General features: G+C 37.3%; 101 protein-coding genes and 1 tRNA gene (1 of these 102 running past the window's edge). 40 read left to right on the top strand and 62 right to left on the bottom strand.

What is annotated here, in order from left to right:
• The 10 genes from AC06G9_RS00510 to AC06G9_RS00465 all read right to left on the bottom strand — a co-directional run.
• Positions 1-731: the start of a carboxypeptidase regulatory-like domain-containing protein gene (locus tag AC06G9_RS00510; RefSeq protein ID WP_480957328.1), read on the bottom strand. The gene continues 1,147 nt to the left of window position 1, outside the view; 731 of the gene's 1,878 nt are visible here — the first part of the coding sequence; the start codon lies at positions 729-731; the stop codon falls past the left edge of the window.
• Between the two features lie 143 nt (positions 732-874).
• Positions 875-1,324 carry an RrF2 family transcriptional regulator gene (locus tag AC06G9_RS00505; RefSeq protein ID WP_045754669.1) on the bottom strand — a complete coding sequence of 150 codons (450 nt, stop codon included), beginning with the start codon at positions 1,322-1,324 and terminating at the stop codon, positions 875-877.
• Between the two features lie 213 nt (positions 1,325-1,537).
• On the bottom strand, positions 1,538-3,157 hold the full coding sequence (gene pafA / locus AC06G9_RS00500) for an alkaline phosphatase PafA (RefSeq protein WP_293928788.1): 1,620 nt from the start codon (positions 3,155-3,157) through the stop codon (positions 1,538-1,540).
• A gap of 54 nt (positions 3,158-3,211) precedes the next feature.
• Positions 3,212-6,013: an excinuclease ABC subunit UvrA gene (gene uvrA / locus AC06G9_RS00495; protein ID WP_045754667.1), complete on the bottom strand. Its 2,802-nt coding sequence runs from the start codon at positions 6,011-6,013 to the stop codon at positions 3,212-3,214.
• Between the two features lie 127 nt (positions 6,014-6,140).
• Complete coding sequence (locus AC06G9_RS00490) at positions 6,141-7,838, bottom strand: GMC oxidoreductase (protein ID WP_480957327.1); 1,698 nt, start codon at positions 7,836-7,838, stop codon at positions 6,141-6,143.
• A 266-nt stretch (positions 7,839-8,104) separates the two neighbouring features.
• Positions 8,105-9,709, bottom strand: a complete 1,605-nt coding sequence (locus AC06G9_RS00485) for a M20/M25/M40 family metallo-hydrolase (RefSeq protein ID WP_480957326.1) — start codon at positions 9,707-9,709, stop codon at positions 8,105-8,107.
• Between the two features lie 367 nt (positions 9,710-10,076).
• On the bottom strand, positions 10,077-11,876 hold the full coding sequence (gene typA, locus AC06G9_RS00480; protein ID WP_045754744.1) for a translational GTPase TypA: 1,800 nt from the start codon (positions 11,874-11,876) through the stop codon (positions 10,077-10,079).
• Positions 11,877-11,954: 78 nt separating this feature from the next.
• Positions 11,955-13,145, bottom strand: coding sequence for a glycine C-acetyltransferase (kbl, locus tag AC06G9_RS00475; protein WP_480957325.1), 1,191 nt, complete (start codon positions 13,143-13,145; stop codon positions 11,955-11,957).
• A 116-nt stretch (positions 13,146-13,261) separates the two neighbouring features.
• Positions 13,262-14,509: an ABC transporter permease gene (locus AC06G9_RS00470; protein ID WP_045754746.1), complete on the bottom strand. Its 1,248-nt coding sequence runs from the start codon at positions 14,507-14,509 to the stop codon at positions 13,262-13,264.
• A 135-nt stretch (positions 14,510-14,644) separates the two neighbouring features.
• On the bottom strand, positions 14,645-15,073 hold the full coding sequence (locus tag AC06G9_RS00465; protein ID WP_045754747.1) for a DUF2147 domain-containing protein: 429 nt from the start codon (positions 15,071-15,073) through the stop codon (positions 14,645-14,647).
• 201 nt (positions 15,074-15,274) lie between these two features.
• Here AC06G9_RS00465 and AC06G9_RS00460 point away from each other — a divergent pair, with 201 nt between their 5' ends.
• Complete coding sequence (locus AC06G9_RS00460) at positions 15,275-15,622, top strand: phage holin family protein (RefSeq protein WP_480957324.1); 348 nt, start codon at positions 15,275-15,277, stop codon at positions 15,620-15,622.
• Between the two features lie 173 nt (positions 15,623-15,795).
• Here AC06G9_RS00460 and AC06G9_RS00455 read toward each other — a convergent pair whose 3' ends face one another.
• Both AC06G9_RS00455 and AC06G9_RS00450 read right to left on the bottom strand, forming a co-directional pair.
• The gene (locus AC06G9_RS00455; protein ID WP_480957323.1) at positions 15,796-17,277 is read right to left on the bottom strand and encodes a SusD/RagB family nutrient-binding outer membrane lipoprotein; all 1,482 of its coding nucleotides are present in this window, start codon (positions 17,275-17,277) and stop codon (positions 15,796-15,798) included.
• Positions 17,278-17,317: 40 nt separating this feature from the next.
• Positions 17,318-20,365 (bottom strand): SusC/RagA family TonB-linked outer membrane protein, encoded by a 3,048-nt coding sequence (locus tag AC06G9_RS00450; RefSeq protein WP_480957322.1) that lies wholly within the window; start codon positions 20,363-20,365, stop codon positions 17,318-17,320.
• A 218-nt stretch (positions 20,366-20,583) separates the two neighbouring features.
• Here AC06G9_RS00450 and AC06G9_RS00445 point away from each other — a divergent pair, with 218 nt between their 5' ends.
• A complete protein-coding gene (locus AC06G9_RS00445) occupies positions 20,584-21,429 on the top strand; it encodes a helix-turn-helix domain-containing protein (RefSeq protein WP_293928802.1) in 846 nt (281 codons plus the stop codon).
• Positions 21,430-21,551: 122 nt separating this feature from the next.
• On the opposite strand, the gene nagB is transcribed toward AC06G9_RS00445, so the two are convergent.
• Positions 21,552-23,471 (bottom strand): glucosamine-6-phosphate deaminase, encoded by a 1,920-nt coding sequence (nagB, locus tag AC06G9_RS00440; RefSeq protein WP_045754751.1) that lies wholly within the window; start codon positions 23,469-23,471, stop codon positions 21,552-21,554.
• Between the two features lie 141 nt (positions 23,472-23,612).
• The gene (locus AC06G9_RS00435; protein ID WP_480957321.1) at positions 23,613-24,761 is read right to left on the bottom strand and encodes a methionine aminotransferase; all 1,149 of its coding nucleotides are present in this window, start codon (positions 24,759-24,761) and stop codon (positions 23,613-23,615) included.
• A 138-nt stretch (positions 24,762-24,899) separates the two neighbouring features.
• Between AC06G9_RS00435 and AC06G9_RS00430 the strand changes: the two genes are divergently transcribed.
• On the top strand, positions 24,900-25,580 hold the full coding sequence (locus AC06G9_RS00430) for a peroxiredoxin family protein (RefSeq protein WP_094771854.1): 681 nt from the start codon (positions 24,900-24,902) through the stop codon (positions 25,578-25,580).
• A gap of 71 nt (positions 25,581-25,651) precedes the next feature.
• Here the strand turns inward: AC06G9_RS00430 and radA are convergent, their stop codons facing one another.
• Positions 25,652-27,037: a DNA repair protein RadA gene (radA, locus tag AC06G9_RS00425; protein ID WP_045754754.1), complete on the bottom strand. Its 1,386-nt coding sequence runs from the start codon at positions 27,035-27,037 to the stop codon at positions 25,652-25,654.
• A gap of 97 nt (positions 27,038-27,134) precedes the next feature.
• Here radA and AC06G9_RS00420 point away from each other — a divergent pair, with 97 nt between their 5' ends.
• The 3 genes from AC06G9_RS00420 to AC06G9_RS00410 are packed head-to-tail and all read left to right on the top strand — an operon-like array spanning position 27,135 to position 28,568.
• Complete coding sequence (locus AC06G9_RS00420; RefSeq protein ID WP_045754755.1) at positions 27,135-27,635, top strand: RNA polymerase sigma factor; 501 nt, start codon at positions 27,135-27,137, stop codon at positions 27,633-27,635.
• The gene (locus AC06G9_RS00415) at positions 27,635-28,249 is read left to right on the top strand and encodes a hypothetical protein (RefSeq protein WP_248755080.1); all 615 of its coding nucleotides are present in this window, start codon (positions 27,635-27,637) and stop codon (positions 28,247-28,249) included. The genes AC06G9_RS00420 and AC06G9_RS00415 overlap by 1 nt, the downstream gene beginning before the upstream one ends.
• 40 nt (positions 28,250-28,289) lie before the next feature.
• Positions 28,290-28,568, top strand: a complete 279-nt coding sequence (locus tag AC06G9_RS00410) for a DUF1294 domain-containing protein (protein ID WP_045754757.1) — start codon at positions 28,290-28,292, stop codon at positions 28,566-28,568.
• Here the strand turns inward: AC06G9_RS00410 and AC06G9_RS00405 are convergent.
• Positions 28,565-29,722: a dipeptidase gene (locus AC06G9_RS00405; RefSeq protein ID WP_480957320.1), complete on the bottom strand. Its 1,158-nt coding sequence runs from the start codon at positions 29,720-29,722 to the stop codon at positions 28,565-28,567. The genes AC06G9_RS00410 and AC06G9_RS00405 overlap by 4 nt on opposite strands.
• Before the next feature lie 5 nt (positions 29,723-29,727).
• A complete protein-coding gene (locus AC06G9_RS00400) occupies positions 29,728-31,497 on the bottom strand; it encodes a serine hydrolase domain-containing protein (protein WP_480957319.1) in 1,770 nt (589 codons plus the stop codon).
• A 245-nt stretch (positions 31,498-31,742) separates the two neighbouring features.
• Here AC06G9_RS00400 and xseA point away from each other — a divergent pair, with 245 nt between their 5' ends.
• The gene (xseA, locus tag AC06G9_RS00395; RefSeq protein WP_480957318.1) at positions 31,743-33,011 is read left to right on the top strand and encodes an exodeoxyribonuclease VII large subunit; all 1,269 of its coding nucleotides are present in this window, start codon (positions 31,743-31,745) and stop codon (positions 33,009-33,011) included.
• Complete coding sequence (gene xseB, locus AC06G9_RS00390) at positions 33,001-33,216, top strand: exodeoxyribonuclease VII small subunit (RefSeq protein ID WP_045754761.1); 216 nt, start codon at positions 33,001-33,003, stop codon at positions 33,214-33,216. Before xseA ends, xseB begins: the two co-directional genes overlap by 11 nt.
• On the opposite strand, the gene AC06G9_RS00385 is transcribed toward xseB, so the two are convergent.
• Positions 33,217-33,912 (bottom strand): FadR/GntR family transcriptional regulator, encoded by a 696-nt coding sequence (locus AC06G9_RS00385; RefSeq protein ID WP_094771848.1) that lies wholly within the window; start codon positions 33,910-33,912, stop codon positions 33,217-33,219.
• A 339-nt stretch (positions 33,913-34,251) separates the two neighbouring features.
• On the opposite strand from AC06G9_RS00385, the gene AC06G9_RS00380 reads away from it, so the two are divergent.
• Genes AC06G9_RS00380 through AC06G9_RS00350 form a run of 7 tightly spaced genes read left to right on the top strand, consistent with a single transcriptional unit; the run spans position 34,252 to position 43,920 of the window.
• Positions 34,252-35,175 (top strand): dihydrodipicolinate synthase family protein, encoded by a 924-nt coding sequence (locus tag AC06G9_RS00380; RefSeq protein WP_045754763.1) that lies wholly within the window; start codon positions 34,252-34,254, stop codon positions 35,173-35,175.
• A 1-nt stretch (position 35,176) separates the two neighbouring features.
• A complete protein-coding gene (locus AC06G9_RS00375) occupies positions 35,177-36,292 on the top strand; it encodes a hypothetical protein (protein ID WP_480957317.1) in 1,116 nt (371 codons plus the stop codon).
• A gap of 19 nt (positions 36,293-36,311) precedes the next feature.
• Positions 36,312-37,541 carry an MFS transporter gene (locus tag AC06G9_RS00370; protein ID WP_045754765.1) on the top strand — a complete coding sequence of 410 codons (1,230 nt, stop codon included), beginning with the start codon at positions 36,312-36,314 and terminating at the stop codon, positions 37,539-37,541.
• The gene (locus tag AC06G9_RS00365; protein ID WP_480957316.1) at positions 37,525-39,597 is read left to right on the top strand and encodes a GDSL-type esterase/lipase family protein; all 2,073 of its coding nucleotides are present in this window, start codon (positions 37,525-37,527) and stop codon (positions 39,595-39,597) included. The genes AC06G9_RS00370 and AC06G9_RS00365 overlap by 17 nt, the downstream gene beginning before the upstream one ends.
• A gap of 3 nt (positions 39,598-39,600) precedes the next feature.
• The gene (locus AC06G9_RS00360) at positions 39,601-40,794 is read left to right on the top strand and encodes an AGE family epimerase/isomerase (RefSeq protein WP_293928826.1); all 1,194 of its coding nucleotides are present in this window, start codon (positions 39,601-39,603) and stop codon (positions 40,792-40,794) included.
• Positions 40,784-42,742, top strand: coding sequence for a family 20 glycosylhydrolase (locus tag AC06G9_RS00355; RefSeq protein WP_480957315.1), 1,959 nt, complete (start codon positions 40,784-40,786; stop codon positions 42,740-42,742). Before AC06G9_RS00360 ends, AC06G9_RS00355 begins: the two co-directional genes overlap by 11 nt.
• A 20-nt stretch (positions 42,743-42,762) precedes the next feature.
• Entirely contained in the window at positions 42,763-43,920 is a 1,158-nt protein-coding gene (locus AC06G9_RS00350) for a sialidase family protein (RefSeq protein ID WP_480957314.1), read from the top strand.
• A gap of 76 nt (positions 43,921-43,996) precedes the next feature.
• Here AC06G9_RS00350 and AC06G9_RS00345 read toward each other — a convergent pair whose 3' ends face one another.
• The 12 genes from AC06G9_RS00345 to purD form a co-directional block, all read right to left on the bottom strand.
• On the bottom strand, positions 43,997-44,710 hold the full coding sequence (locus AC06G9_RS00345) for a pirin family protein (protein ID WP_480957313.1): 714 nt from the start codon (positions 44,708-44,710) through the stop codon (positions 43,997-43,999).
• Between the two features lie 199 nt (positions 44,711-44,909).
• A complete protein-coding gene (locus AC06G9_RS00340) occupies positions 44,910-45,650 on the bottom strand; it encodes an aspartate/glutamate racemase family protein (RefSeq protein ID WP_480957312.1) in 741 nt (246 codons plus the stop codon).
• A gap of 682 nt (positions 45,651-46,332) precedes the next feature.
• Positions 46,333-47,229 carry a S1 family peptidase gene (locus tag AC06G9_RS00335; RefSeq protein ID WP_480957311.1) on the bottom strand — a complete coding sequence of 299 codons (897 nt, stop codon included), beginning with the start codon at positions 47,227-47,229 and terminating at the stop codon, positions 46,333-46,335.
• Positions 47,230-47,276: 47 nt separating this feature from the next.
• Complete coding sequence (locus tag AC06G9_RS00330) at positions 47,277-48,368, bottom strand: thioredoxin family protein (protein WP_480957310.1); 1,092 nt, start codon at positions 48,366-48,368, stop codon at positions 47,277-47,279.
• A 21-nt stretch (positions 48,369-48,389) separates the two neighbouring features.
• Positions 48,390-49,733 (bottom strand): TlpA family protein disulfide reductase, encoded by a 1,344-nt coding sequence (locus AC06G9_RS00325; protein ID WP_480957309.1) that lies wholly within the window; start codon positions 49,731-49,733, stop codon positions 48,390-48,392.
• Between the two features lie 65 nt (positions 49,734-49,798).
• Positions 49,799-50,725, bottom strand: coding sequence for a hypothetical protein (locus AC06G9_RS00320; RefSeq protein WP_480957308.1), 927 nt, complete (start codon positions 50,723-50,725; stop codon positions 49,799-49,801).
• A 10-nt stretch (positions 50,726-50,735) separates the two neighbouring features.
• Positions 50,736-52,304, bottom strand: a complete 1,569-nt coding sequence (locus AC06G9_RS00315; RefSeq protein ID WP_480957307.1) for a RagB/SusD family nutrient uptake outer membrane protein — start codon at positions 52,302-52,304, stop codon at positions 50,736-50,738.
• A 27-nt stretch (positions 52,305-52,331) separates the two neighbouring features.
• Positions 52,332-55,880 carry a SusC/RagA family TonB-linked outer membrane protein gene (locus tag AC06G9_RS00310; protein ID WP_480957306.1) on the bottom strand — a complete coding sequence of 1,183 codons (3,549 nt, stop codon included), beginning with the start codon at positions 55,878-55,880 and terminating at the stop codon, positions 52,332-52,334.
• Positions 55,881-56,128: 248 nt separating this feature from the next.
• A complete protein-coding gene (locus AC06G9_RS00305) occupies positions 56,129-57,277 on the bottom strand; it encodes a FecR family protein (protein ID WP_480957305.1) in 1,149 nt (382 codons plus the stop codon).
• Between the two features lie 207 nt (positions 57,278-57,484).
• Positions 57,485-58,084 (bottom strand): RNA polymerase sigma factor, encoded by a 600-nt coding sequence (locus tag AC06G9_RS00300; protein ID WP_480957304.1) that lies wholly within the window; start codon positions 58,082-58,084, stop codon positions 57,485-57,487.
• A 565-nt stretch (positions 58,085-58,649) separates the two neighbouring features.
• Positions 58,650-58,724, bottom strand: a tRNA-Glu gene (locus AC06G9_RS00295).
• A gap of 89 nt (positions 58,725-58,813) precedes the next feature.
• Entirely contained in the window at positions 58,814-60,088 is a 1,275-nt protein-coding gene (purD, locus tag AC06G9_RS00290; protein WP_293928835.1) for a phosphoribosylamine--glycine ligase, read from the bottom strand.
• A 126-nt stretch (positions 60,089-60,214) separates the two neighbouring features.
• On the opposite strand from purD, the gene AC06G9_RS00285 reads away from it, so the two are divergent.
• The 6 genes from AC06G9_RS00285 to AC06G9_RS00260 all read left to right on the top strand — a co-directional run bounded on the left by AC06G9_RS00285 (position 60,215) and on the right by AC06G9_RS00260 (position 68,287).
• A complete protein-coding gene (locus AC06G9_RS00285; RefSeq protein ID WP_480957303.1) occupies positions 60,215-62,881 on the top strand; it encodes a carboxypeptidase-like regulatory domain-containing protein in 2,667 nt (888 codons plus the stop codon).
• A 22-nt stretch (positions 62,882-62,903) separates the two neighbouring features.
• On the top strand, positions 62,904-63,671 hold the full coding sequence (locus AC06G9_RS00280) for an enoyl-CoA hydratase/isomerase family protein (protein ID WP_480957302.1): 768 nt from the start codon (positions 62,904-62,906) through the stop codon (positions 63,669-63,671).
• A 108-nt stretch (positions 63,672-63,779) separates the two neighbouring features.
• Entirely contained in the window at positions 63,780-64,466 is a 687-nt protein-coding gene (locus AC06G9_RS00275; RefSeq protein ID WP_293928841.1) for a hypothetical protein, read from the top strand.
• Between the two features lie 78 nt (positions 64,467-64,544).
• Positions 64,545-66,278, top strand: coding sequence for a phospho-sugar mutase (locus AC06G9_RS00270; protein ID WP_480957301.1), 1,734 nt, complete (start codon positions 64,545-64,547; stop codon positions 66,276-66,278).
• A gap of 8 nt (positions 66,279-66,286) precedes the next feature.
• The gene (locus tag AC06G9_RS00265) at positions 66,287-66,829 is read left to right on the top strand and encodes an NUDIX hydrolase (protein ID WP_480957300.1); all 543 of its coding nucleotides are present in this window, start codon (positions 66,287-66,289) and stop codon (positions 66,827-66,829) included.
• Between the two features lie 144 nt (positions 66,830-66,973).
• Positions 66,974-68,287, top strand: a complete 1,314-nt coding sequence (locus tag AC06G9_RS00260; protein ID WP_045754233.1) for a hypothetical protein — start codon at positions 66,974-66,976, stop codon at positions 68,285-68,287.
• 49 nt (positions 68,288-68,336) lie between these two features.
• Here AC06G9_RS00260 and AC06G9_RS00255 read toward each other — a convergent pair whose 3' ends face one another.
• From AC06G9_RS00255 to rpmB, 9 genes are all read right to left on the bottom strand, one after another.
• A complete protein-coding gene (locus tag AC06G9_RS00255; RefSeq protein ID WP_045754232.1) occupies positions 68,337-69,167 on the bottom strand; it encodes an N-acetylmuramoyl-L-alanine amidase in 831 nt (276 codons plus the stop codon).
• 304 nt (positions 69,168-69,471) lie between these two features.
• Complete coding sequence (gene gcvP, locus AC06G9_RS00250; RefSeq protein ID WP_045754231.1) at positions 69,472-72,345, bottom strand: aminomethyl-transferring glycine dehydrogenase; 2,874 nt, start codon at positions 72,343-72,345, stop codon at positions 69,472-69,474.
• Positions 72,346-72,747: 402 nt separating this feature from the next.
• Positions 72,748-75,930, bottom strand: a complete 3,183-nt coding sequence (locus AC06G9_RS00245; RefSeq protein WP_293928845.1) for a TonB-dependent receptor — start codon at positions 75,928-75,930, stop codon at positions 72,748-72,750.
• 110 nt (positions 75,931-76,040) lie between these two features.
• Positions 76,041-77,630 (bottom strand): bacillithiol biosynthesis cysteine-adding enzyme BshC, encoded by a 1,590-nt coding sequence (gene bshC / locus AC06G9_RS00240; RefSeq protein WP_260947649.1) that lies wholly within the window; start codon positions 77,628-77,630, stop codon positions 76,041-76,043.
• A 121-nt stretch (positions 77,631-77,751) separates the two neighbouring features.
• Positions 77,752-79,086 carry a 30S ribosomal protein S12 methylthiotransferase RimO gene (rimO, locus tag AC06G9_RS00235; RefSeq protein WP_094771833.1) on the bottom strand — a complete coding sequence of 445 codons (1,335 nt, stop codon included), beginning with the start codon at positions 79,084-79,086 and terminating at the stop codon, positions 77,752-77,754.
• A gap of 14 nt (positions 79,087-79,100) precedes the next feature.
• Positions 79,101-80,063: a signal recognition particle-docking protein FtsY gene (ftsY, locus tag AC06G9_RS00230; protein WP_045754227.1), complete on the bottom strand. Its 963-nt coding sequence runs from the start codon at positions 80,061-80,063 to the stop codon at positions 79,101-79,103.
• A 167-nt stretch (positions 80,064-80,230) separates the two neighbouring features.
• On the bottom strand, positions 80,231-80,398 hold the full coding sequence (locus AC06G9_RS00225) for a DUF4295 domain-containing protein (protein ID WP_084405346.1): 168 nt from the start codon (positions 80,396-80,398) through the stop codon (positions 80,231-80,233).
• A 47-nt stretch (positions 80,399-80,445) separates the two neighbouring features.
• Positions 80,446-80,628 carry a 50S ribosomal protein L33 gene (gene rpmG / locus AC06G9_RS00220; protein ID WP_002998409.1) on the bottom strand — a complete coding sequence of 61 codons (183 nt, stop codon included), beginning with the start codon at positions 80,626-80,628 and terminating at the stop codon, positions 80,446-80,448.
• Positions 80,629-80,709: 81 nt separating this feature from the next.
• Positions 80,710-80,943, bottom strand: a complete 234-nt coding sequence (gene rpmB / locus AC06G9_RS00215) for a 50S ribosomal protein L28 (protein WP_045754226.1) — start codon at positions 80,941-80,943, stop codon at positions 80,710-80,712.
• A 216-nt stretch (positions 80,944-81,159) separates the two neighbouring features.
• Between rpmB and AC06G9_RS00210 the strand changes: the two genes are divergently transcribed.
• Both AC06G9_RS00210 and recO read left to right on the top strand, forming a co-directional pair.
• Complete coding sequence (locus tag AC06G9_RS00210) at positions 81,160-81,384, top strand: hypothetical protein (RefSeq protein ID WP_045754225.1); 225 nt, start codon at positions 81,160-81,162, stop codon at positions 81,382-81,384.
• A gap of 2 nt (positions 81,385-81,386) precedes the next feature.
• Entirely contained in the window at positions 81,387-82,109 is a 723-nt protein-coding gene (gene recO, locus AC06G9_RS00205; RefSeq protein WP_045754224.1) for a DNA repair protein RecO, read from the top strand.
• Between the two features lie 3 nt (positions 82,110-82,112).
• On the opposite strand, the gene AC06G9_RS00200 is transcribed toward recO, so the two are convergent.
• From AC06G9_RS00200 to AC06G9_RS00190, 3 genes are all read right to left on the bottom strand, one after another.
• The gene (locus AC06G9_RS00200; RefSeq protein WP_045754223.1) at positions 82,113-82,361 is read right to left on the bottom strand and encodes a hypothetical protein; all 249 of its coding nucleotides are present in this window, start codon (positions 82,359-82,361) and stop codon (positions 82,113-82,115) included.
• Positions 82,358-82,672, bottom strand: a complete 315-nt coding sequence (locus AC06G9_RS00195) for a DUF2752 domain-containing protein (RefSeq protein WP_094771832.1) — start codon at positions 82,670-82,672, stop codon at positions 82,358-82,360. Before AC06G9_RS00195 ends, AC06G9_RS00200 begins: the two co-directional genes overlap by 4 nt.
• An 82-nt stretch (positions 82,673-82,754) precedes the next feature.
• The gene (locus AC06G9_RS00190; protein WP_038695072.1) at positions 82,755-82,946 is read right to left on the bottom strand and encodes a cold-shock protein; all 192 of its coding nucleotides are present in this window, start codon (positions 82,944-82,946) and stop codon (positions 82,755-82,757) included.
• 160 nt (positions 82,947-83,106) lie between these two features.
• Between AC06G9_RS00190 and AC06G9_RS00185 the strand changes: the two genes are divergently transcribed.
• The 6 genes from AC06G9_RS00185 to gcvT all read left to right on the top strand — a co-directional run bounded on the left by AC06G9_RS00185 (position 83,107) and on the right by gcvT (position 87,421).
• Positions 83,107-83,814, top strand: coding sequence for an SIMPL domain-containing protein (locus tag AC06G9_RS00185; protein ID WP_248755101.1), 708 nt, complete (start codon positions 83,107-83,109; stop codon positions 83,812-83,814).
• Positions 83,814-84,299 carry a DUF4112 domain-containing protein gene (locus tag AC06G9_RS00180; RefSeq protein WP_094771830.1) on the top strand — a complete coding sequence of 162 codons (486 nt, stop codon included), beginning with the start codon at positions 83,814-83,816 and terminating at the stop codon, positions 84,297-84,299. Before AC06G9_RS00185 ends, AC06G9_RS00180 begins: the two co-directional genes overlap by 1 nt.
• A 78-nt stretch (positions 84,300-84,377) precedes the next feature.
• The gene (locus AC06G9_RS00175; protein ID WP_045754219.1) at positions 84,378-84,746 is read left to right on the top strand and encodes a DUF4359 domain-containing protein; all 369 of its coding nucleotides are present in this window, start codon (positions 84,378-84,380) and stop codon (positions 84,744-84,746) included.
• Positions 84,747-84,752: 6 nt separating this feature from the next.
• Positions 84,753-85,436 (top strand): pseudouridine synthase, encoded by a 684-nt coding sequence (locus tag AC06G9_RS00170; protein WP_094771828.1) that lies wholly within the window; start codon positions 84,753-84,755, stop codon positions 85,434-85,436.
• A 2-nt stretch (positions 85,437-85,438) separates the two neighbouring features.
• Complete coding sequence (locus AC06G9_RS00165; RefSeq protein ID WP_293928862.1) at positions 85,439-86,257, top strand: DUF6929 family protein; 819 nt, start codon at positions 85,439-85,441, stop codon at positions 86,255-86,257.
• A gap of 84 nt (positions 86,258-86,341) precedes the next feature.
• The gene (gene gcvT, locus AC06G9_RS00160; RefSeq protein WP_045755529.1) at positions 86,342-87,421 is read left to right on the top strand and encodes a glycine cleavage system aminomethyltransferase GcvT; all 1,080 of its coding nucleotides are present in this window, start codon (positions 86,342-86,344) and stop codon (positions 87,419-87,421) included.
• 44 nt (positions 87,422-87,465) lie between these two features.
• On the opposite strand, the gene AC06G9_RS00155 is transcribed toward gcvT, so the two are convergent.
• The 10 genes from AC06G9_RS00155 to surE form a co-directional block, all read right to left on the bottom strand.
• Complete coding sequence (locus AC06G9_RS00155) at positions 87,466-87,690, bottom strand: DUF6358 family protein (RefSeq protein WP_293928863.1); 225 nt, start codon at positions 87,688-87,690, stop codon at positions 87,466-87,468.
• Between the two features lie 372 nt (positions 87,691-88,062).
• Complete coding sequence (locus AC06G9_RS00150) at positions 88,063-88,377, bottom strand: rhodanese-like domain-containing protein (protein WP_045754215.1); 315 nt, start codon at positions 88,375-88,377, stop codon at positions 88,063-88,065.
• A gap of 170 nt (positions 88,378-88,547) precedes the next feature.
• Positions 88,548-89,045: a GNAT family N-acetyltransferase gene (locus tag AC06G9_RS00145; RefSeq protein ID WP_045754214.1), complete on the bottom strand. Its 498-nt coding sequence runs from the start codon at positions 89,043-89,045 to the stop codon at positions 88,548-88,550.
• Positions 89,042-89,611: a hypothetical protein gene (locus AC06G9_RS00140; protein ID WP_094771823.1), complete on the bottom strand. Its 570-nt coding sequence runs from the start codon at positions 89,609-89,611 to the stop codon at positions 89,042-89,044. Before AC06G9_RS00140 ends, AC06G9_RS00145 begins: the two co-directional genes overlap by 4 nt.
• A 5-nt stretch (positions 89,612-89,616) precedes the next feature.
• Positions 89,617-90,807 (bottom strand): M20 metallopeptidase family protein, encoded by a 1,191-nt coding sequence (locus AC06G9_RS00135; protein ID WP_293928867.1) that lies wholly within the window; start codon positions 90,805-90,807, stop codon positions 89,617-89,619.
• 10 nt (positions 90,808-90,817) lie between these two features.
• Positions 90,818-91,276, bottom strand: coding sequence for an SPOR domain-containing protein (locus tag AC06G9_RS00130; RefSeq protein WP_045754211.1), 459 nt, complete (start codon positions 91,274-91,276; stop codon positions 90,818-90,820).
• 23 nt (positions 91,277-91,299) lie between these two features.
• Entirely contained in the window at positions 91,300-94,596 is a 3,297-nt protein-coding gene (gene secA, locus AC06G9_RS00125) for a preprotein translocase subunit SecA (RefSeq protein ID WP_094771822.1), read from the bottom strand.
• 141 nt (positions 94,597-94,737) lie between these two features.
• Positions 94,738-95,610: a menaquinone biosynthesis family protein gene (locus tag AC06G9_RS00120; RefSeq protein ID WP_045754209.1), complete on the bottom strand. Its 873-nt coding sequence runs from the start codon at positions 95,608-95,610 to the stop codon at positions 94,738-94,740.
• Positions 95,607-95,867: a hypothetical protein gene (locus tag AC06G9_RS00115; protein ID WP_293928871.1), complete on the bottom strand. Its 261-nt coding sequence runs from the start codon at positions 95,865-95,867 to the stop codon at positions 95,607-95,609. Before AC06G9_RS00115 ends, AC06G9_RS00120 begins: the two co-directional genes overlap by 4 nt.
• Position 95,868: 1 nt before the next feature.
• Positions 95,869-96,639: a 5'/3'-nucleotidase SurE gene (gene surE, locus AC06G9_RS00110; RefSeq protein ID WP_045754207.1), complete on the bottom strand. Its 771-nt coding sequence runs from the start codon at positions 96,637-96,639 to the stop codon at positions 95,869-95,871.
• A gap of 399 nt (positions 96,640-97,038) precedes the next feature.
• On the opposite strand from surE, the gene AC06G9_RS00105 reads away from it, so the two are divergent.
• The 4 genes from AC06G9_RS00105 to AC06G9_RS00090 all read left to right on the top strand — a co-directional run bounded on the left by AC06G9_RS00105 (position 97,039) and on the right by AC06G9_RS00090 (position 100,785).
• Positions 97,039-97,950 (top strand): AEC family transporter, encoded by a 912-nt coding sequence (locus AC06G9_RS00105; protein ID WP_262917511.1) that lies wholly within the window; start codon positions 97,039-97,041, stop codon positions 97,948-97,950.
• An 88-nt stretch (positions 97,951-98,038) separates the two neighbouring features.
• Positions 98,039-98,884, top strand: coding sequence for a 5-dehydro-4-deoxy-D-glucuronate isomerase (gene kduI / locus AC06G9_RS00100; RefSeq protein WP_480957299.1), 846 nt, complete (start codon positions 98,039-98,041; stop codon positions 98,882-98,884).
• Positions 98,885-98,890: 6 nt separating this feature from the next.
• The gene (locus tag AC06G9_RS00095) at positions 98,891-100,015 is read left to right on the top strand and encodes a DUF4861 family protein (protein ID WP_480957298.1); all 1,125 of its coding nucleotides are present in this window, start codon (positions 98,891-98,893) and stop codon (positions 100,013-100,015) included.
• Positions 100,015-100,785, top strand: a complete 771-nt coding sequence (locus AC06G9_RS00090; RefSeq protein ID WP_045754203.1) for an SDR family NAD(P)-dependent oxidoreductase — start codon at positions 100,015-100,017, stop codon at positions 100,783-100,785. The genes AC06G9_RS00095 and AC06G9_RS00090 overlap by 1 nt, the downstream gene beginning before the upstream one ends.
• Positions 100,786-100,914: 129 nt before the next feature.
• On the opposite strand, the gene AC06G9_RS00085 is transcribed toward AC06G9_RS00090, so the two are convergent.
• Both AC06G9_RS00085 and AC06G9_RS00080 read right to left on the bottom strand, forming a co-directional pair.
• Positions 100,915-101,646 (bottom strand): SUMF1/EgtB/PvdO family nonheme iron enzyme, encoded by a 732-nt coding sequence (locus tag AC06G9_RS00085; RefSeq protein WP_480957297.1) that lies wholly within the window; start codon positions 101,644-101,646, stop codon positions 100,915-100,917.
• Complete coding sequence (locus AC06G9_RS00080) at positions 101,643-102,407, bottom strand: hypothetical protein (RefSeq protein ID WP_480957296.1); 765 nt, start codon at positions 102,405-102,407, stop codon at positions 101,643-101,645. The genes AC06G9_RS00085 and AC06G9_RS00080 overlap by 4 nt, the downstream gene beginning before the upstream one ends.
• Before the next feature lie 198 nt (positions 102,408-102,605).
• Between AC06G9_RS00080 and AC06G9_RS00075 the strand changes: the two genes are divergently transcribed.
• Positions 102,606-103,106 (top strand): DUF2314 domain-containing protein, encoded by a 501-nt coding sequence (locus tag AC06G9_RS00075; protein ID WP_248755113.1) that lies wholly within the window; start codon positions 102,606-102,608, stop codon positions 103,104-103,106.
• Positions 103,107-103,145: 39 nt separating this feature from the next.
• Here AC06G9_RS00075 and nadD read toward each other — a convergent pair whose 3' ends face one another.
• From nadD to dnaN, 7 genes are all read right to left on the bottom strand, one after another.
• The gene (nadD, locus tag AC06G9_RS00070) at positions 103,146-103,721 is read right to left on the bottom strand and encodes a nicotinate (nicotinamide) nucleotide adenylyltransferase (RefSeq protein ID WP_045754201.1); all 576 of its coding nucleotides are present in this window, start codon (positions 103,719-103,721) and stop codon (positions 103,146-103,148) included.
• Between the two features lie 2 nt (positions 103,722-103,723).
• The gene (gmk, locus tag AC06G9_RS00065; RefSeq protein WP_045754200.1) at positions 103,724-104,293 is read right to left on the bottom strand and encodes a guanylate kinase; all 570 of its coding nucleotides are present in this window, start codon (positions 104,291-104,293) and stop codon (positions 103,724-103,726) included.
• 2 nt (positions 104,294-104,295) lie between these two features.
• Positions 104,296-105,171 carry a YicC/YloC family endoribonuclease gene (locus AC06G9_RS00060; RefSeq protein ID WP_084405343.1) on the bottom strand — a complete coding sequence of 292 codons (876 nt, stop codon included), beginning with the start codon at positions 105,169-105,171 and terminating at the stop codon, positions 104,296-104,298.
• Between the two features lie 58 nt (positions 105,172-105,229).
• Positions 105,230-105,799 carry a CAP domain-containing protein gene (locus tag AC06G9_RS00055; protein WP_084405342.1) on the bottom strand — a complete coding sequence of 190 codons (570 nt, stop codon included), beginning with the start codon at positions 105,797-105,799 and terminating at the stop codon, positions 105,230-105,232.
• A 42-nt stretch (positions 105,800-105,841) separates the two neighbouring features.
• Positions 105,842-106,489 (bottom strand): DedA family protein, encoded by a 648-nt coding sequence (locus AC06G9_RS00050; protein WP_045754197.1) that lies wholly within the window; start codon positions 106,487-106,489, stop codon positions 105,842-105,844.
• Positions 106,490-106,600: 111 nt separating this feature from the next.
• Positions 106,601-107,260, bottom strand: a complete 660-nt coding sequence (locus AC06G9_RS00045; RefSeq protein WP_480957295.1) for a DedA family protein — start codon at positions 107,258-107,260, stop codon at positions 106,601-106,603.
• Positions 107,261-107,271: 11 nt separating this feature from the next.
• Positions 107,272-108,396 (bottom strand): DNA polymerase III subunit beta, encoded by a 1,125-nt coding sequence (gene dnaN / locus AC06G9_RS00040; protein ID WP_045754195.1) that lies wholly within the window; start codon positions 108,394-108,396, stop codon positions 107,272-107,274.
• Positions 108,397-108,620: 224 nt separating this feature from the next.
• Here dnaN and AC06G9_RS00035 point away from each other — a divergent pair, with 224 nt between their 5' ends.
• The 6 genes from AC06G9_RS00035 to AC06G9_RS00010 all read left to right on the top strand — a co-directional run bounded on the left by AC06G9_RS00035 (position 108,621) and on the right by AC06G9_RS00010 (position 113,825).
• Positions 108,621-109,763 (top strand): DNA polymerase III subunit, encoded by a 1,143-nt coding sequence (locus AC06G9_RS00035; protein WP_248755114.1) that lies wholly within the window; start codon positions 108,621-108,623, stop codon positions 109,761-109,763.
• Positions 109,764-109,769: 6 nt separating this feature from the next.
• Positions 109,770-111,155 (top strand): PSP1 domain-containing protein, encoded by a 1,386-nt coding sequence (locus AC06G9_RS00030; RefSeq protein WP_293928890.1) that lies wholly within the window; start codon positions 109,770-109,772, stop codon positions 111,153-111,155.
• A gap of 63 nt (positions 111,156-111,218) precedes the next feature.
• On the top strand, positions 111,219-111,683 hold the full coding sequence (locus AC06G9_RS00025; RefSeq protein WP_094771818.1) for a gliding motility lipoprotein GldH: 465 nt from the start codon (positions 111,219-111,221) through the stop codon (positions 111,681-111,683).
• 2 nt (positions 111,684-111,685) lie between these two features.
• Positions 111,686-112,741, top strand: a complete 1,056-nt coding sequence (gene lpxK, locus AC06G9_RS00020; protein ID WP_293928893.1) for a tetraacyldisaccharide 4'-kinase — start codon at positions 111,686-111,688, stop codon at positions 112,739-112,741.
• A gap of 93 nt (positions 112,742-112,834) precedes the next feature.
• On the top strand, positions 112,835-113,215 hold the full coding sequence (locus AC06G9_RS00015) for a hypothetical protein (protein ID WP_480957294.1): 381 nt from the start codon (positions 112,835-112,837) through the stop codon (positions 113,213-113,215).
• A gap of 196 nt (positions 113,216-113,411) precedes the next feature.
• The gene (locus AC06G9_RS00010) at positions 113,412-113,825 is read left to right on the top strand and encodes a hypothetical protein (RefSeq protein WP_248755118.1); all 414 of its coding nucleotides are present in this window, start codon (positions 113,412-113,414) and stop codon (positions 113,823-113,825) included.
• A 93-nt stretch (positions 113,826-113,918) separates the two neighbouring features.
• Here the strand turns inward: AC06G9_RS00010 and dnaA are convergent, their stop codons facing one another.
• Entirely contained in the window at positions 113,919-115,343 is a 1,425-nt protein-coding gene (gene dnaA, locus AC06G9_RS00005; RefSeq protein ID WP_038695013.1) for a chromosomal replication initiator protein DnaA, read from the bottom strand.

Raw genomic sequence — 115,343 nt, 5'->3', positions numbered from 1 at the left:
CCTGCGGTAGCCTGTCCAAACATTCCCTTTTTGCTATCAGCCTTTAGTTTGATATCAATAGTCTGTGTCCGTTCACCATCATCGACACCTGTACGGTCAGCTAAATCTGATTTCTTTTCGTATACCTGCACTTTACTGACCATATCCGACCGGATATTTTTGGTGATGAGTGTTGGATCATCACCAAAAAACTCTTCGCCATCCAATAAGACTTTTTTCACTTCTTTTCCATTGGCCGTGATTTTTCCATTTGCGTCAATGGTCATACCTGGCAGAACCTTTAAAAGATCTTCCACTTTTGCATCCTTCTCTACTTTGAAGCTACCGGCATCATATTCTACTGTATCTCCTTTAATAACAACAGGAATGCGACCAGTTACTTGTGCTTCTTCTAACAGTAAAGCTGCTTTTGACAATTTAATAGGTCCAAAATCAATAGTCTCTTGACCTACCTTAATGTCCTTTACAAAATCAACATATTGAGGAAAAGATACAATAAATCGATACGATCCAGTATCTATTTTTGGAAAGCTAAAATCTCCGTTTTCTTTTGTTCTCACAAACTTTACTAGTACAGAGTCCTTAGCATTTAATAACACAACAGCAGCTTTTCCGAGTTTTCCCCCATCCTTCGAATCAACAATCTCTCCCGATATTTTTGTTTGTGCTTGCGCTGAATTGGTCATCATAAATGAGCACAGCAGTACTATGCTCCAATAGAGTTTGGCCATTAGGTTTGGTTTATAATTATTAAAAACTAAAGATATAGTTTAAATACGATTTAATCGTATGATTTTTGTTAAATTTTCGTTAAAAATAAAAAAGGTCGAATTAGTTGACTAATTCGACCTTTTTTATCATATGTTTAATTTAACTAGCGCTCTTCTGTTATGTCCAAGTTTAATTGTTTTTCTTTATTAATTAAACTCGCAACACTCGTATCGTTTAGTATTTGTAGCATCGCATTACGGACTTCGACAAAAGTATCCCGTATACCACAAGCATGTTCTGTAGTACATTCATCACACGAACGGTAAAAATTAAGACTCACACAAGGTAATAAAGCAATAGGGCCATCAATCAACCGCATCACCTGTGATAGATAAACATCTTCAGGTGCTTTATTCAGACTGTATCCACCGCCTGCGCCTTTCTTGCTATATAAAATTCCTGCATTACGCATTTCTAACAATATCTGTTCTAAAAATTTCTTCGGAATATTTTCTTCCTCCGCAATTTTTACGATCTGCATCGGATCTTTTCCGTAGTTCCTACCTAAAACCATTAAGGCTTTAATTGCATATTTTGTCTTTTTAGAAAGCATACTCTTAAATCAAATTTATCTACAAACTTAGATAAATTTGTTCTATTTACAATTTTAATTGCATTGTATATAAAAACAAATTTATTCGTTTGAGTATTTTTTATCGGTGTCTGATGATTGTTTTTCAATTATCAGACAGGGTTTGTCTATTAATAAATATCGTGTAGCAGAACTTTAATAAATGCTATTTACCATATAGCACTAGAAGCAATACTACTGCCCTAGCACTTCTACAATAGGTGTACCAATACTACCATTAGGCTCCATGACATGCAATAATGCCGCGAGTGTAGGTGCAATATCAGTTACGTTAACTGCTTTATTAGACACCCCATGCTTGATACCCCATCCCATAAATACAAGTGGTATATGAGAATCAAAACTCGACCAAGTACCATGTGTTGTACCTGTAGAACGAGGTGTACCGTCATACCATTGCGGTTCTACCACAATCTGAATAACACCACTACGTTTTATATTGTATCCATTTATAGCTTTTTCACGAATAGCCATTGGCGCCTGCAACGCATCTCCTTTTGACATATCAAATACAAATGCAACACCATCTTGTTTTTTCAAATACTTGATGATATCCGTTTTGATCGCTTCTTCATCAAGTTTTAAAGTTTCAATTTTTTCATTGTCCAAATGAACTTGGTAATTCATTAAACTTTTAACCAATTTTTCTTGACCAAATTTAGCTTTCAGATTTTCATTCAATGCCGTAATAATCTGTCTGCTTGGGAAATATCCACCATTTCCCTTCATATCCATAAAATAACGCGAATTATAAGATGCAGCATGATCCGCCGTTAGAAAGAATGTATAATTGCCAGCACCCACTGTCTTATCCAAATAATTGAAAAGATCAGCCAACTCATGATCCAGTTTTAAATAAATATCCTCAATCTCGACAGAAGAAAGCGAATAGCGGTGTCCCACGTAATCAGTTGCAGATAAACTGACACACAGAAAATCTGTGTTCTTGGTAGGATTATTACCCAGTTTTTCATGTTCAATCGCTGCTTTGGCTAAATCTAAAGTCAATGTATTGCCCATAGGTGTCGTTTTGATCAATTCATAACCTTCAGTCTCCATCAACTTGGATGTCGCCCGTGGTAATGTTGGACTCGCTTCACCAGCAAATTTTCCTTCATAAATATTATCATCGGCAATACTTGACGTATAGGTTGATAACGGATAAGAAGGTTTCCAATCCTGTTTTAAATATTTTTCAGCCAATTTTTTCTTATTAAAATCTGCTACCCAATTTGGCAATTTGTCCATGTAAAAATTACTGGTAATCCAATTACCAGATTTGGACTCAAACCAATAAGCAGCGTCAGCAAAATGACCTGCGGGCAAGATACCTCCACGATCTTTGATCGCAATACCAATCACTTTAGATTGAAAATTGGTTGCTAATTTCAGTTGATCTGTGATGGTAGAAGCAAGAAGATTACGAGGCGATTGTTTTCCTTCGGATTCCGTAGTCCCAACACCGATGACATTGTCATCTTGCGTACAATACATTGGTTTGCCCGTCTGCTCCATAATCCAATCATTACCAGCAATACCGTGAATCGCGGGTACCGATCCCGTGTAGACCGAGCTATGCCCAATTGCGGTATAAGTAGGGATATAGTTAATCAATGTGTTCTCACAAGAAAATCCTTCATTCAACAGTCTTTTGAAACCACCTTCACCATAACGTTCAGCAAATCGGTACAAATAATCCCAACGCATTTGGTCAACCATAAGACCAACGACTAATTTTGGACGTTCTGGCGACTGTGCAAAGGTTGTCAAACTACTCAACCCTACGCACATCATTATTAACATTTTTTTAATCATGTCTTTTATTTTGTTTAGGCTATAAATGTAAAATTAATTCGTTAAATGCGTTTGCAAATATTGCCCTGTATAAGAATCTTTACATTTGACCAAGTCTTCTGGTAGTCCTGCAAAAACTAATTTTCCTCCTTTATCACCACCTTCTGGACCGATATCAATAACCCAATCTGCGGATTTAATCATATCCATATTATGTTCGATAACCAAAATACTATTCCCCAGATTAATCAATGCCTCAAACGATTTCAATAGTTTTTTGATATCATGAAAATGAAGACCTGTTGTCGGTTCATCAAATATGAAGAGTGTTTTCTTGCTGTTGTTTCCTTTAATCAAAAACGACGCTAATTTGATCCGCTGTGCCTCACCTCCAGATAACGTACTGGAAGATTGTCCCAATTTTACATAGCCAAGACCAACATCTTGTAGAGGTTGTAGTTTGGATAAGATCTTAGGTTGATCGGAGAAGAATACAATAGCCTCATCGACACTTAATGCTAAAATGTCCGAGACAGATTTACTTTTATATTGAACATCAAGCACATGCTGTTTAAAACGTTTTCCATCACAAGCCTCACATGGCAATACAATGTCTGCCATAAACTGCATCTCGATCTTCACCTCGCCTTCACCTTGACATACATCACAACGACCACCTTCTACGTTAAATGAAAATGCAGCAGGTTTCAGACCTTCAGCTTTCGCAGCTGGTAAATTTGAATATAAGGCTCTGACCTCATCCCATGCCTTCACGTACGTAACCGGGTTGGATCTAGAGGAACGACCGATCGGATTTTGATCGACCATTTCTATTTGTTCTACCTGCTCGATATCACCTTCAATACCGTCATAGACACCTGTTTGCTCACCAGAATAGTTTCCGATCGCTTTCTGTAAAGCCGGATATAAGATTCTTTTTACTAAAGATGTTTTTCCAGAACCTGAAACACCAGTAACAACAGTAAAATTGTTCAAAGGAAAAGTAACATCGATGCCTTGTAGATTATTTTCATGTGCACCTTTAACAGTAATGGAATTATTCCAAGACCGTCTTTTGGTAGGAATAGTGATGTTTTCCTGACCACTGAGATACTTTCCGGTTAAACTTCTTTTATCTTTAAGGATCTCATTATAGTGCCCCGCAAAAACCAATTCTCCACCATTCACTCCCGCTTCCGGACCGATATCAATCAAATAATCGGCTGCTTCCATCATTTCTTGCTCATGCTCCACTACAATAACGGTATTTCCAATATCACGTAGTGATTTCAATACCCCAATAAGCCTTTGTGTGTCGCGTGGATGTAAACCAATACTTGGCTCATCCAATACGTAGATCGAGCCGACTAATGAACTCCCTAATGAAGTGGCTAAGTTGATCCGTTGAGATTCACCTCCGGAAAGCGAATTAGAAAGACGGTTGAGCGTCAGATAACTTAAACCAACATCACATAAAAACTGCAACCTACTTTCAATTTCTGACAACAAGCGTTTCGCAATCAAAAGGTCATTTCCTTTAAGTTCTAATCTTTGAAAGAATTCCAAAGCTTTATCCAAAGGCATCAAAACGATATCCGTGATGGACTGATCGCCAACTTTAACATAAGTAGCATCATGACGGAGACGCGAACCATGGCACTCGGGACAGTCTGTTTTACCACGATACCGTGATAACATGACGCGATATTGAATCTTATAAGTCTGCTCTTCGAGTTCTTTGAAAAATTGATTTAAACCCGCAAAATATTTATTTCCTGTCCAAAGAATTTTCTTTTGTGCTGCTGTTAGATCGGAATAGGAACGATGTATCGGGAAGTCAAATTTTAAAGAAACTTTGATCAATGCTTGCAGCCATTCTCCCATCTTCTCACCTCTCCAAGGTGCGATTGCACCATCGTATACGGATCGGCTTTTATCAGGGATAACGAGATCTGGATCAATACCAATAACCTTACCGTAACCTTCACAACGACGACAGGCCCCATATGGGTTATTGAAACTAAAGAAATTGGCGGTTGGTTCTTCAAATAAAATACCATCCAATTCAAAGCGATCGGAGAAATGATGCAATTCACCTTCGACATCAATTGAACAATTTCCTTTTCCTTCAAATAAAGCCGTCTGAATGGAATCTGAAAGGCGGTTTAACGTATCATCATCCGATTCGATGCGAACACGGTCTGTAACAATCTCGATCTCTCCTTCTTTAATACTTTTATTTTCGACCTTCTTATTGTCGATAATACTCTCTATTTTCTGCAATTCACCTTGATACTTGATCCTCACAAAACCCTTTTGCAATAATAAAGAGAGCTCTTCTTTCAATTTCCGATCATTGGTCGGTATTAAAGGTGCATAAATCGTAATGGAAGTTCCTTCTTCTAAAGAAGTAGCAAAATCAACAATACTCGAAACCGTATCTTTTGTCACGAGTTGTCCGGATACGGGAGAATAGGTCTTCCCGATACGTGCATATAATAGTTTCAGATAATCGTAGATTTCTGTCGAGGTACCGACGGTAGAACGTGGATTGCTGGTAATCACCCGTTGTTCGATTGCAATCGCTGGAGCAATACCTTTGATGTAGTCTACTTCAGGTTTGTTCATCCTTCCCATAAACTGGCGGGCATAAGACGATAGACTCTCGACATAACGACGCTGTCCCTCTGCATACAAAGTATCAAAAGCTAAAGAAGATTTTCCCGAGCCTGACATACCTGTTATAACAACCAGCTTATTTTTGGGGATATCGACATCAATATTCTTTAAATTATTGACTTTTGCCCCTTTTATTTGAATATAATTTTTCGGACTATTATCCTGTGTCTTCGCCATTTATAAATTCCAATCTAATTTGTTTCAATCTGACATACAGATAAAAACAAAAATAAGGATTTAAAAATCCTTATTAATAATATGGACTAAGAAAAGCCCAATATTTTACAAATTCTTAATAAAAAAGTTATTTTATAATTCCTTTTTTCATTTGTTCAACCGCATAATTGACTGCTCTTGCAGTTAATGCCATGTAAGTCAATGATGGATTTTGGGTACCTGTCGACACCATAGAGGCTCCGTCGGTCACAAAAACATTAGGACATTGATGCATTTGGTTCCATTTATTTAAAATGGAGGTTTTAGGATTCAAACCCATCCTCGCTCCTCCCATTTCATGGATATCCAGCCCAGGGTTCTGGCCACTGTCATGAGTCAAGATATCTTTTGCTCCGCAAGCCTCTAACATTTCTGCTCCCTGTTGAAAGAAATCATCCCGGGATTTAAAATCATTTTCAGCATATGCTATTGCCGTAATAACCTGTGGGATGCCATATTTATCTGTTTTATCAAGACTTAATCGGATATGGTTTTTTTCTTGTGGAATAGTCTCGCCCTGCATCATCATACCAATTTTCCATCCTCCCAAAGTGCATAACTCATCTTTAAAAGCTCCTCCCACTTGATCTTCTAATTCAACGGCAGAGGATCGACCTCGATGCGCACCGAAAAATGAAGCATATCCTCGTAAAAAATCCATCTCCTGTCTTGCAACATTTCTAAAATTAGGTATGATCGGTTGTGTTGGTCTTCTTCCATAATAATAGCTGTCCTCAAAACCTTCAAAAGTAGCACTAAGTGATCCTAAATAGTTGTGGAAAGCAATATATTTACCCAAAATACCACTATCATTACCAATTCCCTGAGGAAATCTTTTCGAAGTAGAGTTCAACAAAATTTGGTTTGTTGCTATCGTAGAAGCATTTACAAAGATTACTTTAGCATAAAATTCTAGACTTTTATTGGTTTCGGAATCGATGACGCGAACTCCCACTGCTTTCCCTAACTGATCATCATAAATTACAGAATCAACAACAGAATGGGGTCTTAGCGTAAGATTACCTGTTTTCTGAGCCCAAGGTAAGGTTGATGCATTGGAACTAAAATATCCACCAAAAGGACAACCTCGCTGACAGAGATTTCGAGCTTGACATGATGTTCGACCTTGATCGATATGTATCTGTTTTGGTTTGGTGAGATGGGCACATCTTCCGGCAATGACGTAACGGTCAGAATATTTATTTTGGATGTTTCGCTGAATCTCTAATTCCACTTGATTCATCTCCCATGCTGCCAAAAAATCACCGTCTGGCATCGCATCAATTCCATCTAAATTACCTGAAATTCCGACAAATTTCTCCACATAACTATACCAAGGTGCTATATCGGCATAGCGAATAGGCCAATCGACAGCAAAACCATCCCTCGCTGGACCTTCAAAATCATATGCCGACCATCTTTGTGTTTGCTTGGCCCAAGTTAACGATTTACCACCTACTTGATAACCTCTTATCCAATCAAAAGGCTTCTCCTGAATGTAAGGTTGTTCATCATCAGAAGTGAAAAAATGCTTCGCATCTTCTTTGTAAGCATAACATTTTGACGCGATTGGATTTTTTTCTCTTTCTTTTAACGGCAATTGATTGGTATGCTCTAATTGCCAAGGATCCATATAAGCGGTAGGGTAATCTTTAATATGTTTGACGTCTCTCCCCCGTTCCAACACTAATGTTTTTAACCCTTTTTCACAGAATTCCTTTGCAGCCCATCCTCCAGAAATTCCAGAGCCAATTACAATAGCATCAAAATAATTATTTTTTTTCATTTATAAATTTAGGTTGTGGTTGATTTTAAAGGTATATAATCTCTACACTATATCCTAAACAAATCCAAATCTAATGAATAAATATAAATCTGTAAATCACTATAATCTATAAAAAATTCTGTCGCAGTAAAAACTTGTAAGTAATACGCCGTTTATATTTCAAGAGAAGATCGTATGATCATGCTCTGTAATGTAATATTATAAAAAATTTAAATCAGAGGTTTTAATTTTTTTTTATTTAATATGGTCCTAATATGTTGCATTACCTAATACCCAACTCCAGTTCTCCTTGGCTGCCTAATAGGCGGCCATACACCCGGTTTGCCGTCACGTCCTACAGGAAGCACACGTTGTTCACGATTGACCAATTGAGGCTCTTCTGAAGCTTTATAAGTCATCACAGCAGTCAGAATAACATTATACTTCAGATCATCAAATACTAATTTATCATAGGTATCCAAATTGGTATGCCAAGTATTACTGAAATAACCCCAAGATAAAGAGCTCAACATAAATGCAGGAACTCCTGCAGCGACAAATGAAGAGTGATCAGATCCGCCTCCGCCTGGAGATCCAGGAAATTCAGTTTTAATATCTTTGGTAACCGCGTTTGGTACAGCTGCCATCCAACGCGACATAAAGTCATAGGCGTGCACAAAACCAGAGCCGTTGATTCGCTCTACACGACCGGTACCATTATCCAGATTGAAAACTGCCTGCGTATTTTCTACGATTTCAGGATTGTCCAATACAAATGAACGAGAACCATTCAATCCTTGTTCTTCACTTCCCCATAAACCGATTAAAATAGTTCGCTTGGGATTAGGTAAGATTTTTTTTAAAATACGCGCCACTTCCATCATAGCAATAGTTCCAGTTCCATTATCTGTAGCACCAGAGCCACCCTCCCAAGAATCAAGATGCGCAGAAAGGATTACATATTCATTTGGAAACTCAGTTCCTTTAATTTCAGCAATGGTATTAAAGGAGGGCACATTTCCCAAATCTTTTGAAGCTGTTTCAACACTGATCTTGGGTTTAATTCCCTTTTCAGCAAGACGGTATAACATGCCATAATCTTCTAATGAGATATCCAAAGAAGGAACTTTATAGGATCTGGCACCAAATATTTTGTTAGCACCAAATTCTTTTGACCAATTGCTGGTCAGTATTCCTGCTGCCCCTGCCTCTTCTAATAGGGAAGGAATAGTATTAGCTGATACACCAGAAGCTTGAATACGATTATTCCACACTACAGTTAAAGAATCTCGAGATCTGTTCATCTTTTCAATAGATTCCTTTGTGCCAAACTCAGCCCAATTATGATCTGGACGACCAGTAGGTTGGGGCATTGAAATCATCACAAACTTTCCCTTAACAGCAGGCAACCAATTTCGAAATGATATAGAATCCTTGACATCTGGTATAGCAATTACTTCCCCTTGTACCGTTTTACCCTTTGTACTAGGGCTCCACGCTAACTGTGTCCCTGCTAGTGACTTCACTCTTGGAGTTACCATATCAATGTGCGAAATACCTCGTTCCCATCCCCTCCATTCTCCAAACTTTTGATTCTTAGCGGAGATACCCCAGCTTTCAAATTTTGCCAATGCCCATTCATTAGCACGGGTCATACCAGGTGTACCCACTAATCGCGGCCCCACCACATCCAACAGTTCAAAAGCAAGTGATTCTAATTGCGAATGATCATTGGCTTCGGTAACAATTTTTTGTACAATAGGCTCTAACACCTGCTTATCTTGTTGAAAACGGCCTTGGGAAAATCCATTTTCCACCAGTACAAAGCTTAAAACTAAGGCACAACCTAAGACTCTTTTTGATAAAATATATGTGAAATTACTTCTTTTCATAAAAATTTATTGTGTAGGTTTTATTTAATACGGTTTAATAAAAATCGAAATTTATATTGACAATAGCTAGTTTGCATTCATATTATTACAAAAGCATTAACCATACCCAATACATCAATTTTCCAAAATGTTGAAACAACGATGAAACGGATTTAGCATGATCTCCATATTTTATGGATAAAAAAAGATGATCATAAAAGATCATCTTTGCACTATAATTGGTGAAAATAGGCTAATTAATTTATTGCTAAAAAACTACCATTATACTTGCCCCCATCATGATAAATGCCTAAGCAGACTGAGGAATTACAAAAAAAAAGCCTCCGATAAATCGGAGGCTTCCTAATATTTAGATTCTAATATGTTATTAGAATTTTTTGTTCACTTTACGTTCACCTTCAGTTAAGTAAATCTTACGTAAACGGATAGATTGAGGAGTAACCTCGATATACTCGTCACCTTGGATATACTCCATTGATTCTTCTAAAGAGAATTTGATCGCTGGTGCAATACGAGTGTTATCATCTGTACCAGATGCACGCATGTTAGTCAATTGTTTCGCTTTAACGATATTGATTGTTAAATCGTTATCACGGATATGCTCTCCTAAGATTTGTCCTTCATAGATATCCACTCCTGGATCAACGAAGAATTTACCACGATCTTGCAATTTATCGATCGAGTAAGCTGTTGTAGTACCTTTATCTAAAGAGATCAATACACCATGTTGACGTCCAGGGATTGTACCTTTCCAAGGCTCGTAACCTTTCAAACGGTGCGCCATAACAGCTTCACCAGCAGTAGCAGTCAATACGTTGTTACGTAAACCGATGATACCACGAGAAGGGATCTCGAACTCTAAGTGTTGCATTTCACCTTTAGTCTCCATAATCAATAACTCACCTTTACGTTGTGTTACCAATTCAATTACTTTACCAGAAACTTCAGCAGGAACATCAACGACCAATACTTCAATTGGCTCACATTTCTTACCGTCAATTTCTTTCAAGATAACTTGTGGTTGACCTACTTGCAATTCATAACCTTCGCGACGCATTGTTTCGATCAATACAGATAAATGGAGAATACCACGTCCATATACTAACCAAGCATCAGGAGAATCAGTAGGAACTACGCGTAACGCTAAGTTTTTCTCTAATTCTTTTTGTAAACGATCATGGATGTGACGAGAAGTAACTAATTTACCTTCTTTACCAAAGAAAGGAGAGTTATTAATCGTGAACAACATGTTCATCGTAGGCTCATCGATATGAATAACCTCTAATTGCTCTGGGTTTTCAAAATCAGCAATTGTATCACCGATATCAAAACCTTCGATACCAACTACAGCACAGATATCACCACAAGCAACTTCAGTAACACGACGACGACCTAATCCTTCAAATGTATGTAACTCTTTCACACGAGATTTTACGATTTTACCATCGCGTTTCATCAGTGAAATAGGTTGATTTTCTTTGATTGTTCCACGTGCAACACGACCAATAGCAATACGACCTACGAAAGTAGAGTAATCTAACGATGTGATTTGCATTTGTAACGTTCCTTCATAAAAAGGAGATGGTGGGAAGTGAGAGATGATTGCATCTAATAATTCAGATACATCTTCTTTTGGCTCTTTCCAATCTGTTGACATCCAACCATTTTTAGAAGAACCGTATAATACTGGAAATGCCAATTGCTCTTCAGTAGCATCTAAGCTAAAGAATAAATCAAATACATTCTCATATACTTCTTCAGGACGACAGTTTTCTTTATCAACTTTATTGACAACAACTAAAGGCTTCAAACCCAATGCTAAAGCTTTTTGTGTAACGAAACGTGTTTGAGGCATAGGGCCTTCAAAAGCATCTACTAATAACACAACACCATCAGCCATTTTCAAGACACGCTCAACCTCACCACCGAAATCGGCGTGACCAGGAGTGTCAATAACGTTGATTTTTACACCTTTGTATTGAACAGAAACGTTTTTAGCAACGATTGTAATACCGCGTTCACGCTCTAGATCATTGTTATCTAGAATTAAATCACCTGTACCATCATTATCTCTAAAAAGATTTGTGAAGTGTAAGATTTTGTCTACCAACGTAGTTTTACCGTGATCGACGTGAGCGATAATCGCTATATTTCTAATATTTTGCATCCAGCAAGTAAATTTGTTTTAAATTCAGGGTGCAAAGATAAGTATTTTGCACCATAAATTCATATAACTATGTGTATTTTATTTGATTACACCTAAATCTTTTCCAACTTTCGTGAATGCAGCTATTGCTTTATCCAAATGACTAAGCTCATGACCTGCTGAAATTTGGACACGAATGCGCGCTTTTCCTTGTGGAACCACTGGGTAATAGAAACCAATTACATAAATTCCTTCAGCCAGCATTCTTGTTGCAAATTCTTGAGCCAATTTTGCATCATACAACATTACAGGGACAATAGGATGGAATCCAGGCTTAATATCAAAACCTGCTGCTGTCATTTTTTCACGGAAATATACCGTATTTGATTCTAATTTATCACGTAAGTCTGTCGTCTCGCTCAACATATCCAATACCGCTACAGAAGCTCCCGCGATCGCTGGTGCTAATGTATTAGAAAATAAATAGGGACGAGAACGCTGACGCAACATATCAATGATTTCTTTACGACCAGATGTAAAACCACCAGATGCTCCACCCAATGCTTTACCCAATGTTCCAGTAATGATATCAACGCGATCAATTACATGGTATAATTCATGAGTTCCACGGCCTGTTTTTCCAACAAAACCAGTACAATGTGATTCATCGATCATCACCAATGCTTCGTACTTATCTGCGAGATCACAGATGTGATCTAAGGGCGCTACTGATCCATCCATAGAAAAGGCACCATCAGTCACAATAATACGATGACGTGCTCCAGAAGCAGCTTGTAATTGCGCTTCCAAATCTGCCATATCTGCATTTTTATAACGGAAACGCTGTGCTTTACATAAACGAACACCATCAATGATTGAAGCATGATTCAATTCATCAGAAATAATCGCATCTTCAGCTCCAAATAATGGCTCAAAAACACCGCCATTAGCATCAAATGCCGCTGCATATAAAATGGTATCTTCTGTTCCTAAAAATTGAGAAATTTTTGCCTCCAACTCTTTGTGAATATCCTGTGTTCCACAAATGAAACGTACTGAAGACATACCATAGCCATGTGAATCAATTGCTCTTTTTGCAGCTTCTGTCACTTTGGGATGTGATGATAATCCTAAATAGTTATTTGCACAAAAATTGATGACATCTTCACCAGTGCTCACTTTAATATCAGCACCTTGGGGCGTAGTAATTACGCGTTCTTCTTTATACAAACCAGCTTCTTTGATAGCTGCTAATTCTTTCTGCAACGCAGGTTGAAGAGTTTTATACATAATAATTCAAAATTTTATACAATAATAAGATTTTAAAAGAGTATTTACTCCACGTATAAATGAAGTTTATGTTATTAATGCCTCAATAGCATGTGAAACCGTTTGCACAAATTTCACTATTCATAACGCAAAGCTTCCACAGGATCTAATTTTGATGCTTTAGAAGCGGGATAATAACCTGAGAGCATTCCAACAAGGATACAGACAGTAAAACCTAATATAATCCAGTTCCATGGAACAATAAAAGAAGCCCCTAATTGTAATGCCAAGACATTCCCTATGACGATACCCAACAGAATACCTGCTGCTCCACCGATCAGGCAGATGACGACCGCTTCGATTAAAAATTGTTTTCGTATCACAGAGGGTGTAGCTCCAATTGCTTTACGGATACCGATCTCACGTGTGCGCTCAGTAACAGATACCAACATAATATTCATCAAACCAATGGAGGCACCTATTAATGTAATCAATGCAATAACTACCGCTCCCATCGTTACAATCACCATATTTTGCAATAAAATCTGGGCAACTGCGTCTGATTTCGTGATCTCAAAATCGGATGCCTGTTTGGCTGTCAATCCTCTAATATTTCGAAAAGCAATGGTCGCCTCTCCGACAGCAGCTTCCAACCGAATAGGATCATTGGCCGATACCGTAATGGTATAAGAAGGGTTCTGACCACCCATTACTGTCCTTGCTTTTAGCAAAGGAATAAGACAGGCTTTATCGGCACCCATGCCTGCACTAGACCCCTTACTTTTCAATACCCCGATCACCTGGTAGCGAACGCCACCGATCGTCATAAATTCTCCGATGGGGTTGATTGTTCCTTTAAATAATTTTTGATAGATCTCGTCACCAATCATGACGACGGAGCTACCATTATAAACCTCACGATTAGTGAAATTACGACCTAATGCGACACTATATCCAGATGTTTTTAGGTAGGATTCATCTGAACCGATCACACCAATATTAGGATTTGTTTTTTCTGATTTATATTTTGCTGTTGCAGCCCAAGAAACATTGACGCTAATCGAAGTAACCGCATCAAATTTAAATGCCTCTTTAAAACTGGCAGCTTCACGATAGGTAATGGAAGAGTATACCTTTGACTGCTCCCCACTATTACCGATCCGTACATTTAAACCACGGTTTCGGATATTGAAGGAGTTAGAGCCCATTGAAGAAAAAGAATCTGTCAGCGAGGACTTAATGGCGTCTATGGATGTAAGCACGCCAATCAGAGCAGTGATACCGATCGCAATAATGAGTGCCGTCAAAAATGTCCGCAGCTTATTGCTTACAATAGATTGCAAAGCAAGCTTTATATTCTCTGAATAGGACATCTTAACAGCCATAGCAATTGTATTGTTAGTATTTAGATTGCTGAAATTACTGCTATTAAATTAATTATACAATGTTTTTAAAAAATTAAGACCTCAAAAAAGAAAAGCGCCCTTAAAAAGTGACGCTTTTCTTTTTTACCTAAAGTATTAATTAATCTTTTTCCAAGTTTCTGTCCGCCCAAATAAGCTCACCCCAACATAACCACGTATATCGAGCTTATCTGCTCCTTGTAGTGTCATCTTACAGCTATATGTTTTTCCAGATTTTGGATCATAGATTTTACCATCCACAAAAGAATTTCCGTCTTTCGAAAAATTAGTTAAGATTTCCAATCCTTGAATCTGTCTACTTTGTAAGCTTTTTTCAGGATTTTTCACATCCTTTTTGAGATTTCCATGAGCATCATTAGGTTCCTTCAACCAATATAGTTTACCATAATACTTATCACCTTTTTTATAGATTTCGATTCTTCCTTCCCCACTAGGGTTTTGCCATTTACCAATAATAGGATCAGATTGGGCAAAAATTGCTACTGATGTAAAGACCATCATGAGCATCATAATTATTTTTTTCATACTGTCTATATTATAATTGTTTATGTGAATTTACGAAAAATATATTATGCCTGCATAACATAATGAAATTAAATATGATCAGCCTAATATTAGGAAAACATTTTTATAAACTACAATCAATAATCATGATATCCTATTGTTTCTTATTTGGCACCGCATTTGTTATAAATTTGTCAGGAATTAACTAAAATTATAACTATCATGAAATTCATTATTAGCCTACTTATTACAGGTGTAGTGATTGCAATAGCAGCCTACATTTCACCGGGAGTACATGTTGCTAGCTTTCTTTGGGCTATCATTACAGGTCTTGTTATTGGATTTGTTAATGCAACAGTTGGTTCTATTTTAAGATTGTTCACCTTTCCATTAAATTGGTTGACTTTGGGTCTGGTTTCTTTTATCATTACTGTTCTTATGATTTTATTAACCGATTCCCTATTAGGTTCCAAATTTGATGTGTCAGGTTTTTGGACAGCAGCACTCTTTGCTATTGTTGTAGCTGTACTTGAAATGATCATCGGAAATATTTTCCCAAGTAAAAGCTGATTAGAAATTAAATGTTTTCAACATACAAAAAGCCAATCGTAATCGATTGGCTTTTTGTATTCATATAGGAAGTATTTCATTTTTTATTTAATCTCCCCCATCTGGAAGGTAACATCACCCGATCACGATCTCTCCGGCTATTCATTAGGAAAGTATTTTTTAATCAGAAATACTTAATTCGCGTCCCACCATACCCTATTGGTCAAAACTCCATTGTCTCCCTGGCTCACTACATTTTGGTTATTCGTATTGATCTCTGTTTCAGGATACATAAAACGCAATGGATACCCATTAGGTACTGGAGAAGACACGGAGTTAGGAAAGTTAGGATATCCCAGTCTTCTAAAATCATTCCATGATTGAATGTTATTAATATTATTTAAGGATAACCATTTCTGTGTAATAATACGCTCGATCTTGTTCGTAGCAGACGCATAATTCACATTAGTCAGATTGATATAAGATTGTATATTATAATGAGTAACATTGAATAAATAATTAAACGATGCTTGTATACCACTTTGATACAACTGACTTGCTATACCTGTTATCCAATCTCTTTCAACCGCTTCTGCACGTAAGAAATTAGATTCTGCCAACGAGATTAAAACAATAGACTGATTGAAAGATTTAATGATTCCAGCGGGTTGATTTCCATTTTCATTTGGTCCTTTTAAAGCTGAAGTATTAACTGCTGCATATTCATCTTTTATCATATTTTCACCGAAAATAACCCCTTTAAAATCTCCATTTATGCTCACATAATTTTGCCCCAATCGCGGATCATTGAACTCTTTATATTTTCCAATAAGATATTGACTAGGACGTATATTCGCATAATTAGCTACAGCCACTCCAGAATTATTACGATAGTAGGTTTCGTAAAATGGATTTATCTTCGAAGCTGTATTCAAGAAACCTGGATTTACACTAGCATCTTCTTCTAAAAAACCAGAACCTTCCTGTACAATTTTAGCGATTTCCTCAGTAATATAGGATGCTTGACTAGCAACTTCAGACTGTCTTAACAACGCTCTTAATTTCAGCGTATTTCCAAATTTTGCCCATTTCGTTTTATTCCCTTTGAATAATACATCATCATTTGCCGGAAGCAAAGACGCAACTTTAATGGATTCTATACCTTGAGTAATCAGATCTATAGATTTTTTGTACACATCTTTTCCAGATTCATAGCTTGGGTGCAAAATCGCAGATCCTTTTAAGGCATCCTCATAAGGCACATTATTATAGAAATCAACAAGGATAAAGAAGTGGTAGCCCATCATAATCTTGGCTATTCCTGAATAAAATTGAGCATCTTCTATTTCCGCTTGTTCTAATATTTCTTTATAATAAAACAGATTATTATATGTCGATTCCCAAACGGCTAATCCATCACGAGTATCTCTAATGGCTGGACCATTATACATTTTAAGAGATCCGAAAGAACTAATTCCTTCATTTGAAGTACCCCAATATCCTCCCCAAAGACCACCGATCAGGTTTAATTGAGTAGCTTCATAGGCAGCTGATGTCACCAATGCCGCAGGAAGTTTGGCATTCAAACTTAAGTTTTCCTTAATTGGTGAATTCGGATTAACATTTACATCTAAAAAATCTTTGCAAGAGGTCGATGCGAATAATAAAAAACTCATCAACCCTATCTTTATCATGTTGTATTTCATTATCGTATTTTTAAAAAGTCATATTAATATTGAATCCCATTGATCGCGAAGTTGGGATTTGTCTAAAACTAGAATAACCGTCCGTTTGATTATACAGTGCTTCGGGATCACCAATTTTATTGGAAGAATGTCTAATGATGAACAAGTTGTTACCAACAAAACCTATACTTGCTTTTTTAAACAATTTTTGTCCTGCTAAAAACTTTGCTGGCAAATCATATCCAACATAAAGCTCTCTTAATTTCAAATAGTCAGCTTTCGCAGCAGTAGTTGTCTGGATATTTCCATAAGCAGTCCACCAAGCTTTGTCACCTTTTGAATATACATCGGTATTGTCCACAATACTTCCATCAGCAAGGCGAATCATCGAATTAGGCATGATAAACGGTTGTCTATCATATTTCACCGTCTCTATATGTGTTCCAGCCGCATACATTCTTGGAAATACTTCTGAGTACATCCAGCTTCCTAATCTTGAATCTATTTGAAAACCTAGAGTAAATGACTGATAAGACAGTTTTGTGGAAAAACCAAAAAGATATGGAGGAACCATCGTACCCAATACAACCTCTTCATCTGAAGGAATAACGTTTCCATCCTTATCTAGCACTATTTTACCATCTTCTTTCAAAAAGTCGGTCATGCGAAGTGTTGGATACTGATGATCCTTTAGAGCATATGCTTGTCTAAAGATGTTAAATTCATCCCCTGCAAATAGATTTTTGGCTTTAGTATCTGTGTAACTAAAATTAAAGCCTAAATCTAACTTCAATTTATCATTTTTAATTACAGTTCCATTGATCATAACTTCGAGAGTTTTATTGATCATTTGTCCTGCATTGACTATGGTAGAATTAAAACCTGTTGCACTTGATATGCCCGCATTAAAAATCTGTCCATCAGAATCGGAATGTGCATAAGCAATATCAGTACTTAATCTATTATTAAAGAATCCAAGTTGAAGTCCGACTTCATAAGACTTTACAAACTCGGGTTTAATTAACAAATTAGGTTCTGAAAGAGAAGGCGTAAATCCAACCAAACTTCCATAGGGAAATCCTGCAGTCTGACTATAGGTTAGATTTAATCTATAAGGATCCAATGTAACGTTGCCCGTCTTATTGTAAGATGAATAAACTCGTCCATAATTTAATACCCTGTTATTCTTCAGACTTTCGATTGCATCTGTAAACACAAAAGAAGAACTTATCCCTGGTGAGAAGTAACTATTATTATTGGGATCGAGAACAGAAACTTTATCATTTCTTCCTGTCAAAGTCAAAAACAAATAATTTTTATAACCCGCGGTAAACTCTCCATATGTTGCCAATGAACGGTATTTTGTTATTGTAGAACCTCCAGTTAACTCTCCAGTTCTAGACCCCTGATTATAGATATCTTCAAACAATAAGTTGGATGCACTTACATTTATCTGTTTTCTGTCGTCCATTCTGACATTTTGACCAACCAATAATTTAGTAGAGAAGTCACCAAAATCCTTATGGAAATTCAATATCAAATCATTATTGAATCTTGTAAATCCAGAATGGGTATCATTCACAGATCCATTGATATTCCTTGTTGCTACGCTTGATGTTAATTTCCGATTTGTCACACGTCCTGGCTCAGACTGGAAATAGAGACCTGTTCTGTAAGTTGCATCAAACCAATCTGCAAATTCATAATTAAATTCTAATTTTGAGTTTAAAGTATGTTGATCCGATGTATTTCTATTATTATCAGCCATGAAAATTGGGTTTCTCGTACTTGCAACTGGGTTGTACCAATTTAAGGGGTGATTTGGAGAACTTGGATCTTCCCAATTTCTAGCGTCTTTATAATCGATGTTTGCAGGCTGAGTATAAGCAGAAAGCCAAGGACCGTCACTTGTTGTATTGTTCTTGAAAAATACATAATTTACATTAAACGATGTATTCAGTCTACTAAAACGACGAGAACCATTAAATCGAGCTCCGGTACGACTGGATTTATCCCCAGGAATAATTCCCTTTATACGAACATCCTGTAAGGACATAAAATATGAACTTTCAGTATCACCACCAGAAAACGATAGATCATTTTGGATTGTAATACCGGTATCAAAAAATCCTAAACGATTATCTTTACTAGGCACTTCATATCGCTTAGTCGGTTGTACACCATTAATTGGAAGACCAAAATCCCGCACTTCACCATTAAATTTATCACCCCAAGATTCATTAGCAACAGGACTATAAATTCCATTCTGTCCTTGACCAAATGTCACTTGAGCTGGTGGCAATAAGAACACGTTGGAGAAAGTTGTGCTATTGCTAAAATTAATTTGACCTCTATCAGATTTTCCCGATTTTGTTGTGATCATAATAGCGCCATTAACACCTTCAGATCCATAAAGTGCAGCAGCATTTGCTCCTTTAAGGACAGTGATATCCTGTATATCATTAGGATTTATGCGAGTTATATCCGGTAGTGGAACACCATCAACCACATATAAAGGGTCATTTTTTGACCGGTTTAAAGAACGTGTACCTCTTAGTCTAATCTGAATTCCCGGATCAGTTTTGCCCGTTGTAAGATCTGTAGCGTTTATACGCAATCCAGCAACCTTACTTGACAATGCTAACAATGGATTCACAACCTTTCCTAAATTAAGATCTTCATTATTGACAGTCTGTGCAGATGTACCCAACTCTCTTGATTGCCTTTTAATCCCAAGTGCTCCTGTAACAACCACTTCCGAGAGCAATGTATTATCCTTCATCAGGTAAATAACTCGATTTGACCAATCTTTATCAATAAAAATTTCTGTTGGCAAATATCCTACATGCGATACAATCAATTTTTGTCCTTGATGTGCAAGAATCCGAAAAGTACCTTGAGAACCAGTAATCACAGCTCCTGATCGATCATTTCCTTTAACCGAAACAGATACACCTCTTATCGGTTCGTCAGTTTGCTGCTCCAAAACACGTCCGACCAATGTAACATGAGTCTGCGCACACAATTCCGACGAATAAGTTATTAGGAGCAGTAAAATTGAAAAGTAATATTTTATCATCCTTGACTTTTTTAGTTAATACATGTAAAAATTTATATCTTTGACTTTAGAACGAGTCTAAATAAACGATTGTAAAATTAGATTAATTATAAATAGTGGAGTTACGATATCCGAAAAAGAAGCTTAACAATCCGAAATTAACTGATCATAATTTTAATAAACGCACCATAAATCAAGTGAACGGAATAATCTTCTTATACAGTCATATAAATTATGAAGTGAATTTTTTAGCTTTAAGCGATAATTTTTCACGAATCAAAACGGAGAAGAACAGTTCTATTCTTATCATTTCAATTGCTAAAAATAGTACTGTTATCCTGGGTCAACAGGAGGTTGAACTTAAAGAACAACATTCTTGTTTTTATTATTCGCAGGGTGCAGATCTCTATCTGATCGCGCAAGAAAAAGACGCTAAGGTTTTTATATTGACTTTTAAAACTGGATTTCTGCAGCACAGTGAGATTGAGCTCGATCATCAACAAAAGATAGAACAAAGCTTTCGATCTTCATCTATATTAAGAACGTTTAATGCCCCATCGCTATATAGCACCGCGATGGACCTGATCAACTCGCAATTTCCAGATGCTCTTATACCGACATTTTACAAAGCCAAATCCCTGAACATATTCTGTAAACTAGTTGCATATTTAGAGTTATTATCTGAACCCGGAAATATTCGATTGAGAGTGATCGATATGGAAAAAATAAAAGTCGCCAAAGAATTGATTGAGTCCAATTTGAATCAGAACTTCACGATTCCTCAATTGGCCAGAACTGTCGGCACCAATGAACAATATCTCAAAAAGCATTTTAAGCAATTTTATGGTAAGACTGTATTCAATTTTATTGTCGAATGCAAAATGCATAAGGCTAAACAAATGATTAAAGAAAGAGATCTTAAGATTAGTGCGATCAGTCAGCAGTTGGGTTACAAGCATGCCACCCATTTTACAACAGCTTTTAAAAAATTCTTTGGCTACACACCCAATGCATTAAGATATTTATTTGTAGTTTTCATAGAAAATTATGCGGCAACTAAAGATATTGCCAGCATCTTAATTTAACACAAAATCGTCCTATTAATAAATTAAGATATTTTAATTCTATTGCTTAATAGCACCAAAAAAAACAGTCGATCCTTAAAATTGAGTTTTTAAGGATCGACTGCTTATAGATATAAATCTAATTAGAATTCCCATCTTACGAAAGCCTCGATTGCTTCGTAGTTTGCAAGTCCCAATTGATCATATAATTCTGCTGTTTCACTTGTACGGTCTTCTGCACGTACCCAAAATTCGCGAGGATCATCTCCAGGGAAAACTGGAAGATCTTTTTGAGACTGATGTTTAAAAATCGCTAAACGTTTACGATACACCTCTTGTGGAGATAAAGGTACAGCCATTTCGATTTCATGGATAGGATATTCATGCCAAGCTCCGCGGTATAACCATAACCAACAATCTTTTGTCCACTCATCAGTAGCTTTTAAGCGTCTCAATGCTTCATAAAGAATGTTAAAACAAACTTTATGTGTACCATGTGGGTCTGCAAAGTCACCAGCAGCAAATACTTGATGTGGTTTTACTTGACGTAGCAACTCCATGGTTTGTTGGATATCATCTTCAAAAGAAACATCCTTAGAAAACTTCTGTCTATCGTAGAATGGCAAATCTTGGAAATGAATATTGGCATCTGGTAGACCTACAAAACGAGCTCCAGCAATAGCCTCACCTTTACGAATTAAAGCTTTTATTTTGCGAACAATCTCTGTATCAATTTGATTAGGCTTTTTAGTAGCAAAAATATCGCGGCTTTCTTTATACAAAGCAGCAATTTTAGATGCATCAATACCCATCTCTTTTGCAAAATCTTCTGCAAACTCCAAATAACGAATCACATCATCATCCCAAACAGCAGTATTACCACATGTTTGATACGCAACGTGTACATCATGACCTTGATCCGCTAGACGGATAAAGGTACCACCCATAGAGATCACATCGTCATCTGGATGGGGTGAAAAAACAATTGATGTTTTCTTTGCAGGATTAGCACGTTCAGGTCTTTGCGAATCATCAACATTAGGTTTTCCTCCTGGCCAGCCCGTGATGGTATGCTGTAATTCATTGAAAATGCGAATATTGATATTATAAGCAGGACCTGTTTGAGTCACTAACTTAGCCATACCATGATTGTTATAATCCTCTTCTGTTAATTTCAGGATCGGCTTTTTCACTTCTAAAGATAACCAAACGACTGCTTTTTTTACTAAAACAGGAGTCCACTCAATATCTTCTGCTAACCAAGGCAAATCAAATCTTGTTAACAAAGAAGCCGAATCTGTATCTAAAATGAATTCAACATGATCGGATAATTGCAAGTAAGTTGCGGGAATTTCTGATGAAATTTCACCTTCCACAGCTTTCTTGATGATTTCAGCCTTGTTGCCACTCCAAGCCATTAAAATAATTTCTCTAGCTTTGAAAATAGTACCAACACCCATCGTAATTGCCTTACGTGGTACATTCTCTTTACCTCCAAAATCACGAGAAGCATCACGACGTGTTAAATCATCTAAAGTAACAACACGTGTACCCGAGTTAGGAGCAGATCCCGGTTCATTGAAACCAATGTGACCTGTTCGTCCAATTCCTAAAATTTGAATATCTAAACCACCTAAATCAGTAATCTTTTGCTCATATGCCTCGCATGCTGCATTGATGAGGTCGGTTGCTAATGTTCCATCAGGAATATTGATATTTGATCGCTCAATGTCAACGTGATCAAATAAATTTTTATTCATGAAGGTCACATAGCTTTGTGCTGCATCCGGTTGCATAGGGTAGTACTCATCTAAGTTAAATGTGATCACATTTTTAAAACTTAGACCTTCCTCTTGATGTAAACGTATTAATTCAGCATAAACTTTAACGGGTGTTGCACCAGTAGCAAGACCTAAAATTGCATTTTCGCCATTTTTTTGCTTATTACGGATAATATCCGCAATTCGCTTTGCAACAACTTTGGAAGCTGTGCTTGGGTCAGGATACACACTTACAGGAACTTTTTCAAAGCGTGTTGCTTCCAATAAATTTAATCTAGCCATTATTAGAATATAGTATTGATAGGGTGAATTACAAATTTATAAAATATTGTAGCTTATCCACCATTTTTTGTAAGATTTTAAAACGTTTATAGCAAAAATGCAAATGCACACGATTGCTAAAACGTTTATATCTTCATTCCTCTAGATATTATTAAGTAAGTCAATTGCTTGTGTGAGTGTTTCTGTTCTTTTAGCAAAACAAATTCTCAAAATATATTGATCCAAATCCGATGTATAAAAAGCAGAAATAGGGATCAGTGCAACTTTGTTTTCAACCACCAATCTTTCGGCATAAGTTAAGTCATGCTCAGATGAAATAGCACCATAGTCAACATTTATAAAATAGGTTCCTTCACTCGGTAAAACAGTAAATTTTGAATTTGCTATACCCTTTACCAAGTAATTCCTCTTCTCTTCAAAAAAATGACCCAAATTTAAATAGCGATTCGTTTCTTCCAGATACTTAGCAAGTGCCATTTGCACTGCCCCATTGACACTGAATACATTATATTGATGAATTTTTCTGAATTCTCGTGTTAACTCGACAGGCGCAATGCAGTAACCTACTTTCCAGCCCGTAACATGAAATAATTTCCCAAATGACGCGATCACAAAACTTCTTTCCCGCAATACTGGATAAGCCACTAAAGAAATTGGCGCTCTACCGTCAAATACAAGATGTTCATATACCTCATCACTTAAAATAAATGCATTAGATGAAGTAACAATAGCTGTCAAAGCATCAATATCAGCTCGTTGTAGCTGCCTACCAGTCGGATTATTCGGATTATTAATAATGATCAATTTCGTTTTGCCATTGACTAAACTCTTCACATAATCCCAGTCGATCGCAAAATCTGGCGCCAACAGGGTTATGGGAATTACCTTCCCTCCAAATAATTTAACCGTTGGAGCATAGCAGTCGTAGGCAGGTTCAAAAATCAGTACTTCATCACCTATGTTCACAACCGTAGCAATAGCCGTAAAAATAGCTTGTGTCCCCCCTGATGTAACTGTTATCTCATCATTAACATCGACATGCACCTGATGTGTATTCCAAACTTTTTCTGCTATTTTTTCACGTAACGGTAAAACGCCAGGCATTAGCGCATATTGATTAAATCCTGTATGCATATAAGTGTGTACCAAATCAATCAAATCAGGGTCAGTATCGTAATCAGGAAATCCTTGTGCCAAATTTAATGCCCCATATTGTTGTGCTAATGCAGACATTTTACTAAATATGGTCGTACCCACCTCAGGAAGCTTAGATTGAAATTTTGAATTCATAGCTAGTTAGAATAAAATGCTAAAAATAATATTTTGCAACAATTAATAGACAATTGTAAAATAAATGTATAAAAATATAATATAATCTACCTAATTAATAGATTATATTATATTTGTAATCTAAATTCGTAAATAACAATGAAAAAAATATTTTTATATTTCCTTTTCTGCTTACCATTATTGGTTGTCGCTCAAAAAAAGGAACTCACGAAAGCGGATTACATTGCCCGCGTCAAAGCAAATCCTGATTCCGTTTCCTCATTAATTGATTTGAGAAGAGTTGGTGGTTATACTCCCGAGTATGCAGAATTACAGAATCTGTATAATACACTAGGTAAAAAGGTAAAAAACTCCAAGGATGGCAAAGAGTTTAAAGCATATCTAAAAGCGCTGTCTACGGTAGAAATAGGCAAACAAGCGCCAGCATTCACGCAAAATGATACCACAGGCAATCCCGTGAGCTTATCTGACTTTAAAGGTCAATATGTGCTGTTGGACTTTTGGGCATCTTGGTGTCCAGATTGTCGAGTAGAAAGTCCTGATCTAGTTAAAACGTATGCGGCCTTTAAAGACAAAAATTTTGAGATTTTAGGAATATCCTTTGATAGAGATCGAAACTCGTGGATCAAAGCTATCCATACCGATCAATTACATTGGAAGCATGTCTCCGACTTACAACGTTGGCAAAATAATGTAGGGACATTGTATGGGGTCAAATCTATTCCACAAAATGTTTTAATAGACCCTACAGGAAAAATTATTGCACGAAATCTCCATGGAGAAGACTTAAACAACAAATTGAAAGAAGTACTAAAGTAATTTTGATCTATAACATACAAAGGAGCGCTTATGAAGTGCTCCTTTGTATGTTATAACCATATCTCCTGTTCTTATCCAAACAAGGCTCTAAATACATCTTCTAATGTTGCCACAGGGCGAATCGCGATATTATACTTTTTAGGATCCAATCCTTTGGTATTAAACTTCGATATAAAAATACCTTCAAATCCCAGTTTCTCAGCCTCAGCAATGCGTTGCTCGATGCGATTTACGGCACGAATTTCTCCTGAAAGCCCCACTTCTCCCGCAAATGTGATATTCGTTTTTACAGCAATATCCTGTTGTGATGAAATAATAGCAACGATCACAGCCAAATCTATGGCAGGGTCTTCCACACGCAATCCGCCAGCAATATTTAAGAAAACGTCTTGCGCGCTCAACCTAAAACCAAAGCGCTTTTCCAGTACAGCAAGCAACATACTCAATCTTTTGGTATCAAATCCAGTAGAGGTACGCTGTGGGTTTCCAAATGCAGAATTACTGACCAATGCTTGCACTTCGATCATCATAGGGCGTGCACCCTCTAACATGGCCGCAATAGAAACCCCACTAACCGGAGCATCTCGTTGCGAAATCATGATTTCAGAAGGATTAGAAACCTCTCGCAGTCCCGATCCTTGCATTTCATATATCCCTAGTTCGGAGGCAGAACCAAAACGATTTTTCACGGCTCGCAAAATCCGGTATACATGATGTCGATCACCTTCAAATTGCAATACCGTATCGACCATATGTTCCAATACTTTGGGACCTGCGATAGAACCATCTTTAGTAATATGACCAACAATCAAAACAGGCGTACTTGTTTCTTTTGCAAAACGCAGCAACTCAGCAGTACATTCTCGCACTTGAGATACCGACCCGGGGGCAGATTCAATTTGAGAAGAATGTAGCGTCTGAATGGAGTCGATCACAATCACATCGGGCTGTACTACCTCAATCTGTTTAAAGATATTCTGAGTAGAAGTTTCCGTTAAGATATAGCAATTTGCATTTGATGATTGTGACAACCGTTCAGCCCGCATTTTGATCTGTTGCTCACTTTCCTCTCCAGAAATATATAAGGTCTTCACCTGTGGAATAGATAACGCGAGTTGCAACATTAAAGTCGATTTACCGATACCCGGCTCCCCTCCGATCAAGACCAAAGACCCCGGAACAATCCCTCCTCCAAGCACACGGTTAAATTCTTGATCAGGTGTTAAGATACGGGATTCATCTTGATACACGATCTCGTGGATAACGGCAGCTTTATTTGCGCGTTTAGGTGAGGATGTCACCGAAGTACTCCGCCATTCTGGAACTTTTGAACCTGATTTCTCGACAACTTCCTCCACTAAAGAATTCCATTGTTTACATGAAGGACATTGTCCCAGCCATTTTGCAGATTCAAATCCACAACTTTGACAGAAATATGCTGATTTTGTTTTAGCCATTGTACGAATTTACCATTTTTTAAACTTCTACATTTAGGTTATTAAAAATTCTTACCATATTTTGTAACAAGCACCGCGAATTATCGACTCATTAAGTATGAATTTGGAACAAGAGTTTGTTATCCTTTTAGAAAAAAATCAAAATATTATACATAAAATCTGTAAAATATACACAGATCAAGAAGATGTACATAAAGATCTTTTCCAAGAAATAACGATACAGCTATGGCACTCTTATCCCAAATTCAGAGGAGAAGCCAAATTTAGCACATGGGCCTATAGAATTGGATTGAATACAGCCATCTCCCTATTTAGAAACAAGAAAAAAGCGATCAGTATCATACCTTGGGATCAAGCATTAGAAAAGATATCCTATGAAGAATACGACCCCCAAAAAGACGATCAGCTTCGCTATTTATATGAAGCCATACATCATTTAAATGATATTGAAAAAGCACTCGTATACCTCTATCTAGAAGATAAAGATTATACTGAAATTGCTGAGACCTTAGGAATTAGTGAAGTAAATGCACGTGTAAAAATGAATAGGACAAAAACAAAGTTAAAAGAGATTTTAAAAAAGAAAGGAGCTTTATAATGGATGAGTTGGATCAATTTAAAAAACAATGGCAAGAGGATGAAAACTTCATTAAAGTAGATCAGACTGATATTAAAACCATGCTTCACAAAAGCTCTACATCGATCGTCAAATGGATCTTTATGATCAGTCTCATAGAACTGAGCTTAGGCATTATTTTATCTTTGCTATTACCCAGTTCAAATAGAGATGAGTTACCGTTTTTTCATTTTGTAGATTATGCTTCGGAAGTAGTTTTTTATTGCGCAATAGCATATTTTATCTATAACTTCTTTAAATCATATACCAGTATCTCGAGCACCAGTAGCACAAAAAATCTATTAAGTAGGATATTAGAAACACGAAAACATGTTGAAAATTACATTAAATTCAACATCTATTTCATTATGTATTCCTTTTTCATATCATTTGTAGAATTGGCCATACGCAAGATCAATCTAGCTAATCAATGGGGAGCAAATTTTTTAAAGGTTATTGCTATTGCTGTATTGATCACCTTAGTAGCATGTTTGTTTATTTCTATTTTTAAATTTTATTACAAAATCGTTTATCGAAGATTACTTAAAAAACTGAATAATAATTATGAAGAACTGACACGTTTAGAACAGGAGTAAAATAAAATATAAGATTTTATATTTCCTACCTTTACAGACCATGGAAAAGATTGCAGTCTATTATTTTTTATTTATTAATTTCATCAGCTTTTTAAGCTTTTATATAGACAAGGAAAAAGCTAAAAATAAAAGCAACAGAATCTCAGAAAAAACATTACTCACCTATTGCATCATTGGCGGAAGCTTAGGTGGATTTGCAGCCATGCAATTATTCAGGCATAAAACAAAAAAGAGAAGCTTTTTGCTTCCCTTTTATTTTATCGCTGTGCTACATATTGGATTAATCTACGGTTATGCCCGCTACCATGGCTCAGTTTAATTTTCATTCTCTTTTAATATTCTTAAAAAGTTTAATCCCATGATCTTTGCAATATCAGATGAGTCATACCCCCTCTTCAAAAGAGCGTGAGTTAAATTCGGAAATTTGCTGACATCTTCCAAACCCTGCGGAGTCGATTCAATACCATCGTAATCGGAACCAATAGCTACGTGATCAATGCCTATCTTTTTTACTAGATAGTCAATATGGTCCAATAATAAGGACATGGATACATTAGCTACATGCTTATGCTCACTTGTTAATTGCTCATACTGACTTGAAGCAGAAAGACTATAATTACCTTGCTTTCCAAATTGTTTTTTATATAATTTCTTCACTCGCTTTTCGTAATTTTTATCCAGAAAACCAGAATAGAAATTAACGCCAACGACTCCCCTATTTTTCTTCAAAGCCTCTAATTGGGCATCCTTCAAATTTCGAAAATGCGGGGTCAATGAATAAGAATTACTATGCGAGACTAAGACCGGTTTTGTGGAGATTTCCAATACATCATAAAACGTTTGCTCTCCAGCGTGGGATAAATCCACCATCATCCCCAGTTTATTCATTCTCCTGATAATCTCTTTGCCCAATGCAGACAATCCTTTTCCTTCCCTTGACTTTGTTTTAGATTCTTGAGCAGCAGCAGTTGCCCAAGACAAATCGTAGTTCCAAGTCAATGTCATATATCGTGCGCCTCGTTTATACAAAGCTTCTAGATTTTCCAGATCAGCCTCGATCATATTACCTCCTTCAATACCAATGAGCGCAGCAATCTTTCCAGATTTTAGAATGCGTTCGATTTCATCGCTATTTTTAGCCATTTCGATCTGATCTGGGTTTTGATCTAATACCTTCTCCAGAGCATCAATTTGATCATTGGCATGCTTAAAAGCTCCCGATTTCCATTTTTTATCATCAGACCAAACCGCAAAAACTTGAACATCCACTCCGCCCACAATCAACCTGGGAATATCTGTATGATTTACCATCAATTGCTGACTGATATCATGCCCTTTTAAAATCGAGGTAATGATCACATCATTATGGCCATCAACCACAATCATCTGCTGATGAATCGATCCGTAATCTTGCGCTTTCGCAGTTCCAATTACTGATAATATCAAAGTCAATCGTAAAACGTAATTTTTCATAAATATTATTTCTTCCCTTCTAGAATCGCTTCATAAATCGCATCTTGAATGCGACTTCTAATATTGAGATTCAATAATTTTGTAGAAACTTGTGGATGAACGCGATTGGACAGAAATATATAGACCAGCTGATTTGCTGGATCAATCCAAATGCAAGTACCCGTGTATCCCGTATGTCCATAGACACTTGAATTTGATAATTTTGAAGGGTATTCATTTTTGATATTGGGATCCCAACGATCAAAACCCAATCCTCGGCGGCTAGATTCAGACTGCTTTGACGTAAACAATTCGACTGTCTCTGATTTAAAATATCGCTCTCCACCATATTCCCCTTTATTTAGTAAAAGTTGTCCATAAATTGCCAAGTCATTAGCTGTTGCAAATAATCCAGCATGACCAGCTACACCCCCTGCCATAGCAGCTCCCTGATCATGAACATAACCTTGTAATAGTACCTTTCTAAAAGATGTATCCTGTTCAGTAGGTATAATTTGAGACTTTGAAAAACGCTCTCTAGGATTATATCCAGCAGTCTGCATCCCTAATGGTCGATAGAAATTATTCTGTACATAATCTTGCATCGGTATAGCAGTTTGATGTTCTGCCACTTCTTTCATGACATACATACTGATATCGCTATAGACATAACTGCCTACTGGCTTCACTTCAGAGTTGAGCATTTCAGGCCACATCACATCTCGATAATAATTGTTGAGCAAGTAACAACTATCAGCAACCTTGACGTTATGTGTAAACGAATAATTGCGTTGTACGTCGCCAGGCTTTAAATTTCTATAAAAGGGAATAAAAGGTGTAAATCCAGCCTCATGGAGCATTACACTTTTTAAAAGAATATCTTTTTTATTCGTTGATTTAGCCTGCCAAAGATAATCTCCTATAGGTTTGTTTAAATCAATAATTCCTTGCTCCGTCAAGCGCATAATGACCGGTGTAGTCCCTGCAATTTTACTCACAGATGCCAAATCGAAGATGTTATGTATCGTTGTTGGTACTTCTTTACTATAAGTATGGTAGCCATAACCTTTTTCAAAAATAACCTGTCCATTCTTGACCACCATAACAACAGCCCCAGGAGTAGCTTTTTGAGCAATTGCCTCTTCAGCGATAGCATCTATTTTCTTACTTAACCTCTCGATATTAAGCACATCATTCTTGGCCAAACTGTACTGGATACGCGTCTGACTTGTCGCTTCCCCCATACCCTTTAAAAAAATAGCAGAATATGTTTTCTGAAGTTTATTAGTAGCTGACAAGCCTCCAAAAATGGTCATAGCTGCATTTCTTTGCGTTTCATCAGAAAAATGTGCATTCCACAAAATTGGACTTTTAAAATCATCAAGCATAGCTAATACGTCACCCTTTCCAAAAACAGCGAGAATGATTTTTTTATTATTTCGTTCCGCCTGCATGAGCTGATCGACAAAAGAAGTCGTTAACTCTTCCGATTTAATTGCGACGATCACCACATTGCTATATTTCACATGCTCATCAAAATTTTTATAACCGACATAATTAACTCCTGCATAACGAGATAATTGCTCCTGAAACTGATTAAACAAGCTCGAATCAGGTGCACAAATAGTCATGTTATATTGATCCAATTTACCTAAAGGAAGTACCGCATCCATATTATTAAAAAGGACGGTTTCATTTTTAATAGAAGATCTGTATTGGGCTTTTAAGTGATTAGTATGGAGACAGCCAATAGCAAAAAGTCCAGTAATTAGGAGTTTTATTCTATTTATCATCATGTGTTTAATAAGGGTTTATATGTAAATGTACAAATAAAAGCTATACAATCATGCACAAAAACGCACAAGTAATCATAATATTCAATTATGACCGATTTTGATCCACTTCAATCATTAAAGATAGAAAAGAGCTTTACAAGCAGCATAGTATATTTTAAAGCTATTAAAATGGTCGGAAAATGAAATCTATGATATTTCACACGATTATAATTGGATACAAATGCAAATTTATCTAAGTTTGATTTATGCCAGAGGTCGTAGAAAACAGAACCATTTTTTCCTTATTGGAAGTAACTCGAAGCATTCAAAAAACTATTGCTGAACGCTATAAGAGTTTGTATTGGATCAAAGCGGAGATGAACAAATTGAATCATTACTCCCATTCTGGGCACTGTTATCCCGAATTAGTCGAAAAAACCGAAGGAAAGATCGTAGCTGAGATTCGTTCCATCCTATGGAAAGCAGATTATCAAAGAATCAACAACCATTTTCTTAAGATAGCTCAAGAACCTTTGCGTGAAGGAATTACCATGTTATTCCAAGCGAGTATCTCCTACGATCCTATGTACGGTTTGAGTCTTAGGATTGTAGATATTGATCCGACCTTTACTTTAGGAGAGCTGGAAAAAGAAAAATTAAACAGTATCAATAAACTGAAGCAAGAAGGTATTTTTGATGCAAATAAAAACCTTCCTTTTCCTACACTACCCAAGCGATTAGCTATTATTTCGGTAGAAACCAGCAAAGGATTATCCGATTTTTACAAAATTATTAATCAAAATCCTTGGGGATATAAAATTGAGCAAACACTTTATCCGGCATTATTGCAAGGAGATAAATCAGTTCCTTCAATCATCCGGCAGCTGTCCATCATTGCAGAACGCTCAGAAGCTTACGATGCAGTAGCAATTATCCGCGGTGGTGGCGGAGAAGTAGGCTTATCAAGTTACAACAACTACCTATTGGCAAAAGCTATTGCCATTTTCCCACTACCTGTATTAACTGGTATTGGACACTCCACCAACCTTACAGTAAGTGAAATGGTCGCCTATAAAAATGCGATCACACCAAGTGAACTCGCAGATTTCCTAATCCAAAAATTTCATAATTTCGCCATTCCCTTAGATCAATTGACAGCACGAATATTGCAAAATACAACTGCGATATTTAAAGATGAAAATGAAAAATTAAAAGCCTTTGCCTCAACCATTAAATGGTCTGTCCAGCAATCTATAAGACAATCAAAAATTGATTTGACTGCCTTTGAAAAAGATATTAAAACAAATTTAACCTACATCTTCCGTCAGAAATATACGACGCTCGATCATCTTGAAAAAATTATCCAGCTCGCAGATCCTATTCGACTGCTCCAAAAAGGATTTTCAATCACCAAAGTCAATGGAGAACTGTTGGTATCTGTAGGCCAAATCAATGAGAATGATGTACTCACAACTCAAGTCTGGGATGGTGAGGTGAGCAGCATCACACAAAAAATCAATAAAAATGGAAAATAATTATACCTATACCGACGCATTTTCGGAGTTAGAACAAATCGTACAGGAAATTGAAACTGGGAATACCAATATTGATGTCCTATCTGAAAAAATAAAAAGAGCATCTCTATTAATTCAAGTTTGCAGAGCACAGCTCACCTCCACAGAGGAGGAGGTCAATCTTTTATTAAAAAACTTGACCCCCAATGAAGATGAAGATGAATAGTTAATGCTTCAATAAACGGTAATAATGATTATCCAAATGTTTACGCATGCCTTCTTTAAAGGAAGTTACATCACCATTTTTTAATAATTTTATCAGATCTTTATGAGAAATAAACTCTTTTGAAGCATTATCGCTATTTAATAAACCGCTGTCATGGACATATTGGAAAATAGGTAACAAGAGTTCTTGAAAATCCATTAACATTTTATTACCGGAGATCTTATACAATTTACCATGAAAAGCAACCTCTTCTTCAATCTTAAAAGATCGCGTATCGCTATTAATTGATTCAACTCGCACGATTGCTTCCAATTCAGCTATATCTTCTTCCGATGTGCGATCGAAAATCAATTCTGCCATCCCCACTTCAAGAGCAAGTCGCATTTCAAATATATCTTTGAGCGTATCATCATCTAACATCGCTGGGTGGAAAATCTTCTTTAAAGGCGATAGCAGCTTTGGATTTGTTAAAACAGCTCCCCTGTGCTTGCGAGATTCTATTAAACCAACCATACGCAACCGTAATAAAGCCTCTCTAATAACAGTTCTGGAAACCCCAAAACTTTCAGAAAGCTCCAGTTCCTTTGGAAGAGATTCTCCAATTTGGATATTACGAGCCCTAATCAAATCAATAATATGATTTTCTACTTTGTCTACTAAACTTGATGTATCAACATTTTCAAATTTCTCTAACATGGGATTTTTTATTATGATTTTTCACTTGAATCAAAGTCATTACAAATGTTACACTTTTTTTTCTCATTTACTTGCTATAATAGAGATAAAAGAATAATTTTAATGTTTTAAATGTATGACATAATGCTTTTGGCTAATAATAATAAAAAGTATGCATGTAAACAATTTTGTAGAGACATTGCTTGTATTCAAAACAGAGGCAAGAATATGTATGATATATCGTCGGTATGTGACAATTTAATCATTCATCATTTAAGCACACTGCTCTGCTATAAAAAAATAAGGATACCATTTTTATACTGCTAACTAAAAAAATCTAAAGATATAATATTTACATCCATGAATAATCTCAAATTACAAGGCTTAATTGCAGCACCTTTTACTCCATTATTGTCCAATGGCGATATTAACATTGGCGCTATTCCAGCTTATTATGAATTATTGAAACAGAATCATGTTGCGGGCGCCTTTATATGTGGATCTACAGGCGAAGGGGTGTCATTAACTTTTGATGAGCGGGTCGCTATTATGCAAACTTGGGCAGAGACAACACTGCAGGATAAAGATTTTAAGGTGATCACGCTTGTTGGGGGTACAAATATTAAAGAATGCTGTTTGCTTGCTGCTAAAGCCGAAGAATTTGGACTATATGGTATATCCTTCACTTCGCCATTTTATTTCAAACCGGCAAATATAGATCAGTTAGCAAAGTGTTGCGCAGAAATCGCTTCAGCGGCACCGCATACAGCCTTTTATTATTATCATATACCCGTATTGACTGGAGGAAATTTTGCGATGATCGATTTATTAAAAGCAATTGACGGCAAAATCCCCAATTTTGCAGGTATAAAATATACCCATGAAGACTTTATGGATTACTTATCATGTCTTAATTTTGCTGACCGCAAATATGATATGCTTTGGGGCCGAGATGAAAACATGCTATCTGCCCTTGTCCTTGGAGCTAAAGGAGCAGTTGGAAGTACTTACAATTATGCCGCACCACTATATTTAGCATTAATTGCTGCTTATGATCAAGGTGATTTTGAGAAAGCAAACACATTACAACAAAAATCAATCGATATGATCACATTATTAGGAAAGTATGGTGGTATATCAGTCGGTAAATCTTACATGAAACTAATTGGTTTGGATTGCGGCGAATTTAGACTTCCTGTACGCAATATGACGACAACTGATTTTGAAAAATTTAAAGCTGATGTGGCAGCATTAGATTTTCAAAGTTTCCAATCAACGTTATAACATGATGAAAATTATTCCTCTTATCCTAAGCACTTTCTTATTTATGCAATGCAATACAACAAACAAAGTTGCCGAGATCAATTGGTCTATGGCAGACTCTTTACCCAAAACGATTAACGATCAAGTTCAAATAGGTGTGGCTGGCCCCATTGTTGGAATTCACCACAATCATTTATTGATTGCGGGTGGTGCTAATTTTCCAGAAAAAATGCCTTGGGAAGGAGGGGTAAAAAAATACCAGCATTCTGCATACATCTTTTCTCTTCACGATAACAAGCTACAATTGATAGACACCGTTTCATTTCATACATCAACGGCTTATGCCGCAAACAGTAGTCAAGAGGAGGGAATCTATACAGCAGGAGGCGAAAATGAAGAGGGAGCCTCTTCCCAATTTCATCGCTACACCTGGAGTAAGATAAAAAATAATTTTGTCGCTCAACCATTAGCCGATCTACCCCTTCCCTTGAGCAATGCAAGCCTCGTTTCAGATGAGCACAATTGCTATCTGATAGGAGGAGAAAATGCAAACCTGGTATCAGATAAAATATATCGCTATGACCAGCAATGGGAAGAATACATGAATCTGCCTTATCCGCTAACGCATACAGTAGCACTTACAAAAGATCACTTTCTTTACCTGTTTGGGGGACGAACGAAACAGGTAAATGCAGTAAGTACACTATACAAGACATGCTACAAAATAAATTTAAGAACAAAAGAATGTATTCAAATTGCTGATTTACCAGAAGCTCTTTCAGCAGGCACAGGATTCAAAGATGATAAAGGTCGCCTATTTTTAATTGGCGGAGATAATGGGATTACTTTTCACAAAGTCGAAAACCTCCTATTGGAGATTGCAAAAGAAACAGATCCGGTAAAAAAAGAAAAATTAATACACGATAAAGCAATAGTACAGTCCAATCATCCAGGATTCAGCAAAAAGATATTGCAGTATGATGACCAATCAAACACATGGCAAGAAGTTGGCAATTTGCCAGTAGGTTCGCCGGTCACCACTACAGCTGTCTTTCACCAAAAACAAGTTTATATTCCATCGGGGGAAATTAAAGCAGGTATTAGATCTGCAGGAATACTAACAGGTACATTACAATAACTATTATATAAACCAAATCATGATAAAAAATAAAAAATATTACCCGTGGGTCGTCGTAGGCCTGCTATGGGTAGTCGCTCTATTAAACTATATGGATCGGCAAATCCTGTCAACCATGCGTCCGACTATGCAGGTTGATATCGTCGAATTACAATCTGCAACCGTATTTGGGCAATTAATGGCAATATTCCTTTGGATATACGGCCTCATGAGTCCTGTTTCAGGAATATTAGCGGACAGACTTAATCGAAAATGGCTTATTGTTGGTTCTCTATTCGTTTGGTCACTGGTCACTTCGTTGATGGGCTTTGCCACTACGTATCCCGAATTGATGATCTTACGCGGCATCATGGGTATTTCAGAAGCCATCTACATTCCAGCAGGCCTGTCTCTCATTTCGGACTTTCACAGTGATAAGTCCCGTTCATTAGCGATCGGTATCCATATGACCGGTTTATATACAGGTCAGGCATTGGGAGGATTTGGAGCCACCTTAGCAAGCTCATACTCTTGGCATAGTACGTTCAAACTCTTTGGTTTGATAGGCATATTATATGCTCTAGTACTCATGTTCTTTCTCTCCGAAGCTCCTGTTAGAACAAAAAGTTCAAATGAAAAAGAAAAACCGGTCAATAGTTTCAAAGCCATCGGTATGCTATTAAGCAATATCTCCTTTTGGGTTATATTATTCTATTTTGCCATACCAAGTTTACCCGGTTGGGCAACAAAAAACTGGTTACCAACATTATTCTCCGATAACCTCCATATACCGATGTCCCAAGCAGGACCGCTATCTACTGTTACTATCGCTATTTCATCCTTCTTGGGAGTTATTTTTGGCGGTCTATTATCCGATCGCTGGATTCAAAAAAATGTAAAAGGCCGCATTTATACCTCTGCAATAGGTCTATTACTGACCATACCAGCTATGTTCTTAATCGGTTATGGACAAAATATAGTTCATGTCGTTGGAGCTGGATTGATGTTCGGTTTTGGCTTTGGGATGTTTGATGCCAATAATATGCCGATTCTCTGTCAATTTGTACCTAGTAAATTCCGAGCAACCGCATACGGCATCATGAATATGTTAGGTGTTATGGCCGGTGCATTCATCACAAAAGTGCTAGGAAGCTCTGCCGACGAAGGGAAATTAGGAAAAGACTTTGCCCTACTAGCCATCATTGTTTTCATAGTCGTCATCGTTCAACTGGTAGTATTAAAACCCAAATCAAATGCATCTTTGGATTAGAAAAATAATACTACTAACCACCATGGTCACATGGTGTACAGTCATGGTGTATCCGCAAAAAAAAGTTGCCTGCATCGGCGATTCTATTACCAAAGGATTAGGTATAAAAAATGGTGATAAAACCTATCCTGAGCAACTTCAAGAATTATTAGGCTCAAACTATGATGTTCAAAATTTTGGTTTTAGCGGTGCCACTTTATTACGTAAAGGGCATAAACCTTATGTCGAAACACCGGAATACAAGCAAGCACTTGCATTTCAACCAGACATCGCAGTTATAGCACTCGGAATAAATGATACCGATCCGCGTAACTGGCCTAACTATGGTGATGAATTTGAACACGATTACAGTTTACTAATCAGCGATTTGATAAAAACGAATCCACATATTTCGATATATATCTGTACACTCACTCCTATTTTTAGCGGGCACCCACGTTTCTTATCAGGAACAAGAGACTGGTATCAACAAATCAGTCTTCTAATTCCAAAAATTGCTAAAAATAATCAAGTAAAACTGATCGATATCAATGGTCAGTTGAAAAGTAGAATAGATTTATTCGAAGATAATATACATCCAAATGCCGCAGGTGCCACCCTGATTGCCAAGCAAGTGAATCGAGCATTGACAGGTGTCGTGCAGCCACTTTCAATCGATCTTAATTTTGGGGATCATATGGTTTTACAGCGAAACCGTGAAAATCAAATTGCTGGAAAAGCTTCTTCCCATGAAAGCATAACTCTCCATTTCAACAACAAAGTATACCAAGGAGAAGCGAATGAAAATGGTCATTGGTCAATTTTTTTACCATCTATGCCTGCAGGAGGTCCCTATGAAATTGTAATAGAATCCCAAAAACAAGAAGTTAAAATCAAAGACGTTCTATTTGGCGATGTATACTTGGCTTCCGGACAATCAAACATGGCATTTGAATTGAAACATGCGCTGTCATCAGACAGCCTCATGCTGATCAATGCTCCTCAGGTCAGGCTGTTTAAAAACACCAATTTAGTTCAGACAAACTCAACAACTTGGAATGCAACTACTTTAGAAAAGATTAATAATTTAGATTTTTTCTCAGGCAGATGGAGCTTACCGACAAAAGAAAACAAAGCAGATTTTTCAGCCATAGCGTATGCTTTTGCCTTTGAAATCTCGAGTAAGACGAATATTCCAATTGGCATCGTCGAGTTAGATGTACCAGGATCCAATACAGAGTCTTGGATAGACCGAACAACACTCGAACAAGACAATCTATTGGCGACATACATACACAATTGGAGGAAATCAGATTTTATTCAAGACTTCTGCCGCACTCGATCCGATCAAAATCTGGCTCTTGCAACCCAAAAATACCAAAGACACCCGTATGATCCTTCTTTCAACTTTGAAGCAGGAGTAGTCCATTGGTTAAAAACCCAATTCACCGCTATTCTATGGTATCAAGGAGAAAGCAATGCCCACAATATTGAGCTCCATGAACTATTATTTAAAACCTTGGTTAGCTCATGGCGTCATCAGCTCCAGCAGCACCTCCCTTTCTATTATGTCCAACTATCCAGTATCAATCGTCCTTCTTGGCCAAGATTCAGAGATAGTCAGCGCAAGTTGAACCAGCAGATTGAAGACACCTATATGGCTATTTCCTCTGATGTAGGAGATTCTTTGGATGTACATCCTAAAAACAAGGTGATCATCGGCAAGCGGTTAGCTAACTTGGCTCTAGCACATACCTATAAGTATCAGATTAATGCGGATTATCCATCGTTTAAGTACTACAAGAAAAAAGAAAAAACGATTGATGTGTATTTTAACAATAGTAAAACACTCACCACGAGAAATAAACAACCTCTACAAGGATTTATTTTAATCGATAACCAAGGATTTACCCATCAACCTGAACGTTTGTCGATTCAGAAAAATCGAGTTACGATCGATTTACCTGAGCATATTATCATCACCGAAATTCGTTACGCATATTCACCTTACACCACTGCAAACTTGGAAAATGAATCAGGAGTACCTGCTTCTACCTGCAGTTTCAAAATTGACTAACCTATGTATACTTTAACACAACTCGAGCAACTCGAAAAATTTTATAAAACACAGCTTCTAGAAGATACTGTACCCTTTTGGTTTCCCAAATCATTCGACTATGAAGAAGGAGGCTTTTTATTGATGCGTGATCAAGATGGAAGTTTAATAGATGACGACAAAGCTGTATGGATACAAGGACGGGCAACTTGGTTATTAGCAACACTATACAATACCGTAGAACCTCGAGAAGAATGGTTAGAAGGAGCTAAATTAGGCTATGATTTTATCCGAAAGCATTGCTTTGATCATGATGGACAAATGTTTTTTCATGTCACCAAAGATGGTCAGCCCATCCGAAAAAGAAGGTACTATTTTTCTGAAACATTTGCTGTTATTGCATTTGCAGCCTATGCAAAAGCTTCGAAATCGCAAGAAGCGGCAGATTTGGCACGTTCCATTTTTGGAAAATGCATCCAATATGCTTCCGGAGAAATCAAATTAACCCCAAAATTCACAGACACGAGACCCGCAAAAGGCATTGGCACACCTATGATCATGATCAATACAGCACAACAATTGCGAGAAACAATTGGTGATCCACGTTGTGATCAAGCCATTGCAAATTGGATTGAAGAAATAGAATCAAATTTTGTAAAACACGATTTAAAAGTAGTCATGGAACAGGTGTCCCCTACTGGTGAAATCATTGATCATATTGATGGAAGAACATTAAATCCAGGACATGCCATAGAAGGCGCTTGGTTTATCTTACATGAAGCAAAATATCGTAACAACGATCCAACACTCATCCAATTGGGTTGTAAAATGCTCGACTATATGTGGGAAAGAGGATGGGACAAAGAGTTTGGTGGTATCCTTTATTTTAGAGATCTATACGATAAACCTGTTCAGGAATATTGGCAAGACATGAAGTTTTGGTGGCCACAAAATGAAACAATCATCGCTACACTCCTTGCTTATCTGATGACAGGAAATCAAAAATATGCTGAGATGCACAAAAAAATTCATCAATATGCTTATGATAAATTTCATGATCAGCAACATGGCGAATGGTTTGGATACCTCCATAGAGATGGATCTATTGCGCAAACTGCAAAAGGAAATTTATTTAAGGGTCCATTTCACCTGCCACGTCAAGAATGGTATTGTTGGACTATTTTAAACAATTTTATAAAGGACAATAATGGACTGTAAACACCTCTTCATCAGTATCCTTATTACCATTACCGGTATGTGCTGGTATCCAAGATCATATGCGCAAGAGAACCTAATCCCTCTGCCCATAAAAATGGAATTAGGCAAGGGCAAGCTCAAGCTCCATAAGGGTATTATTGTACAAAATAATAATCTGTCCCTACAATCAGAATATCAACTTGCAGCAAATATTCTTGCGGACTGGAAAATAGAAGAAAAAGCATGGATTAAGAACCCATATCTTCCGGTATTAAAACTTGAACTTTTATCCAATACCCCAACAACTGCACATGACGAATCTTATCATTTAAAAATAGATGATAAAGGTATTTTTATAACGGCACATTCCAGAGCAGGCATTTTTTATGGCCTTCAAACATTAAGACAGTTTTCTGTCCAAAAGAACATGCTAACCTTTTGTGACATTCATGATGCACCTGCATTCTCCTGGAGATCCTTTTTGGTTGACGTCGGACGCAATTATCAACCACTTGAAATGCTAAAAGAGCAAATCGATATCATGGCTCGTTATAAATTGAATGTCTTACATTTTCATTTTACCGAAGATATTGCATGGCGTTTAGCTAGTAAAAAATATCCTGGCCTGACCGATCCATCAAATATGACAAGAGGAACAGGAGCACATTATTCAGAACAGGACTTCAGAGAATTAATCGCTTATTGTAAAGCAAGACATATCCTCCTGTTGCCGGAGATTGATATGCCCGGACATAGTGAAGCTTTTAAACGATATTTTGGAGTAGGCATGCAATCTGATTCTGGTCTATATTATATCAAAGAGTTGTTAAAAGAGTTTTCACAAACTTATAAAGACCTCCCATATCTTCATATTGGTGGCGATGAGGTAAAGATTAGCAACCAAAATTTCATGCCCGAAATTACCAGATACGTGGAGGGCTTAGGTTATAAAACGATCGGTTGGGATCCAGGCAGTAATTTGATGCCTCAAACCATCAGACAATTATGGATGGGTGGACCTAAAGCCATACAAGGAGGAGAGTTTGTCTATATTGACTCTAAACACCTCTACATTAATCACATGGATCCATTGGAAACCGTCACAACTCTTTTTCACCGCAAACTGGGGGAGCAAGATAAATCAAACAAGAATCTGATTGGGGCGACCTTGTGTGCATGGCCAGATCGTGCAGTTGCCAAACCAGAGGACATGTTCTATCAAAATGCCGTTTACCCTTCCATATTAACATTTGCAGAGCGCATATGGCGTGGTGGAGGACAATCGGGATGGATATGTAACATCGTAGATGAAAACACAAACGCCTATCAGGAGTTCAAAAATTTTGAAAATAGATTACTCCATCATAAGCATCAGTATTTTTCGAACAAGCCCTTTCCCTATGTGAAGCAAACTGGACTAAAATGGGATCTGATCGGACCTTTTCAAAACGGCGGAAATCTGACGCAATCTTTTGATATTGAGCAACAGCCCTATGCAAAGGGGTTAGCAGTAGCAAAAAAAATAGAAGGCGGCACCATCATACTCAGACACTGGTGGTCAGACATTATATCAGGAGCTATCAACAACCCACAACAAAATACCACCTGGTATGCACGTACTAAGATATGGAGCGATACAAACCAACCTAAATTATTTTGGATCGGGTTCAACAATCTTTCCAGATCTTATGCCAGTAATACACCTAAACTCAACACTTGGGACAATCTAGATAGTAAAGTTTGGGTCAATCATCAAGTCATCGCACCTCCATTATGGAATCATGCCGGAGCAAAAGGTCATTTAGAAATACCACTTACAGATGAAGGATATACCTATAGAGAACCCATGAAAATTTCATTAAAAAAAGGATGGAATGAAGTATTGATCAAACTACCCGTACGTGATTTTAAAGGAGAAGATTGGCAAAACCCGATAAAATGGATGTTTACTTTTATTCCTATCAACTAAAAAAATAAAACCAATATCATATGAAAACAACATTTTTAACCATTTGTGCAGGAGCACTTTTTTCGATGGCGCAAGCTCAAGAAGTGACCGTCTTTGAATCAGGAAAAGATGGCTATGCCAGCTATCGAATACCCGCAATCATTAAAAATAAAAACGGTGATTTATTAGCCTTTTCAGAAGGACGTGTAGATCATGCTGGAGATTATGGCAACGTAGACATCGTCTATAAAATCAGTAAGGACAATGGAAAAACCTGGGGAACTATTCATGTTGCTGCAGATTACGACCAGTTGCAAGCAGGCAATGCTGCCCCTGTAGTAGACTTATTGGATCCTCAATATCCCAATGGTCGTATCTTTCTGTTTTACAACACAGGGAATGGTCATGAGCATGAAGTAAGAAATGGAAAAGGATTACGAGAATGTTGGTATGTCACATCCACTGATGGAGGAAAAAAATGGGCAGCCCCTACAAATATCACAACAGCAGTACACCGCCCCAATCAACCATTATTAAATTCTAACTATACGTTTAAAGAAGATTGGAGAGCATATGCAAATACCCCCGGTCATGCTTTACAGTTTGATTCAGGAAAATACAAAGGCCGTATTTATATCCCAGCAAACCATTCTGAAGGAAATCCAAAACCTGCAGGAAAAGATTATTATGCACACAGTTACTATTCCGATGATAATGGTAAAACTTTCAAGATTGGCAATACTATAACTTTTGAAGGAGGAAATGAGACTATGGCAGCTCAAATATCAAAAACAGGACTTTACATGAATACTAGAAACCAGCAAGGAAATGTAAGGAACCGCATCATTTCCTATTCCAATGATGGCGGAGTAACATGGGATACAACTTTTTATGATAAAAATCTACCCGATCCAGTTAATCAAGGAGCAACTTTATCTTGGAAAAAAGGGAAAAATTATATACTAGCAGTCTGTAATGCTGCTTCAGAAAAAGATCGTGACAACCTGACATTGCGCATCAGCAAGGATCAAGGCAAAACCTGGTATTTCAATCAAGTTGTAGCAAAAGCACCAGCAGATTATAAAGGATCTTATTCCGCATATTCGGATATTGTACTGGTCGAGAAAAAGAAAATTGGGGTATTATACGAAAAGGACAATTATAAAACGATTGTTTTTACCGTCGTCCCTGTCAAATAGAAAACAGATCATGAGACAAAGGGGTTTGTATCGTGTTAGATGCAAACCCCTTTATTGTCATATTAAATAAAATCAATTAAAACATCGGAACCTCAATCAACAATACTTTAGCATCCGATGTTGCTTGTACATCAATATCCTCTATTTCCCATATTCCGATCGCATCTCTACGATTTATAACCTCTCCTGCGATTTGAAGACTACCTTCTAGTACGAATATATAAACACCATTGCCTTGTCCATGTAAAGCATAATTTGTACTTATACCAGCATCTAGATCTGCCAAATTAAAATAAGCATCTTGATGAATAAACGCAGCATGACTATCTGCTTTATTGGGAGATACAACAGTTGCAAATTTATTTTTACGATCTACATCTGCATAAGACTTCTGGTCATAACTAGGGGTCAACTGTCTTTCATTCGGGATGACCCAAATTTGAAGAAACTTAACCGGATTCTCTTTACTTCCATTAAATTCAGAATGCGTTACACCAGTACCTGCCGACATGATTTGCACATCTCCTGTTTGGATATCACGACTGGTACCCATACTATCTTGATGTGATAAAACACCTTCCAAGGGAATACTAACAATTTCCATATTGTCATGCGGATGACGACCAAAACCATTTCCTGCTTCGACAAAATCATCATTTAAAACACGTAATGCCCCAAAATTAACCTTATCTTGATCAAAATAGTTTCCAAAATTAAATGAGTGGGCACTTTTCAACCATCCAAAGTCAACATGTCCACGATTTTCTGATTTATGTATTATCTTTTGCATTTTCTTATATTTATATGTTCAAACACTCAAATAGCATACCAAGCTATAAATCAGCAAATAATGGACTTTTTAGCATGACATATTGACAAATCAACTGATCATTTCACACACCTATATCATCATCTTCACAAGGTTGTAAATCACACTGGCAACATTTCTATTGCAGAAGAATTCCCAGTAAGATATACACGTCATCAGGCTATTTTAACTTATCTGGTGAAAAAGCATAAATAAGTGCTCGCGCTAATATGCGATTTGGATCAATCAGATTCATGCCATTATGATCATTTTCTGGAAGCGCCAATGGTAGTTCTGTACATCCCAAAACGATGATCTCCGCTCCTGCCTTTTTCAATTCATCCATAGCACTATGCAGTTCCAGACGGACCTTATTTGTAACAGGAGTAGATTGTGCTTTAATACCATACTCTTTATCATATATAGCATCATGTACACGCCCTTGCCATTCATCACTAGGTTCCACGACTTCAAACCCTTCCTCCAATAACATATCCCGATAAAGACCCGAATTACGGGTGCCCGTAGTAGAAAGAATACCCACTTTTGCCTGTGGATAAAGAGCTTTCATAAAAGCAACGGTTTCGCTAATCAGGTGCAATACTTTAATCTTTTGATTCGTTCGGGCAAGCTCCTGCTCAAAGACAGAATAAATTGGAGCAGCATGCGCTGTATTACATGGAATACCTACCACGGTTACTCCCGCATGCTCTAATTGTCTTGTTATTTCGGCAATTGCTATAGCTGGATTTATGGTTGAATTTCCATTTAAATAGGCCGTTCGATCACCAATCAAATTAGGAAATGAATAAAGCATGACCGGTAAATGTTCCTGATCTGATAAAGCAATAGTCTCTTCAATAATTTTTTTATAAATGTCCAATCCCCCTAAAGGACCAACACCTCCTATAATACCAATCATATTCTTCGTTTTCTAATTTAATGCACCTCTTCGTTATCCATAAGACCAAAAGGTATCTCCTTTATCCAAAAATAATTCCATTAAAGATGTTTATAACACCCATTCATATATCGAATTATTAAACGTCACAGCAATTTTTCGATTAAGAATATAAAAACTCTTAACCCATAATCAGTATGCCAATCCACTATACCGCTTTCATTTTTTCTTTAGAAATATGCAAACGAGGTGCCAAAGGCAGATTGGAGTTGCTACCTGTGAGCACAGGTAAATGCGATTAAACAAGAATTTGAAACGGATCGTCAGATTTGAGGCAGCACAGGTATCATCCATCAGTTAAAAAGAAAAAAATAAATCTAGATTGTATGTTGATCGCGTAATGCAATAAATTGAATTTAAAGAGCAAGATTCGAAAGCGATTTAAACAAACTATGGACTCGTAGCAAAATTTCAACCTGTCCGATAAGAAAAATCCGTTTTTTCAACCTACATTTTTTTCCGCCCCACCTTGCACTGAGTTTTGTGGTAAATATCAACAAGATAAACAAAGGGGCCTCATCTAGTTGACGGAGGCCCCGATGAAATCATAAGAATAAAAACTAATTCTTTTTTAATAGGAGTTAATGGGCTAAAGAGGGATTAAATCAAGCCTACAAAATAGATATTAACTACTCTGATGATTTTATTTTCCTGTGGCAACTATTTTCCGTAAGGACTCGACAGGAACCGTATTTTTAACCACCATTTGCACACTGGGATTCATATCACTGTGCAAGAGCATGTTTGTATTGGACACTGTACCCACAACATTGCCATAGATATCCAATACGGGGCCTCCACTTGATCCTGTCGCATAATCGGCAGAAATGGCCATCATTTCACGATAAAATCTATTGGTTGGTTCTCCAGCTTGTTCCAGATATTTATTATTTACATAACCCTGAGTAAAAAAGTAATGCATACCCTTAGGATGGCCAAGTACAAAAACCTTGTCCCCAACAAGCGCTTGTTGCGCAAGCGGTAGGGCCGACAGGACATCGCCATTTGTCTCCAATTGCAGAATGGCAAGATCATCTTCTTTAGAAGAAGCCAATATCGATCTAACGTTGTAAGTTCGACCGTTAGAAAGGCGTACGAAAAAACCTTTGGACCTATTACCATCTTTCATGAAAGCATAAGTAGCCATTACATGGTAATTCGTAACGACAATACCCTTAGGATCAATAATGTAACCCGAAGATTCACTAAGATGAACTTTATCACATTTGGGGCAAAGATATGCACAGCCCGTAATGACAGTCGCTTTTTTAGCTAGCTCATAAAGTTCATTAGCCTTTAAAGCACGTTTCAAGGGTTTTGGTCCACTAATTTTAGCGATACTTCCTCCTTGTTTCAGTTGGTTTTGCGCCAAATCGATACTCAGGGTCCCGTCCGATGCCAGTAACGAATCTACCGAATGTTCAAACGCCGTTAAGATCTTTACATCATTTGTAAAAACTTGGGCTTTTCCTTTTCCGACGGTCAAGCCAGAAGCCACAATAATCGCAATCAAATATTTTTCAATGTTTATTTTAAGCATATGATATAGTTTATGGATTCTCCGCGCAACAGCTGCGCGGAGATGGTCTATTTGATATTATCTGTATATTCTTGATACTGCATCGATTCCTTTTTGAGTCGGTTAGCTAGGTTCTGAAAATAGGCTTTGATAGCCGCACGCTGCTCTGGAGAAGCCTTCGTCAGCTTACTATGCAGAATGCCGTCATACATCCCTTTAAAAACATCATCCGAACGCAATCGACCGATGTATCGGTTGTAGTAGCGGATCATCCCATCCAGGTCATTGTTTGCGACATATAGCGCTACCTTGGGCATATGGTGTTCAGGCACACTGGGATCCAACTTTAAGAGAGAGATGGTATAAGCAACTTCCTCCACTTCTTGTGGGGTATAAAATATATTGTAGCGCGCACCAGTTTCATTGGCAATAAAATACATATCCTTTCTCACTTTATCAAAGATGATTCTATTGGTCACTTCCGAACCCATCGCCTGGTCTATACGCACTTTTTCCAACATCAACTTTCTAAAAAACGGACTGCCAAATTTGGCTGTGCCCAAAGCCAGTTCCAGGTAATTTTTGCTGAAGCGCTCAAAATCTTGCGCATTTTCAAACAACTCATCCAACACCGGGCCGGGGTCCTGCGAATTTTGGTATAACGCCAACGCATAAGGCATTCCCGTATCCATACCCTTTTTTTCCTCATAAGCGGCCTTCAGACCGGGAAGCGAATTTTTAGGGTCAAGGGCAGCAGTCACCTTTTCGATAAATTCTTCCGCCGTAGATTTGCCAACGACCCTATTAATTTCTTGCCCTTTCGCATTGAGCAGGAGAAAAGTTGGATACGCTTTAACATTGTACTTTTGTGCGATCTCTTTTCCTTCCCCCTTCTCCATATCAAATTTTACGGATACAAATTTGGGATTGAAATAATCACCGGCGACTTTTTTAGGAAATTCCGTCGAAGCCATTTCGATGCAAGGAATACACCACGACGTATAACAATCGACCAAAATCAGCTTGGGTTCAGCAGGATTGCCCGCTTTGGAAATGGCCTCATTTAAGGTGATGTGCTCAAAATTAATCCCCTGTGCGGATACAGTCACCTGCCATAATAAACAGCACGCGAATAGAAACGCTGTATAAATTTTATTCATTTTATTGTGTTTAAGCTAATTTTAAAGATTTGACTCAATTAGTGTTTTCAATTTTGGATCAGAAGGCCTCGGCGCATTGAAATTTACCGTTTTACCGTTCTTGTCAAACACAATGTAACGCGGAATTTCAGCAACTTCATAATCTTGCATAAAGCGTGGCTCGCTGTTTGAAAAAAGCTGAACCCCAGACAATTGCTTTTGTTTGACCATATTCTGCCATTTTGCCTTATCGGTATCCAGCGATAGACTAATAAAAACCACATCTTTTCCTTCAAGTTCTTTCTCTAATTTTTCTAATGCGGGTATTTCAGCCAGACAAGGGGCGCACCAGGTTGCCCATAGATCCAGCAACACCACCTTTCCGAGGTTTTCGGAAAGACTATGCATCTTACCATTGACATCAGGATAGGTGAAATCAATCCACGATCCACCGGCAATCTGTAAATTGGCACGACGGAGCAATAAAGCTAGTTCTTTTTTCTGCGCATCATCCATCATGTATTTACGATTACCTTCCAAAAATTTGACTAGACTCTGCGTCACTCCGCGCTGCGCGTGCGCTAATATAAATTTCGCCCGCAGCTGGTCGTCTGCAATTTCGGGCACGAGCATTTCGCCGGCAATCCCTTGCTCATTATTATAAAGAATGTATTTTACGAAACTGAAATTGGACATATAATTATATGCCAAGGGCAGCGACCACAGATTCGCATCGGCAAATTTTTCTTCTTCGATCAATTGAGCTACCTGGACAGGATATTCGTTTTTGGATCTAAAGGAAAGACCTGTAGCCAACGGCATCAATAGGTCAAACTTATAGCTGTACGGCAGTAAATATTTGACCTGCTTATCGAAGCTATCGTTGCCTGTACGAATATTTTTCACAAAATCCTGTACCGGTTTCTCCAACGAATCAAGCAGGGAAACATAACGATCAGTAGGAAGGGTATACCCTTTTTTTGTATAGCCGTAATTTCTTAAAGGCGCAATGAGCTTGTACCAAGCTGCAAAAACCTGGTTTTCTTTGCTCACGTTGCCCGAATAACTTATTTTACCATCACCAGCTTCAATAGACAATTTTTCGCCAGGGCGTACATACACAGGATATTGCTCATCGAAAACGCCAATATATCGGATCACGTTTAGATCAGCTGGCTTAAGTGTCGCCTGGAAAGTTTGATCTGACTTTGATTTTAGTATTTCTTCAACGACAATCGGACCACCATCATCTGGTTTGGAAAAAAATACCCGATCAACATCTAAACCATTCGGTAATATTTTACGAAACTTTCCCTGGATTGTTGTTTGCGCTGATAGCGATGTCGAGAGCGTAACACTCAACATTAACATTACTATGTTTCTCATTTTATTTGTTTGTTTGTTCATTTTTAAAAATTGCTTAACAATTGTTTTATTTAATACGTGTTTGCTTATTGTATTTTAAAATTTACCTGTTCCAATATCTGGTGTATGATTGCATATTTATCCATAATACGCTGATTATCGCCGTATTTCTGTTTAAACTCGGTCTCTGTATTTGCTACAGCGGCCTCGAGGTACATACACACGTCCATCCAAGTGGACATCGGCGTATAATAGGGATTTCGAGGATCAGTAGCCAGAAAGCCTATTGCTTGTAATGTGATGGGCACGCCATCAGGGAGTCCCTTCACGTTGGTGGCGTTTAATGAATAGATATATAGACCATAAGCATCCATGTTGGGCACATATTTTCTGGATACTGCATAAAATTTGTCCAGCAAGCTGTTGAATCTGCTCTCCAGAATTGTATTGGTCAGTATAGCCCTTAAAATTGCCGCTTTGTAATTGGCCCTTGTCGCCGCATCCATGCCAGTAATTTTAGATACCTGCGCGATCACTACGGTATTGAACCCCTTAAAAGCATACGATCCAAAGGCATTGCTTGTCATATTATCCACCAACAGAATGCTCGGAACATGGACTCCTTTGGGCAACACTGGAATAATTTCTTGCCTGAGAAAGGTAAGCGCAGTCGCCACATCGGCTTTATTACAATAGGAAAATGACTGTACCAAAGGCGGGGCTCCACTCTGAATCCCGCCTAAAGAATAACTCATGGATAATTTTTCATAATGGGTGTACTCCTTGCCAAATACATCTATGCGCTGTTGCGAACCAATCGTGTCATTTGCAAACACCGGTATGCCCGTTTCTTTGAAGAAAAGGTATCTCGCATGGGTTGAGGCATCATTAGCGTCATCTTCTACCACCAACCAATTTTTGTCATAGTCGTTAAAAGCGGTGGTCTCCTCTTTGCTGCATCCCCCTGTCAGCGCAAGAACGATGAGCGAAATCATATAAAGTATATTTTTCATAAAGACGGAATTACAAGGGTTGAACAGCACGTACAGGACGCACAGGATTTGTTAGATCACCGCGGTTAAACTCTATTGCATACTTCGGTATAGGCACCTGCCAACATGCAGCATCCTGCTGAACACCTTGGAGCACATAATACCCTGCCCTTGTGAACGCATTGGATTGCGCATCGTAATTGTATGTCGGGTGTTTAATGGTAAATGAAGCTGGCAGCGGATACCTGGAGTTCACTGCATATCGTCTCAGGTCAAACCAACGGTGGCCTTCAAAACAGAGCTCACGACGACGTTCTTGCCGGATAAATTCAACCAGCGCGGCGTTAGACTGCGGTATCACTGCTGCCGTTGCGCTTTTTAAGCGCTTTTGACGGAGGCTTTGGATCTCATTTCGTGCCTGCGCATCTGAGCCTAGCATCGCCATCGCCTCGGCCCGGTTCAATAGAACTTCAGCTGCACGGAAAGAAAAAAGACAAGACACCTGTTCGGGATCATTATACGTTCTCCAGTTACGGTATTTGGCCGGCAACCAGGCTTTATTCTTTGTCGAACGCATAAAAAAAGCTGTTGGTCTTAAATCCTCCTGCTCGAAGCTTTCCATCAGGTTATCTGAACTTTTAAAGGCCGATGCACGACGGTCATTGCCTCCATACGCACCAAGAGAATCGTCCATAAAAACCGTAGGAATCATATTTGTACCCACCGTAAATACCGTCTCACTGGAACTACGGGCGCTAAAACTGGAATTTGTCACATATTGGTTCAGATCAGATACCGCGTATCCCAAGGATTCGAAGCCATCCAGCACGGCCAGTACTTTGTCGTAGTCTTCCGTATAAAGATACACCCGGCTCTGTAAGATTTTTACCGCTGCAATTCCAACCTGTATTTTGGAAACAGGGTTATAGTTGCTGAGGTAGTTTGCAGCTTGGTCGAGATCTGCTACGATCTGTTTATAAATAGCTTCATTCTTATCGCGTTTAAAATACCGGTCCTCCACCTTTTCACTGACCTTCAAGGGCACTCCTTCGTCAGTTGCTGCAGTGGACTTGCGATACGGTGAACCATACGTATTTTGCAACAGGAAGTAATAATAAGCCCGCAAAAAATAAGCTTCACCCCGCAGGTGCTTCAACTCATCATCATCGGGCATCTTTTCCGCTAGACTTGCTGCCTGAAAGAGAATGGCATTCAGTGCCCCAATTCTTTTGTAAAGCTTTCGCCAAAACACGTCTGTCCATTCCATATTAAGAATACTCCGTGCAGGTTCCTGACTCCAATTGTGAAAACCCGATAACATATAAAATGGAGTAGCTTTATCGGTGGCTACATAATCGACTAAAAAAGGTTCACTATCATCATCCATAACGTGTAACCACGGAGCCGTTATACCTGTTTCTGAAGTTAATGTTCCCATGGTTGCCTGATCGTAAATAGAAAATGTAACGTTATTCATATAGGCTTCGCCGATCATCAGGCTCTTTAGATCTGCTGTAGTCTCAACATACTTTTGATCGGTTGAGTACTCTTCCAAAAATTTACCACATGATGTTGTAAGATAAATCAATGGTAATATCAAATAAATATATTTCATAATAGACTCGATTTAAAAGGATACATTCAGGCTTCCTGAAAATGTAGGCCTTACTGAAAGATTAATATTGGGCGTAGACCCAGATTGTGTAGGATCTTGGCCTTTGAGTATTTTATTACTCAGCATAAATAAATTGGTGCCGGTAATACTGACATAAGCAGCGCTCAGACCAAGTTTCTTGGTCATTTTCTCCGCAAAATTGTATCGCAACGAGGCCGACTGCAACTTCAGATGATCTGCGCTCACCAAGCGTACATCCGAGTTATCGTACATTTCATACGCACTGCCGCCTAGATTATATTCAGTTGCTGGATACATTTGCCACCAAGACATGTTGATGTTGTTTGAAGCCAGCAGGCCAGGTATATCCGTATAGGCTTCGTCGCCCGGTTGGCGCCACCTTCTGACAAACTCTTTACGCATATTCTGTTGCGGATAAACATTGGTGGATGCATAACCCGAAGCAATTTTCATTAAACGGATTTTGTTCCCTAAAGAATAGCTCAGATTGAACGAGAATCCAAAATTGCGCCAGCCAAAGTAATTCGATAATCCTCCCTGTATAAAGGGTTCACGACGCCCCGACTCATCCATTATTTCGAGGTATACATCTTCTTTTTCCATTTGGGAATATTTCGCCTGGTACGCAGCCGCCTGTTCAGCTTCTGTTCCGTAGAAAATTGGAGATCCATCCACAGCACTCAGCCCTTTGAATTTATAGGAGTAAAACGTATTGATGGGTTTACCCGCCAGTTGCACACTTCCGTTCAGAAAATTATTATAAGTCAAATTATCGATGAGCACATTATTCCGGTTGTTTATGGCCCGGTTTAATACCTTGTTGAGCACCTGCCCCAACTGTGGGTCAAAACGCCACACAAAACCGCGGCGGGACTTGTCCAGACCAGCATTGTCGATAGCCGTTATGCTCAATGCCACCTCGACCCCTTTATTTTCGAGTGTACCGCTATTGATGACGTAAGACTCTAATCCGTTGATCTCCGATACTGTTTTATTCAAGAAAGCATCTTTCGTTTTCTTGTAAAAATAAGACAGCGTACCTTTTACTTTATTTCCAAAAAGGGAGAAATCAACACCTACATTTGACGACGAGGTACGCTCCCATTTTAAATCGGGATTTGGATAATTTACAATATTGGAAAATGTCGAATTGTAATAGGGATCGGTATTCAAAGACTGGCGGATGATCATGTAAGCAGACTGCCCGGGAAGCATATTGCCCTGCCATCCCCACGAGGCCTTCATGGCAAGATCATTGACCCACTCGACCTTACTGAGCAGATCTTCTTTCATGTTCCACCTTCCGGATAGCGCCCATATTGGCATAAATTTGTTGTTAGAACGTCTTCCGAACAGGTTCGACTGTTCACCGCGGACATGCACATTGAATATATAGCGGTCGCTCCAGGAATATCCAGCTGTGCCATACCAAGCTAGCTCATTGGTCAACTGCCTGCCGTAGTAGCCCAATGCCGGTTTTGTGGTCATCCATCGCTGATAATAGGCTGTATAATCAGTAGGTACAATATCAAAATATCCGCCCATTTCCCTAAAATATCCTCTTCGGGTGATATCAAATTCATTGTATTCATTGGACTTAATCTCTATACCAGACGTCGCGGATAAGAGATGTTTTTTTTCCGCTCCCAACGATGTGACATAATTGGCCTGCAGGCGTGCAGTATAGTTATGGTTGCGCGACTCGCTGCGCTGCAGCTCGCCACCGACAGGGCTCAGGTCATTACGAAGAGATCGATCAGCGCGCAGTTTATGGATATAGTACGTGTCTTTGGTATAATATAGCTCCCTGTTATTGCTGCTGATACCATAGGCAAATGTTCCTTCTACATCCAGCCCAGGTAAAACCTTGTACTTTAGTAAAGCCTTGATATTGGCTGCCATGAGGTCGGTCACATCGCCGCTATTTTCTTGTTCTTTCAGTATATTGTAGTTATAGATCAAAGAACCATCAGTCCGTGGATAAAAGAATAGGCTTCCATCCGGATTATAGGCTGGCACCGTTCGGCTTGTATTATACGCATAGTTCATTACGCCTAAGTCCGTGGGTGAATAGTTCCTTTTTGAATAATTTCCATTAAAAGAAATCTGCGCCATGAACTTTCTATAATCCGCCGTGAGGTTCATCATCGCCGAGTAGCGTTTTGCTCCCTCGCCTTTAATAACGCCGTGTTCGTCTAGATAGCCGATGGATGAATAATATCTTACATCCTGTGCTCCTCCGGAGAGACTTAGCGTATGATTTTGTGAATACGAATCTTTGGTCAGTAACCCGAGCCAATCTGTATTGATATTGGCATAATAATCGCTCTGTTTTTTAAACTCCGCGTAATCAATATGTCCTTTATAATAATCCTGAAGCGCTTTTTCATAGCCGGCCCATTCGGTTACATTATTATAGTGCATACCGCGATCGATCATCTCTTTCGACACATCCATGCGCTCCTGCGAGTTCATCATATACATATTTCGATCCGAATAGCGCGGTCTTCTGGTATAGGTCGCAGCAGTTGAATAGCTAATAGTTGGTTTTCCGGGCTTTCCCTTCTTTGTGGTAATGACAATAACACCATTACCTGCCTTGGCGCCATACAATGCTGTAGCGGATGCATCTTTAAGTACATCAATCTGTTCGATATCCTCCGGATTCAAACCTGCAATAGCATTTCCGAGTAAGTTAACAAAATCAAGGTCATTGATCTGCTGGGGGTCCACATTGACGGGATCTGTCAACACTATTCCGTCGAGCACCCACAAGGGCTCTCTGTTGCCCAAAATTGTTGACGTCCCGCGGATCCTCAATTTCGGTGCAGCGCCCACTTGTCCGGAGTTCTGCATAAAGATCATTCCGGGAACACGCCCTTCCAATAGCTTATCAATGGTATTGATGCCCGGCGTGAGGATATCATCCATTTTAAGTGTTGTTACAGCACTCGTAAGATGCCGCTTATCGATTTTTTGGTATCCAGTATTGACCACAACGTTGACTTCGTCCAACTTAGCAGCCGTCATTTGTAACGTCACCGTTCTGGCGCGCTGTGCATTAACTTCTAACTTACCATAACCCAAGTGATGTATTTCCAGTATAGCGTCGACATATTGGGCCGGAATAACAAAGTTGCCAAACTTATCCGTTCGTGTAGAAAACGCCTCATTTTTGACTTTGATGGTGGCTCCAACCAATGGATTGCCCGATTCATTGGTCACCCGACCGTTGATCGGCGTGACTGATAAGACCGACGCACCGCGCTTCGGAACAGTTGGAATTTTGTCAAAAATAATGATCATCCGGTCTTTGATCTCATAACTTAATGGCTGTTGAGAAAATAGTTTTTTTAAAGCATCCTGTAAAGATGCGTTGACAACTTTTAAGGTTACAGGCTTTGCTTTTTTTAAGATCTGATCATTGTAGGAGAAGTCATATCTCGTCTGTTTACTTATCGTTTCGGTAGCCTCTACAAATGAGGCGTTTTTTAAATTCAGCGAGACCGTTTGTGCATATGATGTATATAGTCCACTCATCAATAGGATGAATAAAAAGACTGTCCTGGTGAGAAATTTTGAAAACGTATATGGAATGGCTAGTTGATCATACCTCCGAGGCAATACACACCTCCCCCTACCCTTGTGGAAAAGGAAATAATTCATAATTTTGTAATGATTAGATTTTTGATAGTTGTTTAAATATCTTCAGATATCGGATCATATATGTTGGTGGTGTCCCCACACCATCAACTTTTTATTTTTAGGAACCGATCTTATAGTATAATCTATTCCATAAGCCTAACACTCCTTCCTTTTACATTAAACTTTAAACCAGTAATTTTCTCCAATGCATGTAACAGGGTTGACAAATTGCTATTACGGTTCATTGACGCATGAATTTTGATAGTATGTGGTACACCAGTATAATCTATTTGAAGATCATACCATCGCTCTATCTGTCGCAATACATCAGGCAAAGGTGTCGATCTGAATCTGAACTTACCATCTTTCCAAGAAGTGTAAAGATCCGCATCCACATTTTCGATAGAGATATCCGATCCATTATTGACGGCCTGCTGTGATGGGCTCAATAGTTTTAGCTTACGGTCCACTTTATCATTTATTTGAACACGGCCAGTAACTAAAGTTGTTATTGTCCTATCTTCGTTATGATAAGCATTGATATTAAAAGAAGTACCCAGAACTTTCACCTTCTGTTCAGCTGTTTTCACAATAAAGGGTTGCTTATTATTATGAGCGACTTCAAAATATGCTTCACCCTTTAGTTCAACAACCCTTTCTTTTCCACTAAAGACAGTTGGATAACTCAAAGACGATTCAGCATTCAGCCATATGCGACTACCATCACTAAGCGTCAGCTTATATTGGCCACCTCTGGGCGTTAACAAAGTTATAACTTCATTAGAAGATACATCGGTAAGCATATTTCCGTCTTTATATCGTACACTGCTCTGATCCGAAAAAATCTCATCTTTTTCATCACTTAAATTATAAACCTTACCATTGGGAACAATTAATTTTGCCTGATTTTTTCCTGGCAAAATATCCTGAAAATTGGCCACTTCTGGCTTATCTGCTGTTGATCGACCGATCATGTAAAAAGAAAAAGCCCCCAAAATCAACAAACAAGCAGCAATAGCTAATTTAAATCTAACGGAGCTAAACCAAGATCCAGATGAAGAGTGTTTATTGATTCGTTCATCGATACATTTCCAGGAATTATTTTTTAGCTCTTCAATGCCACTATCCCCGTCTAGAGTCTCGGGGCTTAGGCTGACGTCAGATTCAAAATAATTTTTTATAACCGCATCTAGCTCCGCCTCATTCTCGTTAATCTGACAGTAACGATACAATATGTTTAACTCTTCTGTAGTTATCGTATTATTAAGATATTTCAGGAATATGGCTCTCATTATTGAATTGCTCATTTTTGGTTGAATCTAATGCACTCTAATAATGAATACACACAACTAAAATAAAATAGCACCCCAAATAAAAATATTTTTAAAGAAAAGAGAGAAAAGTTGATTATTGAGTAATTAAGGGGGGTATTATGAAAATAAAAAAAGACTATTTGGCGTAAAAAACGTTAGCATTGTAGGTCATTCGCAATTAAAATATTAAAACGGAGCATCAAGGCGCAACAAAAATGATAATATCAGTAGAATGATGATATTATCAGTCTTTAAAATCTCTTTAAGTTGCTTATTTGCCTGTTGTATATGGTGGTTAATAGCAGAATCACTAATATTTAAAAGCCTTCCAATTTCGCGATAACTTAAACCTTCAATTTTATGCATGCAATAAACTTCACGTTGCCTCGGTGTCAACTTATCCAACGCAATGTTCAAAATCGTCTTCGCATTTGATTCGTCATCCACATCTTCAAAAGGCGAATAACTATCATTTTTGACAAACTCTCTTCTCATCAATTGATCGTAAATGCTTTTTCTAAAAACATTCTTAACTAAATTAGTGGCCATTTTATATAAAAGACCACCGAAATTACGTGTCGGATCTATGGACTCACGAATTTCCCATATTTTCACAAAAATATCTTGAAGCACATCCTGAGCTAGTTCCTCCGATTTAAGCAGGTAGACAAGTTTTAAAGTAAGCCGACCGTGGTACAATTCATAAAGCGCTTTAAACGCTTCCTTATCTCCATTTCGTAATTTTTGTAATAGGCGCTCTTCACTAATGATAGATATAGTTTTCAAGTATTCAGATAGATTAGTAATAGTAAAGTAATATAAATTTAAACTTTTTTTAAAAATTATCAAAATCCAAAATAAAATTACACCATACATCCAATCATCTGAGACATTGGCTTCACAAATGATCAACATCTATTAAAGAGAATTATACGCTATCATCGTTTTTTAGATCGACATCCATCCTCAATCTGACAAACAAGCTTATCATTTTTAAAAATTAACTGTCAAAGTTTTTTTTGCCAACAGTCAATCCAACAACATAGACCCTGTGAATAGATTACCACAACATTATTGTTAAAAATCATTTAGACTAAAAAATGCTTCTAAAGGGCCTTTTATTTTTTATAGGTTCACTTTTGCGACAGATTTCTCCCGATCGGCATTCAACAAGATCAGCATGGAAGGAAGATTCACGCCGACATTAAAAAGTTAAAATCATGTCAGGAAGTCGTCAAAGCAAATGACGCAATTCTTTCTATTGGTAATAATTATAAGATATGGAAATACCAAAAAACAAAAAATCCTGCAAATGTTTAATTTGCAGGATTTTTTGTTTTGACATCAAGTCTGGTAGCCCGTAGGGGAATCGAACCCCTGTTTCTAGAATGAAAATCTAACGTCCTAACCCCTAGACGAACGGGCCATTTGGCATCTCCATCGGGATATTTCCCTGTTTGGAGATGCAAATATAGATATTTTTATCAATCTTCCAAAAAAGATTTAAAAAATTTATTAGATCAAATCAAAACCAATATCTCTACGGAAATATTTACCTTCAAAATAGATCCTTCCAGCATCAGCTGTGGCCTGTTGCAAAGCATCAAATAAGGTATCTTGTAAAGTCGTCACAGCAATAACGCGACCACCAGCACTGACGATATCGCCATCCTGTGTCGCTGTTCCAGCATGAAAGACAATAGATTCTTTTACATTCTCTATATTTGAGATTACTTTGCCAGATTCATAGTTTCCAGGATATCCGCCCGCAACTAACATAACCGTTACAGCAGTTTTTGAAGAAACAGTATAAGAACGTGTATCTAAGTTGCCTTGCGCAACACCTTCTAACAAATCAATTAAATCAGATTCAATACGAGGTAAAACCGATTCTGTCTCAGGATCACCCATACGCACGTTGTATTCAATCACTAGCGGCTCCCCTTCTACATTCATCAAGCCTATAAAAATAAATCCCTTATACGGAATTTGATCTTTCTTCAATCCCTCAACAGTAGGTTTTATTATACGCTCTTCAACCTTACTTAAAAACACTTCATCAGCAAACGGAACTGGTGAGATCGATCCCATTCCTCCTGTGTTTAAGCCCGTATCCCCTTCACCGATACGTTTATAATCTTTTGCAGAAGGCAATACTTTATATGAATTGCCATCTGTCAGTACAAAAACAGATAATTCAATTCCCTTTAAAAACTCTTCAACAACAACTACGTCACTTGCAGCACCAAACTTAGAATCAGCGATCATCGCTTTCAATTCCAACTTAGCATCTTCCAAAGTTTCACAGATCAATACGCCTTTTCCCGCAGCCAGTCCATCCGCTTTTAATACGATGGGCAATTTTTGAGTTTCTAGATAAGCAAGCCCTTCTTCCAAATTACTCTTGTCAAAAGAGCGTGATGCAGCAGTCGGGATACCGTGACGATCCATAAATTGTTTTGAAAAGTCTTTAGAACCCTCCAATTGTGCTCCCTCCTGTTGTGGACCAATAACAGGAATATGTTTCAAATCTGCACGGTTCAAGAAATAATCATGAATACCTTTAACAAGCGGTTCTTCTGGACCAACCAAAACCATATTGATATCATTCGCCAAGGCAAAACTTGCGATACCATCAAAATCGGTTACCTTTAAAGCAACGTTTTGACCATATACACCCGTACCTGCATTTCCAGGAGCAATAAATAAATTTTGAAGACGCTTACTTTGCGAAAGTTTATAGGCGAAGGCTGATTCACGACCGCCAGAACCAATGATTAGGATATTCATATTACAAAGATATTTTTTTTAGCTTAATTATAAGAGAAAATTTAAAATTGCGTTGATATCCATTTAAAAACAACAAATTATTTAATATTTTTTCGTAATTTATTCCAAATTATTGATCCTCAATTTATGCGTCTTAAGGCAATTTTCTTCGGTTTGTTATGCATCATGTCATTGGTATCATTTGGGCAAACAGATATCCATCCACTCCTCGATAAATTACAGCGTCACGCCTCACAAAATCCAAAAGAAAAAATCCATATCCACATGGATAAGGAAAGCTATTCTGTTGGAGAAACCATTTGGATGAAGCTATATTGTACTTTTGCTCCAGAAAATCAATTATCCGGATTAAGCCGTATAGCCTACATTGATCTGCTTTCACCCGAAAATAAAACGATCAATACATTAAAAATACCATTGACAGCTGGTCTAGGAATTGCTGATTTTCCTCTCACAGACACCCTCATAGAAGGTTCTTACCGCATCCGAGCCTATACTCAGTGGATGAGAAATGATAGCTCAGCCTATTTCTTTGATAAGACAATACCGATATACAATGGCCGTTCGGATCACGTCATGACAGATGAGGAAATCATCGTCGATAGAGATAAAAAATATTATGCTATAAATCTAAAAACACTTTCAGGAAATCCTTTACCAGAGATTAATATCAATTATAAAACACAATTAAAAAATGGCAAATTAAAAATTGCACGGCAAAAAACAGATCAAAAAGGTCAAATTTTGATTGATATGAAAGATATATCAGCTGGTGAAACGATTAATTTATCTTTCAAATCTATAGATGGAATCACTGTTCATAAACTCCTGAGAGTCCCTTCCGATAAATCAAATTATAGCTTACAGATACTACCTGAAGCCGGTACCATTACACATAACATACTCACAAAAATAGGCTTCAAAGCACTTAATAGTAGAGGACTTGGAGAAAAAGCTGAAATCAAAATCGTTGATAATAACAATGAAGTGATGTCCCTATTCGAAACCAACCCGCTAGGTATGGCAAGCTATCAGGTAAATTTAGACGCACAAAAAAAATATACAGCTATTGCCACCTTTACAGATGGCACTCAAAAAGAAGTTCCTTTTCCTGCCGTACAACTTTCAGGATTAAATATGAATGTTGCCAACCTGATAGACGATAGAGTATTCGTCCAGGTAAGCGGTAGTCCAGATAAAATAGATCAACAACAGATTTATTTGATCGCACATTACCAAGGCACGATCTTCCATGTAGCCAAGCAAAAATTAAATACCAAAGAAATTCTTTTTTCCATTCCCAGACCAAGCTTGCCGCTGGGTGTCATTCAATTGTCCATCTTGGATGCCAATTTGAAACCGATATTAGAACGCATGATCTTCAACTATCGGTCTGATAAACGATTAGCGATCAACACCAATACAGACAAACCAACATATGGACTAAGAGAAAAAGTAACAATCACAGTTATAACTGGAAATAGCCAAGATTCTACTCGAATCTCCACATTATCCGCATCTGTGGTTAATACCAATAAGACAAAAATTGATTCTAATCACCGATCAAGTATCTATACATCCTTATTACTATGTTCAGAAATCAACGGCTTTATAGAAAATCCCAACTATTATTTTCCAGCTAATGAAGAGATCAAAAAAGTTGATTTAGACGACCTCATGCTCATACAAGGCTGGAGGAAATTGGATTGGTCCGCATTAGACGATACCCTCAATAAACCACAATATCCGGTTGAAAAGAGTTTATCCATCTCAGGCACAGTGAAGAAACTGAGTCGTAAGGTAGTTGTACCACAAGCCACTGTTACGTTAATCCCAACGTCCAATATGCTTGCCGCCATTGACACATTAACAGGCATAGACGGAAGATTTTCTTTTGATGAACTCTTATTTCCAGACAGTACCAAATTTATTATTACTGCTAAATCAAAAAAAGATAAAAATAGACTTGATATCGATTTAGACGAGATGGATATTCCAATAAATGATTCCAATAAAAATTTTCCAGAGATTATGAATCATATCAACACCAAATATTTGGAAAATATCAACAGTACCCAAACCTACTTTTCCGAACTCGAAAAAGCAGGACTTATGTCCAGGTCCATTCAACTCGAAGAAGTAAAAATAACACGTACAAATAAGAAAAAAATTGTTCAAAATTCAAGTAATCTAAATGGATCAGGAAATGCAGACCAAGTGCTTACAGAAGAAGATTTGGCAAACTGTTTTACGTTAGAACAATGCCTTGCAGGAAGACTAGCAGGGGTTAGATGGCAAAATGGCATACCCTATAGCACCCGAAGTAATGGTCCCATGCAAATTGTGCTTGATGGAATGTATATTGAAAGCGATCAAATTTCAATGCTAAGCGCACCAGATATCGCTAGCATTGAGGTATTACGCAATATTAATTACACCGCGATATATGGGTCCTATGGAGGTAATGGTTTGATCTTAATCACGACCAAAAGAGGTGATGGTGCTGCACGTGCTTTTACCCCCACTGGCATCCGAACCGTTATACCTAAGGGGCTTTACCTCAATCGTACATTCTATAAACCAATCTACGACGCCACACAAGCTTCGACAATAGGTTCAGACCTAAGAACAACGATACATTGGGAGCCCAATCTCATTACCAATCAATCAGGAGAAGCGAGTTTTGATTTCTATACATCGGACGAAAAAGGCCCTTATACCGTTATTTTGGAAGGAATAGACTTCACCGGCAGAATAGGAAGAAAAGCAATACAGATTAGTGTGAGAGATTAAATCGACAACAACAAAAAATATTATGAAACATATAGTAATCAAAACAGAAGATCGCATCGCAAATATATTTTTAGACCGTGGAAAATCCAATGCAATTGACATGGTTCTGTTGCAAGAATTAAATACAACTATTCAAGAACTAAAACTAGACCCTGCTATTGAGGGAGTCATCATACATGGCAAAGAAGGTTTTTTTAGCGCTGGTTTAGATTTGATTGCGCTATATGACTATGGTGAAGTCGAAATAAAAGCATTTTGGACCCTATTCTTGAAAAACACCAAAGATCTAGCATCATTTCCCAAACCACTCGTTGCTGCGATTTCAGGACATAGTCCTGCTGGAGGCTGCGTGATAGCACTTTGTTGTGATTATCGCATTATGGCAGAAGGCAATTTTATCATTGGATTAAACGAAATACCTGTTGGACTCATCGTACCCGATAGCATCTTTCATCTCTACAGCTTTTGGCTTGGTAAAGCCAATGCCTATCGCTTCTTATTAGAAGGAAAATTGTTGACACCACAAGAAGCCCTTACGGTAGGCTTAGTGGACGAAGTCGTTTCACCAAATGCCATCCAAACAGCCGCATTACGCAAAATTAAGTCCGTGACACAGTTCGATAAAGAAACATGGCAATCTTGCAAATTGAATTTTAGATCAGAACTTTTTGAACAGTTAACTGTAAAGCAAGAGGAGACAATTGAAAAAATATTAGTACAGTGGTGGAAACCATCTACACGTAGTATATTAAAAACAATCATCGATAACTTGACAAACAAGAAAAAATAACAATAAATTAACCCGATTAATTTATGACACATTTGTTTAAGACCTCCGATGTTCTATTTTTGTAAATAACTCAGGGAAATTCTAATCCATTTTTAGTAGATAATAACAATGATGTTAAAAAATATAATGGTTCTCTTGTTCATATCGATCATCGCGCTCGGTAGTTGCAACAGAACTGCTGATAAAAAAGAAAGTCAACAAGATTCCATCGCTACAACCACAGCAGATTCATTACCAAAAGTGATGGATACACTCGCTGTCCCGAAGCAAGAAATCGCACAAGATGAATCTATTGATCGAGCAATATCAAATATAGTACGTGCGTATAGCATGCAAGATTCAAAAGCATTAAACAGCTATATTGACAAAACAATAGGTCTCTATACCATTTACAGACCTGGAGTTCAAGCCATATATGTACATGCCACATCCATTGATTTTAATCATCCGATTCCAGAATATTATCCCTATCCAAAACCCAATTTCTCAGGAAAAGTAACCTTTGGAATACTGCCCGTATACGACTGTGGAAAAGAAACCTGGAATAAAAAAGGATTATTCTGTAACAATAAGCAACATCCAACAGAATTGTCCCAAACGGCAAAATTTATGAATGAAATTTTGGAAGCAAAAATATCAGATGCAGAAATACAAAAGTTAAAAGCACTCGAAGCCAAAAGCTACCGAGTCATCTTAACAGACAAAAATGCACCACTTATCTTTCATATCACGAAGCAAAGTAATCGATGGGTATTAACGGTTATAGATCGTGCCTATGGAAGCTGTGATGCTTAACCTGAAATTATATTTCACGAGAAAAGCATCATAATCCTAAAAAAAATTTTTAATTTGACAGTTTTAATTCACAAAAAAATGATTAGTCTGGATCAAGAAATACAAGCAAAAGTCAATCAATGGCTGGGCTCAGAATACGACGAAGCAACGAAAACAGCTTTAAAAAAATTAATCAACAACAACGAAACAACTGAATTAACAGATTCTTTCTACAAAGATTTAGAATTTGGTACAGGAGGTCTACGTGGAATCATGGGTGTAGGTTCCAATAGAATGAATAAGTATACCATTGGTAAAGCTACTCAAGGTTTAGCTAATTATTTAAAAAAACAATTCTCAAACCAACCGATCAAGGTTGCAGTTTCTTATGACAGTCGCAATAATTCACAAATATTTGGACAGCTAGTCGCTGATGTGTTTTCTGCTAATGGCATACAGGTTTATTTATTTGATGAACTTAGACCTACACCGGTACTATCCTTTGCCATCCGTCATTTTGGTTGCCAAAGTGGTGTCATGCTTACAGCCTCTCACAACCCAAAAGAATATAATGGATATAAGGCCTATTGGAACGATGGATGCCAATTAACAGCTCCCCACGATGAGAATGTCATTACAGAAGTAAATACTATTCAAAGTGTATCGGAAATACGATTTCAGTCTAATCCTGAAAATATCGTTTCCGTAGGACCAGAAATAGATGAAATCTATATTCAAGAAAATAAAAAATTAAGCATACATCCCGAAGCAGTACAAGAGCAGAAAGATCTTAAAATTGTATTTTCCCCAATCCACGGAACAGGAATAACCATTGTTCCCCAACTTTTAAAAGAATGGGGATTTGAAAATGTCATCATTGTGGATGAACAAGCGACCCCTGATGGCAATTTCCCAACTGTGATTTATCCTAATCCAGAGGAAGAAGACGCGATGGCCTTGGCAAAAAAGAAAGGCGAAGAGGTAGATGCAGACCTTGTACTAGCTACCGACCCTGATGCCGACCGTGTCGGTATTGCCATTAAAAACGATAAAGGTAATTTCCAGTTATTGAATGGTAATCAGATCGGGAGCCTATTGGTTTATTACGTATTAAGTTCAAAAAAGGAACAAAATCAACTCCACAATAATCCATACGTCGTCAAAACCATTGTGACGACCAACCTACAAGCGGAAATTGCCAACCATTTTCAAGTTCCATATTACGAAACATTGACTGGTTTCAAATATATTGGCGAGCTGATGACCAAATTAGGCGACTCAGCAACTTATCTTGTCGGCGGAGAGGAAAGCTATGGCTATTTAGTTGGAAGCCTTGTACGTGACAAGGATGCGCCAAATGCCTGTGCCTTCTTGGCCGAGATGACCGCTTATTATAAATCAAAAGGCAAATCCTTATATGAAGTTCTTTTGGATATCTATCAAGAATTTGGATGTTATCAAGAAAAATTGGTGTCATTAACAAAAAAAGGTAAGGCTGGTGCAGAAGAAATCAAATCCATGATGAGCAATCTACGTGCAAACCTACCCAAATCACTAGGTCATATTGCCGTCGTAGAAGTCCGCGATTACGAAAATTCGGTTGCGATTGATATGGCATCTGGAGATAAAAAAGCCATCGAATTACCAAAATCAGATGTCTTACAATTTATCACCATAGACGGAGATGTTATCTCAGCAAGACCATCCGGTACAGAACCTAAAATAAAGTTTTATTGTTCTGTAAAAGCAGCATTAACAGATCAATCCAATTACGCTGAACTTCAAAAAGAATTATCAGCAAAAGTAGATCGAATGATTGCTGATATTATTTAATCGTTGCTATGCAAAAGTGGAAACTACTCTCATCAGAATATATCAGTCAAGCACCTTGGGCAACCTTGCGTCGAGATACATGCAAACTGCCTGATGGTACGATTAACGATCATTATTACGTGCTCGAATATCCAAATTGGGTCAACATGGTAGGTATTACAGAAGACAATAAACTTCTTGTCATCAAACAATACCGCCATGCCGCGGAAGAAATTATTCTGGAGATTCCAGCTGGAACTATGGAAGAAGATGAAGAACCCCAATTCGCAGCGGAACGAGAAATGCTAGAAGAAACAGGATATGCTTTTTCCAAGATCGAGAAAATTGCTGAACTATATGCTAATCCGGCAACAAGTAAAAATATTACGCATACTTACCTGATGCAAGGAGGTAAAAAAGTTCAAGAACAAGATTTAGATGAAAGTGAAGATATTGAAGTCATGTTGGTATCGCTGGAAGAGGCTAAAGAATTACTTCTTCAGAATAAATTTGGACAGGCACTGCAAAGTTCTGCCCTATTTTATGCCTTTCACAAATTGAAAATATTTTAGGCAAAATAGATTCATATTTAACACAAACTTGACACAAATAGGGTTATTTTGATATCAAAATAACCCTATTATTATGAATTGATTAAATATCAGAGATTCAGCCATTCGTTTTCTCCACCCTATCATTTTTTGTACCTTTGCATGATGGTAAGAGAAATATTTGAAACCAAAAGAAAAGCACTTAAAATAAATCTAAACTCAGAGATTTACGGCACTTTTGCTGAAATTGGAGCCGGTCAAGAAGTCGCTCGTAATTTTTTCAATGCAGGAGCTGCATCGGGAACAATAGCCAAGACAATGTCTGCATACGATATGGCCTTCAGCGATGCCATCTACGGAGAAGAAGAAGATGGTCGATATGTAAGCCGCACCCGTTTAACAAAAATGTTAAAACATGAATTTGATCTATTGACAAAACGCTTACATGGTGAAAAATACTGCAATAAAAAATTCTTCGCTTTTGCCGATACCGTTACCACATTAAACTTCACAAAAACAAACGAACCACATGGTTGGATCGGTGTTAGATTTCAACATGAAGTAGATGGCCCTACCAATGATATCATTATACACGTCAGACTTCTTGATAGTGACAATCAGCTACAACAAAAAGTACTAGGCATCATTGGCGTCAATTTACTTTTTGCAGCCTATTACTATACTGATAACGTACAGACGATGATCGAGTCATTAGTTGACAATTTATCTGTTGGATCAGTAGAAATAGATCTTGTAAAAGTAAGTGGTCCTTTATTTGAAAATGTGAATGAAAGGCTTATTAACCTATATCTCATTGCAAAAGGATTTGCTAAAGCAGCTATCTTCAAACCAGATGGCAAAGCAGCACAGATCAAAGACTACCTTTACAAAAAGAATATCATTCTTTTAAGAACAAAATATAGACAAAAATCCCTGCCAAACTTTGACTTATTCAACCTTGCAGTTGATCAATTTAAAAAGAATACAGGAGCAACATCAGAAAATACAGTTGTACTGATTGAAGTACTGATGGGCAATGTGCTTGAAGAAGATCATATCATTACCGACAAAGATCTAGAAGAGTTCGCACATCGTGCCGAAGAACTGTGCTCAACAGGAAACAATATTATTGTCAGCAATTTTAGAAGGAATAATCACCTTGCAGAGTTTATCAATAATTTTAAACCAAAAAATATTGGTATTGCAACCAACGTTTCCAATTTAAAAAATATCTTTAATTCGGACAATTACAATAAGGAGCATTACACGAATGAGTTGCTTTCCTATATTTCAGGCATGTTTAACAAGAACATCAAATTGTATGCATATCCTTACTTATTGAAAAAGGAAAACAAGATTATTACGACACAAAATATGTCTGTTTCCGAAGAAGCAAAACCCCTATTCGATTTCCTAATTAAAAATGGCTACATCATAGACATCGAAAATTACGACATTAAATATGTGAAAACGGTGTAAACAACATCAGATATTAAACAATATAGGCTCCGAATGGAGCCTATATTGTTTATAAGAACTTTTTGTAGATCGAATATAAGATCTTCAGATCGTTATCCTTCAAGATGGCTACATTGGCATTACTCTGAATATAATGCTGTTTAAAAGCTTTTATCGCTGCATCTAAATTTTTAACATCATAACCAATAATTCTTAATGCCAATTTTGGATTGAAATCTATCGGCGGAGTCTCCAGATATTCATCGTACCAATATCCAAAACCTTTATCTGCTAACGTTTTCCAAGGAAAGCGTGAAGGGTCATTTTTTCGGGTAGGCGCCAAATCCATATGGCCAATGAAATTTGCCTGTGGAATATTGTATTTCACCTTCAGATATGACAATAATTCCGTCAGTGCATTGATCTGGGCATCAGTCCAGGGATCGGTAGTTCCATTATTATCTAATTCAATACCAATAGAAGAAGAATTCAGATCCGTATCATTTCCCCACTTGCCTATACCCGCATGATGCGCACGGTAATAATCATTGACCATCTGCACGACTTTACCAGTACGACCAACGACATAGTGCGCACTGACACCCGCTTTCTCAGAGTGAAAAGTACGTATCGTCTGTCCCAATGAATCCTGAGCCGTATGATGGATGACCACATAGTTTGGTTTGCGCATCCCAAAGTTTATGGATGCGATCCATTCTTTTTCAACGGATATCGGCAATTTACCAATAGCTTGGTTGATAACTGGAGTAGTAGCATATTCTTTGGCAAGGAGCTTTGCTTTTTTCTTATAGACTTTTTCAGTAGCCGCGTATTTACCTGTCGAACAGGAAGCAAATAGTGCTGTTATTACTAGAAAGGTTATTGTTGCTTTTATTTTCATTTTCAATGTGATTATTCGATGTGCACTTAACTCGTTTATCTCTAATTAATTCTCCGACAGCTTTTGCTACGCCTTATCAGCAAACGCCTACCTCAGTACAAACAAACTTAGATAAATTTGTTTTAAACAGTTATTAAATAACAGAAAATATCTTTTTAAATTTTACAGCGATATCCCCTTAGATACTCCACTGTTACCATATGCCTGCTGCATCAGTAAAATTTTATACTTAATCTCCAGATCATTTTATACAAAAAAGCCTTCATCTGATCAAATGAAGGCTTTTAACAAGAATATGCCTGGATTAAGCTTCAGCGTACTCCTCAATAGAAGGACATGAACAAATTAATGTTCTATCACCCTGTGAGTCGTTTACACGACCAACAGAAGGCCAAAACTTACGATCTTTCAAATAAGTCAAAGGATATGCAGCCGTTTGGCGAGAATAAGATTTCGTCCACTCGTCAGCGGTTACAACAGATGCAGTATGAGGTGCATTTTTCAACACGTTATCTACCTGATCAACATCCCCCAATTCAACCGCAGCAACTTCTTGACGAATAGCAATCAAAGCGTCACAGAAACGATCTAATTCCGCCTTAGATTCAGACTCCGTAGGCTCTACCATCAAAGTACCAGCCACAGGGAAAGAAACTGTAGGAGCATGGAAACCATAATCCATTAAACGTTTAGCAATATCCGCAACCTCAACACCTACATTTTTGTAAGAACGACAATCTAAAATCATCTCGTGTGCACAACGGCCATTTACTCCAGAATACAATACTGGGTAGTGGTTTTCCAAACGAGCTTTGATATAGTTTGCATTCAAAATAGCTGTTTTCGTAGCATTAGTCAATCCATCTGCACCCATCATTGCAATATAAGCATGCGAAATAATCAAGATCGATGCAGAACCAAACGGAGCAGCAGATACTGCAGTGATACCCTCAGCACCAGAAACTTCAACTACTTCGTGGTTTGGTAAGAAAGGAACTAAGTGTGCTGCCACACCAATTGGACCCATACCAGGACCACCACCACCGTGAGGGATACAGAATGTTTTATGTAAATTCAAGTGACATACGTCAGCACCAATACGACCTGGGCTAGTCAAACCAACCTGAGCATTCATATTAGCACCATCCATATATACCTGTCCACCATTTTCGTGGATAATTTCACAGATCTCAATGATAGGCTCTTCAAACACACCATGTGTTGACGGATAAGTCACCATGAATGAGTTCAAATTAGCCGCATGTTCTGCAGCTTTCGCTCTCAAATCTTCAACATCAATGTTACCACGATCATCACATTTAACAACGACAACTTTCAGTCCAGCCATAGAAGCTGAAGCAGGATTAGTTCCGTGCGCAGAAGCAGGAATTAAACAGATATTACGGTTATGATCTCCGCGGCTTTCGTGATAAGCACGAATCACCATTAAACCGGCATACTCACCTTGAGCACCAGAGTTTGGTTGGAAACTCATTTTAGCAAAACCCGTAATTTCAGATAACCACTCGTTCAACTCTCCGATCAACTGCATATAACCCGAAGTTTGGTCTGCAGGAGCAAATGGATGTAGACCACCGAAGTTAGACCAGGTAACTGGAGTCATCTCAGCAGTAGCATTCAATTTCATCGTACATGATCCCAATGGAATCATCGAGTGACATAATGATAAATCTTTAGCTTCCAAAGATTTGATGTAGCGTAACATCTCATGCTCAGAATGGTAGCTATTGAATATCGGGTGCGTTAAGTACTCAGAAGTACGAACCAAGTCAGCTGGCAACGCTGATGTCAGTGATGATTCAATAGATTCGAAATCAACATCTGCTATATTTTTTGCCTTAACTTTCGCAAATACTTTAACGATCGTTAAAATATCTTCATATGTCGTCGATTCGTCAATAGAGATACCAACTACCGAACCAACATAATGGAAGTTCATTTCATTGTTTAAAGCTTCAGATTTTAATCCAGCAACTTCACCTCCTAATTCGAAACGTACAGTATCAAAATAGTTTTTATTTAATTGTGTATAACCTAATTGTTGAACAGCTTGATCTAACAATTGAGTCAAATCATGAATACGGCTTGCAATATCTTTGATTCCCTGAGGACCATGGTACACTGCATAGAATGATGCCATGATCGCTAACAAAGCCTGTGCAGTACAGATGTTAGAAGAAGCCTTATCACGACGGATATGTTGCTCACGAGTTTGAAGTGCCATACGCAATGCATAGTTCCCGTTAGAATCAGTTGTAACACCAATAATACGACCAGGAATATTACGTTTGAAAGCATCTTTAGTTGCAAAAAATGCAGCATGAGGACCACCAAAACCCATTGGTACACCAAAACGTTGAGAATTACCCACAACAACATCAGCACCCCATTCACCCGGAGGAGTCAACAAAGTTAAACTCATCAAATCTGCAGCAGCACAAACAGTAATGTTTTTAGCGTGAGCGGCAGTAGTGAAAGCTTTATAATCAATGATAGAACCATCTCCAGCAGGATACTGAACAAATGCAGCAAATACATCATCCGTTAAACTATCTTCAGAAATAGCTTCAATACGAAGTTCAATCCCAAAAGATAATGCACGAGTTCTTAATACATCGATCGTTTGTGGATAAGCATTTTCAGAAACTAAGAAAACATGAGCATTTTTATTTTTACGAGCTGAGTAAAGCATAAACATACCTTCAGCAGCAGCAGTAGCCTCATCTAATAAAGACGCATTCGCGATCTCTAATCCTGTTAAATCACAAATAACAGTTTGAAAATTTAACAAAGCCTGTAGACGGCCTTGAGCAATTTCTGCTTGGTATGGCGTGTATTGTGTATACCATCCTGGATTTTCAAAGACATTTCTTTGAATAACACCTGGTAAAATCACATCAAAATAACCTTGTCCGATATAAGACTTGAACACTTTATTTTTTTCTGCAATTTGTTTTACCCTTTTCAAATAAGCGACTTCGCTTAAAGCAGCAGGCAATTGTAAAGCTTGTTTAGCACGAATCTGTGCAGGAACAGTTTGCTCAATAAGTTGGTCAAGCGAGTCAACGCCTAAAAATTCCAACATTTCTTTCGTTTCAACCGATCTTGGTCCGTTGTGACGATCTTCAAATTTTTCTTGAAAATGTATGTTACTCATGTGTGCAAAAAATTAATGCCTTTCGCTAGATTTTTACTTTTTTGGTTTTCTTAAAAATAATAGCAAAACAGCTGCTTTTTGGATGTGCAAAGATACATTTTTTAAAGTCCTAAAAAAAGCGGTTTATGATCGTAAAAATAATTATTAGAATACCTATACAAAACAATCGTTTGCGATCTCATTCTTAATCAAAATTTAAAGGCAATCTAGCACAGATAAACCCACCTGAAAACACCGTGCGTAACAACCTATAGTCATCCATGAAAAAGCCTTCAAAATCTTGCAAAAAAATTGTCACAATCAGCAGATTCAAATTTATCTTTAAAACCTCAAATCTGTACTACAAAAAACGGGGTGTTTCTTCATAATGAAGAAACACCCCGTTTTTTCTATTCAAAAAGATTAAAACGAATAGCGTAAGCCTAACTGAAATTGGTAAGGATTACCAGATGGATTGACCACACCTGTATTGTTCAAATTGTAATTAAATTGTTGTTTGACATTATCAAATGCAGGCAAAGCTGGATTTCCATTTGCAGCTTTTACACCCAATGAATATAGCGCTTGATTACCTAAAGATTCATTGACACCCCAAGTTTTCTTGAATAAATTGGCGACGTTAAACAGATCCGCAGATACTTCCAGTGCATGAGATTGATATAGATTAAACTTCTTCGCAATACGCAAATCGATTAGCCCATAAAAACCATTAATCCCTCCATTTCGCTGCGCCATAGCACCCTCATATTTTTTAATATATTCCTTTAAACTTTGACTCGCATTTGGATTGTTTAGCAATGCTTGCAGCCCATCAGCAAGGTTGGTTGGAGTCTTGCTACTATTTGGATCAAAGATATAGGCCAGATCATTATCTCCAGCAACAAAATCACCATTGATATTACCACCAGCCAGTAAACTATAACGTGTACCGCCGATACCAGAATAACGAACCCCTACGCTAACCCCATAAAATGTAGGCAATGTACCATAAATAACAACTTTTTTGCGGAATTGATTATTCGAGTAAGTCATATGGCTCAAATCCCTAGGATCATCTTTTACAGCTAAAGATAACGTTGCGGTATTGGCCACATTTCCGTTGTACGAAGTATTATCTTTAGCATCATTCCAGGTATAGCTCACCGAAATTGAACCATCCTTATAGTATTGGTAACTGGCGTCTAATACAACGGCAAATTGATTGACCTTACCTTCAGAATTTAACTCCAGTACACGACCAAATTTATTAGATATACGACCTTGTTTCCAATCAGACTCTCCATTTACGATAGCCGATAAGGGTACAAAGACCCCACGGTTATCCTCATTCTGCAATCTAAAGAATGGATCCTTCACCATGTTGCGATCGACATACATGTAATTGTTTCTTCCCAAATTCATATAAGCAGAAACTCCTACTTTCAATTTTTCGGTAAAGAAATGTGAATAAGACATATTTGCCTTATATACTACCGGTATTTTAGCATCTGGACCATAGGTATTAATGGTTGGAACTTGAAATTGTGCCAAAGTCGGAGTTGAAGAAGGATCTTGACGATATTTCACAAAATCTGGTGTAGGTACATCAGTACCACGAACATCAACCGTTGCAAAGTGCTTACCGTCAAATGTCAAATTATTGATCGTCATGTAATTATTTATGTCCGAAGCAAATATTCCTGCACCGATACGGAAGAAGTCTTTATGATTTTCATTCACATCCCATGTCATCTGAAAACGAGGCTGTATGACCAGAGATTTCAATTTATGATCCGTTCTAACCCCAACTTCTTTCAATAGCTCTTCATTTAACGGGGAAGTCGGATAATGTCCATAATCAAAACGCAAGCCCGCAACCAAATCCAGACCAGTGGCTAATTTGGATTGTAATTGTCCGTATGCTCCAGCATTAAAGATCTTACCAATAACTGTTGGATCGGCAACTAAAGGGACTTCTCTATAAAAATTATAGGCTTTTTGATCTTGAAAATTTTGAAGTGCAGTTCTGGAATCACTTGCTCCAAAGTGAAAGCGTCCGTTGACTTCGCTACCATATACAGAACTAGCATGCGTATACATCAGATCAACACCAAATGTATAATTGATCTTGTCGGTATTGTAGTATAGATTGTTAACTAATTGGAAGACATTGTTTTTAAAAGACTCTTGAGCAAAACGGTGTCCTCCTAACTGAGCAGTTGTTCTTAAATCATTAGTTCCCACTCGACTGACGATATTTTCTACGATCGCTCTTGGGATATTTTGACTTGGCAACTGATCACCAGGACTACTATTTTGATACGTATATAGATGCTGTAACTTCAGCTCATTGGTGATGTTTGATGAAACAGAAGTTCTCAATGTCGCTAAGAAGCTATTATCAATATTCTTGTCATTACCATACGATTCATAAAGAGTAATCGGTTTATTGTCCTGTAACCCCAATTTATTGATATCGCTAGTGAAATTATTGCGGATGGTCAGTAAATTACTATTATTGATCTGCCAGTCAATTCGACCAAACACGGCATCAGAATTTCTTTTTTTATCAAAAGAGCCAAACTGAGGGTCGTTGCTCACACCGTATTTTTGTCTACCGATATTAACAAATTCATTTAAATTTTCAGGTGAGATTTTAAAACGTTCCTCATCCAGAGTAGAAGTAATATCCGCTATAATCAACGGTCTAGCATCCTTTTGATGATCCCATGCAACAAAATAATGGAGTTTATCTTTAATAATTGGACCACCTAAGGTAAAACCATACTGATAAGTCGAAAAATCATTGGTCCTTTTTTTTCCATCAATCGTATAGGGACTAGATAACCAGTCTGCCCTTGAATAGATCCACGCACTTCCTTGTGTTTTATTGGTTCCCTGCTTCGTCACCGCACTAACAGTACCGCCTCCCGCTCGACCATAGGTGACATCATATTGATTGGTCACCACCTTAAATTCACGTACCGCTTCAATGGATATCGAAAACGGAGCACCACTTCGGCTTGTTGTAGAACCCGCAGATGTTGGATTTTTGGCATTCATCCCATCTATGGTAAAGTTGGTTGATGAACCAAGCTGCCCACCGATATTATCACCTTTACTCAAAGGCGACAAGTCCATTAAAGAAGTAAAGTTCCTTCCATTGACAGGTAGCTTTGCGATATCCTTTGCCGTTACAGAAGTTGCCGCACCCAAATTTTCAATTTGATTTTTCAAGGTGCTCACACCTCGCAATTCAACAGTCTCTAAAACATTCGATGCATTTTGAATGGGAATATGAACACGGATTAGATCCCCTTGATTTAAGTTATAGCCTTTTCTGATCTGTTCGCCATAACCGATATAGGTTACCTTAATTGTATAAGGACCGCCCAAAGGCAATTCTTTAAAATTATAATCACCATGAGCATTGGTAGATGTTTTGGTTGTAAAACCTGTCGATTCATTGCGAGCCTCGACCGAAGCTCCCTGTACCCCCACTGAATTTTCGTCCGTAATTTTTCCTGCAAAGCCAGCCTGTGTTGTCTGTGCATATAAACCCGATCCCATTACGGCTAAACATGTGGTTAGTAAAAATTCTTTCATCTAGTATTTCGTTACATTGTTATACGGCAAAACTAACGACCACCTGTTAACTAGAACTGAACTGTATGTTATCAAATTATAAATGAAAAAAGCCAGCTAAATGCTGGCTTTTAATATAATATAGTGAATTTAAAATCCAGAGGATTAAAATGTTTATATAACTCATCAAATAGGGAATCACCATATTTCACATAAAGTAAACCAAAGTTTTCGGACCTCTCTTGCAGGCCCCCTCCTGGGAATAGACGCTCTTTAATATGGTCAATATTTGACAATGCATCTTTATGATTACGCTTTTCAGCACGCATTAATTTTTTTTCCAAGTTATTGATGGCCTTTTTTAAGCGTGCTTTAATCGCTTCGGTACTTGGAGCAAGGCTTGGGTCGATCTTATGTGTGCGGAGTTTTATTTTACCAAAGATCGCATTCAGTTCCATCCACTCATCATTTAAATTCAAACGATGCTTGGTCTGTCTACGCACAAATTCTTTTTTAAGGATTTCACTATCTCGAAAGATACTTTTAAACGTAAGATCTTGTCTAAATATCTTAGAAACGACATTGTCCTCTGTGATCATCGCCGAATTGCGAGGGATCAGAATTGGAAAATCAATACCATATTGATCGAAATTAGCTTTTAACTGCATCCAATAGACCATCTCGGCACCACCACCAATATAAGCTAGGTTGGGCAATATGATCTCTTGATACATTGGACGCATCACCACATTGGGGCTAAAGCGCTCTGGATGAAGATCGATCTCTTGCTCCAATTCAGCTCTTGTAAAATATAGATCCTGATGGAGCACCTCATATCGACCATCGTCATTCAGCACGATACGCTCTCGATAATCATCTGTCAAATAAAAGAAATTGATTTCTCGAGCATGCACCTGTGTCGCAAATCCTGCTTCCTCCAATTCCTGAGACGTCTTTTCAATGGCCTTAAAGCTTTTTTCATTTAAAATATCATCGGCAATAATTGGTTTGAAAACAGCTTTAAGTTGCTCATCATCAGCATCAATGATCACTAATCCAAACTTCTTAAAAAGCTCATTGACCATATATCGGGTAGCATCCGCTAAATGCTCATGTTTAAGATAAGCATCTTCAATAATACGGGTGAGTTTACAAGAATTCTCAGAAAGTCCTAAAACACCATTATATTGTTTAACAGCCTCAACGATAGAGGCCGTATCCATCCTTCCTGTAGCCGATACCGCAGGGGTATCCCATACGATCTTCTTCCCTGAAAGTTTTGTATGATTGATTTCTGCAAAATCATGGTCCTCGGTAGCCATCCAATAGACCGGAACAAATTCCTTATCCGGAAACTTTACTTTTAGATCATCTGCCAGACGAATGGCTGTAATGATCTTAAATATAAAATAAAGAGGCCCAGTAAAAATATTAAGTTGATGTCCTGTCGTGATAGTATACGTATCTTCCAACAGTAACTTATCAATATGAGCAGAAACTTGAGGAGACGTTGTTAAGAGATCTCCATACTGCGCTTTTAGTCGGTCAACTAAAAGTGTACGCGAGAGAAAAGGTTTTTTTTCTTTAATCTGCTTTTCAAAACCAGCAACTGTAGGCCAATTTCCCACAAAAGGAGTTAAGGCCTGATCCTGATTTAAATAAGCAAGAAGTGTTTTAGAAAAGCTGTTGGTTTCACTATAGTCTATATAAGTTGCTTTCATTCGTAGTTACATTTGCACTAAACACAGATTAAGATACATAATTGCTATACAAAGTAAGCAAATTTATTTTCTCTGCGCACAAATGTACTGTTTACGAATAAAAGCAACAATTGGATCGTTATTATTTGACAATAGATCCATATAAATCAAAGTCTTCTGCACGGTCAACTTTTACCTGTACAAAGTCTCCGATACGGGCATAATTTGTTTTTGCATCAAGCACAACTTCGTTATCGACCTCAGGAGAGTCATATTCCGTTCTTCCGATAAAGTAATCACCATCAACACGGTCAATCAATACCTGATATGTATTGCCGATTTTCTCTTGATTAATTTCAAAAGATATTCCTTGTTGCACTTCCATGATCGCTTCTACACGCTCTTGTTTCACTTCATCAGGAACATTATCTTCCAAAGAGTGCGCATGTGTTTTTTCTTCATGTGAATACGTAAAACATCCCAAGCGATCAAAACGTGTTTCTTCAACCCATTCCAACATCTCTTGAAAATCTTGCTCCGTTTCATCAGGATAACCACAGATCAATGTCGTACGTAAGGCGATATTAGGAACTTTATCACGGATTTTATTAACCAGATCAATTTGTTTCTGCTTACTCGTACCACGACGCATCGAAGTCAGCATACGATCAGAAATATGTTGAAGAGGCATATCCAAATAATTACAGATATTAGAACGCTCGTTCATCGCATCAAGTATATCCATTGGGAAACCAGAAGGATAAGCATATTGCAAACGAATCCAATCGATCCCATCCACATCAGATAAATGGCGCATCAAATCAGAAAGATTACGTTTACCATAGATATCCAAACCATAATAGGTTAAGTCCTGTGCGATCAAAATCAATTCTTTAGTACCATTAGAAGCTAAGAACTTTGCCTCTTTTACTAAGTCATCAATAGATTTTGAGACGTGCTTGCCACGCATCAAAGGAATGGCACAGAATGAACATGGACGATTACATCCTTCGGCGATTTTAAAGTACGAATAGTGCGAGGGAGTCGTCAACATACGCTCACCCAACAATTCATGACGATAATCTGCACCAATAGATTTTAACAGATCTGGCAAATCATTTGTACCAAAATATCCATCTACATTTGTGATCTCAGACTGCAATTCAGGCTTATAACGCTCCGAAAGGCATCCTGTTACGATCACTTTATTTATTTTCCCTTCATCTTTCAATTCAGAGAACTGCAAGATGGTGTCGATGGACTCTTGTTTGGCATTATCGATGAAACCACAGGTATTGATGACAACGATATCGTTTTCTTGAATATTAGTCGCCTCGTGTACGACTTCAATTTGATTACCTTTTAATTGTCCCATTAAAACTTCACTATCGTGAATATTCTTAGAACAACCTAATGTAACCACATTTACACGAGGTTTTGATTTTGGCTCTACAGCCTTGCTATATTTTGTTTTCATACACTGGATGTGGATTACTTGAACAGCGAATCCACAAACTCTTTTTTGTTGAATAACTGTAAATCGCCGATTTTCTCACCGACACCAATATATTTTACAGGTATTTTAAATTGATCGGAAATGCCGATAACTACCCCACCTTTTGCGGTACCATCCAGCTTCGTCAATGCCAACGCATTGACATCTGTCGCTTGTGTAAATTGGGTACATTGTTCTATGGCATTTTGACCCGTCGAGGCATCCAAAACCAGTAGAATTTCATGCGGTGCACCAGGAACGACCTTCTGCATGACATTTTTTATTTTCCCCAATTCATTCATCAAGCCTACTTTATTATGAAGACGACCCGCAGTATCGATGATACATACATCATCGCCATTAGACACTGCAGATTGAACAGCATCATATGCCACAGAAGCAGGATCTGAACCCATAGCTTGCGCGACAACACGAACACCTACACGTTCACCCCAAAGTTTAATTTGCTCCACGGCAGCAGCACGAAAAGTATCTGCAGCTCCCAAAACAACTTTATTTCCTGCCGCTTTTAGCTGATGAGCAAGTTTTCCAATGGTCGTCGTTTTACCTACACCATTGACTCCCACCACCATAATGACGTAAGGCTTATGATTTCCGTATTCAAAATTTTCAAAATCTGAACTATTATTTTCTGCTAATAATTCTTGAATCTCTTCTTTCAATAGCGTATTAAGCTCTGATGTAGATACATATTTATCCCGTGCGACACGGGATTGAATACGATCGACAATTTTTAAAGTTGTCGTCACACCAACGTCTGAGGTTACCAATATTTCTTCCAAATTATCTAAAACATCATCATCGATAGTTGATTTACCAACAACTGCTTTTGTAATTTTAGAAAAGAAACCTTCTTTAGTCTTCTCCAAACTTTTATCTAAAGCTTCTTGCGCTTCAGGAGTTTCTTGTTTCTTCTTGAAAAAATCGAATAATCCCATTTATATATGTTCCGCTTATGAATACGTTATTATTTATCTTCGAATCAGTTTAAATACTGAGAGTCAAAGATAGATATTTGAAACCAACAAAAAAAGCCCTTTCGGTAGATACCAAAACGGCTATTTTTGAATTCTTTTTAAAGAAAAACTTTAAAAAAGGAAAATTACTAGTTATTTTTTGCAGCCTGTGCTAAAGTATCTTTTACTTTATCGTTGTGGATCATAGCCTCTTTGAAAGTATAAGCTCCAGTTTTAGCTGATTTAGTTGTAATAATAACCTTTGTATATTCTTTACCGCCACCTTTTTGTAACGATGCAACAGATTTCTTTGCCATGGTATTAATATTTTAACTTAGCGCCTACTCAGCAACCAAGATGTGAATTACTTAATTTCTTTGTGAACAGTAACTTTTCTCAATACTGGGTTGAATTTTTTCAATTCTAAACGCTCAGTAGTATTTTTCTTGTTCTTAGTAGTGATGTAACGAGACATTCCCGGAAGACCACTTTCTTTGTGTTCAGTACATTCTAAGATAACTTGTACTCTATTTCCTTTTTTAGCCATTGTTTTACTTTATTTTGAATCCTAAAAAATGATAGGATTGAAATTCATGAATGATATTTTATGCAACAGGCGAAAAATCAATTAGATTGATCCTTTTTTAATGAACTTACTGATAGCAGAAGTGATACCAATTTTGTTAATCGTTTTAATCGCCGAAGTCGAAACTTTTAATGTAATCCAACGATCTTCTTCTGGAATGAAGAAACGTTTTGTTTGCAAATTTGGGTAAAATTTACGTTTTGTTTTAGCGTTAGAATTAGATACATTATATCCATTCATTGCTGTTTTGCCTGTTAAATCACAAATTCTTGACATGATATTATGTTATTTTGTTGTCTTAATTTAAATATATCTTTTTGCAAAGAGTGTGCAAATATCTATATTTATTTTGTTAAATGCAACAATTTTAAGGATTTATTTTTAAAAAAATAAATATTCAGGTCTTAGTAATGGCAAAAATAATGCATTTAATTATATTATATTTGCTAAATCAAAGAAAATAGTTTTCAACAATTCACATTTGTAAACATTATGAATAAATATCTACGCCGAGGACTATTAGAAATTATACTTGCTATTTTACTCATTCTTTTGGGTTATTACCTCATGCAGTTAAAAAACAACTGGTATAGACCTGTCATGATTCTAGGCGTAATTTCATTTGCTATTGGATTCCTTCGTATCTTCTACCGACTGATTCGAAAAATCGATAGAACCAGTCTACTAGAAATGCGAAAAGGAAAAAAGAACAATTAAATATGCTTCATAAAACAAGAGGAATAGTATTAAAATCGACCAATTATTCTGAAAGTAGTGTTGTTGCACAAATCTATACAGAACATTTTGGTTTGCAGTCGTATCTGGTCAATGGTGCCCGCAAACCAAAAGCAAAAATTAGATCCGGCTTTTTACAAGCATTGCATCCCTTAGATATGGTTGTAACTTTTAAAGAAAACAACAGCCTACATCGCATCACTGAAGCCCATCAAGTACCTCCTTTAAAAACGATCCCCTATGATATCGTTAAAAGCTCACTAGCGATGTTTCTCAACGAGGTGCTCTATAAAATATTACGGGAACAGGCAGGAGATCCTTATCTATTTGAATATCTTTTCAGAGCTATCCTATGGCTGGATGAATCCGAAACAAATCTGGCTAACTTTCATTTGGTATTTTTAATTAACTTGAGTAGATTCTTAGGATTTTATCCTGTTGAATCCACAAAAGATTATCCTTACTTTAATTTAGAAGCAGCCACATTCTCCAATCAACTACCTGAGCACCCTTATGTACTGCAAGAACCGCACACTTCCCTGTTTAGAAAATTGATGGCTACAGAATTCAATTATTCTGAAAAAATCAAGATGAGCACAAAAGACCGTCAAATACTTTTAGAAAAAATAATTGATTTTTACAGACTGCATCTGACCAATTTCAAAGAAATAAAATCGCTTTATATCTTAGAAGAGATATTTCATTGATCCCTAAAAAATACCACCACCGACAAGCAATCGAAAGCCACCCAGCACAATAGCTATCGCACATAGAATGATACCCGTCTTTGGCTGGTTATTCGGCTGTATCGTGACATCATTATAAGCGATCAGACTGACGATAAGACCAACAACGGCGAAAGGTATATTAAGCCAATTTAACCACCCTAGACAGGGTATAAATGCAATCAACATCCCGATTAAGGATAGGATACCCAATACTAATCCAGCAATTCTCATATTTTTTTTAGGTTTATAATTTTTTCTATTATAAAGATAATAGAATTTATGAAAATCAACGAAAACAAAATCACACTACCCCCATTAAATTGTTGTGCGACGACAAACTGTCCCTCCTTGATACTCAGAAAGGCGCGAGTCATACCACAAAGAAAACAGGTAGATCCTTTCAACTTGGAAGGACATACCGGAGCAGTAGCAAGTAATAGCGAATTATCTAACAGATAGAACAGCACTAAAAAAAGAATAAGAAAGATTGAAATGATGGTCCAAGAAATATACAGGGCTTTTCGATACTCATTCGATTTCATAACAGGCAAAATGGAGTTATAAAAAAACCCGATTTCGTTCGGAAATCGGGCTTTTCTACAATAAATATATCTTAAAATCTGATTAGATAACTTTTACATTTACCGCATTAAGACCTTTACGACCTTGTTCAACTTCGTAAGAAACGTTGTCATTTTCACGAATTTTGTCTACTAAACCAGAAACGTGAACGAAAATTTCGCTCTCGCCTGAATTTGGAATGATGAAACCGAAACCTTTGGTTTCATTAAAGAATTTTACTACTCCTTCTTGCATTGTTTATTGTATTAAATTTCTTAAAGATATTTAAAAAAAATCAAAATCCTTAAACTTTTTAATTTTTTTTCCATTAAACTACTTCGCACAAACTGCGTCTACATCAATAGAAACAAACAATGGATCGATTTTTGAAAACAAGTATTAAAATAGAAAAGATATGAAAAAATTATTGTTAGGATTAATGCTATTTGCATCTGTACACAGTTTACAAGCACAACAAATGATGAATAAAGATATGGTCAGTACCATCGGAAGAGCGGAAGAAGAAGTTACTCCAGATATTATTTATATAAATGTCACTTTGAAAGAATTTTATCAAGATGGCAACATGAAGAAAAAAGTAACGATCGAAAATTTGGAAAAACAATTATTTCAATCTGCAACAAATATAGGTGTTGAGAAAAAAGATTTTACGATCCAAAACATTTACAGCACCAATTATACGACTAAAAAGAAAAAAGAAACAGATATTTTGCTATCTCGCCAATACCGTATCAAAGTAACCCAATTAAATAAGTTAAATGATTTATTCGACGGAGTTGATGCCGCAGGCATTCAAAGTACAGTGATCAGCGAACTTGATTATTCAAAAAAGAAAGAATTGGAGAAAACATTAAAAGTAAAAGCGGTTAAAGATGCCATGGACAATGCCAAAATCTTAGCCGAAGCTGCTGGTCAAAAAGTTGGTAAAGCAATTCTTTTATCAGAAAGTCCACAGATGATCTATTTCAATTCACCTCGTGTAATGTCAGCATCATTCAAGTCAGGAGCAATGGAATCTGACCAAGCTGCTGAAAACTTAGATTTAGACATTAAACCAATCAAAATTACAAGTGAAGTGAATGCATCTTTTGAAATATTGTAATGAAGAGAAATCTATCTTTAGCTGACAAAGAAAAAAGAAGAGACCACGATTTCGGATGGGTCGAAAGGCTATCTTGGCTGATGGACAATAACTTTCAGATAGCTGGATTCCGCTTTGGTCTTGATCCGATTCTTAACTTTGTACCTTTTGCAGGAACAATTGCCAGCTTTGGAACTTCATTTGTTCTAGTAATGGTCATGTGGAGAAATGGTGCCAGTTCAAAACTGGTCGTCAAGATGCTCATCAATATTTCAGTTGATGCAATTTTTGGAGCCATACCCGTTTTTGGGAATGTGTTTGACTTTTTTAATAAAGCCAATACCAAGAACATTAAATTGATGAAAGAGCATTATTACGAAAACAAACATCAAGGATCTGCCATTTGGCTACTATTAGGAATTTTAACAATTATACTCGTGTTTTTTGTAGGGACTATTTACTTCCTATGGATCGCCGGAGAATGGGTTTGGAATTTATTTTTTTAACACCCTGTATATTAAGATGACAAAATAGCGTTTATATGAAAGTATAAACGCTATTTTTGTACCTACAACTCCGTAAATATGAATAAAAAAAGAATTTTTATATGGTTAATCCTCATTGTTGCTGTTGTCGCAATTTGGACAAATCCAAAAAAAGAACAACATGAGATCGTTGTAAAACAAAAAGCCGAATATTTACTAAAAAAACAATTAGGAAAAAAAGAACAAGGAATATTTGATTTGGGAATGCAATTATTAGGGAGGGATGTCGTACAAGATTTCGTTTCAAAAAATGTGGTCGTAACAAATTATTATCTGTTCTCATTAACAAAGATTAAATGGGACGGCAAAGATAATACCATCGGTATCGGTGCTTTTGATCATATTTGGTTAAGCCCTAAAATTGATGAAAAAGCAGATGAAATAATCGCCCATATCAAAACAAGATAATGCCATATGTTAGAAATACTATACCAAGACGAAGATATTATTGCGATTAATAAACCACATGGCCTGCTCGTCCACCGTTCTTCTATTGCACGGGACGCATCCGAATTTGCGCTTCAACTGCTAAGAGATCAAATTGGTCAGCCCGTGTACCCTGCGCATCGACTAGACCGAAAGACTGCCGGCATACTCTTATTTTCGTTAAATAAAGAAACGGACAAAGAGCTCCAACAACTCTTTCAAAACCAGCTCGTAGATAAAAGATATATCGCTGTCTTAAGAGGTCATGCTCCCGAAGAAATGCTTATTGACTATCCGCTAAAAAAAGATAATGGCGTCATGCAGGAAGCACAAACCAATTTCAAAACCATCGCTAAAGCAGAACTGCCATTCTCGTCAGGAAAATTTCCAACCTCACGCTATAGTTTGGTTGAAGCTAATCCGACGACAGGAAGAATGCATCAATTAAGAAAACATTTTGCACACATCTTCCATCCGATTATTGGGGACCGTCCACATGGATGTAATAAACAAAATAAATTTTGGAAGGAAAATTTTGAAATGGATACCATGATGTTACATGCTTCGGAAATAACATTTAAACATCCGAAGACGCAAAATATAATAACTATACAGGCAGGATTACAACCCGAATTTCAGCGAGTTTTGACCTTGTTAAATCTTGAAAACTGACGATGAAAAATTTAATTTTAGACTTTTTCTTAACTATAACTGGGATTAGTGCTGCCTCGGGATTGATCTATCAAAATAACCATCTTTACTTAATTGCAGATAATAGCCAATATTTATATGATTTTTCATTAGACAACCGCCAATTATCCAAAATCCAACTGGATAAAACCTGTGGCGATTTAGAAAATATTGCTAAAGCTAAAAAACCAGATTTTGAAGCCATTGCATTCGATCAAAATCGATTTTACATCTATGGATCAGGATCAACTTTCAATCGTAATATCCGCCTTACTTATCAAAAAGAAGTGCATACAGAAGACTTCAGTAAAGTATACCATGATCTCCAGCAGAAATTTCAGGTAGATCAAGATAATTTTAATATTGAGGGAGTTATTCATACGAATGATGAAATTTGGCTTTTTAACCGTGGAAATGGTCAAAAGGCCCAAAACGGTATTTTCAAGATCAATAAGCTGAATCATCACGAAAGCAGTTTCAGTGCCGTGTCTCTCCCCTTGATTGATCAAGTTCAAACCGCTTTTACAGATGCCATACTCGTAGATGATACCGTTTACTTTATCGCAGCAGCTGAGGCTTCAAATTCGACCTATCTGGATGGAGAAATCGCAGGAACCATACTAGGCAAATTCAAAAGAAACGATTTGAAGAGCCTCGATACCATTCATATCCCAGGTAAGCATAAATTTGAAGGGATAACTTTAAAAGAACAGGGAAATGGGAAATTGACGTTTTTACTTTGTGAGGACAAAGATGATGATAAAGCAGAGACTGTGATTTATTCATTGACATTAGATCAGTAAATCGATTGCACAAATACTAAACTTTAAGCTAAAATCAATGTTTAATTTGTAAATTTGTAAATAAATAAAACTTATCGTATTATGATCAAAAATACTGCCCTTACGGATACGCATATCGCTTTAGGAGCGAAAATGGTACCTTTTGCAGGTTTCAACATGCCCGTTCAATATTCGGGCATCAATGATGAACACGAAACTGTTCGTACAGGTGTAGGTGTGTTTGACGTGAGTCACATGGGCGAATTCATTCTAAAAGGAGAGAAAGCGCTAGACCTCATTCAGGCAGTTTCTTCTAATGATGCTTCCAAGTTATATGATGGTAAAGTACAATATGGCTATCTTCCTAATGAAACTGGTGGTATAGTAGATGACTTTTTAACTTACCGCATCGACCAAAACACATATTTTCTTGTTGTAAACGCTTCCAATATTGAAAAAGACTGGAATTGGATCACAAAATACAACAGCTTTGGTGTTGACATGAAAAACATCTCTGATGAGACTTCTCTTTTTGCTGTACAAGGTCCAAAAGCAGCTGATGCATTACAGTCTTTAACAGATATCGAACTTGCTTCAATGGAGTATTATTCTTTTGCTAAAGGCAAATTTGCTGGAGTGGAGAATGTATTGGTATCTGCTACGGGATATACAGGTGCAGGTGGCTTTGAAATCTACGTTGCTAATGAAGATGCTCAAAAAGTATGGGATGCGATTTTCGAAGCTGGTGCTCCTTACGGGATTAAACCAATTGGTTTAGGTGCTCGTGATACCCTGCGCTTAGAAATGGGATTCTGTCTATATGGTAATGATATCGATGATACAACTTCTCCGTTAGAAGGTGGATTAGGATGGGTAACAAAATTCACGAAAGAATTTGTCAACTCAGCTAATCTAAAAGCTGAAAAAGAAGCTGGTATCAAGAAAAAATTAGTTGGATTTGAAATGATTGATCGCGGTATTGCCCGTCATGACTATGAAATCGTAGACGCCGAAGGAAATAAAATCGGCCGTGTTACTTCTGGAACACAGTCTCCTACATTAAAAAAATCAATCGGTTTAGGCTATGTAGATAATGCTTTCGCTAAAGAAGGTACAGAAATCTTCGTCAGTATACGCAACCAAAGTATAAAAGCAAAAGTGGTTAAACCACCATTTGTAAAATAATATTAATAAAAAGGGCTATCCAAAAATAGCCCTTTTTATTAATATTATTTTATCTTTTCCTGCCCTTGTCTTCTCCGCGCTTCTTCATTTTTTAAGTCTATTTGTACTTTTTTAAACAGCACACGCTTAAAATAAATAAAAACCACCAAGAGCGCTATTGAAATACCACATACTAAGATATTTCCGGCTTCGTAAGACTTATAGCCATAGTAGACTGCTCCTACGATCAATAAGTTGATAACGATATTTAAAATAAAATTTTTTGTCATAATATTAACTTCTACCAATTACCTTCTTCCTAAATTTGAAAAAGTAAAATATACCTGCAATTATATTAAAAAATATAATGAATAGTGCCATAAGCATCCGCTCAGTATTTGAAATACGACCAGAAAATATAATCTCCCGTAATGCTAATACGACCCAAATTAAAGAAAGTAATAACGATATACTGAAAAGTATTGGAAAAATTTCGAAATGAAATAATTTTGAGCCCAGTGAAATGCTATAAAAAGCAAGACTAAACAAAAATGCTTGTTTAGTCTGATGCTCGTAGTTTTTCATTAAATATGATTTGTTAATGGTAAACCTATACCGTTATTGATTTCCGGAACGAAAAGCATAACGCAGCTAGATTCATATTAATACACGTCTATCTCAGGATCAATCTCTTCTTTCCATGCAAGAATACCACCTTTTAAGTTTGACAAATTGTCAAAACCTTGTTGTTCCAACATCATTACTGCTTGAGCCGAGCGCTTTCCTGAGCGGCATTGAACAACAACGGGTTTATCTTTAGCAATTTTATCGACTTCAATTAAGATTCCAGATAAAGGAATATTCAATCCTCCCAAATTAGAAACCTCATATTCAAATGTTTCACGGACATCAATTAATTGAAAATCTTCATTATTATCAATTTTTGATTTAAGTTCTTCTACTGTTACTTCTTTCATGATGATTACAATTTATATCAAACTTAGATAAATTGCTTTTTATATGCAACATAATTTTGTCACATATAAAAACAATTTATGTTCTCTCCTCTGCCATTAAAAGCGATTAATTCATATAGAAAATATACTACTTAAGAGAAAAGATAATCCTTAATTCCCAAAATTAACCGCTAAAGAGTAAGGTCTTTTTGCATGACATAATCATCCAAAACATAACCATGATAAGGGATATCAACCGTTTCAGTGATCAAAAAGCCCTGCTTTAAATAAAAATAATAAGCTGGATTATTCCGGTTTACATTAAGTTCTAATCGTTTCAGATCCTTTGATTTGGCCAACTGCGCTACAAAATCCAGCAGCAGCTTTCCATATCCTCTACCCTTAACCTCAGCCAAAAGATAAAGTTTTTCTATTCTCATAATAGCCTGTTCCCTCACTTGAACAGAAACAAATCCTTTCGCTACAGCATCTTCATACAGCACATAAAAATCTTGACCACCAACCATTAAAGCTCGAATCGCTTCAACAGTGTAGTTTTTGTTCAACATAAAATCAATTTGTTCCGTTGTCAAAATTGCCGGATAAGTTTCCCAATAGCTTTTCTTTCCAATTTCACTAATCGATGTCGCTTCTGTTGCTCCAGCGAACTTGATACTTACCGTACTCATAGTTTTTCTGTCAATAAACAAAATTGTGGTGCTGAAAATCTGATACTAAAAAAACCATCGTTGATCGTTTCAAAATGATTTTCTCCTATTCTATTTAATCCGCTTGTTGCCAGATCACACCATGCAGGTTCGATGAAAAGATGATCACCAGAAGGCATCCATTTCTCAAATCCGGACTGAACAAAGATAGTCCTCTTATCATCATGCAACCAGACAAGATCAATCTCTTGGACAAAACTTTCCAATATCTCTTGATCAAACCCCGATCCTAATATATTAACCGCTTTATACCCTTCTGCAATAAGATAGCGCAAAGCGCTGGCGATATAATTTACGTCATAAAGAACAGTCTTGACATGTTCTTGCGGTAGATCAATCGGCACTTGGGTAAATATGACATCCACCTTGTATGCCTGCGAAGTAACCGCTTCGTACGAATTAACATCCGTAACGATCGTTGGCGACCATTCCAAAAGTTGGCCAACAAGTTCTTCATCGATACTATAAAAATCGGTTATAAGTAATGCAGGCTCCTGCCTTTCTCGAACAATATGATGTGACGACATATGTTTTACTGACCTAATCTTCGTAATGTCATATAAGCCATCAGCCCAATGCTCAATTGTAATGCATCCTCATCGATATCAAAAGAAGAAGTATGAACAGCAGACTGGATACCCTTTGCTTTATTTCCAGTACCCAGACGGTAGAAACAAGCATTTACTTCTTGAGAATAGTAGGAGAAATCTTCTGCTGCGGGCCAAAGATCCAAGTCTAAAACATTTTCTTTACCCAGATATTCTTCAGCAAAACCCCGGGCCGCTTTTGTCAGCTCAGGATTGTTGATTAAAAACGGATATCCTTTGCGTACATCAAAATCACAAACAGCCCCCATACTCTCCGCGATACCAGTAGCCATTTTAACCATCTTTTCATGCGCCTCAGCGCGCCAATCTTCATCAAACGTACGGAAGGTGCCTTCTAAATAAACTTCATCAGGAACGATGTTAGTAGCTCCATTAGCGATGATTTTACCAAAGGACAGCACTGTTGGAGTTCTTGGGTCAGCAAAGCGACTGGCTATTTGTTGAAGTGCTGTAATGATATGTGCTGTAATGACAATTGGATCAATATTTTGATGCGGATGCGCTCCATGACCGCCCTTTCCCCTTACTGTCATAAACAGCTCGTCACAAGAAGCCATATACTTACCTTCTCTAAAACCTACTTTTCCGGCTTCAATAAACGGCATCACATGTTGACCCATAATAGCCGTAGGAGCTGGATTTTGCAAGACTCCTTCTTTTATCATCAGAGAAGCACCACCTGGCAGACGTTCCTCTCCCGGTTGGAAAATCAATTTGACGATCCCTCCAAATTCTGCTTTTAAAGCCTGTAATATTTTTGCAACCCCCAGCAACGATGAAGTGTGCACATCATGCCCACAAGCATGCATGACACCGGGATTTTGAGAACCGTAGCTCCTGCCTTCCACCTCTTGAATAGGTAAAGCGTCCATATCAGCACGTAAAGCAATAACTTCATCCGATGCCATGTCGCCTGTCAAATACGCGACAATACCCGTGTCAGCCATTTCTTCAAAGGGAATCCCGATATCATTCAATACAGATTTGACATATGCCGAAGTATTGTACTCTTCAAAAGAAAGTTCAGGGTGTTGATGAAGATGTCTCCTCATTTGAACTGTTTCTTGAAAAAACTGTTGGGCTAAGGCATTAACTTGATCTTTAATACTTGCCATGATCATAAGATTATTGGTAAACAAAAACGTTTTCAGAAAATACGAATACGTTTTTAAATTGTTGGCGAAGCAAATTCATAAAATTATTTGCTTCAGATCGACTCCTAAAGTCTCCTACTTTGACCCTGTAATTGGGTTCGTCGTAATTGATATAGGTATCAATATCTTTGTACATATTTCTAAATCGTGCCTGCTCTGAGAAAGCATTATTACGATCACTGCCTGCGTAAATCTGAACTCTAAAACCGCGCACTGTGGTACGCGTAGCCGCGCTTCGTACAGGTGGTTTGGTTGGAACCGCAACAGGTTTGCTTTCGACAGGATTGATACCCATATTTGCCCGATAATGTTGTAAAATTGTAATCAATGTATCTTTTACAATCACTACATTATCGTTTTTCTGAGCCTTTACTTTTGAAAAAGTACAAGCAACTAAAGCAAAAACAACTATCAATCCTTTCTTAAGCATTCTTTTATTTTTTTAAATACCGCCTAACTATTAGCGCCGTGGCAGTTTTTGTATTTCTTTCCTGAACCACAAGGACAATCATCATTGCGGCCAATTGCATTTTCATTGCGAATAGGCTGTGTAGGTCCCAAGTCACGTGTATCTACATCTTCAGCACTCACCCCTATTGGAGATTCTAATTCTGCTTTTGTAGCTTTCACTTGAACTGGAGGTGCCTGTACCAAACGCTCAGGAACACTTTGCATATTTTGTCCTGGTATCTCACCTTTAAAAATGAAGCTAACAATATCCTTATTCATAGCCGCTAACATCGATTTAAATAAGTTAAAAGCCTCCATTTTATAGATAATGATCGGATCCTTTTGCTCGTAAACAGCATTTTGAACAGATTGTTTTAAGTCATCCATTTCACGTAAATGCTCTTTCCATGCTTCATCAATTAAAGCTAGAACAATCCCCTTTTCAAATGATTTGAAAACTTCTCTCCCTCCAGTTTCAATCGCTTTCTTCAAGTTTGTAGCAACTTGGATGCCACGAAGACCATCAGAGAAAGGAATAACAACATTTTCAACCACATTGCCACGTTCTTCAAACACATTTTGAAGTACAGGCATCGTATGAGCCGCTACGGTGTTTAATTTAGTATGGTAAGCATTAATGATCTGTTCAAACAAACGATCAGTCAACCCTTCAATTTTTAAGTTTGTAAATTCTTCTTCCGAAATCTCCGGATTGACAGCAAACACACGGATCACCTCAATTTGAAAATCTTCATAAGAACCACCCTCTTTGGCATCAACCACGATTTCTTCGACAACATCAAAAATCATGTTATTCAAATCGACATCTAGACGTTCTCCAAATAAAGCATTTTTACGTTTTGTATAGATAACCGTACGCTGTGAGTTCATCACATCATCATACTCCAAAAGTCGTTTACGAATACCAAAGTTGTTTTCTTCAACTTTACGTTGCGCACGTTCGATTGATTTGGTCAGCATGCTATGCTGCATCACTTCACCTTCTTCAACTCCCATCTTAACCATGATGTTAGAGATACGCTCCGAAGCAAATAGACGCATCAAGTTATCTTCCAATGAAACGAAGAATTGCGATGATCCCGGATCCCCTTGACGACCAGCACGACCACGTAACTGACGATCGACACGACGTGACTCGTGACGCTCGGTACCGATGATCGCTAGACCACCAGCAGCTTTAACTTCGTCTGTTAACTTAATATCCGTTCCACGACCAGCCATGTTTGTTGCGATCGTTACTTGACCAGGTTGACCTGCTTCAGCAACAATATCAGCTTCTTTCTGGTGTAGTTTTGCGTTTAAGACATTATGTTTAACCTTACGCAATTGGAGCATACGGCTCAATAACTCAGAGATTTCAACAGATGTTGTACCCACTAAAACGGGTCTACCTGCTTCTGTCAATTTTTGAATTTCTTCTGCAACAGCATTATATTTTTCACGAGCAGTACGGTAAATAAAATCTTGACGGTCATCACGTAAAGCAACGCGGTTGGTCGGAATTTCGACCACGTCCAATTTATATATTTCCCAAAGCTCACCCGCCTCAGTAGAAGCTGTACCCGTCATACCTGCAAGTTTGTGGTACATACGGAAGTAATTTTGTAAAGTAATGGTTGCATAAGTCTGTGTAGCATCTTCTACCTTTACATTCTCTTTTGCTTCAATCGCTTGGTGCAAACCATCTGAGTAACGACGACCATCCATGATACGTCCGGTTTGCTCATCTACAATTTTAACCTTTCCCTCGTCAACGATGTACTCAACATCATTTTCAAATAAAGTATATGCTTTTAATAATTGGTTGATCGAGTGAATACGCTCTGCTTTGATCGAATAATCACGCAATAATTCCTCTTTGCGGTTAGCCTTCTCCTCTAAAGGAATATCAGCTTTTTCAATATCAGCAATTTCAGAACCTACATCCGGTAGGATAAAGAATGAAGGATCTTCTCCAGAAGCCGTGATTAATTCAATCCCTTTTTCTGTTAATTCTACTTGATTGTTTTTCTCATCGATCACAAAAAATAATTCGGCATCCGCCTTAGGCATATTTTTGTTCTGCTCTTGCATGTAGTAGTTCTCTACTTTTTGCAAAATCTGACGATGATTATCTTCACTTAAGTATTTAATCAGGGCTTTATTTTTAGGCAATCCGCGGTAAGCTCTAAATAAGGCCAAGCCACCTTTTTCTGGATCAATATCTCCAGCCTTAACCGCTTTCTTAGCTTCATTCAATACCGTGTTGATATAAGCTTTTTGAGCATTTACCAAACGTTCGATACGTGGTTTTAATTGGTAGAATTCATGCTGATCACCACGAGGAATAGGACCTGAAATAATCAAAGGTGTACGAGCATCATCAATTAACACTGAATCGACCTCATCCACCATCGCAAAATGCAGCTTCCCTTGTACTAATGCTTCAGGAGTCTGCGTCATATTATCACGTAAATAATCGAAACCAAATTCGTTATTGGTACCATAAACGATATCAGAAGCATAAGCTTTACGTCTTTGTGGCGAATTTGGTTGATGTTTATCAATACAATCTACACTTAAACCATGAAACTCGAACAATGGCGCATTCCACTCCGAGTCACGACGTGCTAGATAATCATTGACCGTTACTATATGTACACCATTACCGGCTAACGCATTCAAATAAGTCGGCAAGGTACCGACCAAAGTCTTACCCTCACCAGTAGCCATCTGTGCAATTTTACCTTGGTGCAATACAATACCGCCAATCAACTGCACATCATAATGTACCATGTTCCAGGTTACCTCAGTTCCCGCAGCCAACCACACATTTTTCCATGTCGCCTGATCACCTTGGATCACTACATTTTGTTTTTGTGCAGCGATTTCTCGATCAAAATCGGTTGCTTTAACGACTAATTGTTTATTTTCTGTCAGACGTCTAGATGTTTCTTTTACCACGGCAAATGCTTCAGGTAAAATATCCATCAAAACTTCTTCTAATTTTTTATCACGATCTTTGGATAACTTATCCACGTTTTCATATATCGCAGTTTTCTGAGACATATCCAGGTCATCAGCCTCAGCTTCTGCCTTTAAAGTAGAGATCTCGGTATCAATATCTGCTAAATATCCTTTAATTCTATTTTTGAAATCAGCCGTTTTGCCACGCAATTCATCATCAGTAAGTGACGAAAGCTGCTCGTATTCCGATTTGATTTTTTCTACAATTGGTTGAACTCCCTTAATATCTCGCTCGGATTTACTTCCAAATAATTTACTTAAAAATTTTAACATAATATTCTTTTCTATCTCAATTTATGACTTTCATTCAATAATGACTCCAAACTAAAATTGCAGACAAATTGACACTAATCGGGCAAATTTAGTTATTAGATATCATATCTAACATACGATATCCATATTTTTTACTCTTTTTTATGACAAAAATAAATTCTTGTCCGTTTTCGGGATAAAGCCCATATCCTGAGCCTTATTAAACATGATTTCAATTGCTGAACGTCCCTCTTTTCCAAGCGCTATAGAATACTTATTGACATAAAGATCGATGTGTTTATACATCACTTCAATACTCATCTCCTGCGCATGTGACTTGATAAACTCCAGACCTGATGTAGGGTTAGCAAAAGCGTATTCGACACTTGCTCGCAAAATACGATTCAGTTTTTCCTTAATATCGGCAGGAATACTTCTTTTCACTACAATACCACCCAATGGAATAGGACAATTTGTCGTTTTTTCCCAGTAATCTCCCAAATCAACGACTTTAAAAAGCCCTTTTTCCTGATAGGTGAATCGATTTTCATGAATAATTAAACCCAAATCGATATCGCCAGACAACAAAGCTCCTTCGATCTCTGAAAAAACAAGCTCTTTTTTATTCTTCAGTTCTGGAAAAGCTAAACCTAATAAGAAATTAGCAGTTGTGTACTTGCCGGGATAGCCAACCTTTAATTGTTGCAATGCTGCCGTCAATGGGGTATTCGAAGACAGTTTTTCTTGAAGCTCTCTAGCCAAATGCTCATCGTGAGTGATCAACATCGGTCCAACTCCAAATCCTAATGCACTACCTGCATCCAAAAGCTCATAATCTTCTACCGCATAGGCAAAAGCATGATAGCTCAATTTCGTTATGGCTAAGTCTCCCTTAAAAGCTTTTAGATTTAAGGTTTCGACATCTTCATAAACAACGTCAAATTCTAGTCCTTCTGTATCTATTTTATGATGGATAAGTGCATCAAAAATGAAGGTATCATTAGGACAAGGGGAAAAACCCAATGTCAATTTCATATGGATAATTTATGTGTAAATATATAAAGTATCGTCGCTATACAGGTAGCAACCAATACTCCTTTTGCTAAGGCTTCTTTCTCTCCTTTAAACAAAAAACGTATCGCCAACAAATTGATAAATACCGCAACAGCATATATTAACATTGGTTTTTCGGCTATCGTTTTTTCAAAAAGTGTCGTATAGGTAGAAATTAAATAAGCGATTAAGGGCGCTATAGCTCCCAGTAAAATCCCTATGCCTAAATTGTTTTTCATACTAACTATCGAATGCCCAAGAATTTAATTGAGGGATAACGTGGTGAGCGGTCATATCAAACTGCGTTGGAACTATAGCTACATATCCTTTACTTAAAGCATACGAATCCGTATCCTCGCCCCGATCTTCCAACTCAAATCTACCTGTCATCCAATAATAATCTCGATCTCTAGGATCGACACGCTCATCAAACTCTTCGACATAATGTCCACCTGCCTGACGACAGATTTTAATTCCTTTGGCTTCATCTTTAGGAAAATTGACATTTAATAAAGATCCTTTTGGAAGACCATTTGCCAGTACTTGTTTGGTAATCGAAAGGAGATACGGTCTACAATGTGAAAAATCAGCATCATAGTCAAAATTATCTAAAGAAAATCCAATAGATGGAATTCCTTCAATCGCTCCTTCAACTGCCGCAGACATCGTTCCCGAATATAATACATTGATCGAATGGTTTAATCCATGATTAATACCCGAAACACATACGTCTGGTTTACGTCCTTTAAAAATCTTGTTAACAGCCAATTTAACACAATCTACCGGAGTTCCTGAACATTTATACATCTCCACACCGTCATATAAGTCAATACGATCTAAACGCAAAGGTCGCCCGATTGTAATAGCATGTCCCATGCCCGATTGTGGACTATCAGGAGCGACGACAACCACATGTCCTATTTTTTGCATTTCTTCAATCAAAACTTTAATACCAGGCGCAGTAATGCCATCATCATTCACCACCAAGATGGTTGGTTTTTTCTTTGTCATGACGCTAATTTAGGAAGAAAAAAAGAAAAGCTTTCGTTTTTAAGACAATGCTTTTTCTTTTTATACATTAAAAAGACCTAAGCTCATTTTTTATTAAGGCTAAGTGAAAGAGAGATAGGAAGCATATTAAATATTAAGCCTGATTTTTAACAGATATAAGATAGATTTAATACAGTATTTATAGAGCTTTACCTATACGAACCCTATAGAAACCCTCTATTATCTCTATACTAAAGCTTAATAATATATTGATCTAATCATAACCTGAAAATAATCTTATTCGTATAGTGGCCGAATTAAAAACAGGCAGATTTTTTATGATTAAAATCCCAAAAAAAGCAACGAGTAAATTTCTGTTTTTAAGTAACTTCGTCCATTCATTGTGTTTTCCAATTCAAAATGGTCAATTTTATACTTATCATATTCTGCATATGCGCCGGAATGCTGTTTAAGCATTTCAAACTCATTCCTGAAAATGCTTCTAAAAGCATTAATATTTGGGTATTGTACATCGCCTTGCCTGCAGTATCTTTTAAATATATTCCACAGATCAGTTGGAGCACTCAACTGATCTTTCCGGTGTTATCGCCTATATTAGTGGTTGCAGGAAGTTGGATATTTATGGAATTGTATTGTCGATATAAAGGCTATAGCCAACGTTCTCGGAGTACATTAGAATTATCTTCAGCGTATAGTAATACCTCTTTTATTGGGTTTCCATTGATCATCGCCTATTACGGGGAGCAAAACCTCAGCATTGCCATTATTTGTGACCAGGTCAATTTTATGCTTTTATCTACGGTAGGCATTATCTGTGCCATCAAGGGAGACCGCAGTCATAATGAAGGAATCAAAGTTGGCGCTTTATTAAAAAGGCTTTTTACTTTTCCGCCCTTTATCGCTTGTGTACTTGCGGTTATACTATCACAATATGTCGACTTGGGCATAACCGAACCATTCTTTGATAAAATTGCATCAACAGTTGCTCCCTTAGCCTTGTTCTCTGTTGGCCTGCAGCTCCAGTTTAAGGGAATGAAGCGAGAGATTTCTCAGATCTCCATGACATTATTATATAAGTTGATGCTAGCCCCTGCTTTGGTTCTGCTAGCTGCTGTGGCAATGGGCATAAAAGGTGATATTGCACGTGTCAGTATTATGGAGGCAGCCATGCCCACCTTAATCACAGCAAGTATGGTCGTACAACAATTCAGGTTGAACACCAAACTGATCAACTTGATCATCGGCTTGGGCATTATTCTCAGTCTGTTTACAACTGCCCTCTGGTCTTATATCATTTCTATTTTCATTTAATCTTTTTCCGATATCGATTGCGAAGATTATTGTGGCTTATGATGTTTTAATGTCTTATTTTTAACATATTTCTTAAATACGCTAAAATATGAAAACGAATTATGAGTCACGCTACGCAATTAGCCCAAATGAATGCAAAACACTTGACACCAAGTCTTTAAGAGAGAACTTTTTAATTGAAAATATTTTTGAAGCAGATAAGATCCATTTTACCTATTCACACTATGATCGTTACATGGCAGGAGGTGCCATGCCTGTTGCAGAGAAACTAAAATTGGAAACAATACCTGCTCTACTGAAAGAGCCCTATTTCCTCAGTAGAAGAGAGTTGGGGATCATCAATGTGGGCGCAGCTGGACAAGTTGAAGTCGATGGAACCGTCTACGATCTAGCGAATAAAGAAGCTTTATATATCGGTAAAGGAGTTGAAGAGGTCTATTTTAGTAGCAAGGATGCATCAAATCCAGCAAAATTTTATCTGAATTCAACCCCTGCCCATCATGCTTTTCCGACAAAAAAAGTGACAAAAGAATCGGCAAATAAGATCGAACTTGGTTCTCTTGAAACAGCTAACCATAGAACAATCAACCAGATGCTTTTGAATAAGATTGTCGATACCTGTCAGCTGCAAATGGGAATGACAGAGCTTAAGCCTGGATCTGTTTGGAATACGATGCCCGCACATACGCATGACCGTCGTATGGAAGTATATTTCTATTTTGAAGTGCCAGAAGGGCAAGCAGTCGCCCATTTTATGGGGCCAGTAGAGGAGACCCGTCATATCTGGATGAAGAATGAGCAAGCTGTGATCTCCCCGCCTTGGTCTATCCACTCTGGAGCAGGAACGAGTAATTATACCTTCATCTGGGGTATGGCAGGAGAAAATTTAGATTACGATGATATGGACAAATCTGCTATAACCGATTTAAAATAATAAGGTATGAGATCATTACTATCAGCTGTCTGTATACTTGGGAGTGCATCAAGCTTATTTGCTCAAAATACAAGCTCTTTAATTATTCAGAATCCATCAGCTTTCGAAAGAAAAGAAGTCATTAGCATTCCTTTCGAAAATTTTAAAAAGCATTTTGAATTAAAGGATAGCATTTTCTCCATTATAGATCAAGGATCAAAAAAACCGCTTATATACCAATTGGAAAAAAGAGGAAAATCAACACCTCAAAATGTCTTGATTGCTGTATATATTGCTGCTAAAGGAAAAATAGAACTTACCGTTTCGTCAGCTATTCCATCAAAAACAGCGAATAAAGTTTTTGCTCGCTATGTTCCTGAGCGAAAAGATGATTTTGCATGGGAAAACAATGTGGTTGCCTTCAGAGCTTACGGTAAAACATTGGAAGGCACTTCTGAAGATGCACAGGGGTTTGATTATTGGGCTAAACGTACTGATGAGTTAATTATCGACGAATGGTACAGAACTGGAGACTATCATGCAGACCACGGAAAAGGCCTAGATTACTATTCTGTTGGTCAAACCTTAGGCGTTGGAGACATAGCCATCTATTTTGACAAACAGATCCACTATACAAAACACTATCGCCAATATGAAATTTTGGACAATGGTCCTATACGGGCTAGCTTCAAATTAATCTATGAGCCTCAAGAAATAAATGGTCAAAAGATAGGGATAGAAAAAGAAATTTCCATCGATGCAGAAAGTCAATTGAGCAAAATCAATGTTCGTGTTCATAATGCGACCGCAGCCACGACACCTATTGTCATTGGTATTGCTAAACGAAAAGAAGCTAATCCAGTTATTGCAATTGATAAAAAAGCAAATTTCTTCGCGTATTGGGAACCAGAACAACATGGAAACATAACCGGAACTGCCTTATTGTTACCCGAGGTTAAGAAAGATTTTATGGACACTCCAAATCAATTTTTATGGAGCGTAACGGCAAAAAACAATCAATCGCTGACCTATTACATGGGTGCCGCATTTAATAAAGCAGGAAAAATTACATCTATGGATGCGTGGAAAAACTATTTAAAGCAGGCATCAGAGCAAATTCATAAACCTTTAACCATTAGCTATAAAAAATAATGTCTATACTACAATCATTTGATTTAACAGGTAAAGTTGCCCTGGTTACAGGGTGCAAAAGAGGGATCGGTAAAGCAATGGCTGAAGCATTGGCAGAAGCTGGTGCGGATATTATCGGTGTTTCAGCTTCATTGGAACTTGAGAACTCTGCTATTCAAAAATCGGTGGAATCTCTCGGTAGAAAATTTTACGCATATCAATGTGATTTTTCAAAGCGAAAGGATCTATATGCATTTATCACAAAGGTGAAAGAACAACATCCTGTCATTGATATTTTGGTCAACAATGCGGGCAATATCTTACGTAAACCAGCTGCTGAGCATCCGGATGAATACTGGGATGAGATCATTGAAATCAATCAAAATGCACCATTTATTTTGACGAGAGAAATAGGTAAAGCTATGATTTCACGTGGAACAGGAAAAGTTATTTTCACCGCATCCTTACTTTCTTTTCAAGGGGGGATCAATGTGCCGGGATATGCCGCATCAAAAGGTGCAATTGCTTCAATGACAAAAGCTTTTGCCAATGAGTGGGCTTCGCTAGGTGTCAATGTCAATGCTATTGCTCCGGGATATATTGCAACAGACAATACGGAAGCGTTGCGCGATGACCCAGAGAGATCTGCTTCTATTTTAGGTCGTATTCCTGCTGCAAGATGGGGACAGCCCCAAGACTTCAAAGGGCCGATCGTATTTTTAAGTTCTGATGCGTCTAACTACGTGGATGGAACAATTCTAACAGTCGATGGTGGCTGGATGGGTCGATAATCAAAATATGTAGCGAGGCTTTCCGCTGGAAAGCCTCGCTACTTTTTCTTTGCAACTCGAAAACCGAGGTTACTAAAAGAAGCACTGGGGTTGACCGAACCTATATATTGTGAGTTGAAGGAAGCGCAGCTATTTTTGACTGCACCACCATGAGCCACCGCGCGCATGCGCTACTTTTCGCCCTTGATCTCGAACTAGCGATCCTTCGCAAAATTCAAAAACATTGCCATATATATCATATAAACCTAAAGGATTTGCTTTGAATGATTTAACAGGTGAGGTATATAGAAAACCATCTGTCGTATCGGCAACTAAATGATTTCTTCCGTGCCATATATTAGCATAATCCATGATGTTATCTAACTCTACACCTTCAAAATATTTGGTTTGCGAGCCCGCTCTTGAAGCTACTTCCCATTCCTCTAATGATGGTAGACGAACTCCTGCCCATTCGCAATAGGCTAATGCATCACGATAGGATATACACGTTACGGGATGATCCATCTTTTCTTCAATGTCCCCCCTGCTTGTTCCATTTGGAAACCGCCAATAAGCCGTACTATCCTGTAGCCATCGAAATTCTGCTAAACCTGGTTCAAAGACCATAGCATTGTGATATCGTTCTGCCAACGTGATATAATTGGTCGAACCCACAAATGCTGCAAATGCCTCATTTGTTAATTCGGTCTCAGCGATTGAAAAAGCCGATAGACTGACAACTCTACGCGGGTTATCTAAACTGAGTGTGTCGCCTAATATATAGGTGCCTGCTCCTATGTCTATAAACCGTTGCTCTTGTGCAAAGGATTGACTGGTGCAAATAACGATTCCGAGCAGTAAAATCCAGACTTTCTTTATCATTTTGAAATCTTCTCTTTATAGTAACGACTTGCACGTTCACATATTAAATCTTCATTTGCTTTGTTATAATTCAGGAAAGAATAATAATTAGCATCAGGACCATATAACTTCTGGTAAGATGTTGATTTCAAAAACTCATCATACTCTCCCCGTTTCATTAAAAGCATCAGTAAGGTTAATGCATCCTTATCTTGAGCGGTGCTTTTGACATAACGAATGATAAAGGGAATCATTTGCCAAGCATTCATCTCTAAGATTGCTTCTTTATAATTTATCCCCATTCGTTTACTACGCACAACCGATTCTTCAATGAGTTTCATCACAGAGTCGCGATTTTCGATCAGAAAATCGGCTTGTCTTTGACTCCAGCTCGCTTCATTAAATCCTGTTTCCAATTGACTGAAAATTCTTTTTTGAATATCGTTCTGGTATTCTGGAATAGCGCAGTTCTGTTGGCTCATCTCAGCATGGATCATGACATAGGTAAACTTTTCTCTTAGACTTAGTGCTTTAAATTGTGCTGCGCTTATAGCTTCTATACCACCGTCCGAACTGCCCAATGGATCTTCTTTAAATGTAATCGTTTCGATCAACTGCTTTACTTTTGATAATCCGTAAGGCGGTATAGTCATTTTAGTGCGAAATTCGTAACCTTTTTCATCTCTGCTATAAGAGCTTCCTTCGTCTCCATTGGATTGAGCAAATGCCTTTATAAAGCCAAAAAATAAAAGGATAAATAATAATATAGAAGTTCTCATCATTTTTTCTTTAAAAATAATCAAAACACTCGAATTAAATGTTTGTTAAAAATAAGAATAAACTGCTAGAGGAGCACACGCAGTAATGGCGGTTTCACCCATCATGTTCCTCATGATTTTTTTATATTTATTATCTTGGCTTGTCACATTTAAAAAAATATCAAAACAAATTACATGATACTACAATCAAAAAACAGAACGATGTCAAACAGCTTTGCCCTACTTTTAGTATGTTCACTTTTTTTATATTCTTGTCAAAACGGGATTAAAGAAAAAATCAAGAATGATGATATCATTGAGTTCCAAAAAGATGATGAGGTGATGAATCACGCGATCGATGAAGCCAATAAGACTTTTAAAAATTTTGATATCGCATTTCAACAGCCTCAGGAAGGATATGAAAGTTTTGCTATTAAAGTCAAATTCGATACTGAAGACGGTGGTGGTGAACACATCTGGATTGGGGATTTAACATCTGATGGAAAATCGTACAGTGGCACTGTTAATAATGAACCTCAATTGACAAAGGCCGTAAAATTTGGAGATCGAGTCACCATAGACCCTAAAACCATTTCTGACTGGATGTATTTGGATAAAGGAGTTTTGCGAGGGGGTTATACGATTCGCGTGATGAAAAATAACTTGTCGGATGATGAAAGGAAAGCTTTTGACCAGGAGGTCGGCTTTATCATTGAAGATTAGTATTTCATAAAAAAGAGCGAAACTGGGTTTCGCTCTTTTTTATGAATATAAGCCTTTTTTCTCGATAAAATCTAAGACTTTGTCTGGAGTATAGAATTTGATATTTTTACCTTCTTTGATCGATTTTCTTAGAAAAGTTGAAGATAGTTCCATCATAGGTGTCTGAGTCATCGTGATCGATGGATGGTCTTTCATGGTATTGCCACTATATCCTGGTCTTGGATAGACGTAGATGTGGTAATCTCTTAAGATAACATCACTGTTCTTCCATTTGGAAAAGGTTTCCAAGTTGTCCTCCCCCATAATCAAAACAAAATCATGTGAAGGATATTTCTCAGCTAGATGCGTCAACGTATCAATGGTATAAGAGGGTTGCGGCAAACCAAACTCGATAGCACTCACTTTTAAATTGTCGGTATCTTCTATCGCTAGATTGACCATCTCCAGCCGATCGTACATATTTCCTAGGCTTTCCTTCTTCTTAAACGGATTTTGTGGAGATACCACAAACCATACCTCGTCCAATTCTGTATAATTAGCCATATAATTAGCAATAATTAAATGACCTACATGCACGGGATTAAAAGATCCGAAGAATAAACCAACCTTAGCCATGACTACTTGTTCAAAAATTCCATCACCAATTTTTCTGCCTCAACAACCGCTACATCCAAGTCATAATTTTTCAATATGACATCAAATTTATCAGCATACGATAATTCTGATTCTGCTTTTGCAAATCGTTCCTGTAATTTTTCTTCAGAATCGGTTCCTCTTCCACGAAGACGTTCTTTTAATACTTCCAGGGATGGAGGTTGCACAAAAATAGATAGGGCCTCATCTGGGAACTTAGAACGTAAGCGTAATCCACCGATCACATCAATATCAAATATAACGTGTTTACCTTTTGCCCAGATGCGTTCTACTTCCGAACGCAGTGTGCCATAAAAGGTACCGGAGTAAACTTCTTCAAATTCGATAAATTCTTGTTTGGCAATTTTATGCAGAAAGTCTTCTTTTGAAATAAAGTAATAATCTTTACCATCTATTTCTTCACCGCGAGGCTCTCGTGTACTTGCTGAAATGGAAAATTCCAACTTATCACTATGTTTACTTAATAAACTTTTTACTATTGTTGTTTTACCTGCGCCCGATGGTGCGGAGAATATAATTAACTTACCTGCCATTCCTATAATACGTTGAGCAATTGCTCTTTAATTTTTTCTAATTCTTCTTTCATTTTTACCACGATCTGCTGAATTCCAGCGTGGTTTGCTTTTGATCCCAGGGTATTGATCTCTCTGCCCATTTCCTGAGATATAAATCCTAATTTCTTACCGTTGGAATCCGATGCGGTCAAAGCTTTTTGAAAATAACGACAGTGTGAACGTAACCGTACTTTCTCTTCTGTGATATCTAATTTATCGATATAATAAATCAACTCCTGCTCAAAACGATTTTTATCTACGTTTTCCTTGCCCACTGTATCCTCTAGATAATGACCGATACGTTCTCTGATTAAAGGAATACGATCCATCTCTACAGATTCGACTTCTGTTAAATAAGTTAATATCAATTCAACACGTTCAGTCAGGTCTTGCGAAAGCACTGCACCTTCGTCTGCTCTGAAAAGGTTGAAGTGATCTACTGCGGCATAAAATGCTTCTAATAATAATTTTGACTCTTCTTCATCAACTTCATTATCATTATTGGCAATTACCTCCGGCATATTAAGGGCTAATTCGAAAAGAGAAACTTGTTTGTCACCCAATTCAAAGGCAATCTGTTGTAGTTGGGTATAATATTTTTTTAGCAAATCTGCATTTATAGTAGATGCTTTTGCTGTTTGATCAGTATATTCAACATTCACATACAGGTTTACCTTACCTCTTTCGATCAGTTTACTACACTCTGTACGTAACGTCAATTCCTTGTCTGAAACTGCTTTGGGTAAGCGAAGATTCAATTCAAGAAATTTAGAATTCAAGGATTTAATCTCGACACTGTACTTAACTTTTCCATTGTCTTTTACAGCGGTGCCGTATCCTGTCATTGATTTTATCATATGCAAAGGTAAGAAACATTCCAATAATGTATAATATCAAGACTATAAATTGATTAATTTACCAATCATGCTTAGCAATAATGACGCATAAATAGCTTTTTTGATTACCTTTCTTACCTACCGTGACATAGCCAATACCAATATCGTATAAAGATGCATTCCACTGATCCATGCCCAATAAGTGTTTTCGATGATGATATCCTGGTGCTTCCTTCCCGATGATGAGTCCCTTGATTCCCTCACTCGCAGTCGGCCAATTCCAAGCAATGGATTCAAAATTATTTGCTTTTTTATTTTTCAGCCAACTTGCATTTAATTCATAACCTGACTTTTGAATGTAATGATTGGGACCTATTCCGTCCGGATTAACATGGTCAAAATAATTTCTTTTGGCCATATCTTCGGCACGATCTTCAGCAACAGCCGCTAGTTTTTTATTCCAATTCAATGGTTTTCTGGTCACCTTATCCAAATTGAATAAACCGAGTTTCTTTTTATAACGTTCGGGATGCAGACGGATATCATTTAGAAGTTCAAATGCTGCTTTAGCCTGTTTTTTTTCAACTCGAACTTGCGCAGATGAACATGTAAACACGAAACTGAGAAAGATAAAAAGTAGATTCTTCATACACATATTTAGATAAAGCAGACTCCAAAAATAATAATTGGTTTAGGCCTTTCTTGATTTTTTTGTGTTCAGTACCTGTATAAGCATGGGAAACAGGCTGATAAAAATAATGACAAGTACGACGATCGAAAAATGGTTTTTAAAGAATGAGAGTTGACCAAAGAAATATCCTGCGAATAGAAATAAGGTTACCCAGAGAAAACCTCCAAGCATGTTATAAGTTCCAAATTGACGGTAGGGCATCTTACTTATCCCCGCAACAAATGGGGCAAATGTGCGCACAATGGGTACAAATCGTGCATAGATAATTGTTTTGGAACCGTGCTTTAAATAGAAGGATTGGGTCCGGTCCAAATATTGGGGTTTAAAAATGTTAGATCCAGTTCTGAATACGCGCTGTCCTAAATATTTTCCGATTTCATAATTGACAAAATCACCAAGAACAGCTGCAGATACTAAAACAAACCAAAATAAAAGTAATGATAACCCGCTCTCAGGAATAGCAATGATAGCCCCTAGAGCAAATAAGACAGAGTCTCCCGGCAAAAATGGAGCAACCACTAATCCTGTTTCTGCAAATACAATTAAAAATAAAAGGAGATAAGTCCATCCTTCATACTCATGCACGATCTGCACCAAGTGTCTATCGATATGTAAAATAAAATCAACAATATTGGTCATGATCTCCATACATCGAGTTCTTTTGAATAAACGGCTAGGTATCTACTACAGTATCTTTCTATCCAATAATTGATCCGTTGCTACTCAGATCATAATTGACTATATAAAAAAAGGAAGCTTTTAAGCTTCCTTTTTCTTTTTAAATTTTTCTTTTACGACTTCAAAGACAATCGGCAATATGGATAATAGAATAATCAATAAGACCACTTTTGAAAAATTATCTCTAATAATCGGTATGTTTCCTAAGAAATAACCCGCTAACGTAATTCCAACTACCCAAAGAACTGCGCCAATAACATTATAGGTTATAAAAGTACCATAATGCATTCTGCCAATACCTCCGACAAATGGTGCTAAAGTTCTTACAATAGGAACAAAGCGCGCAATGACAATTGTCTTGCTTCCATATTTCTCATAGAATGCATGAGTTTTCTGAATCTGCTCGTCCTTAATGACTTGTTTTCCAAAAAGTTTAAACTTGGTCATCTGCATACCAAAACGTTTCCCAATCGAGTAATTAAGCGAATCTCCCGATATCGCAGCTATCAGTAGGATGACGATCATCAACCAAACATTCAATTCGTTGGGCTGAGCTGCAAGCATACCGGATGCAAAAAGTAAGGAATCTCCTGGTAAAAATGGCATTACCACTACTCCTGTTTCGACAAAAATAATCAAAAACAAAATGAGGTAAGTCCAAGTTTTATAATCATTTACAATTTCTAGTAAATGTTTATCAATATGCAGAATAAAATCAATGATATGCGTGATAACTTCCAAAGCAGTCTGAATTAACCTATGTTATTTAACATAACCGGCATAACCAGCATTAAAATATCTTCATTTTCTTCTGCTACTGCTGGAATTAATAATCCGGCACGGTTTGCTGTACTCATTTCGATCACAACTTCCTCACTTGCCAAATTATTCAACATCTCTACTAAAAATTTAGCGTTGAAGCCTATCTCCATATCTTCTCCTTCAAACTGACAGCCTAAACGTTCATGAGCTTCATTAGAAAAATCTAAATCTTCTGCTGAGATATTTAATTCGCTACCAGATATTTTCAAACGTACCTGATGTGTCGTCTTATTGGCAAAAATAACAACACGACGTAGCGTATTTAAGAATAATAAACGATCAACAGTTAATTTATTTGGATTGACTTGTGGAATGACAGCTTCATAATCTGGGTAACGCTCGTCAATCAAACGACAAATTAAATTAATGTTACCAAAACTGAAGAATGCATTGGTTGAATTGTATTCAATTGATACATTAATATCTTCAGAAGGTAAAGAAGATTTCAGTAAGGATAATGCTTTTTTTGGAAGGATCAACGACGCTGGCTTTTCAACACCTATATCAGATCTTCTATAACGGACCAATTTATGTGCATCTGTCGATACAAATGTAATTGCTTTGTCTCCCAATTGAACTAAAACACCTGACATCGCTGGTCTCAATTCGTCGTTACTGACAGCAAAGATGGTTTTGCTGATTGCTTCTGCCAATATCGGAGCAGGCATGTTTACGGTATGAGCATTATCAATTACAGGTATCTTAGGGAAATCCTCAGGATTTTCACCACTCAATTTATATTTACCATCACCTGCACTGATTTCAATGGCTAATGTGTTGTTGTCAACAAAAAAGGCAACGGGCTGATCGGGTAGGGTTTTTAAAGTCTCGATTAAAATTTTAGAAGGCATCGCTACTTTTCCTTCTTCTTTAGCCTCAATTTGCAATGACGTAACCATACTTGTTTGCAAATCTGTTGCAGAAATCGTTAACGTATTGTCTTTTATTTCAAAAAGAAAGTTCTCTAATATGGGTAGAACTGTACTACTACTTGAAGCGCCATTAATAGCTTGAAGTTGTTTTAATAAAATCGATGTGGATACTATAAATCTCATTTCCTAAAATTATGAATTATATCTGCAATAATACGCAAAAGAATCTACATTTTTTAATCAGCGGTATGCAAATCACGTAATAGTAGCTTTCAAAACAAAATCAATATTGAAGACACTAAATCATTGGATTTCAATAAAATTAATGTCATTTAAGCCAATTATATTTTGTTTATAAATAAATGCTGTCTATTATTTATTACATTTGTATAGACTAGCAGTAGTATATGCAATTTAAAGAAATAATTGGACATGATTTAGTTAAAGCACATCTGATCAGCACAGTTCGTGATAACCGTGTTAGTCATGCTCAACTATTTCTTGGTCCAGAAGGATCTGGTTCTTTGCCTTTGGCTTTGGCTTATGCGCAATTAATCAATTGCGAAAATAAATTAGAGGATGATAGTTGTGGTCAATGTGCTTCTTGTCGAAAATACAGTAAGCTTATTCACCCTGATTTACATTTTTCATATCCTTTCATTGCCAAACACAAAGATGATCATGCTGCTACATTTATGGACAATTGGCGTAAGGCGTTTTTTAATAATCCATATTTGGGTTTAGAAAATTGGCGACAACAACTTGATGCAGAAAATAAGCAAGTTAATATCAATATTGCGGAGGCACATGAAATCATTAAAAAACTAAGTCTCAAGTCTTTTGAAGCTGAATATAAGGTCCTCATCATGTGGCTTCCTGAATATTTAGAAAAAGAAGGCAATGCTTTATTAAAATTGATTGAAGAACCACCTGAAAAAACATTATTTCTGTTGGTTGCTGAGAATCAAGAAAAAATATTAAATACCATTATTTCAAGAACGCAGCTTGTCAAAATCAATAAGTTGAGCCATCAGGCTATTACTTCTTATTTAATTGAAAGTAAACATCTTGAAGAATCAGAAGCGAGAGAGATTGCTTTTATAGCGGACGGCAACGTTCAAGAGGCTATAAATATGATTGATCTACATACCAATAATCATTTTGACCTTTTAGTGAGATGGTTACGTTTGGTCGTACAAGATTCGGGTTTAAATATCATTAGCATTTGCGAGGATGAATTAGCTAAATTGGGTCGAGAGAATCAAAAAACATTTTTGATGTATGCCATTAATATCATGCGTCAAATTGTTTTAATTAAACAAGACCTATCCAGTTTGGTTTTCCTTCCTTCGCATGAACTTGATTTTGTCAACAAGTTTGCTACTCATTATACCCTTGAACAAATTGAAGAGACAATCAACTTGTTTGAAACGACACATTATAGTGTAGAAAGAAATGCAAATCCTAAAATATTATTTTTAGATTTATCTTTGCAATTAGTATTAATGTTTAAATACAAAACGTTTCCGAAAGGAACTCAATATATATAGAAAACTATGGGATGTGGCAGTTGCTCATCCGGCGGAGGTTGTGGAAGTACGACGACAGTGGGCGGTACTCCAGCAGGTTGCCAAAATAATGGCTCTTGCATGACTAGCGGATGTAATAAATTAGATGTATATGACTGGCTATCTGATATGGATATGCCATCCAACTATAAACCTTTTGACATTGTAGAAGTTCGATTTAAGGGATCGAGAAAGGATTTCTTTATCAATTCTGACAATTTATATTTAGAAATTGGTGAAATGGTTGCTGTAGAACCTACTACAGGCGGATATGACATTGGACATGTTTCTCTAACAGGAGAGCTGGTTCGCTTACAATTGAAGAAAAACAATGTAAGTTTAGAAAGTGTTACCAAGAAAATTTATCGTAAACCTACAGAGCTAGATGTTGAAAAATTCAACATCGCAAAGGATTTGGAATGGGAGACTATGCATAAAGCTAGAAATCTGGCTTTAGAATTGGGTCTTTCTATGAAAATATCGGATGTAGATTATCAAGGTGATAAAACCAAGGCTACTTTCTATTATACGGCAGAGGGCCGTGTCGATTTCCGTGAACTGATCAAAAGAATGGCTGAATCATTCCGGATCCGGATTGAAATGCGTCAAATAGGTATGAGACAGGAAGCAAGTCGCCTCGGTGGAATTGGTTCTTGTGGTCGAGAATTGTGCTGTTCAACCTGGTTGACAGATTTCAAAACAGTCTCCACTTCGGCAGCAAGATATCAAAATCTATCGCTGAATACCTTAAAATTAGCCGGTCAATGTGGTAAATTAAAATGCTGCTTAAACTACGAACTGGATAGTTATATGGATGCCTTAAAAGACATTCCAAATAATATAGACCGCATCGAAACAACGAAAGGTAATGCATATTTGCAAAAAACCGATATTTTCAAAAAAATGATGTGGTTCTCTTATCCGGGAGCTGAAAGCTGGATTGCACTACCAGTTGATCATGTTAAAGAATTGATCGAAAAAAATAAACAGGGAATCAAAGTGGAAGAATTGGTCACTACTATCGAAGTTGAGATCAAAGAAGAAAAAATTATTAATTACGATTACGAAAATGTAGTAGGTCAAGATAGCCTAACGCGTCTGGACGAAAAAAATAAAAGAAAACGTAATAATAAAAGTAAAGCTAAGCCCAATAATAGAGCTAGAGGTTCTTCCGACCAAACGGTAAAGGCACCGGTAGTAAAAACCGAGAAACCACAACAGAAGCAAGATAAAGCTCCAAAAGTAGTTGCTACAGATAAAAATACGTCAGCGACTCAAAGTAAAGAGGGAGCAACAAATAGACCCAAAAGAAGATTCAATAAGAATCGAAATAACAGAAATAAGGGCAATAATTCTGCTCCTTCGGCAGAGTAATAAGTTTATGATAGTAGTTGGCGAGCATCATGATGCTCGCCAACTTAATATACTCAAATGAGCATGAAAACATATACTTTTCTAATGAGTTGTATCCTATTATCACTATTTGTGTCATGTGATTCCAATACAATTATAGATGAAAACGTAAGCATTCCTAAAAGAGCGTGGGATCATACTAATAGACCAACCTTTAAAGTTCATATCACCGATATTTCTAAAAAGTATGATGTTTTGTTAAATGTTCGACATACCGCAAATTATCCCTATGCTAATCTTTTTATTTTGGTGTATGAGAAAGGACCTCGTACAAAGGAATATATTTTTAGAAAAGAGCTTAAATTAGCTCAATTAGATGGCAAATGGACAGGAAAAAGTGCAGGATCTCTCTATACACAGCAAAGTCTTATCCATCAAGATTATGTATTTCCTGATACTGGAGTATATCACTTCAGTTTTGAACAAAACATGCGCGACAATCCCTTATTGGAAATCTCTGATGTAGGCTTGAATATTACAGGTAATTGATCATGAAGGTCTTCCGTTTACTTTTATTTCCTTTCTCCATACTCTATGGACTTGTGATCTGGATTAGAAATAGATTATTTGATCTGCAGATATTGAAATCTAAATCTTATCCGATTACGACAATTGTGGTCGGTAATCTTGCCGTTGGAGGAACAGGGAAAAGTCCAATGACCGAATTTATTGTCAAACTGCTTCAAAATAAACGTCAGATCGCCACTTTAAGCCGAGGATATGGCCGCAAAACTAAAGGTTTTAAATATGTTGAGGTATCCTCAATGGCTGATGAAGTTGGTGACGAACCTCTCCAATTTAAAAATAAATTTCCAGACCTTACAGTAGCTGTTTGTGAAGATCGATGTCATGGTGTGGAAACATTAATGGATAAACATGATGTCATTGTATTGGATGATGCTTTTCAACACCGCAGATTGAGACCTAAGTTTTCGATCCTCTTATTTGAGTTTACCTCTTGTCTGCATCCTATGTTTGTATTGCCCATGGGCAATTTTAGAGATCTTCCAGGAGAATCCAGTAGAGCTAACCTTATTGTGGTCACTAAGACGCCATCAAATGCTACTCCTGATCAAAAAGAACGCATCAAAAAAACTTTAAGTAAAAAGAGTGGAACTACATCGGTCTTCTTTACTTCTATTGTCTATGGCAATGCTATTCCGATAACCAAACAATCCATTCAAATAAGCAGCAATACGGCTGTTTTGTTGGTCACTGGTATAGCGAATCCACTACCGTTAATAAAGTACCTTAAACCTCTTGTAAAGGATGTTGAGCACCTGTCCTATTCCGATCACTATGCTTTTAAATTAAGTGATATCTTAATCTTTAAACAGCGATTCGAAGAAATGGCAAATGACAATAAAATAATCATAACAACAGAAAAAGATGCTCAGCGACTACGCAATCCTGAATTTTTAAATGTCTTACGTGATCTCCCAATCGCCTACATTCCCATCGAAATTGCTTTTGAAGATGAGCATAAACAACTGTCATTTGAAAAAAATATTCTATCTATCTGTGACATAAGTGTTAATGAATCTTAAATTTTAATAATCTCTAAACTTTGCTATTTAATTTTTGTCTTTTTACTAGTTGTCGTTAAGTGGACGGCAGCACGGATCAATAATAAAAAAGATATGAAAAATTTAAAATTAGCTTTATTTGGCATGATGGCGCTTTTTGCTACAGCAACTGTAGCACAAGAAAAACAAAGTAATCCGGGATGGCAAAGAACACCTGAAGATCAAGCAAAGAATACGGTAGAACGATTGGATAAACAATTAAAACTATCACAGAACCAAAAAGACTCCATCTATGTATACGCGCTAGATATGTCTAAAAAACAACAAGACCTATTCAAAAATACGGATGATCGTAAAGCAGCTTTTGAAAAAATTCAGCCGTTGAGACAGACCACAGATGCAAAAATTAAATCTTTCTTAAGTCCTGAACAAAGCAAATCTTATGATATACTGCAAAAAGAAATGCAAGAACGCAGACAGCAAAGACAAAAATAGCATGGAAATAGATTATTGGTATTCAGCATGCAGTAAAATAGCTATTAACAATAATGATCTAAATATGAGATAGTTAATTCATATTTTTTGTTAAAAATTTGTTAAAGTAACATATTTGATACAATAATTGGAGGTGATTGGGAGTTTTAGTTGTAGAATTTTAGTTATTGAATATTTACATTAAAACATAGCAATCATGAAAAAATTATTTTTAACAGGAATCGGATTCTTCTTAGCATTGAGTTTAACATTTGCACAACAAGTGACTCCAGAAGAACATGCTACTCAGGTAACAACCGAATTGACTCAAAAATTAAGTTTGACAGATGAGCAAAAAACTGCGGCTTATACCATTACGTTAGATCAAGCAAAAGCTGAATCTGCTTTATTGGGTGACACCACAGCAACGAAAGAAGTTTTGGTAGAACAAATCAATAAATTGCAAGCTGAGGCTGATGTAAAGGTAAATGCCTTATTGACAGAAGACCAAAAAGAATTATTCAAAAAGGTAGTGGAAGAAAGACCTGCTAAGGTAATACCAGAAGTAGCTCCTCAGCCCGTGAAAGAAGAAAAGAAAGAGAACACTGAAGAGACCAACACCACACTATAGTCATTAAGAACTTGTTCATAAACATTATCCATTTGGATAAAAAAAGGGATTCTGATTAGAATCCCTTTTTTATTTGCGCTGCTGTAAGTGATATTAAGCTTTAAGCTTTTTCATGATATCATTTACATATGTTTTAAATTTCTTATCGGTTTCGATTAGATCTTCTACGGTCTGACATGCATAAATAACGGTAGAGTGATCTCTTCCTCCAAAGAAAGAACCGATCGTTTTTAAGGATGATTTGGTATGATTCTTGGCCAAATACATTGATATCTGTCTTGCCTGTACAATTTCTCTTTTACGGACTTTAGATTTAACCATTTCCACAGGAACTTCAAAATACTCACAAACAAGTTTTTGAATGAATTCCATTGATATTTCTTTATGGGTGTTCTTAACAAAATTCTTAAGCATTGATTTAGCTAAATTTAAATCAATCTCTTTTTTGTTTAATGTTGATTGTGCCAATAAAGAAACCATAGCTCCTTCTAACTCACGAACACTATTGTCAATCTGATTAGCAACATATTCTACTACATTTTCAGGTAATTCAATACCATCAGAATACATTTTCTTTTTCAAAATTGCCATTCTTGTTTCCAAATCTGGAATCTGAATATCTGCAGATAAACCCCATTTGAAACGGCTTAATAAACGTTCTTCTAATCCTGCTAAATCTTTAGGAGCTTTATCAGATGTTAAGATGACTTGTTTTCCTGACTGATGTAAATGATTGAATATATGGAAGAATATATCCTGCGTTTTTTCTTTACCGGCAAAATTATGTACATCATCCATAATGATGACATCCATTGCTTGATAAAAATTGACAAAATCGTTAATCGTATTATTTTTTAGTGAGTCTACAAACTGTTGACAAAATTTCTCACAAGAAACGTAGATGACCAGTTTATCCGGTAAGTTTCTTTTGATTTCATTTCCGATTGCTTGCGCTAAGTGTGTTTTCCCTAATCCTACTGCACCATAAATCATCAATGGATTGAATGATGTGCCACCTGGTTTATTTGCTACAGCAAAGCCTGCAGAACGTGCAAGACGATTACACTCTCCCTCAATGAAATTATCAAAAGTATAATTTTGATTCAATTGTGGGTCAACTTGCAATTTTTTTAGTCCAGGAATTACAAATGGATTTTTGATGTCCTTATTTAAAGATACAGGTACGGGAATAGATTGTTTCTTACCTTCTGCTCCATTGCCGTTAGATGGGATATTAGTCGTATAAGGAATAGATGCTGAAGACTTCTCTACCACAATATTGTATTCCAACCTACCTTGTTCTCCTAAGAACTTTTTTACTGTCTTACGCAAGATGCCAACATAGTGTTCTTCTAACCACTCGTAAAAAAATAAACTAGGTACTTGAATAGTCAAAACGTCACCCTCCAAACGTACTGCTTTCACAGGCTCAAACCAGGTTTTAAAACTTTGCGCTGGTATATTGTCTTTGATTATTGCAAGACAATTATTCCAAACACTTGTACTCGTTTTTTCCAT

Source organism: Sphingobacterium sp. MAE, assembly GCF_056711605.1.
This window is presented reverse-complemented; position numbering and strand designations above follow the sequence as displayed.

Excerpts from the sequence above, each read along its gene's own strand:
- AC06G9_RS00015 (WP_480957294.1), top strand. The coding sequence starts at position 112,835 with ATGAAAAATTTAAAATTAGCTTTATTTGGCATGATGGCGCTTTTTGCT.
- kduI (WP_480957299.1), top strand. The coding sequence starts at position 98,039 with ATGAAAACGAATTATGAGTCACGCTACGCAATTAGCCCAAATGAATGC.
- AC06G9_RS00270 (WP_480957301.1), top strand. The coding sequence starts at position 64,545 with ATGATTAGTCTGGATCAAGAAATACAAGCAAAAGTCAATCAATGGCTG.
- rpmB (WP_045754226.1), bottom strand. The coding sequence starts at position 80,943 with ATGTCAAGAATTTGTGATTTAACAGGCAAAACAGCAATGAATGGATAT.
- AC06G9_RS00185 (WP_248755101.1), top strand. The coding sequence starts at position 83,107 with ATGAAAAAATTATTGTTAGGATTAATGCTATTTGCATCTGTACACAGT.
- AC06G9_RS00350 (WP_480957314.1), top strand. The coding sequence starts at position 42,763 with ATGAAAACAACATTTTTAACCATTTGTGCAGGAGCACTTTTTTCGATG.
- AC06G9_RS00310 (WP_480957306.1), bottom strand. The coding sequence starts at position 55,880 with ATGAGTGGACTATATACATCATATGCACAAACGGTCTCGCTGAATTTA.
- AC06G9_RS00485 (WP_480957326.1), bottom strand. The coding sequence starts at position 9,709 with ATGAAAAGAAGTAATTTCACATATATTTTATCAAAAAGAGTCTTAGGT.
- uvrA (WP_045754667.1), bottom strand. The coding sequence starts at position 6,013 with ATGGCGAAGACACAGGATAATAGTCCGAAAAATTATATTCAAATAAAA.
- secA (WP_094771822.1), bottom strand. The coding sequence starts at position 94,596 with ATGTTAAAATTTTTAAGTAAATTATTTGGAAGTAAATCCGAGCGAGAT.
- AC06G9_RS00280 (WP_480957302.1), top strand. The coding sequence starts at position 62,904 with ATGAAACATATAGTAATCAAAACAGAAGATCGCATCGCAAATATATTT.
- AC06G9_RS00360 (WP_293928826.1), top strand. The coding sequence starts at position 39,601 with ATGTATACTTTAACACAACTCGAGCAACTCGAAAAATTTTATAAAACA.
- typA (WP_045754744.1), bottom strand. The coding sequence starts at position 11,876 with ATGCAAAATATTAGAAATATAGCGATTATCGCTCACGTCGATCACGGT.
- AC06G9_RS00140 (WP_094771823.1), bottom strand. The coding sequence starts at position 89,611 with ATGTCGTCACATCATATTGTTCGAGAAAGGCAGGAGCCTGCATTACTT.
- dnaN (WP_045754195.1), bottom strand. The coding sequence starts at position 108,396 with ATGAGATTTATAGTATCCACATCGATTTTATTAAAACAACTTCAAGCT.
- AC06G9_RS00380 (WP_045754763.1), top strand. The coding sequence starts at position 34,252 with ATGAATAATCTCAAATTACAAGGCTTAATTGCAGCACCTTTTACTCCA.
- AC06G9_RS00150 (WP_045754215.1), bottom strand. The coding sequence starts at position 88,377 with ATGAAAGAAGTAACAGTAGAAGAACTTAAATCAAAAATTGATAATAAT.
- AC06G9_RS00200 (WP_045754223.1), bottom strand. The coding sequence starts at position 82,361 with ATGAGAATTGCTGGATTAGTATTGGGTATCCTATCCTTAATCGGGATG.
- AC06G9_RS00465 (WP_045754747.1), bottom strand. The coding sequence starts at position 15,073 with ATGAAAAAAATAATTATGATGCTCATGATGGTCTTTACATCAGTAGCA.
- AC06G9_RS00435 (WP_480957321.1), bottom strand. The coding sequence starts at position 24,761 with ATGAATTCAAAATTTCAATCTAAGCTTCCTGAGGTGGGTACGACCATA.
- lpxK (WP_293928893.1), top strand. The coding sequence starts at position 111,686 with ATGAAGGTCTTCCGTTTACTTTTATTTCCTTTCTCCATACTCTATGGA.
- bshC (WP_260947649.1), bottom strand. The coding sequence starts at position 77,630 with ATGAAAGCAACTTATATAGACTATAGTGAAACCAACAGCTTTTCTAAA.
- AC06G9_RS00305 (WP_480957305.1), bottom strand. The coding sequence starts at position 57,277 with ATGAGAGCCATATTCCTGAAATATCTTAATAATACGATAACTACAGAA.
- AC06G9_RS00155 (WP_293928863.1), bottom strand. The coding sequence starts at position 87,690 with ATGACAAAAAATTTTATTTTAAATATCGTTATCAACTTATTGATCGTA.
- AC06G9_RS00030 (WP_293928890.1), top strand. The coding sequence starts at position 109,770 with ATGGGATGTGGCAGTTGCTCATCCGGCGGAGGTTGTGGAAGTACGACG.
- AC06G9_RS00420 (WP_045754755.1), top strand. The coding sequence starts at position 27,135 with ATGAATTTGGAACAAGAGTTTGTTATCCTTTTAGAAAAAAATCAAAAT.
- AC06G9_RS00335 (WP_480957311.1), bottom strand. The coding sequence starts at position 47,229 with ATGCTTAAAATAAACATTGAAAAATATTTGATTGCGATTATTGTGGCT.
- AC06G9_RS00460 (WP_480957324.1), top strand. The coding sequence starts at position 15,275 with ATGAAATTCATTATTAGCCTACTTATTACAGGTGTAGTGATTGCAATA.
- AC06G9_RS00375 (WP_480957317.1), top strand. The coding sequence starts at position 35,177 with ATGATGAAAATTATTCCTCTTATCCTAAGCACTTTCTTATTTATGCAA.
- AC06G9_RS00275 (WP_293928841.1), top strand. The coding sequence starts at position 63,780 with ATGATGTTAAAAAATATAATGGTTCTCTTGTTCATATCGATCATCGCG.
- ftsY (WP_045754227.1), bottom strand. The coding sequence starts at position 80,063 with ATGGGATTATTCGATTTTTTCAAGAAGAAACAAGAAACTCCTGAAGCG.
- nadD (WP_045754201.1), bottom strand. The coding sequence starts at position 103,721 with ATGGCTAAGGTTGGTTTATTCTTCGGATCTTTTAATCCCGTGCATGTA.
- AC06G9_RS00025 (WP_094771818.1), top strand. The coding sequence starts at position 111,219 with ATGAAAACATATACTTTTCTAATGAGTTGTATCCTATTATCACTATTT.
- xseB (WP_045754761.1), top strand. The coding sequence starts at position 33,001 with ATGGAAAATAATTATACCTATACCGACGCATTTTCGGAGTTAGAACAA.
- AC06G9_RS00330 (WP_480957310.1), bottom strand. The coding sequence starts at position 48,368 with ATGAATAAAATTTATACAGCGTTTCTATTCGCGTGCTGTTTATTATGG.
- AC06G9_RS00055 (WP_084405342.1), bottom strand. The coding sequence starts at position 105,799 with ATGAAGAATCTACTTTTTATCTTTCTCAGTTTCGTGTTTACATGTTCA.
- AC06G9_RS00400 (WP_480957319.1), bottom strand. The coding sequence starts at position 31,497 with ATGATGATAAATAGAATAAAACTCCTAATTACTGGACTTTTTGCTATT.
- AC06G9_RS00195 (WP_094771832.1), bottom strand. The coding sequence starts at position 82,672 with ATGAAATCGAATGAGTATCGAAAAGCCCTGTATATTTCTTGGACCATC.
- AC06G9_RS00120 (WP_045754209.1), bottom strand. The coding sequence starts at position 95,610 with ATGAAATTGACATTGGGTTTTTCCCCTTGTCCTAATGATACCTTCATT.
- AC06G9_RS00165 (WP_293928862.1), top strand. The coding sequence starts at position 85,439 with ATGAAAAATTTAATTTTAGACTTTTTCTTAACTATAACTGGGATTAGT.
- AC06G9_RS00245 (WP_293928845.1), bottom strand. The coding sequence starts at position 75,930 with ATGAAAGAATTTTTACTAACCACATGTTTAGCCGTAATGGGATCGGGT.
- AC06G9_RS00075 (WP_248755113.1), top strand. The coding sequence starts at position 102,606 with ATGTCAAACAGCTTTGCCCTACTTTTAGTATGTTCACTTTTTTTATAT.
- gcvP (WP_045754231.1), bottom strand. The coding sequence starts at position 72,345 with ATGAGTAACATACATTTTCAAGAAAAATTTGAAGATCGTCACAACGGA.
- AC06G9_RS00035 (WP_248755114.1), top strand. The coding sequence starts at position 108,621 with ATGCAATTTAAAGAAATAATTGGACATGATTTAGTTAAAGCACATCTG.
- AC06G9_RS00405 (WP_480957320.1), bottom strand. The coding sequence starts at position 29,722 with ATGAAAAATTACGTTTTACGATTGACTTTGATATTATCAGTAATTGGA.
- dnaA (WP_038695013.1), bottom strand. The coding sequence starts at position 115,343 with ATGGAAAAAACGAGTACAAGTGTTTGGAATAATTGTCTTGCAATAATC.
- AC06G9_RS00355 (WP_480957315.1), top strand. The coding sequence starts at position 40,784 with ATGGACTGTAAACACCTCTTCATCAGTATCCTTATTACCATTACCGGT.
- AC06G9_RS00255 (WP_045754232.1), bottom strand. The coding sequence starts at position 69,167 with ATGAAAATAAAAGCAACAATAACCTTTCTAGTAATAACAGCACTATTT.
- AC06G9_RS00415 (WP_248755080.1), top strand. The coding sequence starts at position 27,635 with ATGGATGAGTTGGATCAATTTAAAAAACAATGGCAAGAGGATGAAAAC.
- AC06G9_RS00105 (WP_262917511.1), top strand. The coding sequence starts at position 97,039 with ATGGTCAATTTTATACTTATCATATTCTGCATATGCGCCGGAATGCTG.
- AC06G9_RS00365 (WP_480957316.1), top strand. The coding sequence starts at position 37,525 with ATGCATCTTTGGATTAGAAAAATAATACTACTAACCACCATGGTCACA.
- AC06G9_RS00190 (WP_038695072.1), bottom strand. The coding sequence starts at position 82,946 with ATGCAAGAAGGAGTAGTAAAATTCTTTAATGAAACCAAAGGTTTCGGT.
- recO (WP_045754224.1), top strand. The coding sequence starts at position 81,387 with ATGCTTCATAAAACAAGAGGAATAGTATTAAAATCGACCAATTATTCT.
- AC06G9_RS00385 (WP_094771848.1), bottom strand. The coding sequence starts at position 33,912 with ATGTTAGAGAAATTTGAAAATGTTGATACATCAAGTTTAGTAGACAAA.
- AC06G9_RS00320 (WP_480957308.1), bottom strand. The coding sequence starts at position 50,725 with ATGAAAAATATACTTTATATGATTTCGCTCATCGTTCTTGCGCTGACA.
- kbl (WP_480957325.1), bottom strand. The coding sequence starts at position 13,145 with ATGTATAAAACTCTTCAACCTGCGTTGCAGAAAGAATTAGCAGCTATC.
- AC06G9_RS00470 (WP_045754746.1), bottom strand. The coding sequence starts at position 14,509 with ATGGCTGTTAAGATGTCCTATTCAGAGAATATAAAGCTTGCTTTGCAA.
- pafA (WP_293928788.1), bottom strand. The coding sequence starts at position 3,157 with ATGATGTGCGTAGGGTTGAGTAGTTTGACAACCTTTGCACAGTCGCCA.
- AC06G9_RS00505 (WP_045754669.1), bottom strand. The coding sequence starts at position 1,324 with ATGCTTTCTAAAAAGACAAAATATGCAATTAAAGCCTTAATGGTTTTA.
- AC06G9_RS00285 (WP_480957303.1), top strand. The coding sequence starts at position 60,215 with ATGCGTCTTAAGGCAATTTTCTTCGGTTTGTTATGCATCATGTCATTG.
- AC06G9_RS00345 (WP_480957313.1), bottom strand. The coding sequence starts at position 44,710 with ATGCAAAAGATAATACATAAATCAGAAAATCGTGGACATGTTGACTTT.
- AC06G9_RS00170 (WP_094771828.1), top strand. The coding sequence starts at position 84,753 with ATGTTAGAAATACTATACCAAGACGAAGATATTATTGCGATTAATAAA.
- AC06G9_RS00455 (WP_480957323.1), bottom strand. The coding sequence starts at position 17,277 with ATGAGTTTTTTATTATTCGCATCGACCTCTTGCAAAGATTTTTTAGAT.
- AC06G9_RS00060 (WP_084405343.1), bottom strand. The coding sequence starts at position 105,171 with ATGATAAAATCAATGACAGGATACGGCACCGCTGTAAAAGACAATGGA.
- AC06G9_RS00085 (WP_480957297.1), bottom strand. The coding sequence starts at position 101,646 with ATGATAAAGAAAGTCTGGATTTTACTGCTCGGAATCGTTATTTGCACC.
- gmk (WP_045754200.1), bottom strand. The coding sequence starts at position 104,293 with ATGGCAGGTAAGTTAATTATATTCTCCGCACCATCGGGCGCAGGTAAA.
- purD (WP_293928835.1), bottom strand. The coding sequence starts at position 60,088 with ATGAATATCCTAATCATTGGTTCTGGCGGTCGTGAATCAGCCTTCGCC.
- AC06G9_RS00090 (WP_045754203.1), top strand. The coding sequence starts at position 100,015 with ATGTCTATACTACAATCATTTGATTTAACAGGTAAAGTTGCCCTGGTT.
- surE (WP_045754207.1), bottom strand. The coding sequence starts at position 96,639 with ATGACAAAGAAAAAACCAACCATCTTGGTGGTGAATGATGATGGCATT.
- AC06G9_RS00145 (WP_045754214.1), bottom strand. The coding sequence starts at position 89,045 with ATGAGTACGGTAAGTATCAAGTTCGCTGGAGCAACAGAAGCGACATCG.
- AC06G9_RS00135 (WP_293928867.1), bottom strand. The coding sequence starts at position 90,807 with ATGGCAAGTATTAAAGATCAAGTTAATGCCTTAGCCCAACAGTTTTTT.
- AC06G9_RS00450 (WP_480957322.1), bottom strand. The coding sequence starts at position 20,365 with ATGATAAAATATTACTTTTCAATTTTACTGCTCCTAATAACTTATTCG.
- AC06G9_RS00265 (WP_480957300.1), top strand. The coding sequence starts at position 66,287 with ATGCAAAAGTGGAAACTACTCTCATCAGAATATATCAGTCAAGCACCT.
- AC06G9_RS00175 (WP_045754219.1), top strand. The coding sequence starts at position 84,378 with ATGAATAAAAAAAGAATTTTTATATGGTTAATCCTCATTGTTGCTGTT.
- AC06G9_RS00210 (WP_045754225.1), top strand. The coding sequence starts at position 81,160 with ATGAATAAATATCTACGCCGAGGACTATTAGAAATTATACTTGCTATT.
- AC06G9_RS00080 (WP_480957296.1), bottom strand. The coding sequence starts at position 102,407 with ATGATGAGAACTTCTATATTATTATTTATCCTTTTATTTTTTGGCTTT.
- AC06G9_RS00095 (WP_480957298.1), top strand. The coding sequence starts at position 98,891 with ATGAGATCATTACTATCAGCTGTCTGTATACTTGGGAGTGCATCAAGC.
- AC06G9_RS00225 (WP_084405346.1), bottom strand. The coding sequence starts at position 80,398 with ATGGCAAAGAAATCTGTTGCATCGTTACAAAAAGGTGGCGGTAAAGAA.
- rpmG (WP_002998409.1), bottom strand. The coding sequence starts at position 80,628 with ATGGCTAAAAAAGGAAATAGAGTACAAGTTATCTTAGAATGTACTGAA.
- AC06G9_RS00490 (WP_480957327.1), bottom strand. The coding sequence starts at position 7,838 with ATGAAAAAAAATAATTATTTTGATGCTATTGTAATTGGCTCTGGAATT.
- AC06G9_RS00325 (WP_480957309.1), bottom strand. The coding sequence starts at position 49,733 with ATGAGAAACATAGTAATGTTAATGTTGAGTGTTACGCTCTCGACATCG.
- AC06G9_RS00370 (WP_045754765.1), top strand. The coding sequence starts at position 36,312 with ATGATAAAAAATAAAAAATATTACCCGTGGGTCGTCGTAGGCCTGCTA.
- AC06G9_RS00340 (WP_480957312.1), bottom strand. The coding sequence starts at position 45,650 with ATGATTGGTATTATAGGAGGTGTTGGTCCTTTAGGGGGATTGGACATT.
- xseA (WP_480957318.1), top strand. The coding sequence starts at position 31,743 with ATGCCAGAGGTCGTAGAAAACAGAACCATTTTTTCCTTATTGGAAGTA.
- nagB (WP_045754751.1), bottom strand. The coding sequence starts at position 23,471 with ATGGCTAGATTAAATTTATTGGAAGCAACACGCTTTGAAAAAGTTCCT.
- AC06G9_RS00260 (WP_045754233.1), top strand. The coding sequence starts at position 66,974 with ATGGTAAGAGAAATATTTGAAACCAAAAGAAAAGCACTTAAAATAAAT.
- AC06G9_RS00410 (WP_045754757.1), top strand. The coding sequence starts at position 28,290 with ATGGAAAAGATTGCAGTCTATTATTTTTTATTTATTAATTTCATCAGC.
- AC06G9_RS00180 (WP_094771830.1), top strand. The coding sequence starts at position 83,814 with ATGAAGAGAAATCTATCTTTAGCTGACAAAGAAAAAAGAAGAGACCAC.
- AC06G9_RS00010 (WP_248755118.1), top strand. The coding sequence starts at position 113,412 with ATGAAAAAATTATTTTTAACAGGAATCGGATTCTTCTTAGCATTGAGT.
- AC06G9_RS00115 (WP_293928871.1), bottom strand. The coding sequence starts at position 95,867 with ATGAAAAACAATTTAGGCATAGGGATTTTACTGGGAGCTATAGCGCCC.
- radA (WP_045754754.1), bottom strand. The coding sequence starts at position 27,037 with ATGGCTAAAACAAAATCAGCATATTTCTGTCAAAGTTGTGGATTTGAA.
- AC06G9_RS00050 (WP_045754197.1), bottom strand. The coding sequence starts at position 106,489 with ATGGAGATCATGACCAATATTGTTGATTTTATTTTACATATCGATAGA.
- rimO (WP_094771833.1), bottom strand. The coding sequence starts at position 79,086 with ATGAAAACAAAATATAGCAAGGCTGTAGAGCCAAAATCAAAACCTCGT.
- AC06G9_RS00430 (WP_094771854.1), top strand. The coding sequence starts at position 24,900 with ATGAAAAAAATATTTTTATATTTCCTTTTCTGCTTACCATTATTGGTT.
- AC06G9_RS00130 (WP_045754211.1), bottom strand. The coding sequence starts at position 91,276 with ATGCTTAAGAAAGGATTGATAGTTGTTTTTGCTTTAGTTGCTTGTACT.